We start from the raw sequence: 114,287 nt of genomic DNA on the forward strand, positions 1-114,287 counted from the left end.
CGAGATCTCCCCAGGTAAGAACGCACTCCTTCCCTGCACGACCGCCGGATTTACGCCACCGACCCTTGGTCACAAGAGCTTCGCGGTTCGTTGCCCGCTCGCCCTGATCGGCATCGCCTCATATCCGGTTCTTGTCCATCGGCCCGCAGRTTCSATCCACGCTTCCTCCCCACGGTCAGTCGCCCTTCCGCAGTTGCGCTTCTCTTCGCTCGCCATGACCAGCTTACGGTGGGACTTCCACCCACAAGAATGCGCCCATGCTGGGCGCACAACTGGAAAGGCCCGGAAATTCCGGGCCTTTCGAATCCTTGAGAAGTGTGGGGCAAACGCCTCAGTTGGTCTGGCGGCGCAGGAAGGCGGGGATATCGAATTCCTCGTTTTCCTGACCGCGCTGCGCGGTCGGAACCACCCTGCCCTGATCGTCGAGATTGCCGCGGCGCGGTGCGTAGAGGCTCGCTTCGGGCGACAAGGCACGACGGGCCTGGGCGGCGGCGGCCTGTGCTTCGGCAGCCGGCACTTCGTCTTCCTTGCGGCCGAGCGATGAGGTCAGGCGCTTCAAGAGGCCCATCGGGCCACGTTCCTCGGTGTGAGTCGTGGGCGCAACACCGGCGCGATGCTCGATCTCGGCCTTCACCACGGGCGGGAAGTCCTCGACCTTCGGCATGCGGGACGTTTCAGCCTCGGCACGCACCTGCGCCATCAGCGACGGTTCGACGCGCGGCTGCGGCTGTGCGTAAACCGGCGCCGGCTCAGACTGGGGCACAGCCATGCGCGGCTGCATCTGCGGCTCGACATGCGTCTGCATCGGCGGCTGGTGCATCACCGGCGCGACCGGCTGCGGGGCAGGTTCGACGGCGGGCGACGTAAACAGACGGCTCTGCGGACGGAAGCTTTCCTGTGCCGGTGCCTGCAACTCGTTCATCAGCGGCTGGGCGACAGCAATTTCGAGCTCGCGCTCCATGTCCATCTCGGCGGCGCGAATCTGCTCCGCAATCGGATCAGGCTGATAGGCCGGCTGCTGCAGCACAGGCTGCGGCGCCACCGGCTGCGGCGTGATCACGGCGGCAGGTACCGCGGCGACCGGCTGCTGAGCCTGCACCTGGGGACGGGCAACCGGCCGTGCAACCGGCCTTACCTCAAAAGGGCGCGGATCAGCCGCTCCTGCCGCGCGATCGATACCGGTCGCGACGACAGAGACGCGGATGATGCCTTCCAATGCTTCGTCGAATGTGGCGCCGAGGATGATATTGGCGTCCGCATCGACTTCTTCGCGGATACGGGTCGCAGCCTCGTCGACTTCGAAGAGGGTCATGTCGCGACCGCCGGTGATCGAGATCAGCAGGCCCTGCGAGCCCTTCATCGAGGTCTCGTCGAGCAGCGGGTTGGCGATCGCCGCTTCCGCAGCGGCCAGAGCACGGCCCTCGCCGGATGATTCGCCGGTACCCATCATCGCACGCCCCATTTCCCGCATGATCGAGCGGACGTCGGCGAAGTCGAGATTGATCAGGCCTTCCTTGACCATGAGATCGGTGATGCAGGCAACGCCCGAATAGAGGACCTGGTCAGCCATGGCGAAGGCATCGGCGAAGGTCGTCTTGTCGTTGGCGATCCGGAAGAGGTTCTGATTCGGGATGACGATCAGGGTATCGACCGACTTCTGCAATTCGGAAATGCCGTTGTCGGCAATGCGCATGCGGCGCTGGCCTTCGAAATGGAACGGCTTGGTGACGACGCCGACCGTCAGGATGCCCTTGGAACGGGCCGCCTGCGCCACGACCGGTGCCGCACCGGTGCCGGTGCCGCCGCCCATGCCGGCGGTGACGAAGCACATATGCGTGCCAGAGAGATGATCGATGATCTCGTCGAGGCACTCCTCGGCGGCCGCGCGGCCGACTTCCGGCTGCGAGCCGGCGCCGAGACCTTCGGTCACCTGCACGCCCATCTGGATGATGCGTTCGGCGCGGGTCATCGCCAGTGCCTGCGCGTCCGTATTGGCGACGACGAAGTCGACACCTTGCAGGCCAGCGCTGATCATGTTGTTGACGGCGTTGCCGCCGCCGCCGCCGACACCGAACACCGTGATGCGAGGCTTCAGCTCGGTAATATCCGGCTTCTGCAATTTGATGGTCATGGTAACCGCCTTTCCTCTATCAGGGCCGGTCGCCATACCGGCCTCAAGTCCTTGATCGCCGGCATGCCGCCGATCCGTTGTCACTGCCAGGACGGACGCCCAAGGACGCCGTCCCGATTCCTAAGCACTTTGTCTAGCGCATGTTCATTTCCCGAAACCGGTGACCAGTTTCGGCAGACATGCGCTAGAAACTACTCTTCAGCCATTGGCCGACCCGCGCGATCCGGCCATTGCCGCCGGCCAGCGCCGACAGCATGCCTTCCGCGGCATGGATTTCGATGTCCGCGAACTGCGGGTAGATCAACAGCCCCACCGCCGTGGAGAATGCCGGTCCCTTTGCCGCAGGCGGCAGGCCCTTGATGCCCATCGGCCGGCCAATGCGGACGTTGCGGGCAAGAATCTGCCGCGCCAGATCCGGCAGGCCCGGCAGCTGGCTGGCGCCACCCGTCAGGACGACGCGCTTTCCGACGATCGGGCTGAAGCCCGAGGCGCGGATGCGGTCGCGAATCATTTCCAGCGTCTCCTCGACGCGGGCGCGCACGATCTTGCCGACCAGCCCGCGCGGGATTTGCGCCGGCTGCTCGTGATCGTCCTCGCTGATCGGCGGCACCGGAACCAGTTCGCGATCGTCGACGAGGTTGGAGAGCGCCGAACCATGCACGACCTTGATTCGCTCCGCGTCCTCGATCCTTGTGGAAAGGCCGCGCGCCAGGTCGGTGGTGATGTGATGCCCGCCCAGACCGATCGCATCGGCATGCACGAGCTTGCCCTCGGCGAAGACCGAGATCGTCGTCGTGCCGCCGCCCATGTCGATCGCGGCGCAGCCGAGTTCGAGCTCGTCGTCGACCAGTGCGGCGAGACCGGAGGCATAAGGTGTCGCCACCATGCCTTCGACGGAAAGATGCGCGCGATTGAYGCAGAGTTCGATATTCTTGACGGCCATGCGTTCGGCGGTCAACACATGCATGTCGACGCCCAGCGTATCGCCATACATCGACACCGGATCGCCGATGCCGCGCTCGCCATCGAGCGAAAAGCCGGTCGGCAGCGAATGCAATACGGCGCGCTCATTGCGCTGCGACTGCTGGCAGGCGGCGACGAGAACCTTACGGACATCGTCATTGTCGACTTCCTGGCCGCCGAGATCGATCGAGGCGGTATAGACATCGCTCTGCAGACGACCCGCCGAGACATTGACGATCAGGCTGTCGACGGTGAGCTTCGCCTGCCGCTCGGCGGTGTCGACGGCATTGCGGATAACGCTTTCGAGCGCGTCGAGATCGGAGATCACGCCGGACTTGATGCCGCGCGATTTCTGGTGGCCGATGCCGATGATCTCGATCTTGTGGGTGCGGCCCGGCAGCACTTCCGAAGGATCGCGCGGCGTCAACCGGCCGATCATGCAGACCACCTTGGTCGAGCCGATATCGAGCACCGAGACGACATGCGCCTTCTTGGAGGGCAAAGGCTTGAGGCGCGGCGTGGAACCATTGGGAGTGCGGAAAATGCTCATATCGCATCCTCCTTCTTCAGTTGCTTGGCCCGTGCTTCGACTGCCTTGGCGCGGCGCGCCGCAGCCTCCGGCGACAGTTGGATGGTGGTGCGGTCGTCAAGCCGGAAATCGACAGCAAGCACGTCGCGTTCCAGCAGTTGATGATCATGGTCAAGCTGGGAAAGCTCCGCCATCGCCCGCCCCATATTCGCCTCAGGCAGCTTGACGACGATGCCGTTGTCGAGATGCAGATCCCAGCGACGGCCGGCGACACGCACGAAAGCCTTGATGCGCTTCTTGATGTCGGGCCATTTGTCGAAGTCGGCCGTGATCTCTCCGGCGTCCGAGCCAGCATCCGTTCCGACGAAGAGCGGCAAATAGGCGAATTTGTTGTCGCGTAGCGGTGCGATCACACTGCCGTCCTTCTGGATGAGCGACAATGCATCTTCATGCTGCCAGATGCCGAACGCGGTCTTTTCCTTGAGCTTGATGTCGATCGTATCCGGATAGATCTTGCGCACCTCGGCATCGAGCACCCACGGCAGGGTCTTGAGCTTGTCGCGCGTCTCGGCGACGTCGAGCGCCATCAGCGAGGTCGTACCGTCAAGGCCGAGCCGTTCGAGGATGTCGATCTCGGAGGTCTGCGCATTGCCCGAAACCCGGACATTGTTGATCGCAAAGCCTGCCGCCGAGGTCACCGCCTGCGCCACGTCGGCCGATTCGCCGGTAATCGAAAAGGCGTAGGCGCATGTCAGTCCATAGAAGGCAAGCAGCGAAACCGTACCCGCATGCCGCGGGATATCGATACGGCCCGCCGCCAGGCTGCACAGGAAGCGCCAGCTACGCCGAAGCGGCCGCGGCAGCACCATGCGCTCGCCGCCAGACGCCGGGTCAGGCCCCAGCCAGTCCATCTTGCCCGCCGATCTAAAGGACTTCAACGCAAACACGACGCGTCCTCCACCATCCATCGAAGAAACTCACCAAAGGAATGGCCAGCATGCTGGGCCATTTCGGGCACCAGCGAGGTCGGAGTCATGCCGGGCTGGGTGTTGATTTCCAGCCAGATCAGTTCACCTTCTTCGGAGAAGCGATCGTCGTAACGGAAGTCGGATCGACTGACCCCGCGGCAACCCATCGCCTTGTGCGCCGTAAGGGCCAATGTTTGTACTTTTTGGTAAATTTTCGGTGAAATTTGTGCCGGAATCACATGTTTTGATCCACCGGATACATATTTGGAATCATAATCATAAAAGCTGTGGCCTTGCGGCACGATTTCGGTGACGCCAAGGGCGACATCACCCATCACGCCGCAGGTCAGCTCGCGCCCGGCAATATAGCGCTCGACCATGACCGTCTCGCCGTATCTCCATTCCGACGAGGTGATCACCTGCGGCGGGTGGCTCTGATCTTCCTTGACGATGACGACACCGAAGCTCGACCCCTCACGCACCGGCTTGACCACATAGGGCGGCTTCATCGGATGCGCCGAGGTGAAATCGAAGCGGCTCATCACCTTGGCTTCAGCGACAGGAATCCCATGCGTCTTGGCAATACGCTTGGCTTGAGACTTGTCCATCGCCAGCGCTGAAGCCAGCACGCCGGAATGCGTGTAAGGAATTTCGAGATATTCGAGGATACCCTGGATCGTACCGTCCTCGCCGAACGGCCCGTGTAGCGCATTGAAGGCGACAGCCGGCTTGAGGTCGGCGAGAACCGTGGCGATGTCATGCCCGACATCCACCCGGCTCACCCGATAACCTTCAGCCTCAAGCGCGTCAGCGCAGGCATTCCCCGACGAAAGGCTCACCGGCCGCTCGGAAGAGAACCCACCCAACAACACCGCGACATGCTTCGCATCCATTCACACTTCCCCAAGACTTGATCATCAGTCTAGCCATCCGCCCTTGCATGAGACTGGCGCGCCTGCGCGTCTGCTAATGCAACGGATTCGTCTCAGGGCATAAAAAACGATTAAGGTTAACGAGTGGTTTACTTTTGTTAATTTTTTGTGGGGAACTGCATGATCAGGATTTTGATTGTCCGGGCAGAGGAGCGATCTCGGAGAAGTTTCTGATCGAGACCGCGCCATCGGGAAAGTGCGCGGTATGATCGTCATAAAGCGCATCGGCGATCGGTATCATCGTTTCGTAAAACCGATCGACGCCAACCTTGTATCCAGCAACGAGCGGAATTGCAGTGCGACGCGGATCGAAGGCATAGAAAACCCTATAGGGCTGCCCGCGTGCTGAATCCGCAGTTCTCGCATATGCGCATGCCTCGAATTTTCGATCCCCGATGAGTAAGGGAAACGGCAATTGCTGACCCTTCGTCTCCAGGAGGCCAACAACTCGGTCGATATCATCCTGAACCATCTCGGCGAGGTCCTGATACCAATCGCCAAACTCATTCGTATGCTCGACAAATCCATGGCACAGAAATATCTTCCTTCAATGGAATAATATCCCGCTTGTCAGCCCGCGACGTTCGAGCACGGGCGCAGATCGAACATGAAGTTTGATTTGCCTAGGTATAACCGGGAAAATTCATCCGCCGCCGGATCTCGTCGGTGTCGAAGATCACGCAATCCCGACCCGCGTGCTTGGCGGCATAAAGCGCTCGGTCAGCACGCGATATGGTGGTCTCGACTGATTCTGCTCCACTGGCCCTGAGCGCGCCGCCGATGCTGACCGTGACCGGGATGCTGATCCCGCTGCAGCAGAATGGCTGCGCCGAGATCTGTATCCTGAGGCGTTCACCGATGTCGCGCGCCTGCTCGGCATCCGCTCCGGTCAGCAGAATGAGGAATTCCTCTCCCCCCATCCGGGCCAAAAGATCGCCCTTGCAAACCGAACCACGACAGCGATCTGTAAATTCGCGCAACACCAGATCGCCCAGCCCATGACCATACGCATCGTTGATCTGTTTGAAATGGTCGATGTCGAGCATCAGCACTGCCACGGCCGAAGACCGGTCGCTTGCGTGGCGATAAACACCTTCCGCCTCCTCGAAGAAGCGCCGCCGGTTGATCACGCCGGTCAGCGGATCGGTCTCGGCCAGCACCTTGAGCTCCCGGGCATAGGCAACCTCGCGGGTCACGTCGAGATAGAGGTTGACGTTGAAATTGCCGATCGTGCGGTGGCGGAACTGGATCGTGCGCACCATCCCGCTCTTGGTCGTGACATCGAGGTCGAACGGTGTCATCTCGCGATTTTCCGCGCGCGCCGTTGCGAGAGATGTCTCCCATAAGGTCTTGGCGTGGAGGCGATAGTCGGAATCTGGATAGACGAGCCGCCACCACTCGTCGATGTCTTCGATCTCGTCCTGCGAATAGCCGAACATCTGGTGGAAGCTCGAATTGGCAAACTGGATCTGGTCGTCGGTTCCGGCAATCTCGAAGCCGAAGGGCAGCCAGTCGAGCATGGCGATCACATTCTCCTGCCAGCCGGCAAGGGCGACCGATCCTTGCGGCGGTGCATCCATGAAGGTGAAAAGCCTGAGCGCCTCGCCCTCGACGGTAATCTTGGTGACCTGCACCATGAGCACCCGCTCCTGCCCATGTACCTGGGCACGGATGAGGAAAGGTTCGCCGGGCACGCCCTCCGGCGCGGTGTTCCAGATATGCGCGAGCAGGCTCGTGGCCTCGTCACCGACAAGCGCCTGGATGGGCGACTGGAACAGGCTCTCCTCGTCGACGCCGAAGAACACGGCGGCATTGCGGTTGGCGGCACGGATCGTCAGCGATTGCTTTTCAAGCACCACCAACGGCGCACCGACGCAGGCGAGCCAGAAATCGAGGTCCGCGCGCGACCTGCCATAGGTCGCGGTCCCGCCATCAATTGCCTTGGGTTTGGGGATGCTCATCCGATCCAGTGCCGTCCTTCGTCAGGCAGGAGCCGCACCGCGGTCAGGCGGCGTCGGCTGGGTCAGTCTCTCGATATGGGGCCATTGTCATGCAAGCCCGCTTGCCCGACGATAGAGGATCAATGTAACCAAACCGTATATTCTAATGAACGGATATGAGTTGAAGACATAGTCATCCGCGGCCTGAAGAATACACCGTCAAATGGCAATCTTGTCTTCGCCATTTTCATTCGATGGCATGATTGCGGCGATCTCTTCGGCATGAACGACCCGGTTGCGCCCCATGGCCTTGGCGACATACAGGGCCTTGTCCGCTTTGGTGAACAGCATCGAATAGCTCAGCTTGCCGTTGCCCTCGGAGACGCCGGCGGAAATGGTAACCGTGATTTCCCTACCATCGGCCTCGAATATGTGCAGCGCCATCGCCTCGCGGAAGAGATTCACTGCCTGCACCGTCTCGTCGCTGGTTTGCCGACGCAGGATGACGCCAAATTCCTCGCCGCCCAACCGGGAAACGGTGTTTTCGACGCCGAACGCGCCGCGAAGCAAATGTGACACCTCGACCAGGACATCGTCACCGGCCTTGTGGCCATGCGTGTCGTTGATCGATTTGAACCGGTCGATGTCAAACACCGCGAGCGTATAGGGTTCATCCAGTGCGGCGATCACCTCCACGAAGGCGCGGCGGTTGAGCAATCCGGTCAGCGGATCAATGCGCGACAGGCGCTCGAATTCGTCGCGCGAAACCGCGAGATCGAAAATTGCGGAACCGACGAAATAATATGCGAGGAAAGAGATCGGACCGGCCACGAATGCGGTGACGATCGTGTCCGACCACGGATTGGGCGGCAGCGCGACGTCGAAAATCCCCAGCCGCCCGAACGCCTGGTAGACGGCAAAGTTTAGGATGACGGCGGCAAGGGTCGTCCATAAGGTCCTGTGGCAGGCGAACCGAAAGACGTCCCCTCTCCGCGAGAATTCGCCAAAGGCGATCCTCTTCGCGATCCAATTTTTGAGGAAGGAAATCATCTGTACCGCCCGATAGCTCGCAGCATCTTGCCGGCCACATCTTAAGATCGGGTTGCTTAGATACGCCTAATATTAGTGTTGCCCGGCTTTTTGTCAGCCGGGCGCGGAGGCTCAGCCGGGCGTGAACGCTTTGACTTCGTAGCCGGGCATGAACAAGCCGAGGCGCTTGATCTCCCATTCGAGCAGGATGCCGGAATGCTCATAGACCCGCTGGCGCACTGTCTCACCCAGATTCTCCAGGTCGTAGCCGGAGGCGTGGCCGATATTGATCATGAAATTGCAGTGCAGAGGCGACATTTGCGCACCGCCGATCTGCAGGCCGCGGCAGCCGGCCTCGTCGATCAGCTTCCAGGCCGAATGGCCTTCCGGATTCTTGAAGGTCGAGCCGCCGGTTTTCTCACGCACGGGCTGGACCGTCTCGCGATGATGCCGCACGGCATCCATTTCACTGCGGATCTTCGCCTTGTCGTCCGCATGGCCTTCGAAGATACCGTGGGTAAAGATCAGTCCTTCGGGCGCCGCCGAATGGCGATAGGTATAATGCATGTCGGCATTGGTCAGCGTGACGCGATTGCCCCGCCGGTCGAGAGCCTCGATACCGACGATGCGGTCCTTGGTCTCGCTGCCATTGGCGCCGGCATTCATCGTAATGGCGCCGCCGATCGAGCCGGGAATACCGTAGTAGAAAGCGAACCCTCCGATGCCATGGTCGAGCGCCATGGCCGCGATGTTCTTGTCGGGGCAGATGGCACCGGCGCGGATGCGATTGTCACCAGCGAGCTCGACATCGCCGAACCCTTTGGCCGATAGTCGAAGCACGACACCCTCGATGCCGCCGTCGCGCACCAGGAGGTTGGAGCCGACGCCGATCACGGTGATCGGCACATCATCCGGCAACACCTTCAGGAACGCGGCGAGGTCGTCGACGTCATGCGGCTGAAACATCAGTTCCGCCAGTCCGCCGGCGCGAAACCAGGTCACGCGGTCCATCGGCGCATCTGGCGTCAGACGGCCCCGAACATCCTTCATTGCATCGCCCAGGCGGGCGAGCAGCTTTACACCATCAACCTGCTTCATGCCTTCCTTCCCAAAGCCGCCAGCTCCTTTGGCAGAGCGGCTGCCCAATTCGTAATGTTTCCAGCCCCCAACATTACCACGAAATCACCCGGCTGGGCGATGGCCGCAACATAGGGCGCCAAGGCCTCTGGCGTCGGCAGAAAACGGGCATCGCGATGACCGGCCGATTTGATGCGCGAGACGAGTTCTTCCGCCGTCACCCCGGGGATCGCATCCTCGCCCGCCGAATAGATCGGCGCGATAAAGATCGTGTCAGCCTCGTTGAAGCAGGAGGCAAAATCCTCGAACAGGCTCGCCACACGGCTGTAGCGATGCGGTTGGTGAACAGCGATGACGCGTCCCGTGCAGGTGTCGCGCGCGGCGCGAAGCACCGCCCTGATCTCGACCGGATGGTGGCCGTAATCGTCGAACACTTTCACGCCATTCCATTCGCCGGTGAAGGTGAAGCGGCGCTTGACGCCGGCAAAACCGGCCAGACCACGCCGGATCGCTTCCTCGCTGATGCCCAGCCGGTTTGCGACAGCGACGGCAGCGGTGGCGTTGGAGACATTGTGACGGCCGGGCATCGGCAGCGTCAGCCCATTGAGCTCGATCACCCGCCCCGTCCGGCGGCGGCGGATCTCGACATCGAACACCGAAGTGCTGCCTTCATAGCGGACATTCTTGAAACGGACATCGGCCTGCGGGTTCTCGCCATAGGTGACGACCTTACGGTCCTCGATCTTGGAAACCATCGTCTGGACTTCAGGATGGTCGAGGCACATGACGCCGAAACCATAGAACGGCACGTTCTCGACGAACTGCCGGAAGGCGGCACGGGCATTGTCGAACGTGCCGTAATGGTCGAGATGCTCCGGATCAATATTGGTGACCACGGCAACGTCGGCGGGCAGTTTCAGGAACGTGCCGTCCGATTCGTCGGCCTCGACCACCATCCACTCACCCTCGCCCATGCGCGCATTGGTGCCATAGGCATTGATGATGCCGCCGTTGATCACGGTCGGGTCAAGCCCGCCAGCTTCCAGCAACGTGCCGACCATCGACGTCGTCGTGGTCTTGCCATGCGTACCTCCGATGGCGATCGCATTGCGGAAGCGCATCAGTTCAGCCAGCATTTCGGCGCGGCGCACGACCGGCAGCAGTTTTTCACGCGCAGCGACCAGTTCAGGATTGTTCTTCCGGATCGCCGTCGACACGACCACGACTTCGGCATCGCCAAGATTCTCCGCCCTGTGGCCGACGGACACGTCGATGCCCTTGGCGCGCAGGCGCTGCACATTGGCGCTGTCGGCCTGGTCGGAGCCCTGCACCTTGTGGCCGAGATTGTGCAGCACTTCGGCAATGCCGCTCATGCCGATGCCGCCGATGCCGATGAAGTGAACGAGCCCGATGCTCTGGGGCATTTTCATACGCGAGATACCTCTTTGAATTTTGTCACCGGCTCGCCATTGGCGACCGCCTCGACCAGATCGGCGAGGATCTCTGCCGCATGCGGCTTGCCGGTTTCCCTGGCAGCAGCGGCGATGCCGGCTAGGCGCTCTGGCTCGGCCATGGCCGCGCCGATGATTTTCGAAAGCTTTTCTGCCGACAGCGCCGATTGTGCGATCACTTCCGCCCCGCCCTTGGCCTTGAGCGCCGCGGCATTGGCGGCTTGGTCATGGTCGAGCGCGTAAGGGTAAGGCACCAGCACCGATGGGCGGCCGATGACGGCGAGTTCGGAGACGGTCGAGGCGCCGGAACGGCAGATCACCAGATTGGCATTGGCGATCTTCGCCGGCATATCGCCGAAGAAGGGCGAAACCTCGGCCTGCATGCCAAGCTTTACATAGGAAGCCGTCACTGCATCCTTGTCCTCAGGCCGGGCCTGTTGAACGATGCTGAGCCGCTTGCGCAGGTCCTCGCCGAGAATGCAGACGGCCGACGGGATGGCGGTAGAGAAGAACTGCGCCCCTTGGCTGCCGCCGAAGACAACGAGATTGAACGGATCATTCGCCTCGGACGGATGATAAGGGGTCTCCGCCGCGGCGATCACGCCCGGCCGCACCGGATTGCCGGTCACCACGGTCTTCGCCGCATATCGGCCGCTGCCCTCCGGCAGGAAACCGCCGGCGATGGCCTTGACCTTGTTGGCGAGCATCTTGTTGGCGCGGCCCATGACGGCATTCTGCTCATGGATCATCGTCGGGATGTTCATGCCGGAGGCTGCGAGCAGCGGTGGCACGGTCGGGTAACCGCCGAAGCCGACCACGGCCTTGGGCTTCAGCCGCGTGAACAGCGCACGCGCCGTGCGAATGCCGCGCCAGAGCTTGTAGAGCGCCTTGGCCACCGCAATCGGATTCTTCGAACCAATGGTCGCCGAGGGTACGACATGAATGTCGTCGGCCGGAAACTTTCCGGCAAAGCGTTCCGCGCGGCTGTCCGTGACCAGATGCACCGCATAGCCGCGCGCCTTCAGCGCATGGCCCAGTGCCTCCGCCGGAAACAGATGGCCGCCGGTTCCGCCGGCTGCCAGCACGATCAAGCCTTTATCCATACCTTACTCCGCGGCCGGCAGAGCCTGGGGCGCGGAACGGAAAAGGCTGCGTTCCTGCGCGCGTTTCTCCGGCCTGTGGCGCGTCAGCGCCAGGATGAAACCGGCCGTCACGCATATGGCAATCTGCGACGATCCGCCATAGGAAATCAGCGGCAGCGTCATGCCTTTTGCCGGCAGCAGCTGCAGATTGACGCCGATATTGATGATCGACTGGAAGCCGATCTGCAGCACCAAGCCGGCCACGGCAAAGCGGGTGAAGTCGTTGCGGTCGCGGAAGGCATGCGCGAGCCCCCGCATGACGATGAAGAGATAGAGCCCCACCAGCGCCATACAGAAGATGATGCCGAATTCCTCGGCGGCGACGGAAAAGACGAAGTCGGTATGGCTGTCGGGCAGGATGCGCTTGACGATGCCTTCGCCTGGTCCCGTGCCCAGCCAATGGCCGCGCGTGATCGCATCATGGGCGGTGTCGACCTGGAACGTATTGCCCTCGCCGGTCATGAACTGGTTTATTCGACCCGCCACGTGCGGGAAGACGACATAGGCGAAGAACAGGAGGCCGCCGGCGCCAGCGGCCATGACGATGATCCAGAGCCAGGGCATGCCGGCCATGAAGAACATCGAACCCCAGACGCCAGTCGTCAGCATGGTCTGGCCGAGATCCGGCTCGGCGACCAGGAGCGCCGCAACAATGACGAAAATGAGCAGCGCGAACAGATTGCCTGGAATTTCCGGCTGCCGCTGATGTTCGGCGAACAGCCAGGCGCAGACGACGACGAAGCAGGGCTTCATGAATTCGGAAGGCTGGATTGACAGGACAGAGATCGTGATCCAGCGCCGCGAACCCTTGACCTCCATGCCGATGAACAGCACCGCCACCATCATCAGCACCATGATCACGAACATGATCATGGCCGTGCGGCGCACCTGGCGCGGCGACAGGAAGGACAGGCCGAACATCACGCCCAGCGACGGCAGCATGAACATGGCGTGCCGCTCGACGAAATGGAACGGCTCAAGCCCGATGCGCTCGGCGACGGCCGGCGACGCAGCGAAGGAGAGCATGAAGCCGATGCCGAGCAGCAGGATGAAGACGGCGAGGAAGAACCGGTCGATCGTCCAGAACCATTCAGCCAGAGGCCCTCTTTCCGCCCTGCTTACCATCCCCGTCATCCTTCTCATTCACGCCAAGAAAGGCGAATATCCCCGCGATAATGCAGAGAAATCACTTAATATCTCATTAACCACGCTGTACTTGAGCATATGCTTATAAACCGGACCCAGGCTTGTGGGTCAGATCAGCATCGAAACACCGTCGAGCCCACGGACGAGATCGACGAAATGGTCGCCACGGACTTCGAAATTCTTGAACTGGTCGAAACTGGCGCAGGCCGGCGACAGCATCACGACCGCGCCTGCCTCGTCCTTCTCGGCATCCTGTGCAGCATGCGCCACCGCCCGCTCTAGCGTGCCGGAGATTTCGTAAGCGACATCGGTGCCGAGCGTGGCGGCAAATTGCGGTGCGGCCTCGCCGATCAGATAGGCCTTGGCAATGCGGCCATAGAGCGGCTTCAGGCTGGTAATCCCACCTTCCTTGGGCAGGCCGCCGGCGATCCAGTAAATGTGCTCGTAGCTTGAGAGCGCCGGTGCTGCCGCATCCGCATTCGTCGCCTTGGAATCGTTGACGAACACCACGCTGCCACGCCGCGCCACCGGCTGCATGCGGTGCTTGAGACCCGGGAAACTCTTGAGGCCGGCGCGGATGTCATCTTCACTGACGCCGACAGCCAGGCAGGCGCCGATGGCGGCGGCTGCGTTCTGTGCATTGTGCGCGCCGCGCAGCGTCTGGATGCCGTCGAGATCGGCGACCAGCCGCGCCTTGCCGTCCGTGGCATGCATGATCTTCTGGCCATCGGCATAAAGGCCGTTCGTCACCGGATGCCGGCGGGAAATCCTCACCGTCCGTACCCCGGCCCGTTCGACCCGATCGGCAATCAGGCTGCAATAGCTATCGTCATCGCCGATGATGGCCGTCTCGGAGCCGGCAACCAGCCGCTCCTTGACGTCGGCATAGTGTTGCATCGTGCCATGCCGGTCGAGATGGTCGGGCGTCAGGTTGAGCAGGATACCGGCAGACGGATTGATCGTCGGCGCCAGATCGATCTGGTAGGACGAGCATTCGACGACATAATAGCGGTTCGCCGCCGGCGGATCGAGCGTCAGCACCGCCGTGCCGATATTGCCGCCGAGCTGCGTGTCGCGGCCGGACGACTTTAATATATGGGCAATCAGCGCCGTCGTGGTCGACTTGCCATTGGTGCCGGTAATGGCGATGAACGGGCAAGCCGGCGCATGCGCACGCCGCTCGCGGACAAAGAGCTCGACATCGCCGATGATATCGACACCGGCGGCATGCGCCAGGTCCACGGTCCAATGCGGCTTGGGATGGGTCAGCGGCACGCCCGGCGACAGCACGAAAGCGGTAAATTGCGACCAGTCCGCCTGCCGCAGATCCCCCGTGCCTAACCCCTTGGAGCTTGCCTTTTCGACCGAGTCCGGATTGTCATCCCAGGCCGTGACGATCGCGCCGCCAGCTGCAAGCGCCTCCGCCGTGGCAAGACCGGAGCCGCCGAGGCCGAACAACGCGACTTTCCTATCCCTAAGCGTGGTGATCGCAATCATTCGGGATCACCTGAGCTTGAGGGTAGCGAGGCCGACCAGCGCCAGGATCACGGCGATGATCCAGAAGCGGATCACCACCTGGCTCTCCGTCCACCCCTTCTTCTCGAAATGATGATGGATCGGCGCCATCAGGAAGACGCGCTTGCCCGTCATCTTGAAGCTCGCCACCTGAATGATGACCGACAGCGTCTCCATGACGAACACGCCGCCGATGATCGCCATGACGATCTCATGCTTGGTGGCAACAGCCACCGAACCGATCAGGCCACCGAGGGAAAGCGAACCGGTATCGCCCATGAAAATCGCTGCGGGCGGGGCATTGAACCAGAGGAAGCCCAGCCCTGCCCCGACAACGGTCGACACGACCACGGTCAATTCACCGGTGCCCGGCACGAAATTGATCTGCAGATAGTTGGCGAATACCGCATTGCCGGCGAGATAGGCGATGACGCCGAAGGAGGCGGAAGCGATCATGACGGGCACGATGGCGAGACCATCGAGACCATCGGTGAAATTCACCGCATTGCCGGCCGCAACGATGACGAAGCCGCCGAAGACGATGAAGAAATAGCCGAGGTTCAGCAGCAGGTCCTTGAAGAACGGGAAGGCCACAGACGTGTTCATATGAACATTCTCCAGCCCCATCGGCACGGTCGCCTTCATCATGAAGAATGTGGCAATGCCCGCGATGACGAATTCGGCCAAAAGCCGCATGCGGCCGGAAAAGCCGGCCGTGCTTTGCTTCGTCACCTTGAGATAGTCGTCATAGAAGCCGATCAGGCCGAAACCAAGCATGACCAGCAGGCAGGACACGACATAGACATTGCCAAGATCTGCCCAAAGCAGCGATGAGGCAACGACCGAAGCCAGGATCATCAGCCCGCCCATGGTTGGCGTGCCGGCCTTCTTGAAATGCGTCTGCGGACCATCGGCCCGGATCGGCTGGCCCTTGCCCTGCCGAATGCGCAGCGAATCGATGATCATCGGCCCGAAGAAGAAGACGAGAAGTGCAGACGTGAAGAGTGCCGCCCCTGCCCGGAAGGTGATGTACCGAAACAGGTTGAAAATCTGGAGATGATTGGACAACTCCACCAGCCAAAGCAACATCTCGACACTTTCCTCTCGATTATTCCGGCGACGCAACCGGCGCGAACTTCGCCGTCAGCGCCGCTACAATGCGTCCAAACCCGGTACCCTTAGACGACTTGACCATCAGCACATCGCCCGGGCGTATATTCTCGACGACGTAGGCGCCGAGTTCATCGGCATCGCTGCGATAGACGACGTCCTTATCGTCTCCCAGCACATCGCGCAAATGGGCCATGTCGGGTCCGGCGAGCCATATATCATCGATTCCGGATTTCTGAAGCGGTTCGGCCAGTTCCCGATGCACATCGGCTGAGAATTCTCCCATTTCCAGCATGTCGCCGAGAATGGCGATACGCCGGCCGCCCATGTCGGTATCGGAAGCCGCGAGAAGATCGATCGCCGCCCGCATCGAGGCCGGGTTGGCGTTGTAGCTTTCGTCGATCAGCGTCAACTTGCCGCCCGGTAGCGTGAGATGCACGCGCTGACCGCGCCCCTTGGCAGCGCTGACATCGGCAAAAGCGGCGATCACGCGGAACATGTCGGCACCTGTCAGATAGGCGGCGGCGAGCACGGCCACGGCATTTTCGGCGATATGGCGGCCCGGCGCATTGATCGCGACATCGACCTCCCGGTCGCCGATGGCGGCGGAGAAGATCGCGCTCTCTCCATCCTGCGTGTAGTCCAGCAGCCGGAAATCCGCCTCCGGATGGGCGCCGAAGGATGCGATATGCGCAATCCCGACCTGGGTCGCGAGCTGCCGCAGCAGTTCATACTGGCTGTTGTCGCGGTTGATGAGTGCATGCCCGCCTGGCACGATGCCCTCGAAAATCTCCGCCTTGGCGCGCGCGATCTCTTCCAGGCCGGAGAAATTGCCGAGATGGGCGGCGGCAATCGTGGTGATGATCGCCACATGCGGGCGCACCATTTTCACCAGCGGCCGGATCTCGTCCGGATGGTTCATGCCGATCTCGAACACGCCGAAATCGGCTTCGCGCGGCAGCCGCGCCAGCGTCAGCGGCACGCCCCAGTGATTGTTGAACGAGGCTGGCGAGTAATGCACCTTGCCGCAGGAAGAAAGCACCTGCCGCAGCATCTCCTTGGTCGTGGTCTTGCCGACCGAGCCGGTGACAGCGATGATATGCCCCCTCGCCCGGTCGCGCGCCGCACGGCCCAGTTTCTCCAGCGCTTCGAGCGTATCGCGCACGACGATCTTCGGCGCTGGCACGCTGCCCAGCGCCGGCAGCTTGGCTTCGCTGACGACCAGCACCGCAGCACCATTCGCAGCCGCGATATTCGCATAATCGTGACCGTCGACACGATCGCCCTTGATGGCGAAGAAAGCTTCGTTCGGCGCGATCTGGCGGCTGTCGATGCTGATGCCGGAGACGGTCATCGGCATGTGCCCCATCGGCCTGCCATGCATCGCTTCGATCATCTCTGCGGTTTCCCAGAGAAACGCCATCGCTTAGCCCCCCAATGCCTTGCGGATTTCCTCATGGTCGGAGAAGGGCAGAACCGTGGTGCCAACGATCTGCCCCTCTTCGTGCCCCTTGCCGGCGACGATCAGCGTGTCGCCGGATTTCAGCATCTTCACGGCTTGGCGGATCGCCTCATGCCGGTCGCCGATCTCGGTCGCGCCGGGTGCTGCCACCATGATCTCCGCGCGGATCGTGGCCGGCACTTCCGTACGCGGATTGTCGTCGGTGACGATGGCGACATCGGCCAGCCGCGTGGCGATCTCGCCCATGATCGGCCGCTTGCCCTTGTCGCGGTCGCCGCCGCAGCCGAACACCACGACGACGCGGCCGGTCGTGAACGGCCGGACCGAAGTCAGCACATTCTCCAGCGCCTCGGGCTTATGGGCATAATCGACATAGCAGAGCGCGCCATCCCTGGTCTGGCCAGCCAGCTCCAGCCGGCCTGGCGCGCCGCGCAGACTGTTGAGCGCTGCGAAGGCCTTGTCGGCCTGGACTCCCGTCGAGATCGCCAGCCCTGCCGCAACGATGGCATTGGCGATCTGGAAATCGCCGGCCAGCGGCAGATGCACCTCGAAAATCTCACCGTCAAAATGGATTTCCGCGACCTGCTTGTCGCGGAAATGTTCGACCCGCTTGAGCGCCAGCCAATCACCCTTGCGGCCGACGGTGCGGACATCGAGACCGGCAACGCGCGCCGCCGTTGCCGCCCTATCCGACCATTCGTCATCGGCATTGATCACCGCCGGCGCCCCCTTCGGCATCAGCGTATCGAAAAGCCGCATCTTGGCCTGGAAATATTCCTCCATCGTCGGGTGATAATCGAGATGATCGCGGCCGAGATTGGTGAAGGCCGCGGCAGACAGACGCACGCCATCGAGCCGGCGCTGGTCGAGCCCGTGGCTGGACGCTTCCATTGCCGCATGGGTGACGCCCTCATGGGCAAGTTCGGCCAGCAATTTGTGCAGCGTCACCGGATCGGGCGTGGTCAGGGAGCCGTAGTCGTTGCGGTTCGGACCGATGACGCCGGTCGTGCCGATCTGTGCGGCGGCCAGTCCCGCATGCGCCCAGATCTGCCGTGTGAAAGATGCGATGGAGGTCTTGCCCGCCGTGCCGGTGACCGCCGCCACGGTCGCCGGCTGCGCACCATAGAAGGCGGCGGCGGCAAGTGCGAGCGCCCGCCGCGGATCGGTCGAGGCGATGGCACCGGGATGGCCGGCCGCACCTGCGATCACCGCCGCAGCGCCTTTTGCCTTGGCATCCTCAATGAAGCGGGCGCCATCGGTTTTCGTGCCGGCAAGCGCGACGAACAGGTCGCCTTTTTCCACCTTGCGGCTGTCGGAGGTTATGCCGGTGACATCGATATCACCGGCAATGCCGTCCAACGGCCGCTCCAGCACGTCATCCGTGACCAAGTCCCTGAGCTTCATCATGTCCCCTCATTGTCAGTCGAATCTTACGACTCGTTCTTGACTGTCAATAAGACACAAGCAAGGCACTTCCGTCCTTGCCGAACCGTGGCTTGACGCCGAGCAGGGGCGCAGCCCGCCGAATGATGGCGCCGACGATCGGCGCCGCATTGCAGCCGGCAGTGATGCCGCAACGTTCCAGCGCCTGCTTCGGCTCGTCGGCGAAGGCCAGCACGATATATTTCGGATCGTTGATCGGGAAGGAGCCAAGGAAGGCATTGAAGCGCACGTCACTGGCATAGCGACCATGCCGCACCTTCTCGGCGGTGCCGGTCTTGCCGCCGACCCAGAAGCCCGGCACTTCGGCCCGCTTGCCGGATCCCAGCGGATTGGCGACATTGTCGCGGAAGAGGAAGCGCATATTGCTGACCGTGCTCGGCTTGATCACCAGTTCGGCATTCTCCATCGCCTCGTCTGCCGTACGCGGCAGGAAAGTCGGCTCGATCAGGTAGCCGCCGTTCATCAGCGCCGCACCCGCCACCGCGGTCTGCAGCGGCGTGGTGGCCACGCCGTGACCGAAGGCGATGGTCAATGAATTGATCTTTTTCCACACTTTCGGCTGGGAGGGTGTCGCAACCTCGGGCAGTTCTGTCTTCATCTTCGACAGCAGACCGAGCCGCGTCAAAAATTCCTTGTGCCCTTCGAGACCGACGGAATCGGCCATCCGGGCGGCACCGATATTAGAGGAATGGATGAACACGTCCGAGACCGACAGGATGGCATGCGTCGCATGGAAGTCGTGGATGGTGAAGCCGCCGATATAGAGCGGTTTGCGCGCGTCAAACGTGCTGTTCATGTTCATCTTGCCGTCATCCAGCGCCATGGCGATGGTGAAGGCTTTGAAGGTCGAACCCATCTCGAACAGGCCGCCCGACATGCGGTTCATGTCGCTCTTGGTCTCGCGCTTGATCGTCTCGCCCGGATTGTTGGGGTCGAAATCCGGCACGGAGGCCATGGCGATGATTTCGCCGGTATGGATATCGAGCACCACCGCGCCGGCGGCGACCGAATTGAATTTCTGCATGCCGTTGACGATTTCCTCGTGCAGGATGTTCTGCACGCGCAAATCGATAGAGAGCTTGACCGGCTCAAGCGGCGTGTTCGTCGCAAGGCCCGTGGCGCGCAGGTCGGCAAGGCCCTGCATGTCGAGATATTTCTCCATGCCGGCAACGCCGCGATTGTCGATATCGACATAGCCGACGAGATGCGCCGCCGTCTCACCGGCGGGGTAGAAGCGCCGCTTGGCCGGGCGGAAGCCGATGCCGGGTATGCCAAGCTGCAGGATCTCGCTCTGCTGCTTGGGTGTCAGCTGTCGGTCGAGCCACTGGAAATGCGACTTCGAGGTCAGCTTCTTGTAGGTGCCCTTGGTGTCGAGATTGGGCAGCACCGAGGTCAGCAATTCAACCGCTTCATCCGGATCGACGATCTTGTTGGGCTCGCAGAACAGCGAAACGGTATTGACGTCGGTTGCCAGAATCTCGCCGTTACGGTCGAGGATATCCGGGCGAGAGGCGACCGTGGCGTCGGACGGAGCGATCGACGCCACGGTATCCGGCGGCGTCAGCCCATATTCCACCAGCCGACCGCCAATGATCGCATAGACGATGCTGAAGCAGCCGATCATGATGGCGATGCGGCTGCGCGCCTGACCACCCGAAGCCTTGCGGGTGCCCTGGAAATTGACGCCGGTCGAGTTCGGCAGGCTGCGCGACCCGGTGTTGAAATGGGCCTTGCTCTTCACAACCATGATGCGGGAGAGGAAGGACATCAGTCGTTCACCGATCCTGTCTTGATTGTGTCAGTGCTCTCGCCGAGCAGTTTCTGCGCATAGGCACGGGCTTCCTTGTCGGTCACCTTGCCGTCCTTGTCGGTGTCGGCCGGATCGAAGACCGGCAGTTGCGAGCGTAGCATCGGCAGTTCCTGTGGCTGCACCAGCTGGGTCGATTCGGTGGGAAGCAGCGGCAGCTGTGTCTGGAAATCGGTGACCAGGGTCTGCAGCCGGTGCGGTTGGGTGAGCAGCGACCAGTCGGCCTTGAGCAGCGCGATCGTGTCCTTTTCGAGCTGGATATCCGCCTCGATCTTCCTGACCTCGGCAAGCTTCTCCTCGGCGCGGTGCTTGATCGAATAGGTCACGGCGGCCACTGCCGTCATGATCACGATCAGGATGACGTCCAGGGTGCGCAGCATGTCAGGGCCTCATCTTTTCAATATCGGTCAGCTTCGGCAGGTCGAAGATCGAAACATCGGCCTTGCCTGCCTTGGCTTCAGTGCGAATGCCGACGCGCAGCTTGGCGGAACGGGCGCGAGGATTGACCTCCGCCTCCTCGTCGCTGGCCAGCACCGCCTGCTTGGTCGGAAGCTTGAAAATCTCCGGCGCCTGCGCGACTTCCGGCAGGTGACGCGATCCGGACGCCTTGCCGGCGCGATCGGCGAAGTAGCGCTTGACGATGCGGTCTTCGAGCGAATGGAAGGTGACGACCACCAGCCGTCCGCCGGGCTTCAATGCCCGCTCCGCCGCAAACAAGGCCGCAGCCAGTTCACCGAGCTCGTCATTGACGAACACGCGCAGCGCCTGGAAGACGCGGGTCGCGGGGTGAATCTTGTCCGCCATTTTGCGCGGTGTCACAATCTCGATCAGGCCGGCAAGGTCGCGCGTGGTGTGAAAGAGTTTTTCCTGCCGGCGCCGCTCGATCGCATGCGCAATGCGCGTCGCCTGCCGCTCCTCGCCGAGGAACGAGAAAATCCGGATCAGGTCGTTGACCTTGGCCCGGTTGATCACATCGGCTGCACTGACGCCGGCGCTCGCCATGCGCATGTCGAGCGGCCCGTTCTTCTGGAAGGAGAAGCCGCGCTCGGCCTCATCGATCTGCATGGAGGAGACGCCGATATCGAGCACGACGCCGTCGAGCCCCTCTTCCGGCGCAAACCGGTCGAGCCGGCTGAAATTGCTTTGGTGAAGCTCGAGCCTGCCGCCAAAGCGCTCGACCATGGCCTGTCCTGCGGCAATCGCCGAAGGGTCACGGTCGAGCGCGATGACGGCAGCGCCCGTATCGAGAATGGCGCCCGTATAACCGCCTGCGCCAAACGTTCCGTCGAGAACGATGCGGTCTGCCGCCGGTTCGAGATACCGAAGTACCTCTGCCAGCATGACAGGTATATGGCGTACCGATCCGCCTGTGGCATCGTCCGCTTCGCTGCCACGATCCGCCATAACCTCTGTGCTCCGTATCATCAGGAACTGGGGCCTCGTTTCCTCAGTTCCTCTCTCGCCGTTTTCTGGGCGTCCGAAAACACATCCGGGCGCCACAATTGGAAATATTCTGCTCGACCGACGAAGGTCACCTCGTTCTCTATCCCCGTATAGGAACGGATGAACTCGGTCACCATCAGACGACCCTCGGAATCGAGCTTCATGAAGACCCCGCCACCGTGGACCAGCAGCGACATCCGGTTCCATTCCAGCGCAAACGGATCCATGTCCTGAAGCCGCCTCTCGAAGCGGGCGAGCAGGTCCGGACCGCCGATACAAATCGCCGGATAGTGAAGATCCTGAAAACAGTACAGTTCCTCGATGCCCGCCGAACTGAGAACGCTGCGAAAGGTGGAGGGTACAGACACCCGGCCCTTGACATCGATCTTGTTCGTCGCGCTCGACAGGAACCGGTTCATAACGCGATACAGCCGCTCCCAGGCGGCGAACCCCGCCGAGCGGAGCCGCCATGCACTTGATATCGTTCACAAATGCAGGGTCCCGTCCCACATCCGCGAGTGATCCGTCCGGGTAGACCGGCCGGTCCGCACCAAATCTGAACTGGGCTCTAGAGCGCCCTTCTGCAGTGCGATTTTGGGATAACATGGGACATTATGGGCGTCAATGGGATTGGACCTGTCGCGCGGGCATTCCGCGGTCGTTTATTCATAAGCCGTTAAGTTTAATGGAAGTTTAATTTTGGCTGCAGAAGTTCGGTTGGAATTTGAGAAAAGTTAAATAAAGCAGGTCCTGAAGTTCAGAAAATGCGGGATTTCCAGCGCCTTGAAGCAGGAAATGCATCCCGAATCGCAAATGTGGGGGGTATCGCCAGTCGGCCTGTAAGCCGGGTTCTGTATGGCTCCGACTCGCGCCGGAACGTGGCAGCCATTCATCTGGGACGACGCTTACGCGCCGCCTCACGCAACCCACCCGGATGGCGGACCCGGAAACGGGTCTGGCGCTTGCGCGCACATGCCATCCCTATTCGGTCTTGCTCCCGGCGGGGTTTACCATGCCGTCCCTGTCGCCAGGTCCGCGGTGGGCTCTTACCCCACCTTTTCACCCTCACCCGGCATGCCGGGCGGTCTGTTTTCTGTGGCACTTTCCCTGGGGTCGCCCCCGCCGGACGTTATCCGGCGCCGTGTTTCCGTGGAGCCCGGACTTTCCTCACCTCGCGGCCTTTCGACCTTCTGCGGAGCGCGGCTGCCCGGCCGACTGGCAGGGCGTGCTTAGACCAGTCGCGGCACAATAGGAAGGCGAAAAATAGAGATCGGGGAGATCATGTTGCGAATGAAGGCCGGGAGTCGCATCCTGAATGACACCACCAAGCAGCAAGTTGCTCGTGCCCTGCTGATCACCTACTGTTCGTTCCCGGCTCAGGAAGCCAGGGTTAGCTTGAACCTGCCCATAGTAACTTGGGGCGTCATCGGCAGGATGATAATAATAGGCAGTGGGAAGCTGCACGATCAACAACGCCGCGGCACCGATCCACATGGAGCGCCAATCCGGTTTTCCCCACACCGCCAGCTTCTTCTTCACAGTCACGAGGTCATGCTTTTGCGAAAAGCGCCTGATCTTACGCGCCGCAGCCTCGACGCGCATTCTCTTAAAGATTAACAAGCCGGTGGGCACGATGAAAAAGACATACAACCAAAAGAATATTAAATGGAATTCCGGCGCAAGGTCCGCGCGCCAGAGCAGCAGGCCGACCGCCTGCCCAATCAGCGGCAGGGCCGCGATCGCGGCAAATCCGTAGAGCCTATAATACAGCGCAACAGGCAGCGGAAACAGACCGCCAAGGATCGTTCTCGAACGCGGATGTCTGTCCCGCCGGTGCGCCGCCGCGTAATAGGCCTGGATATCGGAATCCTTAGGAAAGACGAGATCCAGATAGATGTCGTCGATCAGCGACACCTCGTAATAGGGTGTCGGCTTCGATGGATCGGCCAGAGGACGGCCAACCGTCAGTGTCAGTGCCGCAAGAAGATAACTGGCTCGCCCCGCATCCAGGCTGGCAAACAAGATCCTGTCTTGACGAAGGAAGCCAAAGCGCTCTTCCACTGCGCGTAAGATCGGCGCATAGGGCATTAGGAAGTCCTTGCCGATGAACCTCGCATCGCCGGGCCTGATCGATATGTCGGGCAAATGACCGAAATGGGCATATATATCTTCCACCAGGCGCATCAGCATCATCCTGGTCAATAGMCCTGACAATTCCAGTGGCGCCTGGTCTCGCACGGTCTCGACAGCCGCCCAAAAGACCTTGAGAGGTTCCGGATCAAGATCCACGCGGCTTGCGCTGAGGAGAAGCTGGAAACGCTCGAGCGCGTCTTCGTTGGGGTGAGGACCGGCCGGGCTGCGCGTGGGCTCTGCAGCGATGGGCTCGCGCGTATTGGCAGCATCCGCTGCGGTGCGATCGGCGTTCCCATCGGAGGTTGTTTCCGGCGTCTCAAGCGATGCAGCAGATCCTTGTTCGTCCAGCTGCGCGGAGGGACCGTCGAGCGAAACCGGCGCGGACGATGGAGGAATTGTCTGCTCAGCCAGCGCTTCGCTTTCCCCCGCCGTGTCAACGAGTTGCAAGCGCACGCGCAGTGCATGATCACGGGCTTGGAGCAAGGCCTGAAATCCGGCAGGGTCTTCATCCGGCCGCGTTTCCCGCAGCCTTATCGCATAGGCCTTTCGGATCGCCTTCTCGTCACCGGTTGGAGCGATACCTAGAACCGACCACGGATAATCCATCTCCACACCCCTTATTCACGCCCGCCGTAAAACCTGTTCCGACCGAATACGACGGCAGCCCAGAGCAAGACCGCGGCAAACCTGCCGAGTTTCAGGACGGTGACGTCACGTCCGCTCCATTTCTTCAGTCGCCCGACGATCTCATCATGGCTAAGCCCCTTCGCCACGAATCGATCGATGCGCGCACTGAGCGCGCCCACCCGCAAGCCGCGCCACTGAGCGCCGACAGCAAGCGAAACAGCACAATAAATCAGGATCACCAGCGGCAGAAACTGCCTGACTTGTTCGTTCGTCGAATTTAGAAATGCCACCATGACCGCGGCGATACCGCAAAGCGCGGCAGACAGGCGGGAAAGCCGGAAATAGAGAGCAAAGGGCAGAGAGAACAAGGCTATCTGTATGGAAAAGGACGATTCGCAGCGACCCTGCGTCACGCTATTTCGATAATATTGCAGCATGAACCCATCTGCCGCAAAACCCGCTTTCAGATAGGATTCCGGGATGAAGGGAACCTTGGATGGCTTAACCTTTTCGCCGCCGTCGCTCGGTTGCCGCAGCGCAAATGAAAACGCCTCGATCAAATAGAAACCGTCTTCCTGCGCCAGGAAATCGAACACGACCATGTCATGTTGCGCGAGCCGGAAATGCGCATCGAAATCCCTGACAATGTCGACATAGACGTTGAATGGACCGTTTCGAAATCTCGCGACCTCTGCATTGGTCATGTCGGTGACAGACCGCATTTCAGGAATTGCCGCTCGCATATCACTGACCAGCCGATGCAGCAGCCAATGCATGGCAAGCCCATCACATTCGAGGGGAACGTCGTCGAACGCCGCGAACGCACGCTTCCACTGAATGCGCAGGTCCGACGCGGAGGATTTGGTGTCTATGGCTTGAAGGCTTTGCGACAACTTCGCCAGCGCCACATCCGCGGCTCCTTCGCCTACCGGGGGTGCGCTGTCCTTTTCCAATACGGCATCGGAGATGCTGGCTTCATTCTCCAATGTCGTAGTCTCGAATGCAGCCGCAGCCGTCTCTCGTTCGGTGCTTTGCGCAACCACGATGCTCGCATCATCAAAAGCACTGAAAGCGGCATGCCCGGCAAGCGCTGCGTCACGCGCCTCGACCAATTTCTGAAATCCGGCGGGGTCCTCGTCGGGGCGCGTCTCGCGCAGTTTCAGCGCATAGGCCCTGCGGACCGCTTTTGCGTCATCGGTCGGCGCGATGCCAAGGACCGACCAGGGATAGCCTGTCGTCATAAGGGCCATCAGCTCCGGGTGAAGACGAACTTGTCGAACTTGTCGAGGAACTGCCGGAATTCCTGCCGCACTCGATCGATATCGCGAATGCGCTGATCGTCGATGGCCGCATTGAAGTGCAAGAGTCCATTGGCGATCGCATCCCGGTCGGCGTCCAGCACCTCGGCATAGAGCCGTTCGGCACGCGCGATCAGTTCGCGATTCTCGTGTTGGTCGCGCGGCGCAAGCTTGATTGCGGAGAGCTTGGCAAAGCGTGCAGCCAAATCGGCGTCGCTGAGACCTGAACTGTTGGCGAACACTGCTTTATAGATCTGCCGTGTGGAGTTCACCGTCGCTTCGACTTCAAGCGCGCCGTTGAGGTCATAGGTGAAACGAACATTGACCGATTCCTGGTGGGCTGGCTTGGGCGGCACCTCTACTTTCAGGCGGCCGATCATGATGTTGTGCTCGGGCTTGAGATTCTCGCCCTGGAAAACACGCAGATCGATCCTTGACTGGTTGTCTTCTATCGTCACGTAGCTTTCCACGCGGCTGATCGGCACCGTGGCATTGCGCTGGATGATTGGCGAGACGACCTCTTCGTGGCGGCCATCGGGTCTCCGTCGCACAATGCCGATGCCAAGCGTGAAAGGACAGACATCGGTGAGCAGCACGTCTTCGACCGCCGCATGCCGCGCCTTGAGCGCCGACTGGATGACAGCACCATGCGCCACCACCTCATCCGGATTGATATTGACGAAGGGCAGCTTGCCGAAGAGCCGTACAATCATCTGGCGGATTGCCGGCATGCGGGTCGCACCGCCGACAAGCACAATGGCATCGAGATCGGACGGCGCGATCGTCGAATCACGCAGCGCTCGCTCGAGCGGCTGACGCAGCCGCCGAAACAGATCTGCGCATTCGAGCTCGAACTCGTCGCGCGTGACGGTGCCTTCGAGCCGCCCACTCTTCAGTTCGATGCGATAGTCCGTGGACGCGTGCGACGAGAGTTCGAGCTTCACGACATCGGCACCGCGAACCAGCCTCGCCAATTCGACACCGGAGAGCGCGTGCAGATCGATGTTGGATTTGCGGCAGAGGAGCTGCCCCAGCGCATTGGTGAAATCGTCGCCACCGAGAAAATTGTCGCCCGCAGAGGCGCGGATTTCAAACACGCCGTCATATTTATGCATGATCGAGACGTCGAACGTACCGCCGCCCAGGTCGAAGACCAGGAATTGGCCTTCGTCATGGGTCTCGAGCCCATAGGCCAGCACCGCTGCGGTCGGTTCGTTGATCAGTCGCTCGACCTTGAGACCGGCAAGCTGCGCCGCATGGATCGTAGCCTTGCGCTGTACGTCGTTGAAATAGGCCGGACAGGAGATCACCGCCTCGGTCACCGTTTCATTGTAATGAGCCTGGAAATCGGCGACCAGCGAGCGCAGCACCAGCGAGGAAAGCTCTTCGGCGCGGAACGATTTGCGGCCGAGCTGGATGACCTTGTCGGTGCCCATCCAGCGCTTGAACGACATGACAGCGTTTTCAGGCTTCGACAGTGCCATTTCCCGCGCCGCGGCACCGACGAGGATCTGCTCGTCCGCACCGATCGATACGGCCGAAGGCGTCAGGAAACTGCCATGCGCATTGCGGATGAGATTGGGTTTGCCGTCCTCGAACACGCCGATAAGCGAATTCGTCGTACCAAGATCAATGCCGATAATTGCCATCGTGAGTCCGAAATTGATGAAGAGAGAGACGCGTGCAAGATTGCCATCTCACTACCTGCATTCTCGGGGGCCGACAATAAAAAGTTGAATTGCTTCAGGCCCCTGGCAGCGCCTTGAGCAACCGGTGCAGCGTCTCGATCGTCGAGGCATCCGCCACGCCGTCGACACGCTCGGGCCGGAAATGCCGCTGGAACGCCTCGACGACGCCGACCGTCTTCTCGCAGAACTCACCGCTCACCGGCACGTCATAGCCATAGAGCGCCAGCATGGCCTGTAGCGCCTCCACGGGCGGCCCCCCATCGCCGCGCTGGAAGAAACGACCGCCAGCAATCGGCGTGGGTGCGACATAATGCCCGACGCCTGACCCAGCCAGCCTGTTCCAGGGGAATTTCTCGCCCGGATCGACCTTGCGCACCGGAGCGATGTCGGAATGACCGAGCACCATTTCCGCCGCGATCGCATGGCGGGCAATAATATCACGACAGAGCGCGATGACGGCTTCGATCTGCGCGTCCGTGAAATCCGGCAGGCCGCCGGGATGGCCCGCATTGGCGATCTCTATGCCGATCGAGCGCGAATTGCTGTCGGTCTCACCCTTCCAGAAGCTCTTTCCCGCATGCCAGGCCCGCAGGCTCTCCGGCACGAGCTGCAGGATACGCCCGTCCTCGAAGATGAAGTAATGAGAGGAGACCTGGCTTTCCTCCACCGTCAGCCAATGAAGCGCCTGCTCCGCCGTCGGCATGCCGGTATAGTGGAGCACGATCATGTCAGGTGAGCGCGCGCCCTGGCGCTCGCCATGATTGGGCGACGGAGCCACCTCGGCTCCGGCAAAGTCCGGCTGGAAGACGTTCATGCGACGGCGAGACGGAATTCCCGCTCGATCGCGGCAAAGGCATCGTTGAAACGCGCCATGCGATCGTTGGCGATGGCCTGGAACGAGGCCGGCAGGCCGCGCGCGATCAGCCCGTCCGGATGATTCTCCCGCACCAGAGCGTGGTAATGCTTGCGGATCGTCGGGAAATCATCCTTGCGCGACACGCCGAGCACCACATAGGGATCGCGTCCCTCGACATGCACATGGCGGGCAGTGATGCGCTCGAAATGTTCTTCCGAAATGCGGAAGATCTGCGCCACGTCCTGCAGGAAGACCATTTCCTTCTCATGTACGGCGCCGTCGGCCTTGGCAATATGGAAAAGGCCGTCGATGACGTTTTCCAGCATTGGGCAATTGGCCTGGCCGGAGCTGCAAAAGCCAGAAAGTTTCTCGGCATAGGCCTGATAGCCCGCCACGTCCTGCTTGGCGAGATTATAGAGCCGGGCGACATTGCGCGCCTCGTCCGCGGGATAGTCGAACACTTCCTGGAAAGCTGCGACCTCGGTTTCGGTGACGACGCCATCCGCCTTTGCCATCTTGGCCGAAAGCGCGATCATGGCAACCGAAAAGGCCACGCGGCGGCGCGTCTCGGGATCACCCTCGAAGGCAGTGCGAATCGTCTCCACGATGCATGTCAGCGTGTTCGTGGCAGCGTCGGAAACGGCACCCAGCAGTTTTTCCCAGAAGGACATGAACTCACCTGGCATCAACATAATCCTGCAATCAAAGCATGGACCGACAATCATCGGAAATGCAAGCTGAGGATAGCATGAAATTTTCGTAATCCGCGCCTATGCGGAAATATAGTTTTTGCAATGTTGCCCATATGAAAACAGGCCCGCAAGCGGGCCTGTCGAAACCGGAAAAATCCGAGGCTTACTTGCAGACGCGGGTCTTCTTGATGACGACCTTATGGTTCGTCACGACCTTGACCGTCCGCCAATGGCAGGCCGGCTTGATGATGACGACCTTCTTGACCGGCGCCGGCTTGATCTTGACAACGACAGTAGCGGCGGCAGGCATGGCAAACGAAGCGGCGGTCAGGCACGCGACGAAGGCTGCAGCAACAGTTTTCTTCATTTTCAGCTCCCTTGATTATATCCAGTTCGGACTCAATCCGATGAATAGCACCTAGCATGAACATTCCGCGACAGCAACTCAGCGTCAATTGCTTACGGGTGTCTAGGTTACCTGGATGTTAGGCACATCGGGGTGCCATGCCGCAGGACGGGCATCAAGGCGGAATTTTTCACGATCTCTTCACTTTACAGACTGTTAAGTGTGCCGCAGACATGCACATATTGTCCGGGCAAACTGCCCGCATGGAGGATAATATGGCAAAACAAAAAGCCGCGCTGCTGACTGCTGGCGGGTTGGCCCCGTGTCTGTCTTCAGCCGTCGGCGGACTGATCCAGCGCTATAGCGACGTGGCACCCGATATCGAACTGGTCGCCTATCGCTCCGGCTACCAGGGCGTGCTGCTTGGCGACAGCATTGGGATCACGCCGACGATGCGCGAAAAGGCCGGACTGCTCCATTACCAGGGTGGCTCGCCGATCGGCAACAGCCGCGTCAAGCTCACCAATGTCGCCGACTGTGTCAAACGCGGCCTGGTGAAGGAAGGCGAAAATCCGCTCAGAGTCGCCGCCGAGCGGCTGAGCCGCGACGGCATCACCATCCTGCATACGATCGGCGGCGACGACACCAACACGACGGCTGCCGACCTCGCCGCCTATCTCGACGCCAACGGCTACAAACTCACCGTCGTCGGCCTGCCGAAGACGGTCGACAACGACATCGTGCCGATTCGGCAATCGCTGGGCGCCTGGACGGCCGCCGAAGTCGGCGCGCATTTCTTCGACAATGTCTCCAACGAACAGACGGCGGCGCCGAAATCGCTCGTCGTCCATGAAGTCATGGGCCGGCATTGCGGCTGGCTGACGGCGGCCACCGCCCGCGCCTATATACAGAAGTCGCGCAAGAACGAATATGTCGACGGGCTGATGATGAATGCCCAGCTCAAAAGCATCGACGGCATCTACCTTCCCGAGATCGGCTTCGATTACGAGAAGGAAGGCGCGCGATTGAAGAAGGTCATGGAGAAGGAAGGCTGCGTCACCATCTTCGTCTCGGAAGGCGCGGGCCTCGACGCCATCGTCGCCGAACGCGAGGCCGCCGGCGAGCAGATCAAGCGCGATGCCTTCGGCCATGTGAAGATCGACACGATCAATGTCGGCAACTGGTTCTCCAAGCAGCTTGGCCAGCAGATCGGCGCCGAGCGCTCGATGGTGCAGAAGTCGGGCTATTTCGCCCGCTCCGCACCGGCCAACAAGGACGACCTGCGACTCATCCAGGGCATGGTCGACCTCGCGGTCGAAAGCGCCCTCAACCGAGTCTCCGGCGTCACAGGCCATGACGAGAACCAGGGCGGCAAGCTGCGCACGATCGAGTTCGAGCGCATCGAAGGCGGCAAGCATTTCGACACCGACCAGCCCTGGTTTGGCGAAATGATGGCATTTGTCGGTCAGGAATGGGCCGCGCTCTGAAACTTTTTTACGAACCGGCTCAAAAACAGGGCCGGTTCGTTAACACCTTGTTTTTCAGTAATTCCGCTTTCTTAACCACCCCCGTTAACAACCATTACAGGTTTATTAACACCGAATCGGCCATTCCTTAAGGTAGCAGAGAGCCTCGGGCAGGGTTGCCCGGCAAAAGTTAATGAGGTATCAGGGCGTAACGATTTGTGAACGGGGGTCCCGCGCGGGGCGGGCCAAACTTAACAAAGCGGGCGGGAAAATGACCAAAAAATTGAAGCTGGCCACACAAATTGCTCTGGTCACCGGAACGGTTTGCATGGCGGCTTCCTGCAGCACCACATCTCACAGCGTAGCCATGGTGCCTGCCAAAAAACCCGTTACCGTTCAGACCGCCCAGGTCACCCAGTTGCAGCAGGTCGACACGACGGCGCTCGCTTCGCCTGATGCGATGCCGATGACGATCCAGCCCGTCGACCTCGCCACCGACAAGACTGTCGCCATGGCCTATGCCATCCCGACACCGAAGCCGGCCAACGATGCCAGCGCGGCGCTGCAGCAGGCCGTGCAGGTCGCTTCCGCCGATCCGAACGCGGTCAACGAAACCATGGCCGCCGTGAACAGCAATGCCGCCGACACGGCAGTTGGCCTCGACACCAACCCCGCGCCCGTTGTCAAGACGCGTTCGCTCGGCCCGATCGTCATGCAGGACGGTTTCGACGCCCCGGACGTTGCCTCCGTCAATGTCAAACAGACCACCGAGACGACGGACACAACACCCTCTACGGTCAATGCGCTCACCGAGGAAGGCCTGCAGAAGGACGCTCAGGAGCCCTTCGTCAGCTCGACGCGCAACACCAACCTCAACCAGCTCATCTCCAAGTATGCGGCGCTCTACGACGTGCCGGAATCACTTGTGCATCACGTGGTGCGTCGCGAAACCAATTACAATCCCGGCGCGGTGCATGCCGGCAATTGGGGCCTGATGCAGATTCGCTACAACACCGCCAGGGGCCTGGGCTACATCGGCTCGCCCAACGGTCTATTGGACGCCGAGACCAATCTCAAATATGCGGTGAAATATCTCAAGGGCGCCTGGATCGTCGCCGACAAGAACGCCACCAAGGCCGATTGGCTCTACCGCACAGGCTATTATTACCAGGCCAAGAAGAAGCAGCTTCTCGAAAAACTCAACCTGCAATGACCGGCTGAACGGTCGAGTTTTTCTGGACGCTGACTGGCTGAAGAAAAAGGTAACAGGTGGCGCTGCGAAAGTCCGATTTCGCGCCTGAACCTTAGCCCCTCACCTGCAAAATCAAGACGTTAGAAAATGCGTTGACCAGCCGCGCTAGAGCACGATTCATTTCGCATTTCCTAACATCATGATTTTGCTTCCTCTCCCACAAGGGGCTGGGAAAACCCGCGGTAACGCCTTGCCACAATTGCCAGGTTGACCCTTGGCTGCGACGGCAGATGAGGGGCTCAAGTCCGTGCCCCGGACCAATACTTAGATAGCCGCCCAGGTCAATCAACTCCTCGGGCAGACAGCAACCAACCGCAATCCTCAATCCGGCTCGACCGTGCTCTCATCTGGCTGCGCATCGTTCTTCGGCACGACATTATCAGTCGGTGCCGCCGGCAGCGGCGCGCGGGCTGCATCCATCACTTTGGCCACCAGCTCGTGTGGCCGGTAGCCCAGCCGGCCCGGCGTCAGACCAAGCCGAACCACTACGAGTCCTTCCGACGGAATGACGGCGATCGATTGCCCGTCATGGCCGGACAGCCAGAAGGCATCGGCCGGCAGCGTGTTGACGGTATCCGACCCGCCGCCCGCGGGAGGCAGTTTCCAGGCGAGCGCCTGCGTATATCTGCCGTTCGACTGCTGTGTCGCGGTGGTCAGCATGGTGGCGAAATCGGGCGGCAGGACCTGCACGCCATTCCAGTCGCCCTTGTTGGCAAGCAGCAGGCCGAAACGCCCCCAGTCACGCGCCGTGGCATAGAGCAGCGAGCCGCCGGAGAACGTGCCGACCGCATCGGTCTCGAAGATCGCACTGCGCATGCCGATCGGCCCGAACAGCGCCTTGCGCGGATAGGCGAGCGCCTCCTGCGGGTCTGGGACTGCGTTCATCCAAAGCCGCGTCAGCAGCGCACCGGTGCCGGTGGAATAGTGGAATTTCGTGCCCGATCTATCCACCAGCGGCTGGGTCTCAACGAACTTCGCCTCGTCCGTTTCGAGAAACAGCATGCGCGTCACGTCGCTGACGTTGCCGTAATCCTCGTTGAACTGCAGGCCGCTCTGCATCGCCATCAGATCGGAGAGCTTGATCGTGGCGCGGTCGTCGCTCCAGTCGGAGAAGAGATGATCCTGGTCCCATTTGAACTTGCCCTGCCCGACCATGGTGGCGACCAGTGCACCGGTCACCGTCTTGGTCATCGACCAGCCCAGGAATGGCGTGTCGGCGCTGAAGCCGGGCGCATAGGTCTCGGCAATCAGCCTGCCATTCTTGATCACGACGATGGCGCGCATGCCCGGTCCGGCAAGTTTTGGATCGGTGATCAGCGCCTTGACCGGATCGCTGCCGGCAAGGCTGACTTCGTCGCCGAGCGGCCATTCATATTCAGACGCCTTCTCCACCTCGACCGGTTTGGCAAAGGCAACCTTGCGCACAGCATCGAGATTGCTGTCCGGCGCCACTGTGCAGCCCAATCCATCCCGGTAGACCGCATAGCGCGGCGCCACCCAACCGAACAGGTTCGCCTCGATATAGTCGCTGCCTTTGTCGATCTTCACATATTTGAGCAACGGATTCCCCGGCGCCTGGACGTCGTCGGCAAAAACCTGGCGGGGATCGCGATGGGCGAGGAAGACGTTCGAGCAGACGATCTTGGCCGCATAGGCGGTTCCGACTCTGAGCAGCTCGGGCGGAAGGAAATAGAGCCAGCCGGCAGCGCCGACAACCAGCACGACGACCAGCAGAGCCAGCCACTTCAGTATCTTGACGATGATTCGCATGATCGTCGGTTTACTCCATTTCCCGATAGAAATCAGGAAAACGGTCGTTGGGGAAGAGCTAAGGGGCTGCTCTTCCCCAACTTCCGACTGCGGTTCAGGCGCTGATCATAAGGGCCGGCTTCAGGGGCTCGAAGCCGGAGGAATTGATCAATGCATGAACCGTATCCGCAGGCACTGGCCGCGAAATATGGTAGCCTTGGATGGCGGTGGCGCCGAGCGACAGCGCCATGTCCATTTGATGTTGCGTCTCCACGCCCTCGACAGTGGCGGCGACGTCGAAAATCTTGCCGAGCCGCATGATGATGTCGACGATCTGCGCGTCGCGCCCGCCATCCATGATCGTGCGCGTGAAGGAGCGGTCGACCTTGAGCTGGTCGACGGGAAATTCCCGGAGATGGTTGATCGAAGAGAAGCCGATGCCGAAATCGTCGAGTGCGATATGCACGCCCATGTCGCGGAGTTCGACGAGGCAGCCGCGCACCACATGAATGTCGGCGGTGAATACCTGTTCGGTGATCTCGATGGTCAACCGTGAAGGCGCGAGCCCGGAGACATTGAGCGAACGGCGGATATGGTCGACGAAACCCGGATCACGGAACTCGTCGCCGGTGACATTGACCGCCACCCCGGCCGAGCCTGGCCATCGCGCGGCGTCCCGGATCGCCTGTGCCACGACGAAGCGGCCAAGGGCGGTCATGTGGCCGCAGCGCTGCGCCACTGAAAGAAAACCGTCCGGACCGATGACGCCGCGCGACGGATGCCGCCAGCGCACCAGGGCTTCGAAACCGCTGAACCGGCCATCCACCGCTGCCATGATCGGTTGGTATTCGAGAAAAAATTCGTCCTGCTTGAGGCCCCTGGCGATCTCCTGCTCGATGCGCATCTGGTCGAGCATGTGCTGCGCCAGGCCGTCCGTGTGGAAAGCCTGCGCCGAGCCGGGAATATCCTTGGCGATGTAGAGGGCCAGATCGGCGCGCTTCAGCACGTCGCCCATCGATGTGTCACCGTCTTCGAGATAGGCGATGCCGATCGACACGCCGGTGACGGTGCGGCCGGAGCTGAGCTCGAACGGTTCGTCCGCCCTCGCCTTGATCACCCGGCAGAGCCGCTCAACATCGCTGTCCTGCGGCGCGCCGGCAAGGGTGACGACAAATTCGTCGCCGCCGAGCCGGAAAAGCCTGAGCAGCGGCCCGAGCGAGGCCTGCAACCGCCCGGTAAACAGTTTTAGCAGTTCGTCGCCGGCATCGTGGCCGAGCGTATCGTTGACATGCTTGAAACGATCGAGATCGAGAAGCAGCAGCGCCGGGCGGAATGCCCCCTGCCCCCGCACTTCGATGAAACGGGCGACTTCCCGTTCCAGTGCGCGCCGGTTGGGCAGGCCGGTCAACCGGTCCTGCAGCGACAGCCGCATCAGCTGCCGCTCTGATTCTTCGCGCTCCCTGAGCCTTTTGGTCAAAGCGGCTTTGGTCTGGCCGAATCGATGGCAGACAAGCCCGGCCAGAACCGGCACAGTCAGAATCAACGCGTGAACGGGATCATCGAAATTTTCCACGACGCGGGAGGTCGGCCCTTGGGAAAGAGCTTCCGTCGTGAATCCAACTATGGGCAATAATGCCCCGATTGCCGAGCCGGCGAAAGCATATCGCTGGGGAAGACCCGGCAGCAACGTTCGCAACATCATGTTCGCCGCTCCTGCTATATCAGGCACGCTAGCGGCCATCCGTTAATTTTCCCTTGAGACGGCGGCCAGTTTTTGCGTCAGATCGGGCCAAATATCAAATAGTTCACCTGTAAATTGACCTCTGTCATTTATGTTTTGCCGCTATGCACAATTCCTGTCATCAAAACATAGTGAAATTGCAATAATTGCTCCCGGCATATCGAAGAGGAACCACTGATATGCCGCAAGTGAACGGGGTACGGAAATTCGGGCTGGATCACAGGTTGAAGGGTGCGCTTCTACAGCACCGGGCGCTCAGTCTTGACGGCATTTCCGAGCGTGTGTTCGGAATGCTGTTCTCCGGCCTCGTCTATCCGCAGATCTGGGAAGATCCTGAAGTCGATCTGGCAGCCATGGCACTTCAGCCGCACCACCGCATCGCCACGATCGCCTCAGGCGGCTGCAACATGCTCACCTATCTCGCCGCCGGCCCCGAATCGATCGACGTCGTCGACCTCAATGCCAGCCATATCGCGCTCAACAAGCTCAAAATTGCCGCCTTCCGGCACCTGCCCTCGCATCATGACGTGATGCGCTTCTTCGGCGTCGCCAATGAGCGTTCCAACAGCAAGGCCTATCATCATTTCATTGCCGACCATCTCGATCCGATCACGCGGCGCTATTGGGAGCGCCGGCGACTGAACGGCAAGCGCCGCATCGACGTCTTCAACGGCAATTTCTACCGCACCGGCCTGCTCGGCCGCTTCATCGGCGCCAGCCACATCGCCGCCCGCCTCTATGGCATCGATCTGAGCGAATTGATGCGCGCGCAAAATGTCGCCGAGCAGCGCGAATTCTTCGACCGCAAGATCGCGCCGGTCTTCGACCGCAAGGCGGTGCGCTGGATCACGGCGCGCAAAAGCTCGCTCTTCGGCCTCGGCATCCCGCCGCGCCAGTTCGACGAGCTCGCCAGCCTGACCGATGAGAAGACGCTGGCCGGCGTGCTGCGCGAGCGGGTGGAAAAGCTCGCCTGCCATTTTCCGCTCAACGAGAACTATTTTGCCTGGCAGGCCTTCGCCCGCCGCTATCCGCGCCCCGAGGAAGGCAAGCTGCCGCCTTACCTCGCATCCGCCAACTATCAGGCGATCCGCGGCAATCTCGACCGCGTCGCCATCCATCACGCCAATTTCACCGTCATGCTGGCGGCCAAGCCAGCGCAGTCGATGGATCGCTATGTGCTGCTCGACGCCCAGGACTGGATGAACGACGAGCAGATCAACGCGCTCTGGGCTGAGATCAGCCGCACGGCGCGCGACGGCGCCCGCGTCATCTTCCGCACGGCGGCAGAGAAGAGCATTGTCGACGCCCGCCTGACACCGGAAGTCGCTGCACAATGGACCTATCTCAAGGACCGTTCCGAAAGCCTCAACAAGCAAGATCGCTCGGCGATCTATGGCGGCTTCCATATCTATGAGAGGACAGCATGAGCGCATCGGCAGCACGCGAGACCTCCGGCCATTCGGATCTGATGAACCAGATCTACCGCCGCCAGCGTCATATCTATGATGCGACGCGCAAATATTACCTGCTCGGCCGCGACCAGATGATCCGCGGCCTCGACATGCGCCCGCGCCAGAGCCTGCTCGAAGTCGGCTGCGGCACTGGCCGCAATCTCGCACTGGCGGCAAAACTCTACCCGGATATCCGTCTCTACGGCCTGGATATTTCTTCCGAAATGCTTGTCAGCGCTGAGAAGACGCTCACCTGTCTCGGCCGCGCCGACCCGGTGCTCAGGCTCGGCGATGCCGCGCAGGTTCAGGCCGGCGATTTCGGCGTCAGCGGCTTTGATCGCATCATGATCTCCTATGCGCTATCGATGATTCCCGAATGGGAAAAAACCATCGAGGCGGCGCTCTCCGCGCTGAAACCCGGCGGCTCGCTGCACATTGCCGATTTCGGCCAGCAGAGGAAACTGCCCGTATGGTTCCGCTCCGGTCTCAGAAGCTGGCTGAAGCGTTTCCACGTCACGCCACGCGCCGAACTGGAATCGGTTCTGCGAATGGCTGCGGAACGTGGCCCCTTCACGCTGGAATTTCACTCGCACGCCCGTGATTATGCCTGGATCGCGGTCATCCGCCGGAACTGACGCGAAATCCGCCTTCATTTTGCGACAATCTGCGTGCATGGCGGGCGCGAGGGCGATATTGCGCTTGAAACTAACCAATTTTTTACGATGATATGTGACAAGCAGGGTTCATGCCCTGCTGTTCGGCGGATTCCGGATCGCGACGGAGGGCGGTGTTCATTGCGTATCCACGGGGGAACAATGCGCTGGCTAGCACTTGTCCTGCCTTTGCTTATGGCTTTGGCGTCCTGCAGCACCACGAGCTATGATGTCCTCCAGACCGCGTCGGTAGCTCCGCGCTTTCAGGACAAGGATCCGCAGGATTTCGGCTCCCGCGCTCCACAGCATCATCCGATCCACGGCATCGACGTGTCGAAGTGGCAGGGCGATATCAATTTCGCCAGAGCGCGCGCCTCGGGCGTCTCCTTCGTCTTCATCAAGGCGACCGAGGGCAAGGACCGGGTCGACGACAATTTCGAGAAGAACTGGCGCGGCGCCGCGACGGCCGGCGTGCCCTATGCTCCCTATCACTTCTATTATTTCTGCTCGACTGCCGACGAACAGGCCGACTGGTTCATCCGCAATGTGCCGAAGCAGGCGATCAACCTGCCGCCGGTGCTCGACGTCGAATGGAATGCCGCCTCCAAGACGTGCAAGACACGCCCGTCGCGCGAAGTCGCCGTCGCCGAGCTGCAGCGCTTCATGGACCGTATCGAGGCCCATTACGGCAAGCGTCCGATCATCTATACTTCGGTCGACTTTCATCGTGATGTTTTGATCGGCGAGTTCAAGAACTATCACTTCTGGCTGCGCTCGGTCGCCGACCATCCGTCCAACGTCTATGCCGGACGCCGCTGGGCCTTCTGGCAATATACCTCCACCGGCGTCGTGCCGGGCGTGCCCGGCGAATGCGACATCAATGTCTTCGCAGGCTCACAGAAGAACTGGCACAACTGGGTGGCGTCGGTCTCCGGATGATTTTCGAGAGGCCGGACCGCTGTTCGGCCGGTCTATCCGCAGTATTTCCGGGACGGATGCACGCAAAGACTTGCATCCGCCTTAATCTTCTGGAAAAGCTTTCCGCGCCGTCAAACCCGCTATCGGAAGGTGTTCCATGCCGCTTAAGCGCACTGCGCCCGTCGCTCTCGCTCTCCTCATGTCTTCCATCCTTTCCGGCGCGGCCTTCGCGCAGAGTACCGCCCCTTGCGGCGGCGACCTCGGAGCCTTCCTTGACGGTGTGAAGAAAGAGGCGATTGCTGCAGGCGTCCAGCCGCAGGCGGTGGATGATGCGCTCGCCGGCGCCCAGATCGACAACAAGGTGCTGAGCCGTGACCGCGGCCAGAGCGTCTTCCGCCAGACCTTCCTCGAATTCTCCAAGCGCGTCGTCAGCCAGGCCCGCCTCGACATCGGCCGCAAGAAGATCAAGGACCATGCCGACACCTTCGCCAAGGCCGAACAGGACTACGGCGTGCCTGCCCCTGTCATCACCGCCTTCTGGGGTCTGGAAACCGATTTCGGCGCCGTGCAGGGTGACTTCAACACCCGCAACGCCCTGGTGTCGCTGGCGCATGACTGCCGCCGCCCCGACCTCTTCCGGCCGCAGCTGATCGCCTTCATCAAGATGGTCGCCGACGGCGATGCCGATCCGAACACCACGACCGGCGCCTGGGCCGGTGAAATCGGCATGGTGCAGATGCAGCCACGCGACATCATCACCTTCGGCACCGACGGTGACGGCGACGGCCATGTCGAACTCAAGAAGAGCGAAGACGACGTCATCCTGACGGCCGGAAAGTTCATCCAGCATCTCGGCTTCACCCGCGGCCAGCCCTGGCTGCAGGAAGTCACCATCCCGCAGAACCTGCCCTTCGAGAAGAGCGGCATCGGCGGGCCGCTGACGGCCGCGGAGTGGTTCGCGCTCGGCGTCAAGCCGCGCGACGGCAACACCTCCAGCGGCGCCCTGAAGGCGGCGCTCATCCTGCCGCAGGGCCGTCTCGGGCCGGCCTTCCTCGCCTATCCGAATTTCGGCATCTATCTCGAATGGAACAAGTCGTTCGTCTATACGACCTCGGCTGCCTATTTCGCCACCCGCCTTGCAGGTGCGCAGCCCTATCTCAAGGGCAATCCGGCAACCGGCCTGTCGGGCGACCAGATGAAGGCGCTGCAGACGAAGCTCAAGGCGCTCGGCCACGATGTCGGCGACATCGATGGCATTCTCGGTGGCGGCACTCGCATCGCCATCCAGCAAGAGCAGCAGAAGCTGGGCCTGCCGGCCGACGGCTGGGCGACGCCGGAACTGCTTTCGAAGCTCTGAGCAGAGATCAATCCCTGGAGATCACGGCCCGCATCGTCGGGCCGTTTTTATTTTTTTGCTTTGCCGGATTTCGGGTGGCCGGGCCGACCATCCACAGGCATAGTTGCGGTGGCCGTCAAGAGCCGCAATCTCCAATGCTGCTGGTAAGACTTATGAACACCCCGAAAACCCAATCGATCTCGCTCAATGCCTGGCTGATGCTGTTGCTGCTCGGCCTGCTCTGGGGCGGCTCGTTCTTCTTCGCAGGCGTCGCGGTGCATTTCATCCCGCCGGTCACGCTGGCCCTGCTGCGCTTCCTGATCGCGGCGCTGACGCTGCATCTCTTCATTGCCGGTCGATTCGGCATCTATCGCGAGCTCCGGGCCCGATGGCCTGCCTTCCTGCTGCTCGGGCTGATTAACAACGTCGTTCCGCAGACGCTGATCTTCCTCGGCCAGACCCATATCGGTGCCGGGCTGGCCTCGATCCTCAATGCCACGACACCGATCTGGACCGTCCTCATCGCCCATTTCGCCACAGCCGACGAGAAGCTGACCGGCGTCAAGATCGCCGGCACGATGACAGGCCTGGTCGGCACGATCCTGCTGTTCAGCCCGCATCTCGGCGCCGGCGSCGGCGCGCCGCTCTGGGCGCTCGCCATGCCGGTCATCGCCGCCGTCTCCTATGGATTAGCGGCGATCTTCGCACGCCGTTTCCGCGGCATTGCAGCACCCGTGACCGCGGCTGGGCAGTTGACAGGTTCGACCATCATCGCCCTGCCCCTGTCGCTGCTGGTCGACCATCCCTGGAGATTGACGCTGCCGCCCTTCGACGCCATCGCCGCCGTGATTGCGCTCGCAGTCATCTCGACGGCCTTCGCCTATATCCTGTTCTTCCGCCTGATCGCTGCCGCCGGCGCCACCAATGCCTCGCTGGTCACCCTGCTCGTGCCGCCGAGCGCGATCCTGCTCGGCATTCTCTTCCTCGGCGAACATCTGGGACCGGCGGAATGGGCCGGCATGCTGGTCATCGGACTCGGTCTGGTAATCCTCGATGGTCGGTTGGTGGCCAGACTGCGGAGCCGGGCATAGCCACAAATCGCTCTGTTTCGTGACCTTCCGTTACGGAAGTGTCACCAAGTGTTAACTTTGGTGAGCCGATTGTGAAAAAATTGTGAATCGGAAAAACAAAAGATATTTCATTCCATTAACCCTGTGAATAAGCCCGTGGCGCGGGATTTCTACCGCAGTGCGGCACAAGATTCGCTTTCCAAGGCTGGAAATGCCGATATCATGATCGGGTCAACAGCAGCAGGAGGTCGGACATGGGACTGACTCAATCACTGAACGCGATGTTGGTTGGTGCGGCATTTCTCTTTGTAGGCGTGATGTTGTTTATCTGATACGCCGTGCCGGGATCGGGCTGAGGCCCGCAAGAAAATTCAAGGAAAGAGCGCTGATATTGCTTCAGCGCTCTTTTCATTTAATGGACCAATTTGTTGAGGGCCAAGCCTCACGCTGCCGCAGACGACAGGTTTCTCGGCTGAGACATCACGAATCCCGATTGTTCGAGCACGCTCGACACCAGTTGCGGCCGGTTCATCGTATAGAAATGGAATTCCTCGATGCCGCGATCGATCAGCTCGCGAACCTGGCGGCTTGCGAGTTCGGCAGCGCGCTTCGCCCGCTCCTCAGGCTGATCGTCGACCGGAGCAAGGGCCTTATCGACGAAGGCCGGTACGGTGGCGCCGCACAGCGAGGCAAATTTCTTCACCTGGGCAAGATTGTGGATCGGCAGGATACCGGGCACGACTGGAATATCGATGCCCGCCGCACGGACGCGGTCGAGATAGCGGAAGAATACATCGTTGTCGAAGAAGAACTGGGTCAGCGCTCGCACCGCGCCGCCTTCGACCTTGCGCTTGAGCATGTCGATATCGGCGGCCGTATCGGCGCTTTCCGGATGCTTCTCCGGATAGGAGGATACCGAAATCTCGAAATCGCCAAGCGCCGACAGGCCGGCGGCCAGCTCCGCCGCATTGGCATAACCGCCCGGATAGGGCTGGTAGCGCGTGCCGATCCCACCCTGCGGGTCGCCGCGCAATGCCACGAAATGGCCGACGCCGGCGGCGCGGAATTCTTCGACGACGCGGTGTACGTCCTCCCGGGTCGAGCCGACGCAAGTCAGGTGCGAGGCCGTGGCGAGGCCGGCCTGGCGGATCATCCGGCGGACGGTCGACAGCGTCGTATCGCGCGTCGTGCCGCCGGCGCCATAGGTGACCGAGACGAATTCCGGCTGCCAGCGCTTGAGCGCCGCCACGGTCTCCCAGAGCTGCGTGTCCATCTCCTCGCTCTTCGGCGGGAAGAATTCGAACGAGATCTTGATCTTGCCGTTTCGGGTGTCAGCCTGCATCTCAGACCCTCCGGATTGCCGCCTGGGCGGGAACATCGTCAGCAATTTCCAGCCGGCGATCGCGCGCCAGCCAGATTGTCACAGTCAGTGCCTCGCGATCGCTCTCGGGCTTCAGATCCTTGACCTCGACGATTTCGAGTCCAGCCTTGTTCAGCCAATCCGTCATCTGCTGGTGCGAGAAGCCGAGGCGTGCATGGTGATGTTCGCTGCGCAGGTTATCGAGCCCATGCGGGGCGAAATCGACGATCAGCAACCGGCCGCCGGGGCGCAGCATGCGCACCGCCTCGACGATGGCGATTTCCGGGTTTTCGAGGTAGTGCAGCACCTGATGGATGCTGACGAGATCATAGCGGCCGCCTTCGAGCGGCAGGTTGAAAATGTCGCCGAGCCGCACCGAAGCTTTGGAAATGCCCGACTTTTCCAGATTGGCGCGCGCCACCGACAGCATTTCGCGGCTGGCATCGACACCGGTTCCGTGGCGATAGAGGCCTTCGAACAGTTGCAGCAGGCGGCCGGTGCCGGTGCCGAGATCGAGGAAATCATTGACCGGCCGATCGCCAACCATGCCGCGCAACGCAGCCTCGACCTTCGCCTCGCTGATATGCAGCCGACGCAATTCGTCCCACCCGCCGGCATTCTCGCTGAAATAGGCCTGCGCTTTTTCGGCCCGCGCCAGTCTGACCTGGACGAGCCGAGCGTGGTCACGCGCGATCACCGTATCGGCCGCTGACGCGCCCTCGATGATCCTGCGGACGAGGCTCGACTGGTCGCCGTCGCGCCGCAGCCTGAACCAGGCCCAGGCGCCTTCCTGATAGCGCTCGATCAGCCGCGCCTCCGACAGGAGTTTCAGATGCCGCGAGATGCGCGGCTGCGACTGGCCGAGGATTTCAGTGAGATCGGTTACGGTAAGGTCGCCAGAGGACAGCAGGAGCAGGATGCGCAGGCGCGTCGGCTCAGCCGAAGCCTTGAGGATATCCACCAATGCATTGAGCGAAAAGCCTTGTACCGACACCATTTGCCACCCAATCAAGATATAAAGATATCTTTATATGATTAAGGTGTATGGCGCAAGCAGAAAATCCGATGCCGTTTCGAAAACATCAGACGACGAGGGCCGGCATCTGCATGCCGGCCCTCAAAATATTGAATTTTCGATCTTTCGGAGCATTCTATCCGCGGCCGAGCGACGGCGGCGAGAAAGCCGCCACACACTGAGGTCAGCCTTCCAGCGACAGGCTGATTAGACGCGACCTAGCGGGTCAGCCGTTTATAGGTCACGCGCTTCGGATTGACGGAATCGGGGCCGAGGCGGCGGATCTTGTCCTTCTCGTAATCCTCGAAATTGCCCTCGAACCATTCGACATGGCTGTCGCCCTCGAAGGCGAGGATATGCGTGGCCAGCCGGTCGAGGAACATGCGATCGTGGCTGATGATGACCGCGCAGCCGGCGAAATTTTCCAGCGCGTCTTCCAGTGCCGCCAGCGTCTCGGTGTCGAGGTCGTTGGTCGGTTCGTCGAGCAGCACGACATTGCCGCCGGATTTCAGCATCTTGGCGAGGTGGACGCGGTTGCGTTGGCCGCCCGAGAGCGTGCCGACCTTCTGCTGCTGATCGCCGCCCTTGAAATTGAACGCGCCGCAATAGGCGCGCGAATTCATCTCATACTTGCCCAGCTTGATGATGTCGTTGCCGCCGGAAATCTCTTCCCATACCGTCTTGTTGCCGTTGAGCGCGTCACGGCTCTGGTCGACATAGGCGAGGTCGACGGAATCGCCGATGCGGATTTCGCCATTGTCGGGCGCCTCCTGGCCGGTGATCATACGGAAGAGCGTCGTCTTGCCGGCGCCATTCGGGCCGATGACGCCGACAATGCCGCCCGGCGGCAGGTTGAACGACAGGTTGTCGATCAGAACCTGGTCGCCATAAGCCTTGGACAGGTTTTCGAACTCGATCACCACATTGCCCAACCGCTCGCCGACCGGAATGATGATCTGCGCGTCGCCGGGCCGGCGATCGGCGGCTGCCTGGACCAGTTCGTCATAGGCGCGGATACGCGCCTTGGACTTGGCTTGCCGGGCTTTGGGGCTAGCCGAGATCCATTCCTGTTCACGCGACAGCGCCTTCTGGCGGGTCGCCTCCTCGCGGCCTTCCTGCTCCATGCGCTTGGACTTGGCGCCGAGATAGGCCGAATAATTGCCTTCGTAGGGAATGCCACGGCCGCGGTCGAGCTCGAGAATCCAGCCGGTGACATTGTCGAGGAAGTAGCGGTCGTGGGTGACCATCAGCACGGCGCCCGGATATTCGCGCAGATGCTTTTCCAGCCAGGCGATGGTTTCAGCGTCGAGATGGTTGGTCGGTTCGTCAAGCAACAGCAGACTGGGCTGGCGCAGCAGCAATTGGCAGAGCGCCACGCGGCGCTTCTCACCGCCGGAGAGATTGTCGATCGTGGCGTCGCCCGGCGGGCAACGCAGCGCTTCCATCGCCATCTCGACCTGCGAATCCAGGTCCCAGAGGTTCTGGCTGTCGATGATGTCCTGGAGTTTTGCCCCCTCGTCCGCCGTCTCGTCGGAATAGTTCATCATCAATTCGTTGTAGCGGTCGAGGATCGCCTTCTTCGAGGCGACCCCCTCCATGACATTGCCGAGCACGCTGAGCGACTCGTCGAGTTGCGGCTCCTGCGCCAGATAGCCGACCGTGGCGCCCTCGGCGACCCAGGCCTCGCCCGTCCATTCCTTGTCCATGCCGGCCATGATCCGCAGCACGGTCGACTTACCGGCGCCGTTGGGGCCGAGAATGCCGATCTTGGCATCGGGATAGAAAGAAAGGTGGATATTCTCCAGCACTTTCTTGGTGCCGTAGGCCTTGGTGAGCCCGGACATATGGTAGATGAATTGGCGCGCCATGCCGAAACCTCGATGAACGATCCTTGGAAGTTGTCGGCTATGTAGGGCAATTCGGATTGACGGGCAATGTTCAATCGGCCGAATCCAACAGGCGCGTTCATTGCTGCCCGACAGAGTCGACAATCCCCTCCACGCAGCCGAACTTGGTTGTCCCCGCCGTGGCGATCAGCGCTTTGAGATCATCGCCCTCGGTGCTTCCGAGCCCGATGGTGATGCCGGTAATGATCTCGCGGTCGCCGTCCTTGCGGCAGCGCATCTTGATCTTGTCGCCGGCGCCCGCCCCGAAGGCGGTCTCGAAAGCAGCCTTGATCTCGGCCTGCCTGAGTGTCTTGCCGATATTGTCGCCGAACAGTTGGCCGACAGCGGACTGGTTGACGGCCGCCAGCATTTTCAGCGAGCGCTCGTAATAGCGCGCCGCGACATCGCCGGAACAGGTCCCGTGCTTGACCCATTCATGGCGCTCGAGCCCCGACACCATGCCCGGCATGGCCTTGGTGAGCTCCACCTTGAGACCCTCATCGAGCGCCAAGGCCGGCATGGCGAGCCACTTGTGCTGCTTGTCCTGATCCTTGAGGGCATCCGGCACGCCGCAATATGTCTGCCGCATGCGCCAAAGACCGTTCAGCGAGAATTGGCGCGCCGCAAGATCGCTGGCCGACTGGTCACGGCATTCGGCCATGTTGGATTTCCCCTCACAGAAAGCCGGCTGCCAGCCCAACCCAAGTATCATGACGGTCTTTCCCGTCGCCGCGGTGGCGGGCGAATTGTCGTCATCGGCCGGACTGTCGGGCATCTCCGCCGCAGAGAGCAGTGCCGGGAAGGCCAGGAAAACGGCACAGCAAAGCAATGGGAGCAGCCGAAGCGCTCCATTTATCATCCGTTGCATGGATAACTCCTCATAAAGAACAAAACATGAATATAAGAAGCACAATTCAGGAAAATTGCAACCCTGAATCTTATTGCGTTTAAAGATTCATCAAGCAATTTGCCACTTTATGTTCCGTCTTTTCTCGTTCATCACTAATCGCCATCGGGGCGCAATATCGGGACAGCCATGACCTACGAGACGCCGATTGAATTCGCGAGCCCGAGCGGGGCAAAACTATGCCTCCGGCACCAGGAGGCAGAGACAAACGGCAAGGCGACCGTGCTGATTTCGCATGGCCTTGTGGAACATTCCGGACGCTACCGCGCATTTGCCGGATTTCTTGCAGGGCGCGGCTATCACGTCTATGCCCACGACCATCGCGGCCATGGCAAGAGCACGGCTCTTGACGCCGAGCCTGGACGCTTCGCGCGAAAAGATGGCGCAAGGCGCGTCGTCGAGGACCTGCTCGCCGTCCGCGACTTTGCCGCCAGCCGGCATCCAGGCTTGCCGATCATCCTGTTCGGCCACTCCTTTGGCGGCAATGTCGCGCTGGCTGCGGCTGAAGCGCAACCCGCCAGCTTTCAGGGGCTTGCCGTCTGGAACACGAATGCCAATCCGGGCATGGCCGGAAAGGCCCTGGTGCTGCTGCTCAAGACCGAACGCTTCCTCAAGGGCTCGGATGTCCCCAGTTTCTACGGTATGCGCTTGACCTTCGATACCTGGGCGAAATCGCTTCCCGAGGCGCGCTCGGATTTCGACTGGCTGTCGCGTGACGCTCGCCAAGTGAAGGCCTATGTCGAGGATCCGCTCTGCGGCAGCCGGCCGTCGGTCTCCATGTGGCTCGACGTCTTGCAACTGGCGGGAGAAGCCGGTCATGTGGCCGCGCTGCGCCGATTGCCGAAGACCTTGCCAGTACATCTCGTCGGCGGCGGCAAGGATCCGGTGACAAAGGGTGGCGAGACGATGCGAAAACTCGCGAGGCAGTTGACGTCGCTTGGCATGAATGCGACGAACCTGACGATTTACGAAGACATGCGTCATGAAACGCTCAACGAGATCGGCCGCGAAGAGGCGATGAAAGCCTTCGCAGCCTGGGCCGACGGCGTTGTCATGAAAGTTTCACAGAATGAGGCAAATGGCTGACTCGACTCTCATTTCCCGTCCTCGCCTGCTGCCAAGCACCGGCGTCACGCTGATGTGCGCCTCGGTGCTGACGGCGCCATTGATCGATGTCTTCTCCAAGCTCGCCGTTGGCAGCGTGCCGGCCGGCGAGGTCTGTTTCGCACGCTTCCTCTTTCAGGCCCTTTTCATGCTGCCTTTCGCGCTGATGCGCGGCCGGCTGTTCAGCCGCTCGCTTTTCCAGGGCAGCCTGCATTTCCTGCGCGGCTTCCTCATCCTCGCCGGCATGACCGCCTATACCTATGCGCTGAGGACCATGCCGGTCGCCGATGCCATCGCCATCTTCTTCGTCGAACCTGCAATCCTGACGCTGATGAGCGGCATCCTCCTCAAGGAGCATATCAGCCGCAACAAGATCATCGCCTGCGCCACCGGCTTCGGTGGATCGCTGATGGTGATCCAGCCCTCATTCAGCCAGTTCGGCTGGGTGTCGCTGCTGCCGATGGCGACGGCCTTCACCGTCGCCTCCTTCCTGTTGCTGACGCGGATTTCGGCGCGCACGGAGGAGCCGTCGTCGATGCAGTTCCAGTCGAGCGTCTGGGGTCTGCTCGCCGCGAGCCTGCTGCTGGCGATCGGGCATCATGCCGAAATTCCCGTCTACGATCCGGTCTTGCCGGACCTGTCGACCGTGCTTTTCCTTGCCGGCGTCGGCCTTGCGGCGACGATATCCGGCATCCTATCGGTCTATGCCTACCGCGCCATGGCCGCCTCCGTGCTGGCGCCGCTGCAATATCTGGAAATCGTCACCGCCTGCATCGTCGCCTATTTCGTCTTCGGCGACTTCCCAGATGCGCTGAAATGGGCGGGCATCGTCATCATCATCGGCTCCGGCCTGTTCATCATCTGGCGCGAAGACAGGCCGGAAGCGGAGAACAGCGCGGCATAATCCGGATTTTGCCGGCTGGCCGCTTGCCAGCTGCGACATTCTGACGCTATCTGCAGCTATCTCCATCAGCGACAGGTCTGACCATGCTTTCCGGCATCTTCACCCTAGACAACCTTTTCACCATCGACAGCCTCATCACCTTCCTCATCCTGACAGCGCTGGAAACCGTGCTTGGTTTCGACAACCTGCTCTACATTTCGCTGGAATCGAAAAAGGTCGATCCGGCAAAGGAATCCTCGGTGCGGCGCACCGGCATCCTGCTCGCCATCGGCCTGCGCATCCTGCTGCTCTTCGTCGTGTTGCAGCTGATCGCCGCCTTCCAGACGCCAATCTGGCAGGTGCATTCGGTGATCTTCGGCGCCTCGATCACCGGCCATTCGCTGATCGTGCTGTTCGGCGGCATCTTCCTGATCTACACCGCGATCAAGGAAATCTGGCACATGATCGGCAGGCACGACCTCGAACATGGAATCGATACGGCACCGCGCCGCACGGTGGCCGCCGCGCTCATCTGGATTCTCATCATGAACGTGGTTTTCTCTTTCGATACAGTGCTTTCCGCGGTGGCATTGACGAAGAATTTCATCGTCATGAGTGCGGCGATCATCGTATCCGGTGCGCTGATGGTCATCCTCGCCGACCATGTGGCCAATTTCCTCAAGCGGAACCGCATGTACGAAGTGCTCGGCCTCTTCGTGCTGCTGCTGGTCGGCTATATGCTGCTGTCGGAAGGCGGCCATCTTGCCGAACTCTCCTTCTTCGGCTTCCCGGTCGAGCCGATGGCGAAATCGACCTTCTATTTCGTGCTGGCCACCTTGCTGATTGTCGAAATCATCCAGAGCCGCTATCAAAAACGGATTCTGGAGGAGCAGTCGCGGGACGAGCACTGAGCCGTTCCGCCAAGGAGAGAGTGAGCCGAATGTCGAAAAGAACCGGCGGGCAGCTGATCGTCGATGCCCTCGTCGCCAATGGCGTCAACCGCGTCTCCTGCGTGCCCGGCGAGAGCTTTCTCGCCGTGCTCGATGCGTTTTATGACACGGACATCGAGGTCATGGTCTGCCGGCAGGAAGGCGGCGCGGCGATGATGGCCGATTGCTGGGGCCGGCTATCCGGCCAGCCCGGCGTCTGCTTCGTCACGCGCGGCCCCGGCGCCACCAATGCCTCGGCCGGACTGCATATCGCCAGGCAGGATTCGGTGCCGATGATCCTGTTCATCGGCCAGGTGCAACGCGATGCGCGCGAGCGCGAAGCCTTCCAGGAGGTCGAGTTCCGCCGCGCCTTCACCGAATTCGCCAAATGGGTGGCCGATATCGACGATGCCGCCCGGATTCCGGAATTCGTCACCCGCGCCTTCGCTGTCGCCACATCCGGCCGTCCCGGCCCGGTCGTGCTGGCGCTGCCCGAAGACATGCTCCGGGACCTGGTCGACGCGCCCGAACCAATGCCCTATATGCCGGTTGACACCCATCCGGGGCCAAAGCAGATTGCCGGGCTCGGTCGCCTGCTCGCCCAGGCGGAACGGCCGTTGGTCATCCTCGGCGGCACCCGCTGGACGGAGACCGCGGTGCGCGACTTCACTGCCTTCGCCGAGCGCTGGTCATTGCCGGTCACAGTCTCCTTCCGCCGGCAGATGCTGTTCGACCACCTGCATCCGAACTATGCCGGCGATGTCGGCATCGGCATCAATCCGGCGCTGGCCGAGGAAGTCAAAAATGCCGATCTCCTGGTCCTGCTCGGCGGCCGGCTGTCGGAAATGCCCTCCTCCGGCTACACGCTGATCGACGTGCCCTATCCCAGACAGGCGCTGGTGCATATCCATCCCGATAGTTCCGAGCTCGGCCGCGTCTATCGCCCGGATCTGGCGATCAATGCCGATCCCACAAGTTTTGTCGCCGCCCTCGCCAACCTTTCGCCTGCGAGCGAACCCGATTGGAAGGAACGCACCGAGGCCCTCCACGAAGCCTATCTCAAATGGTCGACGCCGCCGGCGACCGGTCCGGGCGATGTCGCCATGGGGCCGATCATGGCCTGGCTCGAGGAAAACCTGCCGACCGACGCGATCATGACCAACGGCGCCGGCAATTACGCCACCTGGTTGCACCGCTTCCACCGCTTCCGCACCTTCGCCACCCAGGCCGCACCCGCTTCGGGCTCGATGGGCTACGGCCTACCCGCGGCCGTGGCGGCCAAGGCGATGTTTCCGGAGCGCGAAGTGGTCTGCTTTGCTGGCGATGGCTGCTTCCTGATGCACGGCCAGGAATTCGCCACCGCGGTCCGTTATAACCTGCCGATCATCGTCCTCGTCATCAACAACGGCATTTACGGCACGATCCGCATGCACCAGGAACGTGACTATCCGGACCGTATCAGCGGCACTGGCCTCACAAATCCGGATTTCGCCGCTTACGCCCAGGCGTTCGGCGGTCATGGCGAAACGGTGGAGAACACCGCAGCTTTCGCCGACGCGTTTTTGCGCGCCCGGGGAAGCGGCAGGCCCGCGATCATCGAGATCAAACTCGATGCTGAGGCGATCACGCCGAGCCGCACGCTGAGCCAGATCAAGGGCACCGGCAAGCGATAGGCGGCAGGCACCTGCCGGATGGCAATTCGGCATCTACGATGTCGATCGTGCGGTTGCGTTGGCGACAGCGCTTCATAAATAATACCGGTCACGCTCGTTTCGTTGGAGATTACCGCATGCAGGCGACATCCGAGACCAAGTTTGAATATTCCGCCAACAATCAGCTTTACCGCGGTCTGCTGATCAAGCCCGTCGATGGACAGACAAAGGCAGGCGTGGTGCTGCTGCCGGATTGGCGCGGCCAAAGCCCGCTCGCCCGCGACCATGCGGACCATCTTATCGCACTGGGCTGCCATGTCGTCATTGCCGATCTCTATGGCGATGGTTTCAGCCCGGACAATCCCGATCAGGTCGGGCCGATGGTGAAGCGGTTGATCGACCATCGCGACCAGGGCGTCGCCGCTTTGGGGGCATGCGTCGAGAATCTGAGGCAGGCGCTTCCCCAGGGCATGCCGATCGTCTGCCTCGGCTATAGCGCCGGCGGCATGGTTGCCCTGGACTATGGTCGTAGCGGCGCCGATATTGCCGGGATCATTGTCTGCTCCGCCTTGTTGAAGACGGCAGCGGCCGGCATGGGAACAAAGATCGCCGCACCGGTGCTGATTCTGCTGGGCACACAGGACCAGGTCTCGCCGATGGAGGTGATCGATGCGGTCATCGCGGAAATGGATCAGGCCGGCAACGATGTCCGCTTGGAACTCTACAGCCAGACGCATCACGCCTTCGACAATCCGGATGTCGGCACCGATCCGAACGCCCGCCTGGTCTATTCGCCGCTTTCGGCGCGTCGTGCCAGAACCTCGATCGCTGCCTTCATGACCGAAGTTACCGAACGGCCCTGACCGCCGACCCGGAACCCGGCTCCAGAAGGGCGCCTCAGTGGATTACGAATCCTCTTCCTCGAGGACGCCGCCTGGATCCGGTATCTTGCCAGCGGCGAGCCATTTGACCGCCTGGTCCCTCGCCTTCAGATAGGCGGGCGCAAGCGACATTGACACCGTTTTCTTGTTGAGGTCGTAGATCGCCTGCCGTTCGATATCGCTCAAATGCTTGTTGTTGGAGGTCGGGTTGAAGGCCGGCCCGTGATATCCTTCCATCCATTCCTTATAGCGCTGCATCTGCATCTGGCGGCCGACGAAGCGGAGCGGCGAGAGCAGCGAATCAGCCGTGCCGGTGATGCCGGCCTCGACAAAATCGACGTGGACGTGATCGTCATGAAGATCCCGCACCCCGGCGGCGCTCGTGGTTTTTTCAATCCCGCCGCCATCGGCGCTCCAGATCGTCCCGTCATAAATGACATGACCCGTGCTGGGCGACTGGCCCGGGTCCTTGAACATAGCGTAAAGAAGCTTGCCAAGCGTCTTTTCCGGCGGGTTTCTGACGTCGAGATAGATGTCGATGGCGCGGCCGCTGGCATGCATCGACTTCACCCCCGGCTTGCCGCGGATATCGCGGTCGACAAATCCGCCCATCTTGAAAATGATGTAGGGAAATTCGTCTGCCAGAGTTTTCATCAGAGAAACCACGAAAGGCTTGCTGCCATCGCTTTGTATCAGCATTCCGCTCCAGTGTTTCATCGCTGCCTCCGTTCCTGAACCGGTATCCGCGGCGGCTGGCCGCATCTCTGGTCCCCAAGTTAACAATGCACATTCGGTGGATGGAATATGTTCTCTACGGAACAGCCCTGCTTCGTATTCGCCGATAATTTGATAATATTAGCAAAGCGCTAGACAAGCCCTGTTAGCGGACGCGGAGGACAGGCCCATGAAGATGCTGATATTGCGTGGAAAAGCCGGAGATTACCCGACGCCCGACGGAAAGCCCAAATATTGGCAGAAGGGCGCATTGGACGAACCCCCGGCGCTGGAATTCGCGCGACTGAGGGGATATGACGCAAAAGTGATCGATGTAAAAGGCTATTCAGCTGTCAACAGTGAGCAGATGGTCGCGACACTCAAGGAAATCCGGGCGGATGATGATGTCTTCGCACTCTATGGATTTTCCGCAGGCGGCTATACGATTGCCAATATCCTGTCCGTGCTGACGAAAAAGGAAAAGGAGCGCCTGGCTCTGGTCGTCGTCCTCGGAGCTCCGCCGCACTCGGCTATCTACGACGGACCGTGGGAGCTGATTTACAGGGAGGACCCGGAGGGTAAGAACGGCCATATGCGAGGCCCGAGGGTGCTCCTGACCAACCCCTACGGCCCGACCCGCCGTTCTCCCGCCACCAAGCACCCGTGAGGCCATCCGATGAAGATGTTCATATTGCGCGGCAAGGCAGGCGACTATGCTCTGCCCGGCGGCAAGTCGAAATATTGGGCCAACGGCGCACTCGACGACACCGCCGCCATGGATTTCGCCCGCCTGCGCGGCTACGAGCCGAAGATGATCCCCGTCGCGGGAAATTCCGGCTACAACAGCGCCCAGATGCGTGAAGCGTTGAAGCAGATCCGCGCCGACGACGACGTTTTCGCACTCTACGGATTTTCCGCCGGCGGCTACACGGTATGGAACATCATCAACAAAGCGCTGACGACGAAGGAGAAGGAACGCCTGGCTCTCGTCGCCGTCCTCGGCTCTCCCGGACCTCCTGCCATGGACACCTATCGTGGCGATTGGGAGCTTATTTTCCGCGAGAACCCGCCCGAAGGCCACATGGCCGGCCCACAGGCGCTGCTCAAGCGCCCCTATGGCCCGGACTGATCATCTAAGCTTTGCGCTTCCCTGAGCCGGCCAGTGCAGCGGCTCGGGGCATAGAGCCGACGCCCCCACATAGGAAAAAGCCCGCGCTTTCGGCGCGGGCCAGCCTCGGTAGGCGTCCTCGTTCTTATGGTAACGGGTTATGCCGCGCGGCGGCGCAGCTTGGCGGCTGCCTCGTCCAGCTGGAAGCGAGCGATGAGCTGCACCAGGCGGTCCGCCTCGCCGGCGAGCTTCATAGTGGCGGCCGACGTCTCTTCCACCATCGCCGCGTTCTGCTGCGTGACGTTGTCGATCTGGTTGATCGCCTGGCTGATTTCGTTGATGCCGACGGCCTGTTCCTTGGCCGAGTCCGCAATTGCCTGGATGTAGTCGTTGATCGAGGCGACGCGGCCAGCAATTTCCGACAGCGCGCTTCCTGTTTCCTGCACGAGCCGGACGCCTGTCTGCACTTCATCGCTCGAACGGGTGATCAGCGTCTTGATGTCCTTGGCCGCATTGGCGGCGCGCTGAGCGAGCTCCCGCACCTCCTGCGCCACCACGGCAAAGCCTTTGCCTGCCTCGCCCGCACGCGCCGCCTCGACGCCGGCATTGAGCGCCAGCAGGTTGGTCTGGAAGGCGATCTCGTCGATCACGTTGATGATCTTGCTGATCTCGTTCGAGGCATTTTCGATGCGGCCCATCGCGTCGATCGCATTGCCAACCACCTGGCCGGCCTGACCCGCATCGGTCGTGGCCTTCCGGACCATGGTGGCGGCCTCTTCGGCTTTGCCGGTCGCGGTGCGCACGACGGTGGTGATTTCCTGAAGTGCCGCCGAGGTTTCCTCAAGCGCCGCAGCCTGCTGTTCGGTGCGCTTCGACAGGTCGTTGGTCGACGAGCCGAGCTCGTTGATGTTGCCGTTGATCGAATCCGACGTGTTGAGCACTTCGCGGATCGTCTGCTTCAGGCTGGTCATGGTGCCGTTGACATTGCCCTGCAGCTCGGCGAAGGCGCCCTGATAGCTACCGTTCATGTTGCGGGTCAGCACGCCCTCAGCGAGGTTGGCCATGACAGCCCGCATCTCGCTGATGCCCGCGTCGACAGTGCTCAGCAGCTGGTCGACATTGGTGGCGACGACATTGAGGTTGTGGTCGCCAAAATCCTTGTCGATGCGGCGGCTGAAATCACCCGAAGCAGCAGCGGCGACGACCGAAGACATCATTGCCTGCAGTTCATCGTTCTTGGCACGCTGGATCGCCTCCCTCTGGTGGAGCTCGCGAACGGCAAGGCCGTTCTCCTTGAACACGCCCACGGCACGAGCCATGTCGCCGATCTCATCCTTGCGGTCGGCAAAAGGAACGACGATGTCGAAATTCCCATCGGCCACCGCCCGGATCGTGTCGGTAATGCCATGGATCGGCCGCGACAGGTGGAACCTGGCAATGGCGAAGCCCAGGCCCGCGCCCGCCGCGATGCCGACGACGGCTGTCGCGCTGACCAGGATGAAGATCCATTGCTCGAATTCCTGCAGCGAGTTCTCGACGGTCTCGAGCCGCTTCTTGTCGACATTGACGACAGCGTCGATTTCCTTCTGGAAGGCCTTGCGGTTGGCGCGGTTGGCCTCGTTGTTGCCCTGTTCGTTGGCGGCAGCAATGCTGACCGTCGTGCCGAGACGCGCAGTCTCGCTACGGAAGGCCTTGAACTCCTGCGAGCGCGAGACGACCTTGTCGAAAGCGTCTTTCTGGTCGGCCGGCACCAGCGGCTCCCAGGCCTTCAGCACCGTATCCATCTCGGCGAGATCTTCGGTGAGACCATCGGCGAATTTCTTGGCGTCCTTCAGCGACGGCGCCCCGTAAATGCCGCGCGCTTCCATCACCACAGCCGTGACATAGCGGTTGAGCCGTTCACCATTATAGGCGCGTTGCGATGCGAGCTTGTATTCTTCGAGCTTGTTACCATAGCCCTCCATGGCAAATATCGCCATTGCCGCGATCAGCACGGAGGAAAAACACATGACTGCAACAAGACTGTAGATTTTACCGCTGATTTTCACCGACTTGCCCCTCTCGGCACGAACGCCACCCCTTGACAGCCCTTAGCTGGATTGAATTAAATTTAGAAACTTGCCATTAACAGACACTTAAGTTGCGCTCCCCAAAGCCACTGGTTTTGCAATATATAGGCAAATAGCTGTATTTTTTCCGGTTTCCATGCGAAAACAACAATCAGGAGGCGATCAACGCGCCAATCGCCTGTGCTGGCGGTTACTAAAAATTGAAAATAGCCCAAAATAAAGGGAAGCTTCGGTCGTTCGAAGCTTCCCCGGCGATGGATGGAATTCGTCGTTTGAAAGAAACCGATTGTTAACGCAGGTGCGACGTCATCTGGTAGATGATCGTCGAGCGGTTGCCCGAGCGGCAATAGCTCAGCATCGGTTTCGGCAATTCGTCCAGCGCGTCAACCATATCCTTGACGGCATCACCTGAGGGCTGGCCGACGACGGGAATATGGGCGGTTTCGATGCCCAGTTCCTTGGCGCGCGCCGCGATCGCCGCAAAATCAGGCTGGCCGGGATCCTCGTCATCAGGCCGATTGCAGACGATGGACTTGAACCCCATGGCCTTGATCTGGTCGAGGTCTTCGACGGCGATCTGTGGGGAGACGGAATATTCGTCATTGATCTGGCGGATGTTCATCGCACACTCTCTATAGATAAAGCGTCGAATAGGTAGCCAGCCCCGCCGCCGCCGTCAATCACCGAAAGGCGAAACTCAGCCGGTAGGTGCGAATTGCACCGGGCGTCAGCGGCGTCATCAGGCCCATGGCATCGAGTTCGTCCCGCTTCTTCCAGGGATGACTTGCCGGTTCGATGCCCAGAACATCGCAATGGCCCGCTTGATTGCGCCACATCTGCAGGCATGGCAGCGTGTCTGCCGAAAATCCCACCCTTAACGATCGGCCGCCGATCGACTCGATAGGGCCAAGCCGGACTCCCGCCCTGCCTTCCTCCTCGGCGGCCGGCACACAGAAGACCGCGCTGTCGCCGTCGCCGAATCGCCAGCCGATTTTCCCGCCCTCGAACGAAGCGCCCACCAGCTTGGTGCGCCGGTCGAAGAGATGCGCGCCGATATTCATGTGATACATCAGCATCGGCGGGAAGGGCACGCGGCCGATATTGACGAGCCGGTCTTCGAGACCGATCTTGCTGGTCACGTTGTCGAACCGCCATCTGCGCATGAGATCGGCCTCGCCGCCCTGGGCCAGCGCGACGCGGATGCGGGCCGTCACCTCGCTGCCGTTTGAAAGCTCCCTCACCCTGACGTCGTCAGGCAGGTGACCGGAAAGCGAACCATGCAGCGGATAGCGCCCATCGATGCCGTCGCCGAGCGGTTCGGGATGGCGGATATGGTCGGGACCGCAGGTGAACAGGAAACCCGCCACCGCATGCCGGATTCTCGGATCGCCATCATCAGGGACCGCATCGCCCGGCGCGATCTCGACGCCGTCGACCCTGAGCGAGCCGACATCGAGCGCCGAGCTCTCGTCCAGCTCAATTTCCAGTCGTTCATCGCCGAACCGCATCGCGCCTCCCCTTGCCCCTCGATCGGCTTTGTGGCTTTCAAGCCACGGAACCGAAGGGATTTTCATCCTTTATTCACCGAGACGCTCGAAATTCCACACTAGAGTCAAATTTCAAGTGCTTCGCTTGTATCCATCCACCGAATTCGACATTCGCAACAGAGCAGGAAATGAAAAACACAATTGGCGCCCTCTCCTTGATCGCGGTTCTCTTCGCGAGCCCGGTCTTTGCACAGGACTTGCCCACTGACGAGCGCGGCATGGTGCTGGTCACCCCCGACGGCGACCTGCTCGACTATATCCCGGATGCCAACGACGTGATCGTCAAGCGCAACAAGCGCGGCGAACGCGTGCTGATCGACCATTATGGCAACATCGTCGCGACCGAGATGCGGGCGATGAACTATCTCAATCGGCGCAAGGCCGGCCAACTGCCGTCCTCGGCCGTGCAGGATGATTATGCCGGCCAGCAAGCCTATTCGGACAGCGCCGGCCAGGACGATCCCAATTACTTTCCGGAACGGCCGCTACGCAATCGCAGGGACAATAGTGACACCGCCGGCATGGCGACGGGTTCCGTGCCTGATGCAACCGATGGCGACCAGCAGGGCGGCTCCATCGAGCAGCCGCTGCCGGGCGACGGCGTCAAGAGCGACAATATGGGCGACGACCAGTCCGTCGACCAGAATCAGAATGACGACAATACCGACATGGCGGCGCTCGAGCCGGCCAAGCCGGCGATCGACGACAAACCGGCCGATCCTGTGATCACGCTCAAGGGCAAGCATTCCAAGTTCGAGATCACCGCCTTAGAAGTCTTCCTCGACCGCGAAGGCGCCTCCCCCGGCGCGATCGATGGAAAACTGGGCTCCAACGTCACCAAGGCGATCCTCGCCTATGAGAAGATTTCCGGCGAAAAGCTCGATCCGAACAATTCCGAAGACATTATGAGCCGGCTCGGCCTTGATGGCGGCTTGCCGATCACCGACTATACGATCACCTCCGCCGACGCAGCCGGTCCCTATCTCGCCGCTATACCGGAAGACTACTCCAAGAAGGCCACGCTGCCGGCCATGTCCTATACTTCGGTAACCGAAGCGCTCGGCGAGCGCTTCCACATGGACGAGAACTATCTCAAGGAGCTCAATCCGGGCAAGGACTTCACCATTCCCGGCACCGTCGTGAAGGTAATCAATCCGGGCGCCAACCGCACCGGCATGGTCTCCAAGATCATCGCCGACAAGAGCCGCAAGCAGGTGTTCGCCTATGGTCCGATGGGCGAATTGGTCGCTGCCTATCCAGCCTCGATCGGCTCCGCCGATACGCCCTCCCCATCCGGCATCCACCTCGTGGCCCGCGTCGCATTGAACCCGGACTACACTTATAATCCGAAGATCAATTTCAAGCAGGGTTCGAACAACAAGGTGCTGACTGTCCCGCCGGGGCCGAATGGCCCGGTTGGCACCGTGTGGATCGCACTCGACAAGCCGACCTACGGCATCCATGGCACGCCGGATCCTTCGCGCATCGGCAAAACCCAGAGCCATGGCTGCATTCGACTCACCAACTGGGATGCCCAGGAACTCGCCAAAATGGTAAAGCCTGGCGTGACCGTCGAGTTCGTCGATTAAGAGCACTCTTTCAGCCCTTTCTAAAAACCCCTAAAAATACATAGGAAAAAGCCCCGAAACCTCGGTTGCGGGGCTTTTTTATTAACCATGACTAGGGAAATTATCCCATTTTGACGCATGCCATCGCGCGCTAGAATTGACTTCAATAAACGGTTTGTTAATCTTTATAGAAGCTTAGAGCGGTTTTTTCAATGTGGATGAAAACAGCACATGAAATGCTCTGAGTAAGTAATTTGATACGAATCGAAGCATATCTGTGTGTGTAGTAAAAGGTGCGCGATGTTTGATAATATACCTGGCCAGCTGAGGACAAGTCTACCTGCGGTCGAGAGACAGAATTATCCGACCAATCTACTTGCCCGTTGGGATGAGCCAGGCGACTGGTGGGAAAAGCGCGTGCAATATGGCATCGATCCCTACCAGAAATACTCGACGAGCCGCGTCGGCGCATTCATCGAGGGTGCCCATCGGGACGGCACTGTATTCCGCGGCCACAATTTTGCCAGCCAGGATTACCTTTCACTTTCCTCACATCCAAAGTTAATAGAAGCAGCCAAGCAGACGATCGATCAATACGGCCTGCACAGCGCCGGCTCCGCCGCACTGATGGGCAACACCGCACTTTCGGTGCAACTCGAACGCCGGCTCGAAGCTTTTCTCGGCTTTGACGACGTGGTGGTGTTCCCCATCGGCTGGGCAGCCGGCTATGGCGCCGTCAAGACGCTGGTCAAATCGACGGACCATGTTGTGATCGACATCCTGGCGCATGCCTGCCTCCAGGAAGCGGCCCGCGACGCCACCGACAATGTCCATCTGCATTCGCATCTCAATGTCCGGGCGGTCGAGAGCCGGCTGGAACGCATCCGCCGCGAGGACCAAACGGGCGGCATCCTCGTCGTCACCGAAACGCTGTTTTCGATGGACAGCGATTTCCCCGATATTCCGGCGCTGCAGGCGCTCTGCCACAAGCACAATGCCACGCTGCTGGTCGATTGCGCCCATGACCTTGGCGCCCTCGGCGCCACCGGCCGCGGCAAGCTCGAAGATTTCGGCATGCTGGGCGGCGTCGATATCCTGGTCGGCGCTTTCTCCAAGAGCTTCGCCTCGATGGGCGGCTTCGTCGCCACCAACAACAAGGGCTTCCGCTTCGGCCTGCGCGGTCAGTGCGGCCCCTCGACATTTACCAATGCCATGTCCCCCATCCAGGCCGCGACAATCCTTGGCGCTCTTGATATCGTCGAGGGTGAGGAAGGCGCGCAGCGCAGGGCAAAGCTGCTTCACAACAGTCTAAGGCTGCGCGCCGGCCTGGAAGAAGCCGGTTTCGAAGTGCTCGGCAAGCCGAGCGCAGTCGTACCGATGCTGATCGGCGACATCCTGCTCGCCCGCTTGATGACCCGCTACGCCGTCGAATATGGTGGCATCGTCAACCTGGTCGAGCACCCCGCCGTCGCCCGCAATGCCTGCCGCTGGCGCCTGCAGGTGATGGCCGACCATACCGAAGAGCAGATCGACGCCATGGTCGAGATTGCAGTCAAGGCGCGCGAAATGGCCGAGTTGCATGTCGAATGGCTGTCCGCCAACGACAACGACGAAACCGCTGAGCCCACCTCCCCGCTGCTGCCGATCGAACTCCCCGCCGCGGCAGCAGAATAAGCCTCCCCACTTCGAAATCGGCCGCTGGCTCTCGGTCGATTTTAGAAGTGGGGGCTTTTTCTCGACTTGGCGTCCCCTGAAGACCCTGGTGCCCCCTCACCAGGGTCTTTTCTTGTTGTGCATTATGGCAAGCCGATAATGCATATTGTGTGGTGGATTAATTGAAGCGCAGGTCTGCCCAATCTAGCTGAAACAAATCTCGGTCGGGTCGAAGAAATTGTAGGGGGCCAGGAGGCCAGAGATTACCTCGAAGAATATGTGCCAAACCACTCAATTGGGGCGAACGCTCTTGCGAAATGATCGCCAGCATTTTGCACATTAGAATTTGCCACGCGTGGCCCGTGTAGAAACACCTGAATATTCAAAATGCTTCGTGAGAGTTTTCCAGAAACTCAGTTTGCCTTATTTGCATCAATGTCTCCGAGCTTGGCCTTCATAATTTTCTCGGCCGCCGATCTGGAGCTTGGACCCAGTACACCGTTAACAGGGCCGTCATATGATCCTATACGAGCCAGCTCTTTCTGTATCTCTCGTCGAAAACTTGTCGGCCAGTTGTTGTTTCTAACAAAAAGCTCTCCGAAAGTAAGCGTATCGCCAAGTTGCAGTGCACGCACCATCCACTCAGCCGCTTTTCTTTCGTCTTTAGCAACAAACTCTCCTTTTTGATACATGTAACCTAACGAATACATTGACGTTGACACGTTCAAGGATGCGGCTTTCTGAAACCACTTGAAAGCCTCCTGTCCACTCCTGACCGTCCCCACGCCCTTAAGATATAACATCGCAATTCCGTTGTTTGCCATGCCGTAGTTTAGAGCCGCGGCGCGCTTATAATACTGCATCGCCTCCTCGGCCCTGTCATTTCGGTACAACGCGCGACCATAGAGAAAAAGAAAACGCGCTTCGCTTGGATATGCATCCAGCGACTTCTTGCATTCTTGAAGTGCTTTCTTTGCCTGGATTTTTGCAAACTCGACGCCCAGTAACCGGCTGATGGCTTGCCTGTCGTTCGGGACGGTTGCCAGTCGATCGCACTCGGTGACAGGCGCCGACTCAAACTTGTCGGGGATAGCAGCTTCCACCGGCGCTTCTACCAACGAACCCGGTTTGTCCGCCCTTTCCAATATTGCGATCTGCTCTTCAGCCAGCAAGCGGTACATTTTTGCATCGCCGTGGGTTTCCACAAAGGCTCTCAGGACATCCACTTTTCCAGATTTTTGAGCGATTTCCCAGTCCGCGCGGGCATCCGAATCATTTGTCGCATTCACGACCTCGCCCTCGATTTGCGGCTGGACGTCCGGGTCGCGCAAGAAAATATCAGTCGCAGGCAGTCGCGCACTTTCATAGGGCACCTGCTCGCCATTTGTCTTGGCTTGCACCTCATCGGCAACGATGCGGAAGAGCTTGCCGACCTCGATGCCGGGCTTTTCGATATTGGCCAAGAGCGCTTCGGTATAGGGACTATGTCCACTCTCGCCGTCGGAAGCCTCCTTGCCGGCCAAGGCGGAATAGCTGATCAATTCGTTCGGACCGGCCGCCAAATCTGCGAGTCCCCGGCCAATCGAGCGATTGGCGCCAAGCGATCTCGTCATCTTTTCCGCGAATGGATTGTTGCGGCAGGCGTCAAGCAGCACCATTCTCAGCTTCTTTGCCGCCGAAACCGCGCCAAGCACGCTATTGAGGGATACCGTTTCGAACGGCACTCGAAGATCTGTCTTCAGCTTGGCATCGACCGGAATCAGGTAGTTGACGCCGCCCATTTCAATCCCGTGGCCGGCGTAAAAGACCAGGGCGAGATCAGCGTTGCTAGCCTTCTCCGAAAAGTCGGCTAGCCCCTGGTCGAAGTCGACCTTCGAGACATTGGTCAACAGCGTCACGTCGAAGCCGAGCCTGCCGAGCGCAGCACTCATGGCTCGGGCGTCATTGACCGGATTGGGCAGAGCCACGACATTTTTGTACGCGGAATTGCCGATGACCAGGGCGACGCGTCTGTCTTCGGAAGCGAAGGCCGAGGTAAAGCCGATAAACAACAGGAATAGGCACGCGGCAAGCAAACGAACGGTCATGAACATTTTCTGCGCCAGTCATAGTTAGGCAGTTGCGCTACAAGCAGTCTAACATGGCGCATTGTAACAACAAGGGCCTGCCACTCGCAATTGCGGGAAAATCACCTAAAACAACGTGCCTGATGCAGCACCTTGTGAGGCGACAGCCTCAGTTTGGCCTGCATCTGCATATATTACTTGAGAAATCTTAAGTTAATCACGATAATACTTTGTTTTACGTACCCCCACATATGTCAAGGCGCGCTTTGGGAGCGTTGGCTTGTCCTGCCGCGCAAAAGTACGCAGATAAATTCTCTCCTCTGTTCTTGCGAGCTTGCGGCGGTTTCTGTAGCTTGCTGTAAGTAGGATAGAATATCCTTTTGATGACCGATGTTCGAGCTGTGGGGGAGATTGGACGTTGCGCAATTCGAAATTTGTGCTGGCGGGAGCATCAGTGGCGACACTATTTTTTTCTATTGGAAATGCGCAAGCCTGGCCGCGTTTCACCAGTGCGTCATATACCGATCGGGGCGCCGCCTCGAATTACGATTTAACTGTATTTGCCGACCGCAAGCCGGATATCATCTACGTCTTTGGCGGCGGCGGCCATCACAAGAGCCAAGCAGCCGACGATCCCTACACAAACGATCCCTTTAAGAAGCGAAAGCTGATGAAAAAGGCGCTCGAAGGTTCGCACGCTGGACCGGATTCGACAACCAAAGGCGACCAAGTAAACCAACAAAAGGTTAGGGCTAAGGTCAAGGCAACTGCAGGCAAGGTCAGCACCCCGGGACGCAGTGGAAAAAATCCTTCCGAAAAGCGCGCCTACCCAGCACCGTCATCCCAAGAGAAGAAATCCAGGCCAAAGATCGTGGAGCCGAAGACTGTCACCGAACCGCTTGGGGGCGCGGAATAGTCGCTTTTGATGGCGTCTCGAAAGCGGATCAGTGCAACGGCGCGCAAAGCGCTGCGATGTCTTCGCCGTCATCCATAGACCGACGCAGCTACGAACGTCCAATACATGCCCAACTGGCCAGCGCTGAGTGCATCATCGCTAGAGCCGCCTTCAGGCGCGCAGGAATCACACAATTGGTCATCGTTCGATGACGGTCGTGAAAAACGTTCCGGATCTACGGCTCATGGGTCACCTCATCCCGAGCTATAGAGCCAGAATTAACTCCCCTCAACACGCAGATCGCTGGCCTGCCGAACCCGGCGACCAGACAAAGATACGAAAATGAAACCCGCTCTGTTTCCGTATTTTCCCGCCCATGCTAAGCCTGCCTAACACGCATTCCACGAAGTCGCAGGCATATGGCTCACGAAAGCAGTCACAAAAACCTCTGGACGCATTCCGCGCCGGCCGCACCCTCCACGCATCCGCTCGAACAGTCGATTGCGACCTCGGTCGCGATTGTCGGCGGTGGCTTTACCGGGCTCTCGGCGGCGCTGCATCTGGCCGAAGCGGGCGTCGATTGCGTCGTGTTGGAGGCGAATACGATCGGCTTTGGCGGCTCCGGGCGCAATGTCGGGTTGGTCAATGCCGGCATGTGGTTGCCGCCGGATGACATCGTGGCGAGCCTGGGTGCCACGGTCGGAAATCGCCTGCTCAGCGAACTCGGCGACGGCCCTGCCCTCGTCTATCAGCTGATTGAAAAATTCGGTATCGACTGCGAGGCCGCTCATAACGGCACATTGCACCTCGCCGTCGGAGGAGACGGCATCAAGGACAACCGGGCGCGCGCCGAGCAATGGCAGCGGCGTGGCGCTCCGGTGGAAGCGCTGTCTGCTGCCGACACCGAACGGTTGACCGGTTCGAAAAGCTTTGTCGGCGCCCTGCTCGACCGGCGCGCGGGTACGGTTCAGCCGCTCGCCTATGCCCATGGGCTGGCGCGGGCGGCGATCGCCGCAGGTGCTCGCGTATTCACCGGCACTCCCGTTATGGACGGCCGGCGGACCGGCCAGGGTTTTGCACTCGACACGCCCAGGGGCAAGGTGACGGCGGAAAAGGTGATCGTCGCCACCAATGCCTATGCTTTCCTGATGCCCTCCATGGCCTGGAGCACGCATCGGGACGAAATCACCTTCATGAATTATTTCCAGTTCGCTACCAATCCCCTCCCCTCGGCGGTCATCGACCGCATTCTGCCCGAAGGTCATGGCACCTGGGACACGGGCCTCGTCATGACCTCGTTTCGCAAGGACAAAGCCGGCCGGCTGATCTTCGGCTCGATCGGCGCGCTCGATGCGATCGCCACCGGCACGCACCGCGCCTTCGCCCGCCGTTTCCTCAAATCCGCCTTCCCCTTCATCGGCGATTTCGATTTCCAGTATTGGTGGGACGGCAAGATCGACATGACCAAGACGAACCTGCCGGTCTTTCATCAGCCGGAGGACAATGTCTGGTCGATCACCGGCTATAACGGTCGCGGCATCGCCCCCGGCACCGTGTTTGGCCGGGCTTTGGCCGGCGTGGCCATGGGCAACCGGGCGGCAATGCCGCTCGAAACCACCGATGTCTCACCGGATCCGATGCGCGGCCTGAAGACGCAATTCTACAATACCGGCGCACTCGCCAAGCATTTCATCGACAAACGCATGGGGTAGCAAACGATCCACTGACAAGGGGCCAGTGTGAGCACAAGATATACCGTCACCCAGGTGATCACCGACATGCTCAACTGCGTCCAGTCGCAGGCGGTGATCGATTGCTTCCGCCATTTTGTCGAGCAGTATCATATCGACACCTTCGCCAGCGGCGAGATAGACATCGCCAATCGCAAGCGCACCGTCTTCCACGCCATGGAGTGGCCGGAGCGCTGGCGAAATTACTATTTCCAGTCGGGCCTGGTTGAGCACGACCCTTTGCTCGCGGCCCTCGACCAGGAACCAGGCGGCTTCACCTGGACCGAGTTGCGCAGCAGGCGCGCCCTGTCCATCGTCGGGACCGAGGCGCTGAACAAGATCGCTGCCGAAGGCTGGATCGATGGCTTCGTTCTGCCGCTGCACCGCAGCGGCAGCCGATACGGGATTGTCAGCCTGGTGGCCTATAAACATCTTATCGACAGGCAGCAGAAAGCCGACCTGACGGCGGCCTCCCTCGTCTTCCAGGAGCGGATGCGCTACCACGTGCCGCGCGACGGCTTTCGCGTGCCGCCGGCAGGACTGACGCCGCGCGAGATCGACTGCCTCAAGCTGATCGCGGAAGGCCTCTCAGACAGCAAGGCGGGCGAGGCGCTCGGCATCAGCGGCTCGACCGTCCACGAACATGCCGAGCGGGCCAAGCGCAAGCTCGATGCGCGTAACAGGGCGGAGCTTGCGGCTCTGGCCATGGCACTGGCGATCATCCCCGGATGATAAACCCATGCCCGGGCAACTGTATTTTCATTAAAAATTCGTAAATGATCCCCTGTTTAGGGGACTGACAGGCGAACAGAACCACTGAGAATGCTCCAGAATTGTTGGGGGCATTCATGACTGTCATTGTAAGCGGCAATACCTATACCAGCGATGACGCCGGCGACACGATCACCGGCTCCGGCAATAACGATTTCATCTATGGCAATCTTGGAAATGACATCATCAAGGGCCAGGGCGGCAACGACTATATCGACGCCGGTGTCGGCGATGACAATGTCTCCGGCGGCGATGGCAACGATACGATCTATGACTGGACATCCAGCCCATCGACTTATGTCGGCCTGATCGGCCACGACATCATCCATGGCGATAGCGGCGACGACAATGTCTCGGTCCGCTCGCCCGATACCGGCGACTTCGCCTATGGCGACGATGGCACCGACACGATCAACATCTGGTTCGACGCCACGCTGCCGACGCCGGCGCCCATCCGTTTCTCGCTGACCGAAGCCGGCAGCATGGTGACGCTCGACGGCATCAACACCGTCTGGGTTCAGGGTTTTGAAAAGCTTCTCTTCCTCGGCAATATCGGCGACGATTTTGTCGAAGGCGGCAATCTTGCCGACGATATCGAACTCGGCGCCGGCAATGATACCCTGCATGGCCTGGGCGGCGACGACTATCTCGATGGCGGCACGGGCCAACAGTTCATCGACGGCGGCAGCGGCACCGACACCGTCGCTTTCGACCTCTCGGCCGCCACCGATGCGATCAAGCTCGACTTCAAGACCAAGACCTTCGATCTGGCAGGCTTCGGCACGCTCGCCAATGTCGAGCTGGCCGGCGCAATCCATACCGGCAGCGGCAATGACGTGATCGTCGACGGCGATGCCGGCGGCGGCGAGTTCGACACCGGCAATGGCGATGACCAGTTCACCGGCGGCAAGGGCATCGACACCTGGAACATGGGCGGCGGCCACGACACCGGCTCGCTCGGCGCCGGCAACGATCGCGCCACCGTCGAAGGCTTCGAAGCCGATACCGGCGCGAAGAATGTCCATGGCGGAGACGGCAATGACTGGCTGGTGGGTGCGGCCGGCGGCGATCAGTTCTTCGGTGAAAACGATAACGACTATATCAGCGGCCAGGGCGGCAACGACCAGCTGGACGGCGGTGCCGGCAATGACACGATCCGCGGCGGCGCCGGCGGCGACCAGATCACCGGCGGCGCCGGCAATGACGCGCTCGACGGCGATTATGACGACACGACCCAGACGGATATGCCTGGTGATGACACTGTCAGCGGCGGCGCGGGCGACGACAGCATCGGCGGCGGGCTCGGTGCGGACCGGCTGAACGGTGATGCCGGAAATGATTCCATCTTCCTTACCTATGACAGCGAAACGCTCGACACGGGTCTCGACGTGGTCGATGGCGGCACCGGCAAGGATTCCGTCGTCGTCCAGTTCGAGAACAATCAATCCTGGGACTATGTCATCACGTCCGGGGCCGCCACGAAGATCAGCGTCAATGGCACGCAGATGGTGACGCTCAAGAACACCGAGAGCATCCTGTACAACATCAACGCCAATGGCACGTTTCACTATACCGGCGGCGATGAGGACGACAATTTCCGCCTGGGCAGCATCGCCACCGGCAATGACACGATCAATACCGGCGGCGGCAATGACATGATCGACTCCGCTTTCGGCGGCGACACGATCGACAGCGGCGACGGCGATGACACCGTCACGGTCGAAATGGGCGGCAAGGACAATGTCAGGACCGGCGCCGGCAATGACAATCTGCTGCTGCAGTCGATCTTCAGCCAGGCGATCGACAATAGTCAGGCCGGCAAGTTCGACATGGGCTCCGGCAACGACGACATACTGACGATCAACGCCTGGGATCACAATATCAACTTTACCAATGGGCAGAACGTCACGCTCGACGGCAAGGTGATCGCCAAGGTGACCGGCTGGGAAGCGCTTGTCTTCAACGCCGACATGAATGGCTCGACCGATTATGTCGGCTCGAACGGCAACGAACAGATCTTCCTGCAATATCTCAACGACACCGCCACTGGCGGTGGTGGCGACGACACGATCCAGGGCGGCGGCGGCAGCGACATACTCGATGGCGGCAAGGGCAGTGACACCGCCATGTACGAGAACTACTTTTCCTCCAGCGCCGTCAGCGTGACGCTTGGTGGCGCCAAGCAGGTGACGGTCAAGGTCAACGGCGTCGCGGAAGACAAGATCAGGAATTTCGAGAATGTCACCGGCGGCTATGGTGCCGACACGCTGACCGGCGACAAGGGCGACAACATACTCAACGGCTGGGGCGGCAACGACACGCTGAAGGGTGGCGACGGCGACGATATCGTCATCGGCAGCGCCGGCACCGACACGATGTCGGGCGGCAGCGGCAAGGACCATTTTGTCTTCAATCTGGTCACCGGTTTCACGCCAGGCGAATTCGATTCCGTCACCGATTTCAAGCACGGCCAGGACAAACTCGACTTTTCGCCGCTMGACACCAACCCCGCAACCGCCAAGGACGATGCCTTCACCTTCCTCGACAAGGAAGGGGCGGCCTTCGACGGCAAGCACGCCGAAATCCGCTTCGACAAACAGGATGGCATCACCGTGGTCGAGGCCGACCTGAACAAGGACGGCTTTGCCGACATTCATATCCAGCTCACCGGAGCGATCAACCTCGACAAGAACGATTTCATTCTCTGATCGGGCATGGCCGCGCGGCCAAGGGAGGCGACGATGACAGTCACGCATACGGGCAATACCTGGTACGGCGACAGCGACAACAACACGATGGATGGCAACAATGCCGCGGAATATATGTACGGCTATGCCGGCGACGACACGCTGAAGGGCCAGGGCGGCAACGATATGCTCACCGGCGGTCTCGGCAGCGACAAAATGCTCGGCGGAGACGGCAATGACCGGCTGGTCGACCTCGGCGACAACATTGGCGGCAGCGGCAACCAGCTTGTCGGTAAGGATTCGCTCAATGGCGGCGCCGGCGATGACGTGCTGATCATCCAGTCACCGGACACCGGCGACGTGGTCGATGGCGGCACTGGCAAGGATAATGTTCAGATCGACTTCTCGCACACGACCTATAGCGGCGTCACCGCCATCAATTTCAGCCTGCTGCAGGGCGGCAGCACTGCCCAGGTCAACGGCATCAACACCGTCTTTGTCACCGGCGTCGAGTCGATGCAGTTCTGGGGCAATATCTACAACGACTTCATTGCCGGCGCCGACGGCAATGACACGATCTACGGCCTCGACGGCGACGATGTCATCAGGGGCGGCGGCGGCAATGATGTGCTCGACGGCGGCTCCGGCATCCAGAATATCGATGGTGGCGACGGCAACGATACCGTCTCTTTCGACCTCTCCGGCGCGGATACGGGCCTCGACATCAAGGTCGCCAACATGCTGGACCTCGGCGCCTTCGGCAAGGTCAGGAATTTCGAGACGTTCGGCGAAGTCTGGACAGGGTCCGGGGCCGATACGGTCGAGACGAACGACAAGGGCGGCACCTTCCACACCGGGGCCGGCGCGGACCAGTTCACCGGCGGCAAGGGCAACGATATCTGGGACATGGGCTCCGGCGTCGATACCGGCACTATGGGCGACGGCAATGACCAGGCCTATGTCCTGGGCAACGACAATTTCGATACCGCGGTCAAGAACATCCATGGCGGCAACGGCAATGACTCGATCCGCACCGCCGCCGGCAGCGAGACCGTCTGGGGCGACGCCGGCAATGATTCGATCGACAGCGGCAAGGGCAATGACGACCTCGAAGGTGGCGAGGGCAGCGACAATCTCGAAGGCGGCGCCGGGACCGATACGCTGAATGGCGGCAACGGCAACGATTTCCTCGAGGCGGATCGCGATCATACCGGTTTCCAGACCGCGCTCACCTTTGATAGCGATCTGTTGAACGGTGACGGCGGCAATGACTCGCTTGAGGGCGGCTACGGCGCCGACACGCTCAATGGCGGCACCGGCAATGACAGTGTCGAGCTGGATTTCTGGGATGGCAGCACCACCAACCCCGACACCGCCATCGATCATGCCGATGGCGGCGCCGGCAACGACATCCTGAAGCTCGATATCTGGTACTCCCTCGAATGGCAGCTCGACATCACCGTGGGAGCGACGATCCAGGTCAAGGTCGACGGACAAACGCTTGCGATTGCCAAGAATTTCGAGGCGCTCAACATCACCGGCACCGGCGTCGGCGACCAGAAGATCACCGGCGGCGACCTGGCCGACACCGTCTGGACGTCATCGGGCGACGACATCATCAACGGCCTCGGCGGCGATGACACAGTGCTATCCTTCACCGGCAGCGATACGGTGAACGGCGACGACGGCAACGACACGCTGCATGTCGACATCGGTGGAAAGGACGAGGTCGATGCCGGCGCCGGCAACGACACCCTGATTTTGCGCTACTATCAGGACGACACGATCGATCCCGATGCGACCTACGACCTGGGTTCCGGCAAGGACACGCTGGAAATCAATGCCATCACCAAGAAGGTCACATTCGACGGCACCCATCTCTATGTCGAAGGCCAGCTTGCCGGCACGGTCACGGGTTATGAATATCTGAAGTTCTATGGCTCCAGCGAAGCGACGACGATGAACGGCACCGATGCGGGCGACTTCCTCTACATGGGCGCCGGCAACGACACCGTCAACGGCGGCAAGGGTGACGACTGGATCGACGGCGGCGCGGGCATCAACAAGCTCGACGGCGGCGCCGGAAACAATACGCTGAGCTACGGGACGCAAGGCGTTGGCATCGAAATGACTATCGGCGGCACCAAAACGATCGTGGTGAAGGTCAACGGTGTCGCCACCGACAGCGTCAAAAACTTCGAGAACGTCTTTGGCGGCAGCATGGCCGATACGATCACCGGTGACAGCAAGGACAACACGATCGGCGGCAATAGCGGCAACGACATATTGAAGGGCGTGGGGGGCGACGATCACCTTATCGGTGGAATTGGCCAGGACACGATGACCGGTGGAGCCGGCAAGGATGTCTTCGTCTTCGAGAACACCCTGGATTTCCTGCCACCAAGCACCAGCCACGACCTGATCACCGATTTCACCCACGGCGACGACACAATCGACCTCTCCACGCTCGACGCCAACGGGGGCGGCAAGGGAAATGCCGCGTTCAGCTTCATCAAGGAGGAAGGCGCCCATTTCACCGGCGCTGCGGGCGAACTCATCTTCGATCAGCACGACAAGCTGACCAGCATCATGGCCGACCTCGACGGCGACAAGGTCGCCGATTTCACGATCGACCTGAAGGGCACGATCGATCTGGTGAGGGGTGATTTCGCATTATAGGCAATGTACGAAAGCATCGAACGATGGCGGGCCGCGCTATCTGGTAACGGCACCGGCGATCATTGTCGTATAGTGCTCTTTCGGGCGATACCTGTAGTTTCCATCAACAATTTATCTGTCAATTCGGCTGACACAGGCGACGGTCTGGCGAACGCCGATCATGGGCCAAGCGCGCCGGGCGCCTGTGACCGCACGGAATTCATGGCGCTTTTACAAGACTTTGCAAGGCGCGTCCGATGAACGGGCCTACCAATCCCCACCACGACGATACCGTGTCCACCTTTCACTATTTCGCCTGAAGGTTTTGTAGCCGAAGTGAACAATAACGCGCATTCTGAAATTGACACAACCTTTTAGAGAATTATTAACATCTAATATGATAATATTCTCCTATGAAATACAGCTTCGGAGCGAACATAGTGAAATTGCTCTCGAAAATTCCGCACAACCGCAGCGGAGCCTCTGCAGTCGAATTCGCCCTGGTCTCACCGCTTCTGATCATGGTACTTTTGACGTTCCTGGCATTCGGCATCTATCTCACCGCGGCAAATTCCATCCAGCAGATCGCCGCCGACGCGGCACGAACAGCTGTCGCCGGGCTCGATGCCAAGGAACGAAGCACGCTGGCGAACAATTTCATCCAGAAATCCAGCCTGAACTATTTCATGATCGACAAGACCAAATTGACCGTCAACGTCCAGGACGATGCCGGCAACCCCGATCAGTTCACCGTATCGATCGAATATGACGCCCGCAACCTGCCGATCTGGAGCCTCTACACATTCGTATTGCCGGATACCCAGAYCCGGCGCTTCTCCACCATCCGCATCGGAGGGCTGTGACATGTTGCATGCGGGAAAAAGACTGTCGAACCTGGCAGGGTGCAAGCAAGGCAATGTCGCGATCATGACGGCAGTCGCCGCCCCGCTGATCGTCCTCACCGCCGCAGTTGGGCTCGACTACGGAAATCTCACTCTGCAGAAGCGGGCATTGCAGCGGCAGACGGACCTGGCCTCGATCGTCGCCGCTGCCAAAATCAGCGATTATCAACAAGCGCTGCTGCAGCATTTCAGGATGAACAAGCTGAACTTCGCATTGCGTAACGGTTCTGATCTCCTGACATTGAACGGCACGGTCAAATTCGACGGCGCAACCGCCCTGACCAGTTATGATGGATATGCAGACGTCGTGCTTGGACGCTATACGCCCGATCCGGCGATCAATCCCGAACAACGCTTCGTCGCGGGGGCACAGCCTTACGACACTGCCAGGGTGTCGATCCACCAGAAATCCGCGCTGACCTTCGCCTCTCTTCTTGGGCCAGGACCGACCCTTGATGCAGTCGGCACGTCGACAGCCTACAAGCTGGCCTCCTTTTCCGTCGGCTCGCGCCTCGCCAGCATCGACGGCGGGATACTCAACGGCCTGCTCGGCGGCTTGCTCGGCACCAGGCTGTCGCTCTCGGCCATGGACTACGAGGCCCTCCTCAACGCCGATGTCGATGCGCTGAAATTGACGGACAGGATGGGTCTGGATCTCGGCATCACGGCAGGCAGCTACAAGAATCTCCTCGCCACCAAGATCACCTACCGGCAATTTCTCGCCTCGCTGATGAAAACGTCCGGGCTCTCTCCACCGGTTGCCACGATCGTCGGCCAGCTGCAGAAGTCGCTGAATTCGACCCAGCTCAATCTGACACTCGCCGACATCTTGGAATTGGGTTCCCTGGACGACAAGCCGATCGGCAGCGGCAGCAGCCTGCTGGTGAATGCCTCGGTGTTTGATCTCGTCAGTGCCGCGGCCGCAGCGGCAAATGCTGGAAAGCAGCTCTCAATCGATCTCGGCGCCACTGTGCCAGGTCTTGCCTCCACACAACTGACCATCGCCATTGGCGAACCGCCGGCCGGCACGCCGATGTTGGCTGTCGGTCAGCCCGGCTCGATCGTCAGAACCGCACAGACGCGGGTGAACCTTACGACCTCGGTCAATGGCCTGTCGGCGATCGCCGGCCTCAAAGTCACCGTACCGCTCTACATCGAGGTCGCCGATGCCGAGGCAAAACTTTCGGCGATCAATTGCTTCGGCGGTGCCAGGAACAATGCCAGCGTCGACGTCCAAGCCGTGCCGGGCATTGCCGAGATTTCCCTTGGCAATGTCGACACCAGCGCGTTCGACAATTTCGGCACGGACCCGCGCGTGACGAAAGCGACGCTCGTCAGTTCTTCGTTGCTGACGATCAAGGGCCTGAGCCATATCGACAGCGCCAATATGAGTCCGAAGACGCTGACCTTCTCGCCGTCGGAGATCAGTAGCGGCGACGTCAAGAGCGTGTCGACCGCCGACACGCTGACGAGCCTCGTCACCTCACTGTTGGGCAACCTCAAGCTTGACGTCAATGTCCTTGCCGTGACCTTCGGAACACCGCAGGCCGCACAGGATGCACTCGTCACCACAGTTTCGGTTGCCACCGTGCCTATCGACAAGGTGCTCTACAACACGCTGCTGACGCTGGGCGTCAAGGTCGGCGAAGCCGACGTGCGGGTCACCGGCGTCAGCTGCCAACGGCCCGTATTGGTGAATTGAGCCCGCAGCGCGTCTCGCGCCAGCGGCGCCGCGATGCCAAACGGCACCGCGCCCATCGCCTTCAGATACTTTCGTGGAAAAGCTGCTTGGCCGCTTCCACCGTCAGTTCCACCGGGTTGCCGCCGGTCGAGGGATCGGCGACCGCCATGACCGCCATCTCGTCGATCCGGTCCGTGCCGACGCCGAGGCTGGAGAGCTTATCGGGAACGCCGAGGTCTTCGCGCAGCTTCAGCACATAGTCATAGAAGCCATTGAATCCGCCGGCAATTCCGAGATAGGCCGCTGCGGCGGCGATCCTGCCCTCGATCGCCGAACGGTTGAAGCGCAGCACGGGTGGCATCACCACTGCATTGGTCATGCCATGATGGGTGTGATAGATCGCGCCGACCGGATGGCTGAGCGAATGGATGGCGCCGAGCCCCTTCTGGAACGCGACAGCGCCCATGGCCGCAGCCGACATCATGTTCCTGCGGGCCTCAAGATCCGTGCCATCCTTATAGGCGCGCGGCAGATATTCCTTGACCAGCCGCATGCCTTCGAGCGCAATGCCCTGGCTCATCGGATGGTAGAACGGCGAAGAATAGGCCTCCAGGCAATGCGCAAACGCGTCCATGCCGGTGCCCGCGGTGATCACCTTAGGCATGCCGACCGTCAGTTCCGGGTCACAGATCGTCACACCCGGCAGGAATTTCGGATGGAAGATGATCTTCTTGGTATGCGTCTCGGAATTGGTGATCACCGAGGCGCGGCCGACTTCCGAGCCGGTGCCGGCCGTGGTCGGCACGGCGACGATCGGCGCGATGCCTTCTACATTGGCGCGCGTCCACCAATCGCCGACATCCTCGAAATCCCAGACCGGCCGCGTCTGCGCCACCATGAAGGCAACGCATTTGCCCAGGTCCAGGCCGGAACCGCCGCCAAAGGCGACGACGCCATCATGGCCGCCATCCTTGAACGCCTTGACACCGGCTTCGAGGTTCTTGTCATTCGGGTTCGGATCGACATCGGCAAAGATCGCGCGGCCGAGGCCACCGGCTTCGAGGACATCGAGCGCCTTCTGCGTGATCGCCATCGGCGCCAGGCCACGATCGGTGATCAGGATCGGCTTCTTCATGCCGAGCGCCTTGCAATGATCGGCGAGTTCGGCGATCCGCCCTACCCCCATCTTGATGGCGGTCGGGTAGCTCCAGTTTGCGGTGATCGGCATTAGAATTGCTTCCTCAGGTGATAGGATTTTGGACGGGTCAGATTGTGGAAGCCGAGGATCGACAGCGAACCGCCGCGGCCGGTTTCCTTGACGCCGGTCCAGACCAGCGCCGGGTCGAGATAGTCGGCGCGGTTCATGAACACCGTGCCGGTCTCGATCTGTTCACCAAGCTTCGCGGCGCGCTCGACATCATTGGTCCAAAGCGACGCCGTCAGGCCATATTTGCAATCGTTCATCAGTTCAAGGGCTTCGGCATCGTTCTTCACCTTCATGATGCCGACTGCCGGACCGAAGGTTTCCTCGTTCATGATCGACATGGAATGATCGACGTCGACGAGGATCTGCGGCGCCAGATAGGCGCCGCCATCGTCCTGCGGGAAGAGCTTCGCATCGACGAGCGCCTTCGCACCCTTGGCGACGGCTTCGTCGATCTGTTTGCGAACCACGGCCGCGAAGCGCTTGTTGGCCATCGGCCCAAGCGAGGTTTCCGGATCAAGCGGGTTGCCGAGCCTGTAATTCGATACCCAGGCGACCGATTTCTCGACGAAATCGTCGTAGAGGTTCTCGTTCACATAGATGCGCTCGATGCCGCAGCAGCATTGGCCGGAATTATAGGTGGCGCCATCCATCAACACGTCGACGGCACGTTCCAGATCGGCATCCTCCATTACATAGCCCGGATCCTTGCCGCCAAGCTCGAGCCCGATGCCGGTAAACGTGCCGGCCGCGGCGCGCTCGATCGACCGGCCGCCTTCGACCGAACCGGTGAAATTGATGAAATTGAACTGGCTGTCGGCGATCAGCTTCGAGGTCGTGTCATGGTCGAGGAAGATGTTCATGAATACATCGTCCGGCACGCCCGCCTCGTTGAAGGCCCGCACCAGCCGCTCGCCGACCAGAAGCGTCTGGCTGGCATGCTTGATGACCACTGCATTGCCGGCCATCAGCGCCGGCGCCACGGTGTTGATCGCCGTCATATAGGGATAGTTCCAGGGCGCGATGACGAAGACCACGCCATGCGGCTCGCGGGCGATATAGCGTTCGAAGGCGGCACTCTTCTCGACGCTGATCGGCGCCAGCGCATCATGGGCGATCGAAGCGACGTAATTGGAGCGCTCGTTGAAGCCGCGGAACTCGCCGCCATATTTCACCGGCCGGCCCATCTGCCAGGCAAGCTCCTTCACGACCTCGTCTGCCATCTCGTTGAGCCGCGCGACGCCCTTCATCACCAGCGACACGCGCTCTTCGAGCGGCCGCTTCGCCCAGGCCTTCTGCGCCTTGCGCACCTTGGCGGTCGCCGCCTTGGCATCGTCGAACGCCATCGCCGGACGCTCGGCATAGACCGAGCCATCGACCGGCGAGATACATTGGATCATGGTCATTTCTCTTCAGTCTCCCTCTAACAGGCCAGTGTCCTCACATGGCCCGCCGCGCCATAGGCAAGGATCGCCCGGTCGCGGGTAATTATGGTCAAATCATGTTCTCGCGCAGTGGCGATGAGGATGCGGTCTGTTGGGTCGTTGTGGATGGGTATCGGGAGATAAGAAGACGCAATCAATATCTCCGGAGTAGCCGCTTCCACGCTTACGCGACCATTCATGATAAAATCCCCAAACCAACTCGACGCCGTTTTTGTCGTTGGCAGCCGGCCACGGGCGATCAGCATGCCGATTTCCCACGCCGACATTGCCGAGACAGCAATAGTCCCTGCCGCTTTTCGAACCCTGACCAATTCCTTTCGGGCCTCGATCGCGATTGGCTCGTCATGCGCCATCCAAATCATGGCGCATGTATCCAGCAGCAGGCCATCAGCCATCCTGATAGACCTTACCCCACTCTGGATCAGCAGGCGCCGTCAAATCAAGATCGGCAGGAATGGTCATCGTTCCCTTCATACATCCGAATATCGGATCAGAAAGATCATCCTCTCTGCTTCCGCCTTCCCCGTCGCCTTCACCAGAGCCTGCATTGTCCTTGGCACGGCGAAAGACCAGCTTTTCTCCGGCGATATCCACCGACTCGGTCTCATAGCCTGCGTCCAGCCATTGCTGCGTCATGACGTTATTGGTGGGATTGTTGCTCCACCAAGCCCGTTGCATTTTCGATGGCGGCAGAGTTCGACCGAGTATTCGCTCAATCTCCCGGAACGTCATAGGTACGTATGTCCGGTTCTGCTGACTCAGGAACTTTCCCAAAGGTTCATATTTGCGCATGGCAAAACTCCTTCATTCGCCAGGCAAAATAAACACCCAAAACCCTGCCGTCAAGAAGAAGTGTATGTGGGTGTTTATGAGTGTTTATGCTCTCTCGAACCCTCGCGCCACCTCCCAATCCGTCACCCGGCGGTCATATTCTTCCTGCTCCCAGTGCGCTGCGCGGACATAGTGATCAATCACGTCATCGCCGAACGCACCGCGCAGAAGCGCCGACTTGTCCAGCATTTCCGCGGCGCCGCGTAGCGTTTTCGGCACTTCGCGCACGTCCTTGGCGCCGTAGGCGTCGCCGGTGAAGGGGTCCTCAAGCGCCATCTTCTTCTCGATGCCATCGATCCCGGCCGCAATCAGTGCCGCGAAGGCGAGATAGGGGTTGAGGTCGGAGCCACCGACACGGCATTCGATGCGGATACCCTTGGTCTCCTCGCCGCAGAGGCGGTAGCCGGCAGTGCGGTTGTCCTTCGACCAGACCGCCTTGGTCGGAGCAAAGGTGCCGGCGACGAAACGCTTGTAGGAATTGATGTAGGGCGCCAGGAAATAGGTGATTTCGCCGGCATGGGCGAGCAGGCCCGCCACATAGTGCTCCATCAGCTCCGACATGCCGTAGCGGCCCTTGTGGTCGAAGAACAGCGGCTTGCCCTCCAGCGACCAGAGCGACTGATGGACATGCGAGGAACTGCCGGCGGCGTTGTAGTTCCACTTGGCAAGGAAAGTGATCGCCTTGCCGCGCGACCAGGCAATCTCCTTGCAGGCATTCTTGATGATGACGTGCCGGTCGGCCATGGTCAGCGCGTCGGCATAGCGGACATTGATCTCTTCCTGCCCGGCCGAGGCTTCGCCCTTGCTGTTTTCGACCGGAATGCCGGCGCCCTGCAGGCCGTTGCGGATCGCCCGCATCACATCCTCTTCCTTGGTGGTCTGGAAGATGTGGTAGTCCTCGTTATAGCCGGAAACCAGTTGGAGATCGCGATAGCCGCTGTGGCGGGCATCGTCATAGGTCTGGTCGAACAGGAAGAATTCGAGTTCGGTGGCCATGAAGGCCTTCATGCCCATCGCCTCGAGCCGTTTGATCTGCTTCTTGAGCACGGCACGCGGCGAATGCGGCACGTCTTCATGCGTGTGGTGATCGAGCACATCGCAGAGCACCATGGCCGTGCCTTCGAGCCACGGCAGGCGCCGCAGGGTGTCGAGATCGGGCTTCATCGTATAGTCGCCATAGCCCTTTTCCCAGCTGGTGGATTTGTAGCCGGAAACGGTCTCCATCTCCATGTCGGTGGCGAGCAGATAGTTGCAGCTATGCGTCTCCTGCCAGGCGCTGTCGACGAAATATTGGGCATGGAAGCGCTTGCCCATCAGCCGGCCCTGCATATCCACCTGCACGGCGAGCACGGTATCGATCCGGCCTTCGGAAACGTCCTTCTTCAAGTCATCAAAGCTGTAACCGCTCATCTTCAAGCCCAATCTCTCTCATATGCGGCAGAGCCAGATGCTTGCCGCCGGTTCGGTATCCGGAAAAGCTCCCCGACCTGAAGGCCGGGGAGAATGTGCATGGTCGGGGTCAGACAGCTTCGCCGACAGCCGCTTCCGCAGCCTTGATTTCGGCCTGGCGCTTGGCAATCTCATCGCCGATCGGCGGGCCCTTGAAGCGGCGGCGTTCGATGCCGAACCACAGGAGCAGCATGAGTATGATCAGGCCGATCGCATAGCTGACCAGGATGTCGAAGGGCGGCTGGATGCCGGCATACATCAGGATCAGCGTGCCGATGATGACGATGATTGCGAACGGCTTCGACAGGAAACCGAGCCTGAACGGTCCGAATTCAGTCCACTTATTGCCTTCCGCCAGCATGCCGGCAGCGATCGGCATGGCGTAGGAGACATAGAGGAAGAGAGCGCAACCGGCGGCAAGTGCCGCGAAGGCCGGCGAGTAGAGCGTTGCGAGCACCGAGAGCACCGCGCCGAGCCAGATTGCCGCCACCGGCGTGCGGTAGGTCGGGCTGACCTTGCGCCACACCGATGAGCCCGGCAGGCCGCCGTCACGGGCGAAGGCGAAGATCATGCGCGATGTCGAGGTAAGGCCAGCCAATGCGCAGATGAAGTTGGCCACGACGATGGCGATCGCCATCAGGTCCTTGAGGAAGACCGGCGCCGGCAGCTTGTTGAACAGGTTGAACCAGGCATTGCCACCATCCTTGGCCATGGCAGCCATGTCGGGCGCGGCCATGACGAACGACACCGCCATGACGAAGCCGAACACCAGCGACCAGAACACAGAATGGATCATGCCGCGCGGCACCGACCGGCGGGCATCGCGGGTTTCCTCAGACGTATGAGCCGAGGCATCGAAGCCTGTGATCGTGTAGAGCGGATAGAGCAGGCCGACCAGGAAGGCGACCACCGCGGTGCGTGCCGTCGGCACATAGGCGCCGCCGGGATCACCGGTGGTGTTGACGAAAGTGGTGATGCGGGACAAATCCCAGTGGCCGCCCCAGATCAGGAACATCGCCGTCAGCACGACGGCGGTGACCAGGATGAGGTAGCCCGAGAAATCGGTCAGCATCGTCGTCAGCTTGATGCCGAAATGATTGCAGAGCGCCTGCGCCAGCGTGATGATGCAGACCGCGATGATCTGTGCCCCCGTGCCCCAGCCGGACACATCGACATGGAAGACGCCGGCGACGACGAGGTCGCGGAACAACAGGTAAACACCGACATTGACCGAGGCCACGACGAAGATCAGACCAAGCAGGTTGATCCAGGCTGTCGCCCAGCCCCAGCCGCGCCCACCGAGGATCGACGACCAATGATAGAGGCCGCCGGCTGTCGGATAGGCCGACGCGATCTGGCCGAGCGAGGCCGCGACGACAAGTGCAAAAACGCCGCCGATCACCCAGCCGATCGTCGCTTCAAAGCCGCTGCCGGTGCCCATGGCAAGCGGAAAGGACGTGATGCCGCCAGCGAGAATGCAGATAATCGAGAAAGAAATGGCGAAGTTGGAAAACCCTCCCATCCGCCTTTCGAGCTCCTGGGCGTAGCCCATGGAGTGCAGGACATGGGCGTCCTGCTTATGTTGGTCGTCACTAGATTGTGGCATTGTCTATAGTCCCTGTTCCCCTCCGGCCGCACCATGCTGCCGGACCTTCTCATGCACTTTATGACCCGCGCGATCATTGGCGCCGCGCGGTGTTGAGATCGTCTCCTCAGGCGGGGATGGACAGGCTTTCCCTGATCAACCCCGCCAGAAAACCGGCCATGACCTCCTGGCCGGCTTCATCTCGTATGAGGTCGTTGCGGACCTCGATCATGACATTCATCAAGCCGTTTGCAAGCCCGTGCAGTTTGAGCGTGTGAGTGACGCCGTCCGCCGGCCCGTAAGGCTCGTTGCGGCGAACGCGGTAGCGGCGGGCCTTTTCGGCAAAGCCCAGCATCTGGTCGGCAAGCCGGCTGTCGTTGTCGTGCAGGATGCCAATTTCGACATCGCGCTCCGCCCCTTTATAAACCGGCGTGAACGAATGCATCGTCACCAGCACCGTGTCGCGCCCCTCGGCCCGACGCTCGGCGATGCGGTGCGCGATTGCCTGTTTGAACGGCATGTAGATCGCCTCGGTCCGCGCTCGGCGATCAGCGTCCGACAGGTTGACATTGCCCGGTATGTCGTAAATCTCGCTGCGGGCCGGCATGGCGTCGGCAGCCTCGGGCGGCCGGTTGCAGTCATAGGCAAGCCGCGAGAAATTCTGGTAGATCAGGGCAGCGTCAAGCGCTTTCGACATCCCCAGCGCCACGCCGAGCGCACCCGGATCCCAGGCGATATGCGCCTCCAGCGCTTCGGCATCGAGCCCTAGCGAGCCGAGCCGCGCTGGCAGCCGGCGGCTTGCATGCTCGCAAATTAGCAGCACGTCTCCCCGGCCTGCGGTATTGGTTTCGCTGACCGGTGCCCCGTCTTCGTCCGTCAGCAGATGCAAATCGTCCGACATTCCCCCACGCCTTCGCTTTTCTGTAATAATTTCTTCAGTTTTGATCCGTTGTCAATCGAGACAATGAAGAATCCCATCCAAAAAAGCTGTTGACTCGCAATGTTGTTTTCATTTCATATTGCGTAAATTCCGGCGCAGACCGGAAGGGAATGGGGGACACGTGTCCAGCACCACCAAGACAGTCTCAGACATGATCACCGCACGTTATGACCAGATGACGCGCGCCGAAAAGCAATTGGCCAACAGCCTGCTCGACAATTATCCGGTCTCCGGATTGGGCTCGATCACCACGGTGGCCGAGGCGGCGAATGTCTCGACCCCCACGGTCGTGCGCATGGTGCAGAAGCTGGGCTTCAAGGGTTTTACCGACTTCCAGGTGCGGCTGCATCAGGAACTCGAAGAGACGATTTCCAACCCGATCACCAAGCACGAGCGCATGGCGCCGAATGCTCCTGGCGCCCATATCCTCAACCGCTTCGCCGAGGCGGTGATGAACAATATGCGCCAGTCGCTGGGTTCTCTCGATCCGGCCGAATTCGACAATGCCGCCAGGCTGATCGGCGACCGCAAGCGGGCCGTCTATCTTGCCGGCGGCCGCATCACCGGCGCATTGGCCGAATATTTCTTCACCCATCTGCAGGTGATCCGGCCCGGTGTGACGCGCATCTCTCCCAACGCATCGAGTTGGCCGCATTATGTGCTCAACATGAACCGCGGCGACATACTCATCCTGTTCGACATCCGCCGCTACGAGAGCCAACTCGAGGCGCTGGCCCGCACAGCTGCCGAACATGGCGCCGAGATCATCCTGTTCACCGACGTCTGGGGCTCGCCGATCGCCAAGCATGCGCGCCACGTCTTCCGCCTTGACATCGAGGCGCCGTCGGCCTGGGATTCCTCAGTCGTCACCCTCATCGTCGTCGAAGCGCTGATCGAGGCGATCCAGGGATCGCATTGGGAAAAAACACGCGAACGCATGACAATGCTGGAATCGCTGTTCGAATCGACACCGCTGTTTCGTAAGCCTGTTGCCGGCGAATAACCGGTAAGTTGAATTAGCAGTTTCGAAGTAACGTGTACAGTTTTGTTCAGTGCACAAAACTGTCACACAGACGTCATGGAATAAATCTAACAGCACGCTCACCGCTTGAAACTAGAAAGAGGAGAAAGTCAGTGAAAACCCTCAATACACTCGTCGCAGTCAGCTGCGCGGCACTCATGGCCTCGACGGCCAGCGTCCGTGCTGCGTCCATGGATGACCTCGTCAAGGCTGCCAAGGCCGAAGGCGAACTGACCGTCATCGCCCTGCCGCACTCCTGGTGCAACTACGGCGGCGCGCTGGAAGCCTTCAAGGCCAAGTACGGCCTCAAGGTCAACGAACTGAACCCGGACGCCGGTTCGGGCGACGAAGTCGAAGCCATCAAGGCCAACAAGAACAACAAGGGCCCGCAGGCTCCTGACACCATCGACGTCGGCCTCTCCTTCGGCCCGACGGCCAAGAAGGACGGCCTGCTGCAGCCCTACAAGGTCTCGACCTGGGACAGCATTCCGGATAGCGCCAAGGATGCCGACGGTTTTTGGTACGGCGATTATTACGGCGTCATGTCGCTGCTCGTGAACAAGGACCTGGTCAAGGAAGCCCCGAAGGATTGGGCTGACCTGCAGAAGCCGGAATTCGCCAACATGGTCTCGCTCGCCGGTGACCCGCGCACTGCCAACCAGGCCGTTTCGGCCGTGTTCGCGGCTGGCCTGGCTGCTGCCAATGGCGATGTTTCCAAGGCTGGCGACGCCGGTCTCGCCTTCTTCAAGGACCTGAACGCCAAGGGCAATTTCGTGCCGGTCATCGGCAAGGCTGCTTCCTTCGCGCAAGGCACGACCCCGATCATCGCCGCCTGGGACTACAATGCGATCTCCTGGGGCGACAGCCTGAACGGCAACCCGCCCTATGAAGTCGTCGTTCCGGCCAATGGCGTCGTCGCTGGCGTCTACGTCCAGGCGATCTCGGCCTATGCTCCGCATCCGAACGCTGCGAAGCTCTGGATGGAATACCTCTATTCCGACGAAGGCCAGATCGAATGGCTGAAGGGCTATTGCCACCCGATCCGCTTCAACGATCTCGCCAAGGCCAACAAGATCCCGGCCGACCTGATGAAGAAGCTGCCGCCGGCTGCCGGCTATGCCAAGGCCGTCTTCCCGACGCTCGATCAGCAGGCCGCCTATAAGAAGGCGATCACCGAACAGTGGGACAAGGTCGTCGGCGCCAACGTCCAGTAATATATGACTTCGCATACCTTCCCGGGCGTTCGCGCCCGGGAAGGCTTTTATGGCATTTCACTTCCCCCGTTTCCCGAAACCGGTGACCCCTTATGGCGCAGTCCCAAGGCTTAGTGAACCGGCGTGTGATCATGGATTGGCTCGGCATCGCGCCATTCATGCTTTTTGCGCTGTTGTTCCTCATCATTCCGACGCTTTATCTTGTCAGCGGCGCCTTCTTCAACAAAGACGGACAGTTCACTCTCGCGAACTTTCTCTTTGCGCCAAATATCATTGCTTCCTATTGGATTTCGATCAAGATCAGCCTTGCATCCGGTATCGGCGGCCTGCTTATCGGCTTTTTCCTTGCCTGGGCGATCACTATGGGCGACTTGCCCGGATGGGTACGCAGCTTTACTTTGACGTTCTGTGGTGTTGCCTCGAATTTCGCTGGTATCCCGCTGGCCTTCGCCTTCCTGTCGACCCTTGGGCGCACCGGCCTGCTAACCTGGTTCATGACGAATTATCTGGGCTTCAATATCTATGCCCATGGCTTTAGTATCTTGAGCTTCTTCGGCCTGACGCTCACTTACATGTATTTCCAGATCCCGCTAATGGTGTTGATCATCACCCCGGCTTTGGACGGCATCAAAAAGGAATGGCACGAGGCAGCATCAATCCTCGGTGCTGATACCTGGCAATACTGGCGCATGGTCATCCTCCCGGTTCTCTGGCCGAGCCTTATGGGTACCTTCCTGCTGCTATTCGCCAATTCCTTCGGCGCTATCGCCACAGCCTATGCGCTGACCGGGTCGTCCCTGAATATCATACCTATGCAGCTCTACGCTCAGATCCGCGGCGACGTTCTGCACAACCCCAATCTTGGTTATGCTATCGCGCTTGGCATGGTGGTCATCACCGGCATCTCCAACTTCCTCTACATTTGGCTGCGCATCCGCGCTGAACGGTGGCAGAAATGACCGGCAAAAAGATCCTCGCCTGGTTGGCAGTCCTCATCTCGGCAACCTATTTCTTTCTGCCGCTGGTCGCGACCTTCCTGTTTTCGCTCAGCATGCGCCGCGGCGTCTATTCTTTCGACGCATACGCATCAGTGTTCTCGGATGTGCAGTTCCGGGAAACCTTCAGCTACTCCATCCTGATGGCGGTGTTGACGATCATTATCGGCATGCTGCTGATCGTTCCGACGGCGTACTGGGTGCGGCTGCGCGTGCCGCAGATGCGTCCGGTCGTCGAATTCATCACGCTGCTGCCATTGGTCATCCCGGCAATCGTCATCGTCTTCGGCTATCTCACGCTCTACGGCTCGGCCTCGCCGCTCTATCTGCCGTTCACCGCGTTCGATCGGACAACGGATCTGCTGCTGATCTTTTCGTTCATGACTCTGTCCCTGCCTTACATGTATCGTTCCGTTGACACCTCCATGCGGGCGATCGACGTGCGTGTGCTGACCGAGGCCGCTGAAAGCCTTGGTGCATCCGGTCTGACCATCATGTTCCGCTGCATCTTCCCGAACGTGATGAGCGGCGTACTCTCCGGCTCATTCATCGCATTCGCAATTGTCATCGGCGAATTCACCATGCCGTCGTTGCTCAACAGGCCGGCTTTCGGCCCCTATCTGCAGCTCATCGGCGCCAACCGCGCCTATGAACCGTCGGCACTGGCAATGATCGCCTTCATCATGACCTGGGCCTCGATGGGCCTCATCAACATCGCATCGCGCTTCCAGAAAATGTCGCGCGCCAAGGCTTGAGGACAATTCCATGGCATTTCTCGAACTGAAAAACGTCCAGAAGACCTACGGCCAGACTCAGGTCGTCAAGGACTTCAACATGGACATCGAGAAGGGTGAGTTCATCTCCTTTCTCGGACCGTCCGGCTGCGGCAAGACCACGACATTGCGCATGGTCGCAGGCTTCGAAACCCCCACTGCCGGCGACATCTCGATTGCCGGCGTGCGCCAGAACGACCTGAAGACCAACCAGCGCAATATCGGCATGGTGTTCCAGGCCTATGCGCTGTTCCCCAACATGAGCGTGACGGACAATGTCGGCTTTGGCCTGCGCGTCAAGGGCATCGACAAGGCGCAAGCGGGCAAGACGATCACTGAAATGCTGACGCTGGTCGGTCTCGCCCATCTCGCCGACCGCTACCCGTTCCAGCTGTCGGGCGGACAACAGCAGCGCGTGGCGCTCGCCCGCGCGCTGGCCATCAAGCCGCAAGTGCTCCTGCTCGACGAACCACTCTCGGCGCTCGACGCCAAGATTCGCGTGTCACTGCGCGAGGAAATCCGCGCCATCCAGCAAAAGATGGGCATCACCACCATCTTCGTCACGCACGACCAGGAAGAAGCGCTGTCGATCTCGGACCGCATCGTCGTCATGTATCAGGGCCGCGCCGACCAAATCGGCACGCCCTTCGAGATTTACAACCGTCCGCAGACCAAGTTTGTCGCCACCTTCGTCGGCACCCTATCGATCATTGGCGCCACGGTTGCCGATCCCTCAGCCAACACGGTCACCATCGGCGGCACGACCGTCAAGCTCAACGAGCCACTCGGCAACGTCAAGACAGGCGACAAGCTCAACCTGGCGCTTCGCCCCGAAGCCCTGTCGGTCTCCGGCAGCAGCCACCGTGATTTCGCCCTTTCGGGCAAGGTCGAAGCGGTGAGCTTCCTCGGCTCGGTGATCCGTACCAAGCTCAATGTCGAGGGTCAGTCGATCTCCTTCGACATGTTCAACGACCCACAAGCCAAGCCGCCGGTCCTCGGCGACACGCTCGAAGCCCGTTTCTCGGCCAGCGACCTGCTGATCGTGCGGGATTGATGGACACGGCCGGACGACCAATCGTCCGGCCAATCCCGATCGCGCTATTTCTTTCCGAACAGCAACCTCAGCCCAGATAGTCATGCACCGCGCCCAGCCGGTCCTCGATCGCATAGCAGCCTTCGCCCTGGTCCCGCACCGGGCTGTCGCTGAGCTGCACCTTGCCATGCCCGCCAGGAATATCGAGGATATAGGCCGGCATGCAAAGCCCGGAGACGCGGCGGCGCAGTTCGGCGACGATCGCCCTGCCCTCTTCGATCGGCAGCCGGAAATGGCTGGTTCCCGGCGCGAGGTCGGGATGATGCAGATAATAGGGCTTGATGCGGTTTTCGACGAAGCGCCGCATCAGGTCGGCGAGCACCGCCGGATCGTCATTGACGCCGCGCAGCAGCACCGACTGGCTGACCATCATGATGCCGCTATCGATCAGCCGCGCGCAGGCAGCCCTTGCCGCATCCGTCAACTCGCGTGGATGGTTGGCGTGCAGGGCGATATAGACGGTCTTGCCGGCGGCCTGCAGAGCCTCGACCAGCGCCGCATCAATCCGCTCGGGATCGACCACCGGCACGCGGCTATGAAAGCGGATCACCTTCAAGTGCTCGATCGCGCCGAGCCGCTGCATCAGGTCCTTGAGCCGCCGCGCCGACAGCACCAGCGGGTCACCGCCGGTGATGATCACCTCCCATATGTCCGGATGGCCGGCGATATAAGCAAGCGCGGTATCCAGCGCCTCGCCTGACAGCGTGCCGTCACCCTGCGGCCCGACCATTTCGCGCCGGAAGCAGAAACGGCAATAGACCGGGCAGACATGCACGGCCTTGAGCAGCACCCGGTCCGGATAGCGGTGCACGATGCCTTCGACCGGGCTTCTTGCATGATCGCCGATCGGGTCCGGCCGCTCCTGCGGCAGTTGAACCAGTTCAGCCGGATCGGGAATATATTGGCGGGCGATCGGATCGTGCGGGTTGGTGGGGTCGATCAATTGCGCCACGCCTTGGGTGATGGAAATGGCGTAGCGGGCGGCGACAGCCTCCACAGCCTCGGCTTCGCCAAACGAGATCAGGCCGGCATCCATCAATTGTTTGGGGGTCGTCAGAGCGTTCATGCCATCACGCCCCCCACCTGATCGGCGCCCACATCACCTGATCGATCCGCGTCGCCCCACTTGCCAGCATCGCCAACCGGTCAAACCCCAAGGCCGCCCCACTCGCCTCCGGCATCACCGCCAGCGCCGCGAGAAAATCCTCGTCGAGCGGGTAGGTCTCGCCGTAGATGCGGCGCTTCTCCGCCATCTCCATTTCAAAACGCCGCCGCTGCTCGACGGCATCGGTCAGTTCACCAAACGCATTGGCCAGTTCCACGCCGCAGGCATAGAGCTCGAAGCGTTCCGCCACCCGCCCGTCACGCGGTGATTTACGCGCCAGTGCAGCTTCCGCGGTCGGATATTCGCAAAGGATCGTCGCCCGGCCGATGCCGAGATGCGGCTCGATCTTTTCGACGAGAACACGGGAGAAGAGATCGGACCAGGTGTCATCGGCAGCCGTTCGGATGCCCGCGCGCTGCACCGCAGCTTTCAACGCCTCCCGATCCGTCGATCCATCCGGAAAAATCGTCGCCATCAGGTCGATGCCGGCATGACGGGAAAACGCCTGCGCCAGCGTCAGCCGTTCAGGCGCAAGTGCTGGATCACATTCCAGCCCGCGATAGCGGAACAGGCGTTGCCCGCCCGCCTCGGCCGCGAGCCTGAGCATTGCCGCGCAATCCCGCATCAGCGCTTCATAAGTCTCGCCGGCCCGATACCATTCGAGCATGGTGAATTCCGGCTGGTGCGTCGGTGAGGTCTCGCGATTGCGGTAGACATGGGCGAACGTAAAAATGCGCCTTTCACCGGCCGCGAGCAGCTTCTTGCAAGCGAATTCCGGCGATGTGTGCAGATAATAAGGATGTGCCACGCCGTCCGAGCCGATCAGCGCGGTCTCGAAGGCGTGCAGATGCGTCTCGTTGCCGGGCGATATCTGCAGGGCGGCCGTATCGACCTCGATGAAATCGTCACCCAGGAAGAAATTACGCAACGCCGCCTGCACCCGATTGCGGGCCAGTAGAAACGGCCGACGGTCGGCATGCACGTCCGGTTGCCACCAGGGCGATTGCGAGGCGGTGTCACTCATAGCGTTTTTCGTCAATTCGGTCTGGCAATTTAGCCATTTTCGGGTTAGTAGCGCGCCACACATTCAAGAAAAGCGCATCCTGGCCGGCTTGCTGCCGTCCTTTAAAGCGCCTTCCAACACGTGACAAGGACGTCTTATGGCAAAAGTGATCGCTTCCCAGCTTCGCAAGGGCAATGTCGTCGATATCGACGGCAGGCTCTACGCTGTGCTGACCGCGGAGAATTTCCACCCCGGCAAGGGCACGCCGGTGACCCAGATCAACATGCGCCGCATCTCCGACGGCGTGAAGGTGTCGGAACGGTGGAAGACCACCGAACAGGTCGAACGCGCCATCGTCGAGGATATCAACTTCCAGTACCTCTACCAGGATGGCGAAGGCTTTCACTTCATGAACCCGGAAAACTATGACCAGGTTGCCGCCAGCGCCGACATGGTCGGTGACGACAAGGCCTATCTGCAGGAAGGCATGAAGGTCGTGCTCTCCATCCATGAAGGCAATCCGATCGCCCTGGAACTGCCGCGCCACGTGATCCTGGAAGTCGTCGAGACCGAGCCGGTGGTCAAGGGCCAGACGGCCTCTTCCTCCTACAAGCCGGCAATGCTCTCGAACGGCATCCGCTCCGCCGTCCCGCCGCATGTCGACGCCGGCACCCGCATCGTGGTGCTGACCGAAGACGGCTCCTATGTCGAGCGCGCCAAGGACTGATCGAGGTCCGACTGGTTTTATGAAACGGCTCGCCGCAAGCGGGCCGTTTTGTTTTTGAAAGGGCGATCGCCCTTGGCATTGCATCGCTCAACGTTCTTCCGATCTCTCGACAAGACGCTCCGCCAGGCTTATCGACTAGGCGGCTTGGAACCATTGCGGGCATGCGGGAGGAACGATGATCGCCTTGGACAACAACAGTCTGGTGCGTGGCAGCTACGCGCCCGGTTTCGACAGCGTCGTGCGGGAATTCGAGCACAATTTCACCGAGCGCAATGATGTGGGTGCCGCCTTTGCGGCGGTGCACGACGGCAAGACCGTGGTTGACATCTGGGGCGGCTATGCGGCGCCCGGCAAGCTCTGGGAAGAGGAAACGCTGCAAGTCGTCTTCTCCGGCACAAAGGGCCTGATCGCGTCCTGCATGCTGATCCTGATCGAGCGCGGCCTGATCGACATGGACGCGCCGGTGGCAAAATATTGGCCGGAATTCGCCCAGAATGGCAAACAGACCGTGCGGATACGCCATGTCGTTTCACACGGTGCCGGCCTGCCGGGCATCACGGCGCCGCTCACCTATGCGGATCTCGTCGACCATGAGAAGATGGAGAACCTGCTCGCCGCCCAGGAACTGGCACGCGATCCGGACGCCTTCCACTGTTATCATGCACTGACCATCGGCTGGCTCTGCGGCGCCATTATCCGCCGCGTCGATGGCCGCAGCCTCGGAGAATTCTTTGCCGAGGAACTGGGCCGCCCGCTCGGGCTCGACGCCTGGATCGGCCTGCCCGAGAGCGAGGAATATCGTGTCGGCCGTATCGAGCGCGATCCGAAAAGCCCCTGGGACGAGCCGCCGGCCACCGATCCGGTGCAGAAATCGATCTGGGAAAACCCGCCGCTCTTTCCCGCCGACGGCCTGCCCTGGAACAGCTGCGCCTGGCATGCGGCAGAAATCCCGGGCGGCGGCGGCCTGGCCACGGCGCGCGCCATGGCCCGCTACTACGGCTGCCTCGCCCGAGGCGGCGAGATCGATGGCGTGCGCATCCTCAGGGAAAACACCATCCACGCCGGTCGCAACGAACGCTCGCGCTTCTACGATCCCTATATTCTCGAAACCATGGCCTTCGGCACGGTCTTCGCGCTGCAGACCGAGCAGCGGCATCTCGGCCCGCCCAGCGACGCCTTCGGACATGGCGGCGCCGGCGGTTCGATACATGGCGCCTGGCCTTCGTCCCGCACCGGCTTCTCCTACACAATGAACCAGATGCGCATCGACCCCGACGACAGCCGCTCGCGCGACCTGCTCAACGCGCTCCACAGGATCGTGTCCGGCTGAGCCACTGTAACTTTTCATTGCTTTGCCGTGCGGAGTTCGCCGCACGGTGTTAAGGTTCGGTTAAGTATAATTGGCAAGGATTGAACCCGCACCGGCTACCGGTGATTTGAGCGGGCGGGGGATGCCCGCATATCGATTTGAGGGGCACGGCTATGCCGATCATCACTTTTGCCAATACCAAGGGCGGCGCCGGAAAAACGACGGCGGTGCTGTTGCTTTCCACCGAACTTGCCCGCCAGGGCCATCGCGTCACCATTCTCGATGCCGATCCACAGCGCTGGATCAGCCGCTGGCATGAAACGGGAACGCCGCTCGAGAACATCAACGTCGTCTCCTATGTCACGCAGGCGACCATCCAGTCGGTGCTCGATGCCAATCGCAGCAAGACAGATTATTTCGTCATCGACCTGCCGGGCGCTTCCACCCCGCTGCTCGCCACCGCCGTTGGCATGTCCGACCATGTGCTGATCCCGATCCAGGGCTGCGCCATGGATGCCAAGGGCGGCGCCCAGGTGCTGGAACTGCTGCAATATCTGGAGAGCAAGGCCAATATCCTGATCCCGCATTCCGTCGTGCTGACGCGGGTCAACTCCATGGTGACGACCAGGGCGCTCTCGGCGGTCAAGCAATTGCTGGCCGAACGCAAGGTGCGGGTGCTCGACACGCCGATCATCGAGCGCGCCGCCTATCGCGATCTCTTCGATTATGGCTGCAGCCTCTATGAAATGGAGGCCGAGCGCTTCAGCAATCTCGACAAGGCCAAGGAAAATGCCCAGGCCTTCGCCAACGAAGTGCTGGGCTATGTCCCGAACCGCAATGTCCGGCCGAAGGAAACGGCGCTGCCGCGCGCGGCGCGTACGGCGGCCTGAGCAGGCTGACAAGCGCAGTCTCCCGAAACTGGCCACCGGTTTCGAGATAAGGACATGCGCAAACCAAAGAACTCCAGAGCGCTACGCGCTTTGGGCTTCAGAACAGCGCATCCTCGAACAGGTCCTCGTCGCTCTCGATCTTGGCAGCGACGGGCGCTTCTTCGACCGCGTCCATCGGAAGATAGGCCAGGTGGATGTCGCGCTCCGACACCATGGTGTAGATCTTGAAAATGCGGTTGCTGAGCCCGGATACGGCAGCCGCAACGTCCGAGATGTCACCCTGGGCGAGGTCGGCAAGCCCGTCCGCAGTCCGCACGCAATCGTCCAGCACCTCGCCGAGTTCGCTTTCGAAATCGAGCGTGCCGATGGCGGCGCTGACCTTGGTGAACACCTCCTGCCCTTCCCGCTCGAATTCGCCGATGCCGGCGTCCATGCGCTCGGACACCTGGTGAATGGCCGTCAGCGCCTGGTTGAGCGGCTGGCTGATATCCATGCCACCCTCGCCCTTGTCCTGCGACAAGGCGCCGGCCGCGCCTTCGAAACGCTGCAATTCCGCCAGCACCTTGTTGGCGGGCTCTTCAAGCTTTTCGGCGAAGAAGCGCAGTTCGCCACTGACGACATTGACCGCACGGCCTTCGTCGCCGAGCCTGGAGCAACGCAGGTTGGAGTTCAGCGCCATATAGTGGATGTCGGTCTTGATCGCCCGGATCATCTCGATGCCGGCGAGCAGGCTTTGCGCCGTCGCGGTGGTGGAGCGGGCGACGCCGTCAGCCTGCGTGCTTGTCTCGCTCACGCTGCCGACCAGCGTGCTGGCGGCCTGGACATTCTGCTCGAGCCCGCTCAGGAAATTGCTGTTGCCGTTATCGCTCTTCCGATGCATCTGCTCGCGCAGCGCCATAATGTCGCGTGCATCGTCGACGAAGCGCGACATGGTTTCGAGAATCTTGCGGCTATCGCGCTGGAAATCGGCGACCGTCTCTGCCATCTGGGCCGCAGCCAGCTGGCTGATCGCGCCGTCGACACGGGCGAGCGCATCCTCGCCCAGTTCCGCGGCCTCGGCGGACGCCCTGAACTCATCGAAGAAGACGAAGCTCGAACGGATATGCTCGATCCGCTGGCGGGTGATGTCGCCGACCTGCAATGCCGAGAGCACCGTGGCGATCTTGCCCTGGATGCCGCGTGCCAAGGCCTTCACCTCGTTGGCAATGCTGGCGAGATTGCGATGATGCTCGGCCACCTTGCCCGCATTGTGCTCGAGATCGTGGACGATCTGGGGAACCACATTGCCGTAGTTCTTCGAGATATTGCCGGAAAACACCTTGGCGCCGGAGAGCTGCTGATGCATGGCGGCAAGCTGGGCAGCGAATTTGTTGACCTCGTCGGAACCGGACTGGATGCGTTCCCGGATCTCGTCGGCGAAGCCGGCGAACTCCGCCAGCCCCGCGCCGGTGATTTTCACGGTAACCGCAAAGGTCCTGAGATAGCGCATGGTGTCGCGCATGTCGGCGATACTGTCCTGCATCGCCTTGCAGATGCCGGCGAGCGCCTCGAAACCCTTGAGACGGGAGAGCTCGAAGGTAGGCAGCCGCGCCAGTTCGCGCGCCGTCGTCTGGATGCGCTCGATCGTCTCGGTCGACGTCTGGCCGTCCAGAGCGCCCGTCAAGGTATCGAGCGAACCGATGAGCCGCTTGAGAATATCCATGATGGCGACCAGCACGGCGCCGCCTTCAAGGAATTTCTTTTCCAGTTTGCTGTGAGCGGCGGCCAATTTATTATCGAGCATTGCCCGGTCGGCCATCGTATTCGCCCGCTGCGTCGCGTCCCGTTTCAGCACAGTTATATCCCCATGCAGGTTCCCATTCTTGCCTGACCGTAACGGCGAGCCACGAAGGACCGGTAAATTCGTGCCCCGGTTGCCCCCTTCATTTGCGGAATTGGTTAGCAATTCACCTTAAAATCGTTGAGAAATTTAGCCACACGTAACACAACATCGGTAAGCCAATGAAAACATTGTATTTTTATTAATGCTTCAACAAGCAAATTATATTTAAGGATATATGAATACTTTGCTCCTAAAAATAGCATGTGACAAAAATCACCCAATTTCTCAGTGCGCGAATTAACCGTTTGTTATCCCAATCACTGGAGTTTTGATGAGGGCTGAAGGGGTTCTGATCCAAATTATTAGCGAGGGATATCATGGCATATCTGGTCCCGCCAAAAGTAAATATTCGTAATGTGAAAGACGTTCACAGCGAACTGTTGACGAATTTCAAAAATAGCGCCGCCGTCGAGATCGACCTCAGCGCCTGCGAAGATGCGGATCTTTCGCTCATCCAGTTGATCGAAGCCGCGCGAAAATCCGGCGCAGCACAATCCAAGGACGTCAGTCTGACGAAACCTGCCACTGATATGGTTTGCGCAATACTCGAGCGAGCAGGATTTCTTCAATCCTTCACGGGCGACGATGCGCGTTTTTGGCTCCACCGAGAGGTTCTGTAAATGTCTGCAAATATTCTGACTGTCGATGATTCCGCCAGCATCCGGCTGACAACGAATGTCGCGCTCTCCAGCGCCGGCTATATGGTCACGGAAGCCGTCAATGGCGCCGAAGGTATTGCCAAGGCGACGTCGGGCAATTTCGACCTGATCGTCACCGACCTGAACATGCCGGTCATGGATGGCCTGACCATGATCCGCGAGCTGCGCAAGATCCCGAGCCAGATGGGCATTCCGATCATCTTCCTGACGACGGAGTCCGATGGCTCGATCAAGCAGCAGGCCAAGGAAGCCGGCGCCACCGGCTGGCTGACCAAGCCCTTCGACCCTGAAAACCTGGTGAAGATCGTCAAAAAGGTGCTCGGCAAATGAGCCATCCTGATCCTATCGACGTCTTCCGCACGGAAGCGGCCGAGCTGCTGGAGGCGATCGAAGCCGGCCTGCTCGACCTGATCGACAACCTCACCGACAAGGAACAGATCGACGCCGTCTTCCGCAGCCTGCACACCCTCAAGGGGTCGGGCGCGATGTTCGGCTTCGAGGCGCTCGCCGGCTTTACGCATCATTGCGAAACCGCCTTCGACCGCGTCCGCAAGGGTGAAGTCCCTGCCACCGTGTCGCTGATCTCGGCGGTCCTTGAAGCCAAGGACCATATGCGCACGCTGGTGGAAACGCCGAACGGCGACCACGAGGCCGTCAGCATCGTCCTGCTCGACAAATTGCAGCGCGCCGTCGAAGCAGCCGCATCCGGTGAGGAGCTCGCCGCGGCGCCTGATGTCGAAGCCGGCCCGAAGCAAACCAGCTTCAAGGTACGGTTCTCCCTGCCGGCAAATGCCATGGCCAACGGCACCAACCCGCTGCCGCTGCTCGACGAACTGCGCGAACTCGGCGAATGCGCGATCACGGCCGAGCGCAACTCCATCCCGGTGCTCGATACCCTCAACCCAGCCGACCTCTACATCGGTTGGACTGTCGAGCTGAAAACATCGAAGTCGCGTTCGGCGATCGAGGATGTCTTCATCTTCGTCATGGATGACATGGAGCTCGACATCACCGAGGTGGCTGAGCCTGACAAGGCCGCTCCGGTTGCCGCGTCGGCACCAATCCAGGCCACGCAACCGACGGCGCCGGCGCCGGTCGCCGCACCTCAGGCGAAAGCTCCGGAAACCAAGGTCGCCGCACCGGCTGCAGCCAACGACGCCAAGGCCAATGATACAAAGGTCGCCGACGCCAAAGCGGGTAAGGGGGCCGAGAACGTTCGCGTTCCCGCCGAACGCCTCGATGAACTGATGGACCGCGTCGGCGAACTCGTCATCGCCCAGTCGCGGCTCTCGCAGCTTGCCGGCGCAAGCGGCGATATCGCGCTGCGCGCCGTCTCCGAGGACATCGAACGCCTCTCCGGCGAGTTGCGCGACACGATGATGGTGTTGCGCATGGTTCCGGTCACCCAGCTCTTCGGCCGCTTCCGCCGCCTCGTCCATGATCTGGCGCACGAAACCAGGAAGCAGATCGAGCTGACCACCGAAGGCGAAACCACCGAAGTCGACAAGAGCGTCATCGAACGGCTCGCCGACCCGCTCGTCCATCTGGTGCGCAATTCCTGCGACCACGGCCTCGAAACGCCGGAAGAACGCGTCGCCGCGGGCAAGCCGCCCATGGGCCGCGTGTCGCTCTCGGCCCGCCAGACCGGCGGCGAGGTGACGATCATGATCCGCGACGATGGCCGCGGCATCAATCGCGAGCGTGTCCGCGCCAAGGCGGAAAGCTCCGGCATCATCGCGCCCAACGCAGTGCTCTCCGATCAGGAACTGCTGCAGCTGATCTTCCAGCCGGGCTTCTCGACGGCACAGAGCGTCACCAATCTCTCCGGCCGCGGTGTCGGCATGGACGTGGTCAAACGCACCATCGATGCGTTGCGCGGCTCGATCAATGTCACTTCCATCCCCGGCAAGGGTTCGGACATCGCGCTCAACATCCCCTTGACGCTCGCCATCATCGACGGCCTGCTCGTCCGCGTCGGGTCGGGCCGCTATGTCATTCCGCTCTCCGCGGTCGAGGAATGCCTGGAACTGTCGCTCGAAGAAGACATGCGCTCGCGCGGCCGCAGCTTCATCTCGCTGCGCGACAGCCTGGTGCCGTTCATCCGGCTGCGCGACCTCTTCCGCACCGGCACCAAGCCGGACCCGTACCAGAAGGTCGTGGTCATCTCCACGGGCTCGGAGCGCGTCGGMCTGGTCGTCGACCAGATCATCGGCGACCACCAGACGGTGATCAAGTCGATGTCGAAACTGCACCATGATATCGCGACCTTCTCCGGTGCCACCATCCTCGGCGATGGCAGTGTCGCGCTCATTCTCGATGTCGCCCATCTGGTGACAGCGGGTCAGCAACAGGAGGCGCAACTGCGCGCGGCCGGATGAGTGAAGCAGCCCTCAAGATCAACAGCAATCTCTGGAGCAATTCCGAGGAAATCGAAGTCCTGACCTTCGACATCGCCGGCGAGACCTTCGCCATCGAGGCGGTGATCGTGCGGGAAATCCTCGATCTGCTGCCGGAAACRCCGGTGCCGGGCGCGCGGCCYTTCGTCGGCAGCGTGCTCAATTTCCGCGGCCGGGTGATCCCGCTCGCCGATATCCGCCTCGCCTTCGGCATGGAGGCGACCAAGAYCACCMATGACAGCCGCATCATCGTCATCGAGCTCGAACTCGACGGTGAGCCGGTGCTGATCGGGGTGCGCACCGACAAGGTCAACGAGGTCACCACGCTGGCCAAGAACGCAAGCGAACCGCCGCCCAGCGTCGGCATGCGCTGGCGGGCTGATTACATCGACTGCCTCGTCAAGCGCGGCAACGACTTCATCATCGTACCGAACATGAATGCGATTTTTGCTTACCGAAACGAACTTTAGGGACTGCTCTCGCCGACCGCAAATTTTTAAGGGGACAAGATATGCGTATGACCATCAAATTGAAGCTGGCGCTCGCCTACGGCGTTCTGATCGTGCTGATGCTCGGCACGGCCGGCTATGGCATCATGAGCCTCAGCGGTCTCAACGATGCGATGAGCAACGTGCTCAGCGGCCCCGCCGACCGGCTGCGTCTGGCAATGACCATCAATACCGCGGAACTTCAGCAGATCCGCCAGCAGAAGAACCTGCTTCTCGCCGCCGACAAGGACGCGATGCAGAAGGCGATCGACTTGAGCGATCAGAATCGCAAGGTTTTCGCCGACGCGCTCTCCGGCGCGGAGGCCAAATCTGACGTCGAAAACCGCGCCAACTGGGCCAAGCTGCGCGCCTTCAACGAGCAGTTCGTGAAATTCGATGACGCGATCCGCGACAAGATGCAGGCCGGCGACCTCGCAGGCGCCACCAAGATCTCGTCGACGGGAGCCCGAGAAATCAGCAATGAGATGGACAAGCTGATCGCCGACCTCGTGGCGCACGAGAAAAGCATTATGGACAATGCCGATGACATTTCCGAGGCGCAATACCAGCAGACCCGGATGATCATGCTCGGCATTTCCGGTGTCGCGCTGCTCATCTCGATCATTGCCGCCTTCTGGATCTCGCTGACCATCAGCCGCGGCCTGAACAAGGCGACCACCGCCGTCCGCGACGTTGCCGAAGGCGATCTCAGCAAGCTCGCCGAAATTGCCGGCAAGGACGAGATCGGCGAACTGCTCGGCCATGTCAACGTCATGATCGAGCGCCTGCGTGGTGTGGTCGGCGATGCGATCTCGGCCTCGCACAACGTCTCTTCCGGCAGCCAGGAATTGTCGGCTTCCTCCGAGCAGGTGTCCCAGGGCGCCACCGAACAGGCAGCCGCCGCTGAAGAGGCTTCGGCTTCGATGGAGCAGATGGCCGCCAACATCAAGCAGAATGCCGACAACGCCGCCCAGACGGAAAAGATCGCCCGTCAGTCCGCCAAGGACGCGGAAACGTCCGGCGAAGCTGTCAACCGCGCCGTGCATGCAATGCGCACCATTGCCGAAAAAATCTCGATCGTTCAGGAAATCGCCCGCCAGACCGATCTTCTGGCGCTCAACGCCGCCGTCGAAGCCGCCCGTGCCGGCGAGCATGGCAAGGGTTTTGCGGTCGTGGCGTCGGAAGTGCGCAAGCTCGCCGAACGCAGCCAGTCAGCTGCGGCGGAAATCAGCGCCATGTCGGGCGACACCGTCCAGGCGGCCCAGGAAGCCGGCGAGATGCTCTCACGCCTGGTGCCGGATATCCGCAAGACGGCGGAGCTGGTTTCGGAAATCACCGCCGCCTGCCGCGAGCAGGATATCGGCGCCAGCCAGATCAACGAAGCGATCCAGCAGCTCGACAAGGTGACGCAGCAGAATGCCAGCGCGTCCGAGGAAATGGCCGCGACCTCCGAAGAACTCGCCGCCCAGTCGGAAGAGCTGCAGACGTCGATCGCCTATTTCCACGTCGACAGCGCCAACCAGCAGCCGGCAAAGGCAATCGCGCGCAAGCCGTTGGCCGCCAAGCCGGCACAACGCACACCGGTGGCGCACCTGGCTTCGCACACCGCATCTCCGCGCCATCAGCAGGAGAATTCCGTCGCGCGCCAGCAGGCCCGGGTCAAGGGTTTTGCGCTCGACCTCAACCATGGCGGCCCGGATTCGGCGGATGCCGATTTCAGGGAAAGCGCCTGATTCAGGAACTCGGCGGGTGCGCAGATGACCCTGCCGAGTAAAATTCTCCGACGCATGTAAGCGTCGGCGCGGTGCGTAACATATTCGACCGTAGGGACGTGAATTAGTCGCCTCCGCTTACTGACGCAGCAACCAACGAGCCGATCGCTTCACCGCGAAATGCTTTGTCACGCCTAAATTCTGTCTATCGAGGGGACATGCGGATGCGCTTTACAATCAAACTTAAACTCGGGCTCGCTTTCGGCCTGATGACGCTCATGCTGATCGGCATCGCTGTCTATGGCGTCATGAGTCTGAGCACGCTCAACCAGGCCAGCGGCGACATGATCGACGGTCCTGTGCAGCGAATGCAGCTCGCTCTGTTGACCAATGTTCACGAGGTGGATGCAATCCGCGCTCAGAAGAACGCCCTCCTCGCCAATACGCCTGACGACGTCGCGTCGGCCTTCAAGGAATCCTTCGCCAATATCGATCTGATGGCCTCGACGGCACAACAGGGTCTCGCCATTGCCAGTCCTCAAGGCAAGCCATTCTGGGAGAAGATGATCAGCCTGGGAACAGCCTTCCGCGAACGCTCGCTCGATCTGCAAAATCTGCTCAAGGCCGGCAAGAACAACGAAGCAGAAGCCTTGTCGATGGGCGAGCTTCGCAAGATGACGGTGGAGATGGGGCAGTCGGTCAAGGCCCTGCTGGATATCCAAAAGGAAAAACTCGACGAAGCCGACAAGGCGAATAACGATCTCTACAGCAATACCAGGCTTGTCATGCTGTCGATTGCAGCCGCAGCATTCCTGCTTGCGCTGGGTTCTGCGGTCTGGATCACGCTTGGCATAAACCGCGGTCTGACGAAGATCGCCTCGATCGTCGGCGCCGTGGCGATTGGCGATCTCAACCAGAAGGTCGAGATCAAGACCAATGACGAAGTCAAGGATCTGGTCGACACCGTCAACCTCATGACCGCCAATCTGCGCACGACCGCCGGCCTCGCCGACAAGATTGCCGAAGGCGATCTGACCGTCGACGCCAAGCCGTTGTCCGACAAGGACGTGCTGGGCATTTCCATGCAGAGCATGGTCGCCAATCTGCGCAACACGGCCAGCATCGCCGACAAGATCGCCAACGGCGACCTCATGGTATCGCCAAAGCCGCTCTCCGACCGCGATGTGCTCGGCCTGTCGCTGGAAAGCATGGTCGAACGCCTGCGCGGCGTCGTTTCCGATGCGCTGTCGGCCTCCTACAATGTCTCCTCGGGCAGCCAGGAACTCTCCGCCTCCTCCGAGCAGGTCTCGCAGGGCGCCACCGAACAGGCAGCCGCCGCTGAAGAGGCTTCGGCCTCGATGGAGCAGATGGCCGCCAACATCAAGCAGAATGCCGACAACGCTGCCCAGACGGAAAAGATCGCCCGCCAGTCGGCCAAGGATGCTGAAGTCTCTGGCGAGGCCGTCAATCGCGCCGTCGCCGCCATGCGCACGATCGCGGAGAAGATTTCCATCGTCCAGGAAATCGCCCGCCAGACCGATCTGCTCGCACTGAATGCTGCCGTCGAAGCCGCCCGCGCCGGCGAGCATGGCAAAGGCTTCGCCGTCGTCGCCTCGGAAGTGCGCAAGCTTGCCGAACGCAGCCAGTCGGCCGCGGCGGAAATCAGCGCCATGTCGGGTGACACTGTGAAGGCTGCCCAGGAAGCCGGCGAAATGCTCTCCCGCCTGGTCCCCGACATCCGCAAGACGGCGGAACTGGTCTCGGAAATCACCGCCGCCTGCCGCGAGCAGGACATCGGCGCTGCCCAGATCAACGAAGCGATCCAGCAGCTCGACAAGGTAACGCAGCAGAACTCCTCGGCCTCCGAAGAGATGGCGGCCACCTCCGAAGAGCTCGCCGCGCAGTCGGAAGAACTGCAGACCTCGATCGCTTTCTTCAAGGTCGATGCGAACGAGGCAGCCCGGCAAGTCGCCAAGCCGGCAGCAAAACCCCAGAAGCGGCAGGCCGCGATGTCGAGGGCACCTGCGCCGGCAGCCAGGCCGAACTCCGTCGCTCATCAGCAGACGCGTGTGAAGGGCTTTGCGCTTGACCTCAACCACGGCGGACCGGATGCCGGCGACAGTGAATTCCGGGAAACTGCATGACATCATCTGGCGAGGGCAAGCGATTGCCCTCGCCGTCAACCCAAAACGACGGCCTGATCAATCCGACGCCGCCGCACAGCTTGCAGGGCCAAGACAATGCGTATGACGATAAAATTAAAGCTAGGAATTGCTTTCTCAACATTGATCGTGCTGCTCGCCGGCAGCTCCACCTACGGCATCCTGAGCCTCACCGACCTCAATCACGACGTCGACAATCTGCTCGGCGGTCCGGTCGCCCGCCTCGACACGGCACAACAGATCCAGATCACCCAGCTGGACTATGCCAGCCAGCAGAAGACGATGATGCTGGACGATGACGCCAGGGAAATCGCACAGGCCAAGGACATAGCCGACCAGAAGCGCGCCCGGCTGGCGACGCTGATCGACAAGGCCGAAGCCCTGTCGACGGAAGAGGACAAGGAGCACTGGCAGCAGGTCTCGGCAGCGATCACGGCGTTCAACAGTGCCGACGACCGGCTGCGCGACATGCTGGCCGCCAACGACCAGAAAGGCGCGATGAACCTCGAAAAGACCGAGGTGCGCACGGCGCTCGCCAATCTCGACACTACCCTTCAGACGATCCTGAACAACGAGCATCGCCAGATGCAGGCGGCCAACGACGCCAATGACATTGCCTATGGCACCATGCGCAACCTGATGATCGCCGTCGCGATCGGTGCGGCCCTGATCGGCATCGGCGCTGCCTTCTGGATCGCGACCGGCATCGGCCGGGGTCTCGGCAAGATCAAGACCGTCGCCGACGGCGTGGCGATCGGCGATCTCAACCAGAAGATCGAAATTACCACCAATGACGAGATCAAGGATGTGATCGACACGGTCAACATCATGACCGCCAACCTGCGCAACACCGCGTATATGGCCGACCAGATCGCCCAGGGCGATCTCAGCGTCATGCCGAAGCCGCTGTCGGACAAGGATACGCTCGGTCTGTCGCTCGAAGGCATGGTCAGCAACCTGCGCAAGACGGCCGGCATCGCCGACAAGATCGCCACCGGCGACCTGACGATCACGCCGAAACCACTCTCCGACCGCGATACACTGGGTCTGTCGCTTGAGGCCATGGTCCTCAACCTCCGCTCGACGGCAGCGATCGCCGACAAGATCTCCGCCGGCGACCTGACGATCACGCCCAAGCCGCTCTCCGACAAGGACACTTTGGGTCTGTCGCTTGAAAGCATGGTCGAGCGGCTGCGCGGCGTCGTCGCCGACGCCATGTCGGCCTCCTACAACGTCTCGTCGGGCAGCCAGGAGCTCTCCGCCTCCTCCGAACAGGTGTCGCAGGGCGCCACCGAACAGGCGGCAGCGGCAGAAGAGGCCTCGGCCTCGATGGAACAGATGGCCGCCAACATCAAGCAGAACGCCGACAACGCTGCCCAGACCGAAAAGATCGCCCGCCAGTCGGCCAGGGATGCGGAAACCTCCGGCCAGGCCGTCAACCGCGCCGTCGCCGCCATGCGGACCATCGCCGAGAAGATCTCGATCGTCCAGGAAATCGCCCGCCAGACCGACCTGCTGGCACTGAATGCCGCCGTCGAAGCCGCCCGCGCCGGTGAGCATGGCAAGGGTTTTGCCGTCGTCGCTTCGGAAGTGCGCAAGCTTGCCGAGCGCAGCCAGTCGGCTGCGGCGGAAATCAGCGCCATGTCCTCGGACACGGTGCAAGCCGCGCAGGAAGCCGGCGACATGCTCTCTCGCCTGGTGCCGGACATTCGCAAGACGGCCGAACTGGTGGCCGAGATCACCGCCGCTTGCCGTGAGCAGGATATTGGCGCGGGCCAGATCAACGAAGCGATCCAGCAACTCGACAAGGTCACCCAGCAGAATGCCAGCGCGTCCGAGGAAATGGCCGCGACCTCGGAGGAGCTCGCAGCCCAGTCCGAGGAGCTGCAGACCTCGATCGCCTTCTTCAAGGTCGAAAACTCGGCCCCCGGCCGGCAAGCCCCGCAACACWCCTACGGCAAGCAACAGCAGTCACGCCCCCAGGCGGCCAAGGCTCATATGGCACAGCCCGCACAACCGGCGAGAAGAGAAAACTCCGTCGCCCATCAGCAGGCGCGCCTGAAGGGCTTCGCACTCGATCTCAGCCAGGGTGGGCCTGACGCCGGCGATAGCGAATTCAGGGAAAGCGCATGACGCAACAAACGAGGATGGGCGGCTAGCCGCCGACCTTCAGCAACCAACCGCGCTTCGGCGCGATCACGAACAGCGGCGGCCACGGGCCGTTTGGACTAAGGGGCATAGCGACAATGCGCTTCACAATTAAACTGAAACTCGGCCTGGTATTCGGCTTCATCGTGCTTCTCACTTGCGCGATGGCAGCCCTGTCGATCTTCAATCTCTCTTCGCTGAACACCGATATTTCGCTGATGGTCGCCGGTCCGGTCGCCAACCTGCGCGATTCAGGCGACTTGTCGGATGCAGTCATGCGCTCGATCCGCGCCGAGAAGGACTCCATCCTCAACCTCGATGCCACGAAGATCGGCAGCTATATCGGTGAGGTGTCGCAGCAGCGTGATACGATCAAGACGCTTGAAGCCAAGCTCGCTGCCTCCGACGATCCGGATATCCGCCATGCGATGCAGGATTTCTCCGGTCTTTACGCGAAGTGGGTCACGCTTCAGGATCAAATCACGGGACTCGCCAAGCAGAACACGACCGAATCCAACGCCAAGGCAGCCGCCATCTCGATGGGCGAAGGCCAGCAGATCACGGTCCAGTTGCTGCAGGTCCTCGACAAGCTCAACAACACTGTTGTCGGCAACGTCTCCGAAACGGACTCGGCCACAAATGATCAATATGCCCAATCGCGCAACATGCTGGTCGGCATGACCATCGGCCTGATCGTCATCTCGTCCGCGGCGGCGGTCTGGATCCTGCTCGCCATCTCGCGTGGCCTGAAGCGAGCCGTCAACCTGGCGGACGCCGTCGCCATCGGCGACCTGGATCAGAAAATCGAGCAGAAGAGCAATGACGAGATCAAGGACCTCGTCAACTCGATGCAACGCATGACGGCGAACCTGCGCAACACCGCCAATATCGCCGACAGAATCTCCAATGGCGACCTGACGATCAGTCCGAAGCCGCTTTCCGAAAAGGACACGCTTGGCCAATCGCTCGAAAGCATGGTCGAGCGTCTGCGCGGCGTGGTCGCCGATGCCTTGTCGGCCTCCTATAACGTCTCTTCGGGCAGCCAGGAATTGTCGGCCTCCTCCGAGCAGGTGTCCCAAGGCGCCACCGAACAGGCAGCAGCCGCTGAAGAAGCCTCGGCTTCGATGGAGCAGATGGCCGCCAACATCAAGCAGAATGCCGACAACGCCGCCCAGACGGAGAAGATCGCCCGTCAATCCGCCAAGGACGCGGAAACCTCCGGCGAAGCCGTCAATCGCGCCGTCGTCGCCATGCGCACGATCGCGGAGAAGATCTCCATCGTTCAGGAAATCGCCCGCCAGACCGATCTGCTCGCACTGAATGCTGCCGTCGAGGCTGCCCGCGCCGGCGAGCACGGCAAAGGTTTTGCGGTTGTCGCCTCGGAAGTGCGCAAGCTTGCCGAACGCAGCCAGTCGGCCGCGGCGGAAATCAGCGCCATGTCGGGCGACACGGTCCAGGCTGCCCAGGAAGCCGGCGAGATGCTGTCCCGCCTGGTCCCCGACATCCGAAAGACGGCTGAACTGGTCTCGGAAATCACCGCCGCCTGCCGCGAGCAGGATATCGGCGCCAGCCAGATCAACGAAGCGATCCAGCAGCTCGACAAGGTCACGCAGCAGAACTCCTCGGCTTCGGAGGAGATGGCATCGACATCGGAGGAGCTCGCAGCCCAGTCAGAAGAGCTGCAGACCTCGATCGCCTTCTTCAAGGTCGACACGAATGCATCCGTCCGGTCGGCGCAGAAGCCTGTCGCGTCGCGGCCTGTGGCGAAGCCGTCAGTTCACCGGCCGGTCGCGCATGCCGCGGCACCGAAGCAGAACTCCGTCGCCCATCAGCAGGCCCGCGTGAAGGGTTTTGCTCTCGACCTCAACCATGGCGGACCGGATGCCGGCGACGCCGATTTCAGGGAAAGTGCATGATCATGGCATCCTCTTCCAGCGAAGCACAGTTCGTCACGTTCAGCCTCGGCGAGGAAGTCTTCGCCGTCCCCGTCGAGGTCGTGCGCGAAATCCTCGACTATGAGGAAGCGTTCAAGATCCCGAACGGCCCCGACTATCTGCTCGGGCTGCGCAATGTGCGGGGGCAAGGCGTGCCGACGATCGATCTGAGACTGAAGCTTGGTCTCAGCAAGACCGTGCCGACGCCGCATACGCGCGTGCTGGTGCTCGACATCCCGCTGGAAGACCGCCTGCTGACTCTGGGCCTGGTCGCCGATCGCGTCTTCGAAGTGACGCCGTTCCGCAAGGAACAGATCGAACAGGCGCCGGATATCGGCGTGCGCTGGCGCTCGGACTATATATCCGGTGTGGTGCGTCGGGAGACCGGCTTCGTCGTCATCATCGACCTCGCCCGGCTGCTCTCCTCCAGCGACACCGCTTCGCTGGCGCCGAAGGAAGCCGCCGCCTGATCCCTGAGAATGACGTGGAGTTCTGCGTATGTCATCTGTCGCCAACCGCGCGCTGCAGCCAGTCAATGACGGCCTGAGCAAGCGCAATTTCGATCGACTTGCCGCTTTCATCTACGACTATTCCGGCATCAAGATGCCGCCGACCAAGCTGACCATGCTCGAGGGCCGCCTGCGCCGACGGCTGAGAGCCACCAACCAGCCGAGCCTCGATGCCTATTGCGACTTCCTGTTCAAGCAGGGCGGGCTCGAACAGGAAACCGTCTACCTGATCGACGCGGTCACCACCAACAAGACCGATTTCTTCCGCGAGCCGAACCACTTTAACTTTATGACCCGGCAGGTGCTGCCCGAGCTGCAGCGGCAGGGGGTGCGCACTGTGCGCGCCTGGAGTTCGGCCTGCTCAACCGGCGCCGAGCCCTATACGATGGCGATGGTGCTGTCGGAGTTCGTCGGCGACCGTACCGACATCAACTATACCATCCTTGCGACCGATCTCAGCACCGAGGTGCTGCAGGCCGCCCGGCGGGGCATCTATGCGAGCGAAATGGCCGATCCGGTTCCACCCGAACTGCGCCAGCGCTATGTCATGCGGGCACTGGCCAAGGACCGGCGCGAAGTGCGCATCGTGCCGCGGCTGCGCTCCAAGGTGGCATTCGCGCGGCTGAACCTGATGGATGACAAATACGGCATCGGCGATCCCGTCCACATCATCTTCTGCCGCAATGTAATGATCTATTTCGACAAAGATACACAGGCAGGTGTCTTGCGCCGCCTCTGCGACTGCCTTACCCCCGGTGGCTATCTCTTCATCGGCCATTCCGAATCCGTCGGCGGGTTCGATCTGCCGCTGAAGACTGTCGCCAACACTGTATTCCAACGGATTTGAGGGCAGATGCCGACCAAGAAGACCCGCGTGCTGATCGTCGATGACTCCGCCAGCGTCCGCCAGACACTTTCCCAGGTGCTGCAGCAGGACCCTGAAATCGAAGTGATCGGCACGGCATCCGACCCCTTCATCGCCGCCAAGCGCATTCGTGACGAGATCCCGGACGTCATAACGCTCGACGTCGAAATGCCGAACATGGACGGCATCACCTTCCTTCGCAAGCTGATGAGCCAGCACCCGATCCCGGTGGTCATGTGCTCATCACTGACCGAAGAGGGCTCGCAGACGCTGCTGCAGGCACTTGAAGCCGGCGCGGTCGACATCATCCTCAAGCCGAAGATAGGCGCTGCCGACCACCTTTCGGAGATCGGCGACAATATCCGCCACGTCGTCAAAGCCGCCGCCAAGGCGCAGCTCGGCAATCTGCGCCGCAACCGCGACAGGGCAATTGCCCATCCGCTCAATCCGGAGCAAAAGCTGACCGCCGACGCCGTGTTGCCGCCCCCCAGCGGCAGGGCCATGGCCAAGACCACGGAAATGATCGTCGCCGTCGGCGCCTCGACAGGCGGCACGGAAGCGTTGAGGGAAATGCTCGAAAAGCTGCCGGCCAATGCGCCCGGCATGGTGATCGTCCAGCACATGCCGGAGAAATTCACCGCCGCCTTCGCCAGCCGCCTCAACACGCTCTGCGAGGTCGAGGTCAAGGAAGCCGCCGATGGCGATGCCGTGCTCCGCGGTCATGTGCTAATCGCCCCCGGCGGGCTGCACACGCTCATCGAACGCCGCGGCGCCCGCTACCACGTCTCCGTCCGCGAGGGACCGCTGGTGTCGCGCCATCGGCCATCCGTCGACGTGCTCTTCCGCTCCGCCGCCCGCGCCGCGGGCTCCAATGCCATGGGCGTGATCATGACCGGCATGGGCGACGACGGCGCTCGTGGCATGGAAGAAATGCACAGCGCCGGCGCGTTTACGGTAGCCCAGGACGAGGCAACCTCGGTGGTGTTCGGCATGCCGAAAGAGGCAATCGCCAGAGGCGGCGTCGACCGGATCACGCCGCTGGACCATATTGCCCGCGAAATCATGGCGGCGCAGGCAAGGTTTTGATCAGCAGGCCGGGCGCATAAGCCTGTCAGCGCCCGGCATGATTCCAGCATGATTAAAGTCACGCGGCGGCTGCAGCCAGCTTCGCCTTCGGCCGCGCCAGGAACAGCACCGACAACGCCGCGACGACACACATCCCACCAGCCACCTGCAAAGCTGGCATATAGGAGGCGTAATCCGTCCGCACAGTGCCGGCGCCGAAGGCGGCGGTCGCGGCACCCAATTGATGGCCGGCAAAAACCCAGCCGAAGATGACATTGGCCTTGTCGCGGCCGAACTTCTCCGCCGTCAGCTTGACTGTCGGCGGCACTGTTGCCACCCAGTCGAGCCCGTAGAAGACCGCAAACACCGTCAACTGCGCAACGGCAAAACCGGACATCGACAGATAGATCAGCGACAGCCCGCGCAGGCCGTAGAACCAGAACAGCAGGTAGCGGTTGTCATAACGATCCGACAGCCAGCCGGCGAACAATGTGCCGCCGAAGTCGAAGATGCCGACCATGGCAAGCAGGCTCGCGGCATGCACCGAGTCGATGTTGAAATCACCGCAGATCGAAATCCAGTGGGTCTGGATCAGCCCGTTGGTGCTCAGCCCGCAGATATAGAAGGTTCCGAACAGAACCCAGAAGGTCGGCGATCCCGAAACGCTATGGAGCGCTTTGAGCGGCACCAGCAGCAATTGCCCAAAGGTCTTGTCGCGCGCCGGCGGTGCCACGATCGCCCGCTCGCCGAACGGCCCCAGGCCGACATCGGCCGGATAATCACGGATCAGCGCCAGCACCAGAAGCATGGCAACGATGAGCGCGGCCACCACCACGGTCAGCGCCATGCGCCAGCCGATCGTTTGGGTCAATGCGGCGATCATCGGCAGGAAGACGAGCTGGCCGGTGGCGTTCGACACGGTCATCATCGCCACCACCAGGCCGCGCCGGTGCGAAAACCAGCGCGTCGCCACGGTGGCGCCGAGCACCAGCGCCGTCATGCCGGTGCCGACCCCGAGAATAATCCCCCAGAACAGCACGAGCTGCCAATACTCAGTCATGAAGAACGAGCCGACAATGCCGACGGCGATGAGGCTGAGCGCCGCCGTGACCACCGCGCGGATACCGAACTGGTTCATGAAGGCCGCTGCGAACGGGCCGAGCAGACCGAACAGTATCAGACGGACCGAGAACACGGCCGAAATGCTCTCATTGCTCCAGCCGAATTCCTTCTGCAGTGGCTGGAGCAGCACGCCGGCCGAGCCCATGGCGCCGGCCGTCGCCAGCATGGTGAGGAAGGTCACGGTCGCCACCACCCAGCCGTAGTGCAGGTTCCTGGTGCCCATCCACACCGACAATCTCTGAGACAGCATGTCCATTCCCTTCCAAATTACAGGTATATACCCTCTTCTGCCAAAAGTCAGAGGACTGCAAGCAGCTGCTTGAGGTCATTCGTCTTGTCTTCGCCCAGCCGCTCGTCGAGCTTGACCTGGACGTCTTCCCAAACCGGTGTCGCGCTTTCGAGCAGCGCCCTGCCCTTCCCGGAGAGTGTCAACAACGCCTCACGCTGGTCTTCGCCCGACGTCGTCTCCACCAGCCCCATCCGTTCCAGCACCTTGGTGTTGCGCCCGACCGTGGAGCGATCGAGTTCCATGATCCCGGCAAGGTCGGTCAGCGAGATCGGCTCATTGCGCCGGATGTTGCGGATATGGCTGAACTGGCCGATATTGATGCCGAACGGGGCAAGCGCCTCGTCATAGAGCGCCGAGAGCCGCCGCGATGCCTTTCTGAGAAGGATGCAGTAACAGGATGAGCTCGTCATTTAGCGGGTATATACCCGCAGATTTCCGAAGGTCAAGCGGAACTTATAGCGACCCGCGAAAATTACCCGACAGAATCGGTTGACGCCGCCAGGGTCTCGCGATACAGACAGAACATAAAGGGAACAAAGAGGTGAAATCATGCTTCATCAGGGAAGCTGCCACTGTGGTCGGATCGCGTTCGAAGTCGAGGCCGATTTCACCCAGGCAGTGGATTGCAACTGCTCGCTCTGCCGGAGACGCGGCAGCCTGCTGGCCTTCGCACCGCGCGACCGGCTGAAATTGAAGACGCCTGTCGAGGCGCTTTCCACTTATAAATTCAACAGGCATGTCATCGACCATCACTTCTGCTCGACCTGTGGCATAGCGCCTTTTGCCGAGGCGGATATGAAAGAAGGCGCCAAGGGTGCGATGATCAATCTGCGCTGCCTGCCCGATTTCGACCTGTCGAGCATCGAGATCGTCAAATATGACGGCGCCAGCCATTAGGCGTGTCGCCTCCAAGCAGCATCACGACCAGAGATCGCTGCCGTCGATATGATCACCGGCATATTTGATGTGCTTGATCACATCGGTCAGGTCGAAGCTATCGGCCGAACTGTCGATCAGCGACTCGATGCGATGGTTCTTGCTCGAAAAGAAATCGACGATGCGGGTTTCACCCTGGTAGCCGTCGACCTCGATGACCAGATCGTTGAGGTCATGGGTAAAGACCAGATCATCCTTCGAGACATAGTGGAATTGCAGCTTGTCGGTGCCGCTTGCATCTGAAATTTCGATCTGCGAGTCGGAATTGTTGATCTGGTACTGATCGTTGCCGCTCTTGTCGACCATGGTCACGTGCACGCCGGCGCGATCGTTTATGCCGACGGCATAGATGTCGTCGCCGGTGCCGCCGTTCATGCTGTCATTGCTGACCAAGGACTGAAGGCTGTCATTGCCCGTGCCGCCGATCAGCGTGTTCTTGCCGGCGCCGCCCATCAGGTAGTCGTTTCCGTCACCGCCGTCGAGATAGTCCTTGCCATTGCCGCCGAACAGGAAATCGTCGCCGACTCCGCTAAAAATCCTGTCGTCGCCGCCGTCGCCGCTGAGATACTGGCTGCCTATCGCACCCTTGAGAACATCGTCGCCGGTGCCGCCATAGGCCTCGTCGGACTGGTGGAGGCCGTCGACCGGCTGCGTGCCGTCATTGCCGCAATTGATCCGGTCGTTGCCGCCGCCGCCATAGAGATGGTCGAGCCCCGAGCCACCATCGATCATGTCGTCGCCATTACCGCCATTGATGGTGTCGTTGCCGGTAAGCCCATAGAGCCGGTCCTTGTCGGACGTGCCGTCGAGTTCCTCGGATGCGTCTGTGCCTCGTCTCGTCGTCATGGCGAAATCCCAAAGGTGAGTCGGCCGCGAATTGCGTGCCGACGGCCGCAAATGCCGAAAGAATCATCCCGAACCATCCGGCGTGTCAGAAAAATTCTGTGAGCCGCGGCTGTGCACACGTCAACTTCTCTTCGGGAATCAAAGCGTTAACGATTGTGGCGAAGCAAGTTTTAGGCAAGCTTTGCCCGCCCTGCCCTTGTCAAATGAATAAAGTCAACTAAATATGCGTCACAGCTGAAGACGGTACGTGGCCCGTAGGATTCAGGCTTTTTACGCTTTTTTGGGCTGAAATGCTTGACGCGACACAAAATAGCGGGAATCACCATTTCAGGCAAAAATCGTGAATTTAAATCTCAGGAAGAGCGGGATTGGAACCTATGGGTCGCAGGCTGCGGCAAGTGCCGGTTTCTGTTGAAGAAACAGCCAGCGTCGTAACGGGTCCTTTAACCCTCTTCCTGTTACTTCGTTTGGGCTGATTCGCAAGGCTTGTGCGCCCGAAGGCTGCGAACCAATCCGGCACAGCGAAGTTTTTGTAAAAGATCGGCGTCAGAGAGAGTCGTAAAATATGGCAACCAAGGTCAAAGAGAACGAAGAAGCGGAATCTGAACGCGAAAGCGCGCCGGATGGTCCTCTTCTCGACCTTTCCGACGACGCAGTCAAGAAGATGATCAAGGCCGCCAAGAAGCGCGGTTACGTGACCATGGACGAGCTCAACGCCGTGTTGCCGTCCGAAGAGGTGACCTCCGAGCAGATCGAGGACACGATGGCGATGCTGTCCGACATGGGCATCAACGTCGTCGAGGACGAGGAGCTCGAGGAGCAGGCCCAGGACAGCGCCAGCGAGAGCGATAGCAGCGACGAGGAGAGCGAGAGCGAAGGCGGCGAGCTCGCCACCACCACCGGGACGGCGCTGGCAACCGCCAAGAAACGCGAACCCACCGACCGCACCGACGACCCCGTGCGCATGTATCTGCGCGAGATGGGCTCGGTCGAGCTCCTGTCGCGCGAAGGCGAAATCGCCATCGCCAAGCGCATCGAAGCCGGCCGCGAGACGATGATCCAGGGCCTCTGCGAGAGCCCGCTGACCTTCCAGGCGCTGATCATCTGGCGTGATGAACTCAACGAAGGCAACACCCTTCTGCGCGAGATCATCGACCTTGAAACCACCTATTCCGGTCCCGAGGCCAAGGCGGCACCGCAATTCCAGAGCCCGGAAAAGATCGAGGCCGACCGCAAGGCCGCCGAGGAAAAGGAAAAGAGCCGCAAGGCCCGCATGCCGCAGCTCGGCGGCGACGACGACGACATCACCAATGTCGGCGGCGACAACATCGTCTTTGAGGAAGAAGAAGAAGACGAGGACGAATCCAACCTGTCGCTGGCGGCCATGGAAGCCGAACTGCGTCCGCAGGTGACGGAAACCCTCGACCAGATCGCCGAGACCTACAAGAAGCTCCGCAAGCTGCAGGACCAGCAGGTGGAGGCCCGCCTCGCCGCCTCCGCGACGCTGTCGCCCGCCCAGGAGCGCCGCTATAAGGAGCTCAAGGACGAGCTGATCACTGCGGTCAAATCGCTGTCGCTCAACCAGAACCGCATCGACAGCCTCGTCGAGCAGCTCTACGAGATCAACAAGCGCCTGGTGCAGAACGAAGGCAAGCTGCTCCGTCTCGCCGAAAGCTTCGGCGTCGCCCGCGACGAATTCCTCAACCAGTATATGGGCGCCGAGCTCGACCCCAACTGGATGAAGTCGATCGGCAACCTCTCGGCCCGCGGCTGGAAGGATTTTTCCAGGAGCGAGAACCAGACGATCAAGGACCTGCGCCAGGAAATCCAGAATCTGGCCAGCGAAACCGGTATTTCGATCACGGAATTCCGCCGCATCGTGCAGATGGTGCAGAAAGGCGAGCGCGAGGCGCGCATCGCCAAGAAGGAAATGGTCGAGGCCAATCTCCGCCTCGTCATCTCCATCGCCAAGAAATACACCAACCGTGGCCTGCAGTTCCTCGACCTGATCCAGGAAGGCAATATCGGCCTGATGAAGGCGGTCGACAAATTCGAATACCGCCGCGGCTACAAGTTCTCGACCTATGCGACATGGTGGATCCGCCAGGCGATCACCCGCTCGATCGCCGACCAGGCGCGCACCATCCGCATCCCGGTGCACATGATCGAGACGATCAACAAGATCGTCCGCACCTCGCGCCAGATGCTGCACGAGATCGGCCGCGAGCCGACGCCGGAGGAGCTGGCCGAAAAGCTCGCAATGCCGCTCGAAAAGGTGCGAAAAGTCCTGAAGATCGCCAAGGAGCCGATCTCGCTCGAAACCCCCGTGGGCGACGAAGAAGATAGCCATCTCGGGGATTTCATCGAGGATAAGAACGCACTGCTGCCGATCGACGCGGCGATCCAGGCCAACCTGCGCGAAACCACGACCCGGGTGCTCGCCTCGCTCACCCCGCGCGAGGAACGCGTGCTGCGCATGCGCTTCGGCATCGGCATGAACACCGACCACACGCTGGAAGAAGTCGGCCAGCAGTTCTCGGTCACCCGCGAACGCATCCGCCAGATCGAAGCCAAGGCGCTCCGCAAGCTCAAGCATCCGAGCCGCTCCAGGAAGCTTCGCAGCTTCCTCGATAGCTAAGCGATCTGCACTTCCGGTTTTCGAAAGCGGCCCTTCGGGGCCGCTTTTGTTTTATCGATTTGCAGTCGATTTCCCGCAAGCGTATCCTGTCTAAGGCTGCGGCATGGGGACGGCGTCGATGAGGCGGCGCCGAACGGGAGAGTTGCGATGTCTGCTGCTTATATCCTGCTGATCAACTGGACCGACCACGGCATCAAGAATGTGCGGGACTCCCCGTCACGCCTGGATGGCGCCAAGAAAATGCTCGAATCCATGGGCGGCTCGTTCAAGGAATTCTATCTGACCATGGGCGAATATGACATGGTCGCCGTCTGCGAGGCGCCGGATGACGCCGTGTTCGCACGCTTCGTCATGACGCTGGCGATGGGCGGCTCCGTCAGGACCAAGACATTAAAGGCCTTCCGCGAAACCGCCTATCGCGAGTTGCTCGCCACGCTCTGACGCCGCGTGGCCAACCGAGCCGCTTTCAGCACCGCCTCCGACAGATCGAAGGGGGTGGATGAAGCAGACATTGCCGATTGATGTCAGCGTCCACCCAGGACATCGGCCCCGCGGATCATCATCTCCAGCCCCCTCTCGAAAAAGCCCTCCGCGCCCATGGTCCGATAGTGCCGGATCGCCGCCCCCGTCAGCGGAAATCCTTCCGCGGCCCGATCCAGCGCCTCCTGCTCCGGCGGCGGCTCGGATTGTTCCTCGATGACGCAGCCGACCGTGTAGCGCCCAACGGCCACCAGCAGTTCCATCGCCTGCTCCACACGCATGCCGGCGCCGGCCAGCACGGCGATATGCCGCTCGATATCGGCAAGCTCCTTCGGATCGGCCTCGGTGCCGGCATGCACGCGCCCGCCGTCGCGAAAAGCCAGCAGCGCCCTGCGGAAACTACGCGCATCCTCAGTGACGAATTGCCGCCAGTTTGCCGGATCGACCGGCCAGGTGTGCGGATGCCCGCGTCGCAGGATTTCCTTGTTCATCGCCTCGATCAGCGCCCGCTTGCTACGAAAATGCCAGTAGAGCGCCGGCTR

At 60.8% G+C, this 114,287-nt stretch carries 93 protein-coding genes, 1 other RNA gene and 2 pseudogenes; 46 read left to right on the forward strand and 50 right to left on the reverse strand.

Annotated features, from left to right (window positions below; all coding sequences use genetic code 11):
• Positions 1 to 331: 331 nt before the first annotated feature.
• From ftsZ to AC1DYF_RS16800, 25 genes are all read right to left on the reverse strand, one after another.
• Positions 332 to 2,131: a cell division protein FtsZ gene (ftsZ, locus tag AC1DYF_RS16680; protein WP_477877864.1), complete on the reverse strand. Its 1,800-nt coding sequence runs from the start codon at positions 2,129 to 2,131 to the stop codon at positions 332 to 334.
• 184 nt (positions 2,132 to 2,315) lie between these two features.
• Positions 2,316 to 3,644, reverse strand: coding sequence for a cell division protein FtsA (gene ftsA / locus AC1DYF_RS16685; protein WP_477877865.1), 1,329 nt, complete (start codon positions 3,642 to 3,644; stop codon positions 2,316 to 2,318).
• Positions 3,641 to 4,534 (reverse strand): cell division protein FtsQ/DivIB, encoded by an 894-nt coding sequence (locus AC1DYF_RS16690; RefSeq protein WP_477877951.1) that lies wholly within the window; start codon positions 4,532 to 4,534, stop codon positions 3,641 to 3,643. The genes ftsA and AC1DYF_RS16690 overlap by 4 nt, the downstream gene beginning before the upstream one ends.
• 23 nt (positions 4,535 to 4,557) lie before the next feature.
• Positions 4,558 to 5,484: a D-alanine--D-alanine ligase gene (locus AC1DYF_RS16695; RefSeq protein WP_477877866.1), complete on the reverse strand. Its 927-nt coding sequence runs from the start codon at positions 5,482 to 5,484 to the stop codon at positions 4,558 to 4,560.
• 163 nt (positions 5,485 to 5,647) lie between these two features.
• The gene (locus tag AC1DYF_RS16700) at positions 5,648 to 6,064 is read right to left on the reverse strand and encodes a type II toxin-antitoxin system RelE/ParE family toxin (RefSeq protein WP_477877952.1); all 417 of its coding nucleotides are present in this window, start codon (positions 6,062 to 6,064) and stop codon (positions 5,648 to 5,650) included.
• Positions 6,065 to 6,146: 82 nt separating this feature from the next.
• On the reverse strand, positions 6,147 to 7,484 hold the full coding sequence (locus AC1DYF_RS16705) for a sensor domain-containing diguanylate cyclase (RefSeq protein WP_477877867.1): 1,338 nt from the start codon (positions 7,482 to 7,484) through the stop codon (positions 6,147 to 6,149).
• Positions 7,485 to 7,682: 198 nt separating this feature from the next.
• A complete protein-coding gene (locus AC1DYF_RS16710) occupies positions 7,683 to 8,513 on the reverse strand; it encodes a GGDEF domain-containing protein (RefSeq protein WP_477877868.1) in 831 nt (276 codons plus the stop codon).
• 111 nt (positions 8,514 to 8,624) lie between these two features.
• Positions 8,625 to 9,590, reverse strand: coding sequence for a UDP-N-acetylmuramate dehydrogenase (gene murB / locus AC1DYF_RS16715; protein WP_477877869.1), 966 nt, complete (start codon positions 9,588 to 9,590; stop codon positions 8,625 to 8,627).
• On the reverse strand, positions 9,587 to 10,999 hold the full coding sequence (gene murC, locus AC1DYF_RS16720) for a UDP-N-acetylmuramate--L-alanine ligase (protein WP_477877870.1): 1,413 nt from the start codon (positions 10,997 to 10,999) through the stop codon (positions 9,587 to 9,589). The genes murB and murC overlap by 4 nt, the downstream gene beginning before the upstream one ends.
• Complete coding sequence (gene murG, locus AC1DYF_RS16725) at positions 10,996 to 12,123, reverse strand: undecaprenyldiphospho-muramoylpentapeptide beta-N-acetylglucosaminyltransferase (RefSeq protein ID WP_477877871.1); 1,128 nt, start codon at positions 12,121 to 12,123, stop codon at positions 10,996 to 10,998. The genes murC and murG overlap by 4 nt, the downstream gene beginning before the upstream one ends.
• Positions 12,124 to 12,126: 3 nt before the next feature.
• Positions 12,127 to 13,287 carry a putative lipid II flippase FtsW gene (gene ftsW, locus AC1DYF_RS16730; RefSeq protein WP_477877872.1) on the reverse strand — a complete coding sequence of 387 codons (1,161 nt, stop codon included), beginning with the start codon at positions 13,285 to 13,287 and terminating at the stop codon, positions 12,127 to 12,129.
• Between the two features lie 129 nt (positions 13,288 to 13,416).
• Complete coding sequence (gene murD / locus AC1DYF_RS16735; protein ID WP_477877873.1) at positions 13,417 to 14,805, reverse strand: UDP-N-acetylmuramoyl-L-alanine--D-glutamate ligase; 1,389 nt, start codon at positions 14,803 to 14,805, stop codon at positions 13,417 to 13,419.
• Positions 14,806 to 14,811: 6 nt separating this feature from the next.
• On the reverse strand, positions 14,812 to 15,912 hold the full coding sequence (mraY, locus tag AC1DYF_RS16740; RefSeq protein ID WP_477877874.1) for a phospho-N-acetylmuramoyl-pentapeptide-transferase: 1,101 nt from the start codon (positions 15,910 to 15,912) through the stop codon (positions 14,812 to 14,814).
• Between the two features lie 19 nt (positions 15,913 to 15,931).
• Positions 15,932 to 17,356, reverse strand: a complete 1,425-nt coding sequence (locus AC1DYF_RS16745) for a UDP-N-acetylmuramoylalanyl-D-glutamyl-2,6-diaminopimelate--D-alanyl-D-alanine ligase (protein ID WP_477877875.1) — start codon at positions 17,354 to 17,356, stop codon at positions 15,932 to 15,934.
• Between the two features lie 3 nt (positions 17,357 to 17,359).
• A complete protein-coding gene (locus tag AC1DYF_RS16750) occupies positions 17,360 to 18,799 on the reverse strand; it encodes a UDP-N-acetylmuramoyl-L-alanyl-D-glutamate--2,6-diaminopimelate ligase (RefSeq protein ID WP_477877953.1) in 1,440 nt (479 codons plus the stop codon).
• Between the two features lie 46 nt (positions 18,800 to 18,845).
• A complete protein-coding gene (locus AC1DYF_RS16755; protein WP_477877876.1) occupies positions 18,846 to 20,606 on the reverse strand; it encodes a peptidoglycan D,D-transpeptidase FtsI family protein in 1,761 nt (586 codons plus the stop codon).
• A complete protein-coding gene (ftsL, locus tag AC1DYF_RS16760; protein WP_477877877.1) occupies positions 20,606 to 21,025 on the reverse strand; it encodes a cell division protein FtsL in 420 nt (139 codons plus the stop codon). The genes AC1DYF_RS16755 and ftsL overlap by 1 nt, the downstream gene beginning before the upstream one ends.
• A 1-nt stretch (position 21,026) precedes the next feature.
• Positions 21,027 to 22,049 (reverse strand): 16S rRNA (cytosine(1402)-N(4))-methyltransferase RsmH, encoded by a 1,023-nt coding sequence (gene rsmH / locus AC1DYF_RS16765; RefSeq protein WP_477877878.1) that lies wholly within the window; start codon positions 22,047 to 22,049, stop codon positions 21,027 to 21,029.
• Between the two features lie 20 nt (positions 22,050 to 22,069).
• Positions 22,070 to 22,507: a division/cell wall cluster transcriptional repressor MraZ gene (gene mraZ, locus AC1DYF_RS16770; protein WP_477877879.1), complete on the reverse strand. Its 438-nt coding sequence runs from the start codon at positions 22,505 to 22,507 to the stop codon at positions 22,070 to 22,072.
• A gap of 405 nt (positions 22,508 to 22,912) precedes the next feature.
• Positions 22,913 to 23,307, reverse strand: an RNA gene (gene rnpB, locus AC1DYF_RS16775) — RNase P RNA component class A.
• Positions 23,308 to 24,838: 1,531 nt separating this feature from the next.
• Complete coding sequence (locus AC1DYF_RS16780) at positions 24,839 to 25,960, reverse strand: hypothetical protein (protein WP_477877880.1); 1,122 nt, start codon at positions 25,958 to 25,960, stop codon at positions 24,839 to 24,841.
• A gap of 137 nt (positions 25,961 to 26,097) precedes the next feature.
• The gene (locus AC1DYF_RS16785; protein ID WP_477877881.1) at positions 26,098 to 27,795 is read right to left on the reverse strand and encodes an Hsp70 family protein; all 1,698 of its coding nucleotides are present in this window, start codon (positions 27,793 to 27,795) and stop codon (positions 26,098 to 26,100) included.
• A 94-nt stretch (positions 27,796 to 27,889) separates the two neighbouring features.
• Entirely contained in the window at positions 27,890 to 28,648 is a 759-nt protein-coding gene (locus tag AC1DYF_RS16790; RefSeq protein ID WP_477877882.1) for an N-acetylmuramoyl-L-alanine amidase, read from the reverse strand.
• Positions 28,645 to 29,361, reverse strand: coding sequence for a TerB family tellurite resistance protein (locus AC1DYF_RS16795; protein ID WP_477877954.1), 717 nt, complete (start codon positions 29,359 to 29,361; stop codon positions 28,645 to 28,647). Before AC1DYF_RS16795 ends, AC1DYF_RS16790 begins: the two co-directional genes overlap by 4 nt.
• A 184-nt stretch (positions 29,362 to 29,545) precedes the next feature.
• On the reverse strand, positions 29,546 to 29,749 hold the full coding sequence (locus AC1DYF_RS16800) for a hypothetical protein (protein ID WP_477877883.1): 204 nt from the start codon (positions 29,747 to 29,749) through the stop codon (positions 29,546 to 29,548).
• 254 nt (positions 29,750 to 30,003) lie between these two features.
• Here AC1DYF_RS16800 and AC1DYF_RS16805 point away from each other — a divergent pair, with 254 nt between their 5' ends.
• The gene (locus tag AC1DYF_RS16805) at positions 30,004 to 31,215 is read left to right on the forward strand and encodes a pyrophosphate--fructose-6-phosphate 1-phosphotransferase (RefSeq protein ID WP_477877884.1); all 1,212 of its coding nucleotides are present in this window, start codon (positions 30,004 to 30,006) and stop codon (positions 31,213 to 31,215) included.
• A 250-nt stretch (positions 31,216 to 31,465) separates the two neighbouring features.
• Entirely contained in the window at positions 31,466 to 32,407 is a 942-nt protein-coding gene (locus AC1DYF_RS16810) for a transglycosylase SLT domain-containing protein (RefSeq protein WP_477877885.1), read from the forward strand.
• 360 nt (positions 32,408 to 32,767) lie between these two features.
• Here AC1DYF_RS16810 and AC1DYF_RS16815 read toward each other — a convergent pair whose 3' ends face one another.
• Positions 32,768 to 34,216 carry a serine hydrolase domain-containing protein gene (locus AC1DYF_RS16815; protein ID WP_477877886.1) on the reverse strand — a complete coding sequence of 483 codons (1,449 nt, stop codon included), beginning with the start codon at positions 34,214 to 34,216 and terminating at the stop codon, positions 32,768 to 32,770.
• 94 nt (positions 34,217 to 34,310) lie between these two features.
• Positions 34,311 to 35,897 carry a putative bifunctional diguanylate cyclase/phosphodiesterase gene (locus AC1DYF_RS16820; protein ID WP_477877887.1) on the reverse strand — a complete coding sequence of 529 codons (1,587 nt, stop codon included), beginning with the start codon at positions 35,895 to 35,897 and terminating at the stop codon, positions 34,311 to 34,313.
• A 218-nt stretch (positions 35,898 to 36,115) separates the two neighbouring features.
• Here AC1DYF_RS16820 and AC1DYF_RS16825 point away from each other — a divergent pair, with 218 nt between their 5' ends.
• From AC1DYF_RS16825 to AC1DYF_RS16845, 5 genes are all read left to right on the forward strand, one after another.
• Positions 36,116 to 37,363 (forward strand): BtaA family protein, encoded by a 1,248-nt coding sequence (locus tag AC1DYF_RS16825; protein ID WP_477877888.1) that lies wholly within the window; start codon positions 36,116 to 36,118, stop codon positions 37,361 to 37,363.
• Positions 37,360 to 38,022 carry a class I SAM-dependent methyltransferase gene (locus AC1DYF_RS16830; protein WP_477877889.1) on the forward strand — a complete coding sequence of 221 codons (663 nt, stop codon included), beginning with the start codon at positions 37,360 to 37,362 and terminating at the stop codon, positions 38,020 to 38,022. Before AC1DYF_RS16825 ends, AC1DYF_RS16830 begins: the two co-directional genes overlap by 4 nt.
• A 180-nt stretch (positions 38,023 to 38,202) precedes the next feature.
• Entirely contained in the window at positions 38,203 to 38,979 is a 777-nt protein-coding gene (locus AC1DYF_RS16835) for a glycoside hydrolase family 25 protein (RefSeq protein ID WP_477877890.1), read from the forward strand.
• Positions 38,980 to 39,115: 136 nt separating this feature from the next.
• Positions 39,116 to 40,315, forward strand: coding sequence for a lytic murein transglycosylase (locus AC1DYF_RS16840; RefSeq protein WP_477877891.1), 1,200 nt, complete (start codon positions 39,116 to 39,118; stop codon positions 40,313 to 40,315).
• A gap of 152 nt (positions 40,316 to 40,467) precedes the next feature.
• On the forward strand, positions 40,468 to 41,385 hold the full coding sequence (locus AC1DYF_RS16845; RefSeq protein ID WP_477877892.1) for a DMT family transporter: 918 nt from the start codon (positions 40,468 to 40,470) through the stop codon (positions 41,383 to 41,385).
• A gap of 421 nt (positions 41,386 to 41,806) precedes the next feature.
• On the opposite strand, the gene metF is transcribed toward AC1DYF_RS16845, so the two are convergent.
• The 4 genes from metF to AC1DYF_RS16865 all read right to left on the reverse strand — a co-directional run bounded on the left by metF (position 41,807) and on the right by AC1DYF_RS16865 (position 46,493).
• Positions 41,807 to 42,706, reverse strand: a complete 900-nt coding sequence (gene metF, locus AC1DYF_RS16850) for a methylenetetrahydrofolate reductase [NAD(P)H] (RefSeq protein WP_477877893.1) — start codon at positions 42,704 to 42,706, stop codon at positions 41,807 to 41,809.
• A gap of 1 nt (position 42,707) precedes the next feature.
• Positions 42,708 to 43,721: an ArsR/SmtB family transcription factor gene (locus tag AC1DYF_RS16855; protein WP_477877894.1), complete on the reverse strand. Its 1,014-nt coding sequence runs from the start codon at positions 43,719 to 43,721 to the stop codon at positions 42,708 to 42,710.
• A gap of 236 nt (positions 43,722 to 43,957) precedes the next feature.
• On the reverse strand, positions 43,958 to 45,607 hold the full coding sequence (ettA, locus tag AC1DYF_RS16860) for an energy-dependent translational throttle protein EttA (RefSeq protein WP_477877895.1): 1,650 nt from the start codon (positions 45,605 to 45,607) through the stop codon (positions 43,958 to 43,960).
• A 97-nt stretch (positions 45,608 to 45,704) separates the two neighbouring features.
• Positions 45,705 to 46,493: a ribonuclease T2 family protein gene (locus AC1DYF_RS16865; RefSeq protein ID WP_477877896.1), complete on the reverse strand. Its 789-nt coding sequence runs from the start codon at positions 46,491 to 46,493 to the stop codon at positions 45,705 to 45,707.
• Positions 46,494 to 46,661: 168 nt separating this feature from the next.
• On the opposite strand from AC1DYF_RS16865, the gene AC1DYF_RS16870 reads away from it, so the two are divergent.
• The 5 genes from AC1DYF_RS16870 (at position 46,662) to AC1DYF_RS16890 (ending at position 51,963) form a co-directional block, all read left to right on the forward strand.
• Complete coding sequence (locus AC1DYF_RS16870; protein WP_477877897.1) at positions 46,662 to 47,618, forward strand: alpha/beta fold hydrolase; 957 nt, start codon at positions 46,662 to 46,664, stop codon at positions 47,616 to 47,618.
• Complete coding sequence (locus AC1DYF_RS16875; protein WP_477877898.1) at positions 47,611 to 48,540, forward strand: DMT family transporter; 930 nt, start codon at positions 47,611 to 47,613, stop codon at positions 48,538 to 48,540. The genes AC1DYF_RS16870 and AC1DYF_RS16875 overlap by 8 nt, the downstream gene beginning before the upstream one ends.
• Before the next feature lie 83 nt (positions 48,541 to 48,623).
• Positions 48,624 to 49,430 (forward strand): TerC family protein, encoded by an 807-nt coding sequence (locus AC1DYF_RS16880; RefSeq protein ID WP_477877899.1) that lies wholly within the window; start codon positions 48,624 to 48,626, stop codon positions 49,428 to 49,430.
• A gap of 29 nt (positions 49,431 to 49,459) precedes the next feature.
• Positions 49,460 to 51,121 (forward strand): thiamine pyrophosphate-binding protein, encoded by a 1,662-nt coding sequence (locus AC1DYF_RS16885; RefSeq protein ID WP_477877900.1) that lies wholly within the window; start codon positions 49,460 to 49,462, stop codon positions 51,119 to 51,121.
• A gap of 116 nt (positions 51,122 to 51,237) precedes the next feature.
• Positions 51,238 to 51,963, forward strand: a complete 726-nt coding sequence (locus tag AC1DYF_RS16890) for a dienelactone hydrolase family protein (RefSeq protein WP_477877901.1) — start codon at positions 51,238 to 51,240, stop codon at positions 51,961 to 51,963.
• A gap of 42 nt (positions 51,964 to 52,005) precedes the next feature.
• On the opposite strand, the gene AC1DYF_RS16895 is transcribed toward AC1DYF_RS16890, so the two are convergent.
• Positions 52,006 to 52,698: a VldE C-terminal domain-containing protein gene (locus AC1DYF_RS16895; protein ID WP_477877902.1), complete on the reverse strand. Its 693-nt coding sequence runs from the start codon at positions 52,696 to 52,698 to the stop codon at positions 52,006 to 52,008.
• 187 nt (positions 52,699 to 52,885) lie between these two features.
• On the opposite strand from AC1DYF_RS16895, the gene AC1DYF_RS16900 reads away from it, so the two are divergent.
• A complete protein-coding gene (locus tag AC1DYF_RS16900; RefSeq protein ID WP_477877903.1) occupies positions 52,886 to 53,362 on the forward strand; it encodes a hypothetical protein in 477 nt (158 codons plus the stop codon).
• 9 nt (positions 53,363 to 53,371) lie between these two features.
• Positions 53,372 to 53,824, forward strand: coding sequence for a hypothetical protein (locus AC1DYF_RS16905; RefSeq protein WP_477877904.1), 453 nt, complete (start codon positions 53,372 to 53,374; stop codon positions 53,822 to 53,824).
• A gap of 137 nt (positions 53,825 to 53,961) precedes the next feature.
• On the opposite strand, the gene AC1DYF_RS16910 is transcribed toward AC1DYF_RS16905, so the two are convergent.
• From AC1DYF_RS16910 to AC1DYF_RS16920, 3 genes are all read right to left on the reverse strand, one after another.
• Positions 53,962 to 55,851, reverse strand: coding sequence for a methyl-accepting chemotaxis protein (locus AC1DYF_RS16910; protein ID WP_477877905.1), 1,890 nt, complete (start codon positions 55,849 to 55,851; stop codon positions 53,962 to 53,964).
• 310 nt (positions 55,852 to 56,161) lie between these two features.
• The gene (locus tag AC1DYF_RS16915) at positions 56,162 to 56,494 is read right to left on the reverse strand and encodes a protein tyrosine phosphatase family protein (protein ID WP_477877906.1); all 333 of its coding nucleotides are present in this window, start codon (positions 56,492 to 56,494) and stop codon (positions 56,162 to 56,164) included.
• A gap of 58 nt (positions 56,495 to 56,552) precedes the next feature.
• Positions 56,553 to 57,380: a DUF4432 family protein gene (locus tag AC1DYF_RS16920; RefSeq protein WP_477877907.1), complete on the reverse strand. Its 828-nt coding sequence runs from the start codon at positions 57,378 to 57,380 to the stop codon at positions 56,553 to 56,555.
• A gap of 167 nt (positions 57,381 to 57,547) precedes the next feature.
• Here AC1DYF_RS16920 and AC1DYF_RS16925 point away from each other — a divergent pair, with 167 nt between their 5' ends.
• Both AC1DYF_RS16925 and AC1DYF_RS16930 read left to right on the forward strand, forming a co-directional pair.
• Positions 57,548 to 59,008, forward strand: coding sequence for a L,D-transpeptidase (locus AC1DYF_RS16925; protein WP_477877908.1), 1,461 nt, complete (start codon positions 57,548 to 57,550; stop codon positions 59,006 to 59,008).
• 279 nt (positions 59,009 to 59,287) lie between these two features.
• Complete coding sequence (locus tag AC1DYF_RS16930) at positions 59,288 to 60,661, forward strand: aminotransferase class I/II-fold pyridoxal phosphate-dependent enzyme (protein ID WP_477877909.1); 1,374 nt, start codon at positions 59,288 to 59,290, stop codon at positions 60,659 to 60,661.
• A gap of 392 nt (positions 60,662 to 61,053) precedes the next feature.
• On the opposite strand, the gene AC1DYF_RS16935 is transcribed toward AC1DYF_RS16930, so the two are convergent.
• Positions 61,054 to 62,727, reverse strand: a complete 1,674-nt coding sequence (locus AC1DYF_RS16935) for a caspase family protein (protein WP_477877910.1) — start codon at positions 62,725 to 62,727, stop codon at positions 61,054 to 61,056.
• Positions 62,728 to 63,124: 397 nt separating this feature from the next.
• Here AC1DYF_RS16935 and AC1DYF_RS16940 point away from each other — a divergent pair, with 397 nt between their 5' ends.
• The 7 genes from AC1DYF_RS16940 (at position 63,125) to AC1DYF_RS16970 (ending at position 74,051) form a co-directional block, all read left to right on the forward strand.
• On the forward strand, positions 63,125 to 63,622 hold the full coding sequence (locus tag AC1DYF_RS16940; protein WP_477877911.1) for a hypothetical protein: 498 nt from the start codon (positions 63,125 to 63,127) through the stop codon (positions 63,620 to 63,622).
• A gap of 398 nt (positions 63,623 to 64,020) precedes the next feature.
• Positions 64,021 to 65,313: an NAD(P)/FAD-dependent oxidoreductase gene (locus AC1DYF_RS16945; RefSeq protein ID WP_477877912.1), complete on the forward strand. Its 1,293-nt coding sequence runs from the start codon at positions 64,021 to 64,023 to the stop codon at positions 65,311 to 65,313.
• Between the two features lie 27 nt (positions 65,314 to 65,340).
• The gene (locus AC1DYF_RS16950) at positions 65,341 to 66,063 is read left to right on the forward strand and encodes a helix-turn-helix transcriptional regulator (RefSeq protein ID WP_477877913.1); all 723 of its coding nucleotides are present in this window, start codon (positions 65,341 to 65,343) and stop codon (positions 66,061 to 66,063) included.
• A gap of 116 nt (positions 66,064 to 66,179) precedes the next feature.
• Positions 66,180 to 68,810 (forward strand): M10 family metallopeptidase C-terminal domain-containing protein, encoded by a 2,631-nt coding sequence (locus AC1DYF_RS16955; RefSeq protein ID WP_477877914.1) that lies wholly within the window; start codon positions 66,180 to 66,182, stop codon positions 68,808 to 68,810.
• Between the two features lie 33 nt (positions 68,811 to 68,843).
• The gene (locus AC1DYF_RS16960) at positions 68,844 to 71,468 is read left to right on the forward strand and encodes a calcium-binding protein (protein WP_477877915.1); all 2,625 of its coding nucleotides are present in this window, start codon (positions 68,844 to 68,846) and stop codon (positions 71,466 to 71,468) included.
• 419 nt (positions 71,469 to 71,887) lie between these two features.
• Entirely contained in the window at positions 71,888 to 72,310 is a 423-nt protein-coding gene (locus AC1DYF_RS16965) for a TadE/TadG family type IV pilus assembly protein (RefSeq protein ID WP_477877916.1), read from the forward strand.
• 1 nt (position 72,311) lies between these two features.
• Entirely contained in the window at positions 72,312 to 74,051 is a 1,740-nt protein-coding gene (locus AC1DYF_RS16970; protein ID WP_477877917.1) for a TadG family pilus assembly protein, read from the forward strand.
• 61 nt (positions 74,052 to 74,112) lie between these two features.
• On the opposite strand, the gene AC1DYF_RS16975 is transcribed toward AC1DYF_RS16970, so the two are convergent.
• The 7 genes from AC1DYF_RS16975 to AC1DYF_RS17005 form a co-directional block, all read right to left on the reverse strand.
• Positions 74,113 to 75,258, reverse strand: a complete 1,146-nt coding sequence (locus AC1DYF_RS16975; protein ID WP_477877918.1) for an iron-containing alcohol dehydrogenase — start codon at positions 75,256 to 75,258, stop codon at positions 74,113 to 74,115.
• Positions 75,258 to 76,640 (reverse strand): aldehyde dehydrogenase family protein, encoded by a 1,383-nt coding sequence (locus AC1DYF_RS16980; protein WP_477877919.1) that lies wholly within the window; start codon positions 76,638 to 76,640, stop codon positions 75,258 to 75,260. Before AC1DYF_RS16980 ends, AC1DYF_RS16975 begins: the two co-directional genes overlap by 1 nt.
• A gap of 17 nt (positions 76,641 to 76,657) precedes the next feature.
• Positions 76,658 to 77,074: a type II toxin-antitoxin system VapC family toxin gene (locus AC1DYF_RS16985; RefSeq protein ID WP_477877920.1), complete on the reverse strand. Its 417-nt coding sequence runs from the start codon at positions 77,072 to 77,074 to the stop codon at positions 76,658 to 76,660.
• On the reverse strand, positions 77,067 to 77,471 hold the full coding sequence (locus AC1DYF_RS16990) for a DUF7662 domain-containing protein (protein WP_477877921.1): 405 nt from the start codon (positions 77,469 to 77,471) through the stop codon (positions 77,067 to 77,069). The genes AC1DYF_RS16985 and AC1DYF_RS16990 overlap by 8 nt, the downstream gene beginning before the upstream one ends.
• Before the next feature lie 84 nt (positions 77,472 to 77,555).
• Complete coding sequence (locus AC1DYF_RS16995; RefSeq protein ID WP_477877955.1) at positions 77,556 to 78,920, reverse strand: glutamine synthetase family protein; 1,365 nt, start codon at positions 78,918 to 78,920, stop codon at positions 77,556 to 77,558.
• Positions 78,921 to 79,029: 109 nt separating this feature from the next.
• A complete protein-coding gene (locus AC1DYF_RS17000) occupies positions 79,030 to 80,565 on the reverse strand; it encodes an amino acid permease (protein ID WP_477877922.1) in 1,536 nt (511 codons plus the stop codon).
• A 106-nt stretch (positions 80,566 to 80,671) separates the two neighbouring features.
• A complete protein-coding gene (locus AC1DYF_RS17005) occupies positions 80,672 to 81,445 on the reverse strand; it encodes an N-formylglutamate amidohydrolase (RefSeq protein WP_477877923.1) in 774 nt (257 codons plus the stop codon).
• A 160-nt stretch (positions 81,446 to 81,605) separates the two neighbouring features.
• Here AC1DYF_RS17005 and AC1DYF_RS17010 point away from each other — a divergent pair, with 160 nt between their 5' ends.
• From AC1DYF_RS17010 to AC1DYF_RS17030, 5 genes are all read left to right on the forward strand, one after another.
• The gene (locus tag AC1DYF_RS17010; protein WP_477877924.1) at positions 81,606 to 82,487 is read left to right on the forward strand and encodes a MurR/RpiR family transcriptional regulator; all 882 of its coding nucleotides are present in this window, start codon (positions 81,606 to 81,608) and stop codon (positions 82,485 to 82,487) included.
• Between the two features lie 176 nt (positions 82,488 to 82,663).
• Positions 82,664 to 83,719, forward strand: a complete 1,056-nt coding sequence (locus AC1DYF_RS17015) for an ABC transporter substrate-binding protein (protein ID WP_477877956.1) — start codon at positions 82,664 to 82,666, stop codon at positions 83,717 to 83,719.
• 92 nt (positions 83,720 to 83,811) lie between these two features.
• Entirely contained in the window at positions 83,812 to 84,678 is an 867-nt protein-coding gene (locus tag AC1DYF_RS17020) for an ABC transporter permease (RefSeq protein WP_477877925.1), read from the forward strand.
• Positions 84,675 to 85,469: an ABC transporter permease gene (locus AC1DYF_RS17025; protein WP_477877926.1), complete on the forward strand. Its 795-nt coding sequence runs from the start codon at positions 84,675 to 84,677 to the stop codon at positions 85,467 to 85,469. The genes AC1DYF_RS17020 and AC1DYF_RS17025 overlap by 4 nt, the downstream gene beginning before the upstream one ends.
• Before the next feature lie 10 nt (positions 85,470 to 85,479).
• Complete coding sequence (locus AC1DYF_RS17030) at positions 85,480 to 86,541, forward strand: ABC transporter ATP-binding protein (RefSeq protein WP_477877927.1); 1,062 nt, start codon at positions 85,480 to 85,482, stop codon at positions 86,539 to 86,541.
• A gap of 67 nt (positions 86,542 to 86,608) precedes the next feature.
• On the opposite strand, the gene AC1DYF_RS17035 is transcribed toward AC1DYF_RS17030, so the two are convergent.
• Complete coding sequence (locus AC1DYF_RS17035) at positions 86,609 to 87,646, reverse strand: lysine-2,3-aminomutase-like protein (protein ID WP_477877928.1); 1,038 nt, start codon at positions 87,644 to 87,646, stop codon at positions 86,609 to 86,611.
• 4 nt (positions 87,647 to 87,650) lie between these two features.
• A complete protein-coding gene (gene epmA / locus AC1DYF_RS17040; protein WP_477877929.1) occupies positions 87,651 to 88,709 on the reverse strand; it encodes an EF-P lysine aminoacylase EpmA in 1,059 nt (352 codons plus the stop codon).
• A 136-nt stretch (positions 88,710 to 88,845) separates the two neighbouring features.
• On the opposite strand from epmA, the gene efp reads away from it, so the two are divergent.
• From efp to AC1DYF_RS17055, 3 genes are all read left to right on the forward strand, one after another.
• Positions 88,846 to 89,415: an elongation factor P gene (gene efp / locus AC1DYF_RS17045; RefSeq protein WP_477877930.1), complete on the forward strand. Its 570-nt coding sequence runs from the start codon at positions 88,846 to 88,848 to the stop codon at positions 89,413 to 89,415.
• 175 nt (positions 89,416 to 89,590) lie between these two features.
• Positions 89,591 to 90,745 (forward strand): serine hydrolase domain-containing protein, encoded by a 1,155-nt coding sequence (locus tag AC1DYF_RS17050; protein WP_477877931.1) that lies wholly within the window; start codon positions 89,591 to 89,593, stop codon positions 90,743 to 90,745.
• A 152-nt stretch (positions 90,746 to 90,897) separates the two neighbouring features.
• Positions 90,898 to 91,614: an AAA family ATPase gene (locus AC1DYF_RS17055; protein ID WP_477877932.1), complete on the forward strand. Its 717-nt coding sequence runs from the start codon at positions 90,898 to 90,900 to the stop codon at positions 91,612 to 91,614.
• A gap of 97 nt (positions 91,615 to 91,711) precedes the next feature.
• Here the strand turns inward: AC1DYF_RS17055 and AC1DYF_RS17060 are convergent, their stop codons facing one another.
• Positions 91,712 to 93,448 carry a chemotaxis protein gene (locus AC1DYF_RS17060; RefSeq protein WP_477877933.1) on the reverse strand — a complete coding sequence of 579 codons (1,737 nt, stop codon included), beginning with the start codon at positions 93,446 to 93,448 and terminating at the stop codon, positions 91,712 to 91,714.
• Positions 93,449 to 93,813: 365 nt separating this feature from the next.
• Between AC1DYF_RS17060 and AC1DYF_RS17065 the strand changes: the two genes are divergently transcribed.
• The 12 genes and pseudogenes from AC1DYF_RS17065 (at position 93,814) to AC1DYF_RS17120 (ending at position 107,455) form a co-directional block, all read left to right on the forward strand.
• On the forward strand, positions 93,814 to 94,116 hold the full coding sequence (locus tag AC1DYF_RS17065; protein WP_477877934.1) for an STAS domain-containing protein: 303 nt from the start codon (positions 93,814 to 93,816) through the stop codon (positions 94,114 to 94,116).
• Entirely contained in the window at positions 94,117 to 94,485 is a 369-nt protein-coding gene (locus AC1DYF_RS17070) for a response regulator (RefSeq protein WP_477877935.1), read from the forward strand.
• Positions 94,482 to 96,533, forward strand: a complete 2,052-nt coding sequence (locus AC1DYF_RS17075; RefSeq protein ID WP_477877936.1) for a chemotaxis protein CheA — start codon at positions 94,482 to 94,484, stop codon at positions 96,531 to 96,533. The genes AC1DYF_RS17070 and AC1DYF_RS17075 overlap by 4 nt, the downstream gene beginning before the upstream one ends.
• Positions 96,530 to 97,021, forward strand: coding sequence for a chemotaxis protein CheW (locus AC1DYF_RS17080; protein ID WP_477877937.1), 492 nt, complete (start codon positions 96,530 to 96,532; stop codon positions 97,019 to 97,021). The genes AC1DYF_RS17075 and AC1DYF_RS17080 overlap by 4 nt, the downstream gene beginning before the upstream one ends.
• Before the next feature lie 41 nt (positions 97,022 to 97,062).
• Positions 97,063 to 98,772, forward strand: a complete 1,710-nt coding sequence (locus AC1DYF_RS17085) for a methyl-accepting chemotaxis protein (protein ID WP_477877938.1) — start codon at positions 97,063 to 97,065, stop codon at positions 98,770 to 98,772.
• Positions 98,773 to 98,975: 203 nt separating this feature from the next.
• A complete protein-coding gene (locus AC1DYF_RS17090; protein ID WP_477877939.1) occupies positions 98,976 to 100,895 on the forward strand; it encodes a methyl-accepting chemotaxis protein in 1,920 nt (639 codons plus the stop codon).
• Between the two features lie 102 nt (positions 100,896 to 100,997).
• A pseudogene (locus AC1DYF_RS17095) lies at positions 100,998 to 101,699 on the forward strand (MCP four helix bundle domain-containing protein); the annotation flags it as partial.
• Between the two features lie 276 nt (positions 101,700 to 101,975).
• Positions 101,976 to 103,046 (forward strand): annotated as a pseudogene (locus AC1DYF_RS17100) (methyl-accepting chemotaxis protein); the annotation flags it as partial.
• Between the two features lie 113 nt (positions 103,047 to 103,159).
• Positions 103,160 to 104,977 (forward strand): methyl-accepting chemotaxis protein, encoded by a 1,818-nt coding sequence (locus AC1DYF_RS17105; RefSeq protein ID WP_477877940.1) that lies wholly within the window; start codon positions 103,160 to 103,162, stop codon positions 104,975 to 104,977.
• Complete coding sequence (locus AC1DYF_RS17110; RefSeq protein ID WP_477877941.1) at positions 104,974 to 105,465, forward strand: chemotaxis protein CheW; 492 nt, start codon at positions 104,974 to 104,976, stop codon at positions 105,463 to 105,465. The genes AC1DYF_RS17105 and AC1DYF_RS17110 overlap by 4 nt, the downstream gene beginning before the upstream one ends.
• A 28-nt stretch (positions 105,466 to 105,493) precedes the next feature.
• A complete protein-coding gene (locus AC1DYF_RS17115) occupies positions 105,494 to 106,351 on the forward strand; it encodes a CheR family methyltransferase (protein ID WP_477877942.1) in 858 nt (285 codons plus the stop codon).
• A 6-nt stretch (positions 106,352 to 106,357) separates the two neighbouring features.
• On the forward strand, positions 106,358 to 107,455 hold the full coding sequence (locus AC1DYF_RS17120) for a protein-glutamate methylesterase/protein-glutamine glutaminase (RefSeq protein ID WP_477877943.1): 1,098 nt from the start codon (positions 106,358 to 106,360) through the stop codon (positions 107,453 to 107,455).
• A 58-nt stretch (positions 107,456 to 107,513) separates the two neighbouring features.
• Here AC1DYF_RS17120 and AC1DYF_RS17125 read toward each other — a convergent pair whose 3' ends face one another.
• On the reverse strand, positions 107,514 to 108,806 hold the full coding sequence (locus AC1DYF_RS17125; protein ID WP_477877944.1) for an MFS transporter: 1,293 nt from the start codon (positions 108,804 to 108,806) through the stop codon (positions 107,514 to 107,516).
• A gap of 47 nt (positions 108,807 to 108,853) precedes the next feature.
• Positions 108,854 to 109,255, reverse strand: coding sequence for a MarR family winged helix-turn-helix transcriptional regulator (locus AC1DYF_RS17130; protein ID WP_477877945.1), 402 nt, complete (start codon positions 109,253 to 109,255; stop codon positions 108,854 to 108,856).
• 139 nt (positions 109,256 to 109,394) lie between these two features.
• On the opposite strand from AC1DYF_RS17130, the gene AC1DYF_RS17135 reads away from it, so the two are divergent.
• Positions 109,395 to 109,742, forward strand: coding sequence for a GFA family protein (locus tag AC1DYF_RS17135; RefSeq protein WP_477877946.1), 348 nt, complete (start codon positions 109,395 to 109,397; stop codon positions 109,740 to 109,742).
• A 21-nt stretch (positions 109,743 to 109,763) separates the two neighbouring features.
• Here the strand turns inward: AC1DYF_RS17135 and AC1DYF_RS17140 are convergent, their stop codons facing one another.
• Complete coding sequence (locus AC1DYF_RS17140) at positions 109,764 to 110,627, reverse strand: calcium-binding protein (protein WP_477877947.1); 864 nt, start codon at positions 110,625 to 110,627, stop codon at positions 109,764 to 109,766.
• Between the two features lie 565 nt (positions 110,628 to 111,192).
• Between AC1DYF_RS17140 and rpoD the strand changes: the two genes are divergently transcribed.
• Entirely contained in the window at positions 111,193 to 113,265 is a 2,073-nt protein-coding gene (gene rpoD / locus AC1DYF_RS17145) for an RNA polymerase sigma factor RpoD (RefSeq protein WP_477877948.1), read from the forward strand.
• Positions 113,266 to 113,412: 147 nt separating this feature from the next.
• Positions 113,413 to 113,706 (forward strand): GYD domain-containing protein, encoded by a 294-nt coding sequence (locus tag AC1DYF_RS17150; protein WP_477877949.1) that lies wholly within the window; start codon positions 113,413 to 113,415, stop codon positions 113,704 to 113,706.
• An 83-nt stretch (positions 113,707 to 113,789) separates the two neighbouring features.
• Here the strand turns inward: AC1DYF_RS17150 and AC1DYF_RS17155 are convergent.
• Positions 113,790 to 114,287 (reverse strand): TetR/AcrR family transcriptional regulator C-terminal domain-containing protein (locus AC1DYF_RS17155; protein ID WP_477877950.1); only part of this gene is annotated, 498 nt, incomplete at its 5' end.

It is taken from the genome of Rhizobium sp. P2_G9 (assembly GCF_056403475.1).

Bases quoted from the DNA above. Each gene is read 5' to 3' on its own strand.
- ftsZ (WP_477877864.1), bottom strand. From the start codon at position 2,131: ATGACCATCAAATTGCAGAAGCCGGATATTACCGAGCTGAAGCCTCGC.
- AC1DYF_RS16690 (WP_477877951.1), bottom strand. From the start codon at position 4,534: ATGGACTGGCTGGGGCCTGACCCGGCGTCTGGCGGCGAGCGCATGGTG.
- AC1DYF_RS16695 (WP_477877866.1), bottom strand. From the start codon at position 5,484: ATGGATGCGAAGCATGTCGCGGTGTTGTTGGGTGGGTTCTCTTCCGAG.
- AC1DYF_RS16705 (WP_477877867.1), bottom strand. From the start codon at position 7,484: ATGAGCATCCCCAAACCCAAGGCAATTGATGGCGGGACCGCGACCTAT.
- AC1DYF_RS16710 (WP_477877868.1), bottom strand. From the start codon at position 8,513: ATGATTTCCTTCCTCAAAAATTGGATCGCGAAGAGGATCGCCTTTGGC.
- murB (WP_477877869.1), bottom strand. From the start codon at position 9,590: ATGAAGCAGGTTGATGGTGTAAAGCTGCTCGCCCGCCTGGGCGATGCA.
- murC (WP_477877870.1), bottom strand. From the start codon at position 10,999: ATGAAAATGCCCCAGAGCATCGGGCTCGTTCACTTCATCGGCATCGGC.
- murG (WP_477877871.1), bottom strand. From the start codon at position 12,123: ATGGATAAAGGCTTGATCGTGCTGGCAGCCGGCGGAACCGGCGGCCAT.
- ftsW (WP_477877872.1), bottom strand. From the start codon at position 13,287: ATGGTAAGCAGGGCGGAAAGAGGGCCTCTGGCTGAATGGTTCTGGACG.
- murD (WP_477877873.1), bottom strand. From the start codon at position 14,805: ATGATTGCGATCACCACGCTTAGGGATAGGAAAGTCGCGTTGTTCGGC.
- mraY (WP_477877874.1), bottom strand. From the start codon at position 15,912: ATGTTGCTTTGGCTGGTGGAGTTGTCCAATCATCTCCAGATTTTCAAC.
- AC1DYF_RS16745 (WP_477877875.1), bottom strand. From the start codon at position 17,356: ATGGCGTTTCTCTGGGAAACCGCAGAGATGATCGAAGCGATGCATGGC.
- AC1DYF_RS16750 (WP_477877953.1), bottom strand. From the start codon at position 18,799: ATGAAGCTCAGGGACTTGGTCACGGATGACGTGCTGGAGCGGCCGTTG.
- AC1DYF_RS16755 (WP_477877876.1), bottom strand. From the start codon at position 20,606: ATGTCCTTCCTCTCCCGCATCATGGTTGTGAAGAGCAAGGCCCATTTC.
- ftsL (WP_477877877.1), bottom strand. From the start codon at position 21,025: ATGCTGCGCACCCTGGACGTCATCCTGATCGTGATCATGACGGCAGTG.
- rsmH (WP_477877878.1), bottom strand. From the start codon at position 22,049: ATGGCGGATCGTGGCAGCGAAGCGGACGATGCCACAGGCGGATCGGTA.
- mraZ (WP_477877879.1), bottom strand. From the start codon at position 22,507: ATGAACCGGTTCCTGTCGAGCGCGACGAACAAGATCGATGTCAAGGGC.
- AC1DYF_RS16785 (WP_477877881.1), bottom strand. From the start codon at position 27,795: ATGGCAATTATCGGCATTGATCTTGGTACGACGAATTCGCTTATCGGC.
- AC1DYF_RS16790 (WP_477877882.1), bottom strand. From the start codon at position 28,648: ATGAACGTCTTCCAGCCGGACTTTGCCGGAGCCGAGGTGGCTCCGTCG.
- AC1DYF_RS16795 (WP_477877954.1), bottom strand. From the start codon at position 29,361: ATGTCCTTCTGGGAAAAACTGCTGGGTGCCGTTTCCGACGCTGCCACG.
- AC1DYF_RS16800 (WP_477877883.1), bottom strand. From the start codon at position 29,749: ATGAAGAAAACTGTTGCTGCAGCCTTCGTCGCGTGCCTGACCGCCGCT.
- AC1DYF_RS16805 (WP_477877884.1), top strand. From the start codon at position 30,004: ATGGCAAAACAAAAAGCCGCGCTGCTGACTGCTGGCGGGTTGGCCCCG.
- AC1DYF_RS16810 (WP_477877885.1), top strand. From the start codon at position 31,466: ATGACCAAAAAATTGAAGCTGGCCACACAAATTGCTCTGGTCACCGGA.
- AC1DYF_RS16815 (WP_477877886.1), bottom strand. From the start codon at position 34,216: ATGCGAATCATCGTCAAGATACTGAAGTGGCTGGCTCTGCTGGTCGTC.
- AC1DYF_RS16820 (WP_477877887.1), bottom strand. From the start codon at position 35,897: ATGATGTTGCGAACGTTGCTGCCGGGTCTTCCCCAGCGATATGCTTTC.
- AC1DYF_RS16825 (WP_477877888.1), top strand. From the start codon at position 36,116: ATGCCGCAAGTGAACGGGGTACGGAAATTCGGGCTGGATCACAGGTTG.
- AC1DYF_RS16830 (WP_477877889.1), top strand. From the start codon at position 37,360: ATGAGCGCATCGGCAGCACGCGAGACCTCCGGCCATTCGGATCTGATG.
- AC1DYF_RS16835 (WP_477877890.1), top strand. From the start codon at position 38,203: ATGCGCTGGCTAGCACTTGTCCTGCCTTTGCTTATGGCTTTGGCGTCC.
- AC1DYF_RS16840 (WP_477877891.1), top strand. From the start codon at position 39,116: ATGCCGCTTAAGCGCACTGCGCCCGTCGCTCTCGCTCTCCTCATGTCT.
- metF (WP_477877893.1), bottom strand. From the start codon at position 42,706: ATGCAGGCTGACACCCGAAACGGCAAGATCAAGATCTCGTTCGAATTC.
- AC1DYF_RS16855 (WP_477877894.1), bottom strand. From the start codon at position 43,721: ATGGTGTCGGTACAAGGCTTTTCGCTCAATGCATTGGTGGATATCCTC.
- ettA (WP_477877895.1), bottom strand. From the start codon at position 45,607: ATGGCGCGCCAATTCATCTACCATATGTCCGGGCTCACCAAGGCCTAC.
- AC1DYF_RS16865 (WP_477877896.1), bottom strand. From the start codon at position 46,493: ATGCAACGGATGATAAATGGAGCGCTTCGGCTGCTCCCATTGCTTTGC.
- AC1DYF_RS16870 (WP_477877897.1), top strand. From the start codon at position 46,662: ATGACCTACGAGACGCCGATTGAATTCGCGAGCCCGAGCGGGGCAAAA.
- AC1DYF_RS16875 (WP_477877898.1), top strand. From the start codon at position 47,611: ATGGCTGACTCGACTCTCATTTCCCGTCCTCGCCTGCTGCCAAGCACC.
- AC1DYF_RS16880 (WP_477877899.1), top strand. From the start codon at position 48,624: ATGCTTTCCGGCATCTTCACCCTAGACAACCTTTTCACCATCGACAGC.
- AC1DYF_RS16885 (WP_477877900.1), top strand. From the start codon at position 49,460: ATGTCGAAAAGAACCGGCGGGCAGCTGATCGTCGATGCCCTCGTCGCC.
- AC1DYF_RS16890 (WP_477877901.1), top strand. From the start codon at position 51,238: ATGCAGGCGACATCCGAGACCAAGTTTGAATATTCCGCCAACAATCAG.
- AC1DYF_RS16895 (WP_477877902.1), bottom strand. From the start codon at position 52,698: ATGAAACACTGGAGCGGAATGCTGATACAAAGCGATGGCAGCAAGCCT.
- AC1DYF_RS16900 (WP_477877903.1), top strand. From the start codon at position 52,886: ATGAAGATGCTGATATTGCGTGGAAAAGCCGGAGATTACCCGACGCCC.
- AC1DYF_RS16905 (WP_477877904.1), top strand. From the start codon at position 53,372: ATGAAGATGTTCATATTGCGCGGCAAGGCAGGCGACTATGCTCTGCCC.
- AC1DYF_RS16915 (WP_477877906.1), bottom strand. From the start codon at position 56,494: ATGAACATCCGCCAGATCAATGACGAATATTCCGTCTCCCCACAGATC.
- AC1DYF_RS16920 (WP_477877907.1), bottom strand. From the start codon at position 57,380: ATGCGGTTCGGCGATGAACGACTGGAAATTGAGCTGGACGAGAGCTCG.
- AC1DYF_RS16925 (WP_477877908.1), top strand. From the start codon at position 57,548: ATGAAAAACACAATTGGCGCCCTCTCCTTGATCGCGGTTCTCTTCGCG.
- AC1DYF_RS16930 (WP_477877909.1), top strand. From the start codon at position 59,288: ATGTTTGATAATATACCTGGCCAGCTGAGGACAAGTCTACCTGCGGTC.
- AC1DYF_RS16935 (WP_477877910.1), bottom strand. From the start codon at position 62,727: ATGACCGTTCGTTTGCTTGCCGCGTGCCTATTCCTGTTGTTTATCGGC.
- AC1DYF_RS16945 (WP_477877912.1), top strand. From the start codon at position 64,021: ATGGCTCACGAAAGCAGTCACAAAAACCTCTGGACGCATTCCGCGCCG.
- AC1DYF_RS16960 (WP_477877915.1), top strand. From the start codon at position 68,844: ATGACAGTCACGCATACGGGCAATACCTGGTACGGCGACAGCGACAAC.
- AC1DYF_RS16970 (WP_477877917.1), top strand. From the start codon at position 72,312: ATGTTGCATGCGGGAAAAAGACTGTCGAACCTGGCAGGGTGCAAGCAA.
- AC1DYF_RS16975 (WP_477877918.1), bottom strand. From the start codon at position 75,258: ATGCCGATCACCGCAAACTGGAGCTACCCGACCGCCATCAAGATGGGG.
- AC1DYF_RS16980 (WP_477877919.1), bottom strand. From the start codon at position 76,640: ATGACCATGATCCAATGTATCTCGCCGGTCGATGGCTCGGTCTATGCC.
- AC1DYF_RS16985 (WP_477877920.1), bottom strand. From the start codon at position 77,074: ATGGCTGATGGCCTGCTGCTGGATACATGCGCCATGATTTGGATGGCG.
- AC1DYF_RS16990 (WP_477877921.1), bottom strand. From the start codon at position 77,471: ATGCGCAAATATGAACCTTTGGGAAAGTTCCTGAGTCAGCAGAACCGG.
- AC1DYF_RS16995 (WP_477877955.1), bottom strand. From the start codon at position 78,920: ATGAGCGGTTACAGCTTTGATGACTTGAAGAAGGACGTTTCCGAAGGC.
- AC1DYF_RS17000 (WP_477877922.1), bottom strand. From the start codon at position 80,565: ATGCCACAATCTAGTGACGACCAACATAAGCAGGACGCCCATGTCCTG.
- AC1DYF_RS17005 (WP_477877923.1), bottom strand. From the start codon at position 81,445: ATGTCGGACGATTTGCATCTGCTGACGGACGAAGACGGGGCACCGGTC.
- AC1DYF_RS17015 (WP_477877956.1), top strand. From the start codon at position 82,664: ATGGCCTCGACGGCCAGCGTCCGTGCTGCGTCCATGGATGACCTCGTC.
- AC1DYF_RS17020 (WP_477877925.1), top strand. From the start codon at position 83,812: ATGGCGCAGTCCCAAGGCTTAGTGAACCGGCGTGTGATCATGGATTGG.
- AC1DYF_RS17025 (WP_477877926.1), top strand. From the start codon at position 84,675: ATGACCGGCAAAAAGATCCTCGCCTGGTTGGCAGTCCTCATCTCGGCA.
- AC1DYF_RS17030 (WP_477877927.1), top strand. From the start codon at position 85,480: ATGGCATTTCTCGAACTGAAAAACGTCCAGAAGACCTACGGCCAGACT.
- AC1DYF_RS17035 (WP_477877928.1), bottom strand. From the start codon at position 87,646: ATGAACGCTCTGACGACCCCCAAACAATTGATGGATGCCGGCCTGATC.
- epmA (WP_477877929.1), bottom strand. From the start codon at position 88,709: ATGAGTGACACCGCCTCGCAATCGCCCTGGTGGCAACCGGACGTGCAT.
- efp (WP_477877930.1), top strand. From the start codon at position 88,846: ATGGCAAAAGTGATCGCTTCCCAGCTTCGCAAGGGCAATGTCGTCGAT.
- AC1DYF_RS17050 (WP_477877931.1), top strand. From the start codon at position 89,591: ATGATCGCCTTGGACAACAACAGTCTGGTGCGTGGCAGCTACGCGCCC.
- AC1DYF_RS17055 (WP_477877932.1), top strand. From the start codon at position 90,898: ATGCCGATCATCACTTTTGCCAATACCAAGGGCGGCGCCGGAAAAACG.
- AC1DYF_RS17065 (WP_477877934.1), top strand. From the start codon at position 93,814: ATGGCATATCTGGTCCCGCCAAAAGTAAATATTCGTAATGTGAAAGAC.
- AC1DYF_RS17070 (WP_477877935.1), top strand. From the start codon at position 94,117: ATGTCTGCAAATATTCTGACTGTCGATGATTCCGCCAGCATCCGGCTG.
- AC1DYF_RS17085 (WP_477877938.1), top strand. From the start codon at position 97,063: ATGCGTATGACCATCAAATTGAAGCTGGCGCTCGCCTACGGCGTTCTG.
- AC1DYF_RS17090 (WP_477877939.1), top strand. From the start codon at position 98,976: ATGCGCTTTACAATCAAACTTAAACTCGGGCTCGCTTTCGGCCTGATG.
- AC1DYF_RS17105 (WP_477877940.1), top strand. From the start codon at position 103,160: ATGCGCTTCACAATTAAACTGAAACTCGGCCTGGTATTCGGCTTCATC.
- AC1DYF_RS17110 (WP_477877941.1), top strand. From the start codon at position 104,974: ATGATCATGGCATCCTCTTCCAGCGAAGCACAGTTCGTCACGTTCAGC.
- AC1DYF_RS17115 (WP_477877942.1), top strand. From the start codon at position 105,494: ATGTCATCTGTCGCCAACCGCGCGCTGCAGCCAGTCAATGACGGCCTG.
- AC1DYF_RS17120 (WP_477877943.1), top strand. From the start codon at position 106,358: ATGCCGACCAAGAAGACCCGCGTGCTGATCGTCGATGACTCCGCCAGC.
- AC1DYF_RS17125 (WP_477877944.1), bottom strand. From the start codon at position 108,806: ATGCTGTCTCAGAGATTGTCGGTGTGGATGGGCACCAGGAACCTGCAC.
- AC1DYF_RS17130 (WP_477877945.1), bottom strand. From the start codon at position 109,255: ATGACGAGCTCATCCTGTTACTGCATCCTTCTCAGAAAGGCATCGCGG.
- AC1DYF_RS17135 (WP_477877946.1), top strand. From the start codon at position 109,395: ATGCTTCATCAGGGAAGCTGCCACTGTGGTCGGATCGCGTTCGAAGTC.
- AC1DYF_RS17140 (WP_477877947.1), bottom strand. From the start codon at position 110,627: ATGACGACGAGACGAGGCACAGACGCATCCGAGGAACTCGACGGCACG.
- rpoD (WP_477877948.1), top strand. From the start codon at position 111,193: ATGGCAACCAAGGTCAAAGAGAACGAAGAAGCGGAATCTGAACGCGAA.
- AC1DYF_RS17150 (WP_477877949.1), top strand. From the start codon at position 113,413: ATGTCTGCTGCTTATATCCTGCTGATCAACTGGACCGACCACGGCATC.